General features: G+C 72.4%; 103 protein-coding genes (2 of these 103 running past the window's edge). 50 read left to right on the top strand and 53 right to left on the bottom strand.

Going from position 1 to position 113926, the window contains the following annotated elements:
• Together AA23TX_RS13710 and AA23TX_RS13705 are read right to left on the bottom strand one after the other, a co-directional pair.
• Window positions 1–1337, bottom strand: the 5' portion of a protein-coding gene (locus AA23TX_RS13710) for a bifunctional sugar phosphate isomerase/epimerase/4-hydroxyphenylpyruvate dioxygenase family protein (protein ID WP_155542907.1). Its footprint begins 478 nt before the window's first position; the window shows 1337 of its 1815 coding nt (coding positions 1–1337); the start codon lies at window positions 1335–1337; the stop codon falls past the left edge of the window.
• On the bottom strand, window positions 1324–2256 hold the full coding sequence (locus AA23TX_RS13705; protein ID WP_230862622.1) for a shikimate dehydrogenase: 933 nt from the start codon (window positions 2254–2256) through the stop codon (window positions 1324–1326). Before AA23TX_RS13705 ends, AA23TX_RS13710 begins: the two co-directional genes overlap by 14 nt.
• Window positions 2257–2391: 135 nt before the next feature.
• Here AA23TX_RS13705 and AA23TX_RS13700 point away from each other — a divergent pair, with 135 nt between their 5' ends.
• Window positions 2392–3048, top strand: coding sequence for a TetR/AcrR family transcriptional regulator (locus AA23TX_RS13700; protein ID WP_155542906.1), 657 nt, complete (start codon window positions 2392–2394; stop codon window positions 3046–3048).
• Here AA23TX_RS13700 and AA23TX_RS13695 read toward each other — a convergent pair.
• The 4 genes from AA23TX_RS13695 to AA23TX_RS13680 all read right to left on the bottom strand — a co-directional run bounded on the left by AA23TX_RS13695 (window position 3026) and on the right by AA23TX_RS13680 (window position 7936).
• On the bottom strand, window positions 3026–3787 hold the full coding sequence (locus AA23TX_RS13695) for an N-acyl homoserine lactonase family protein (RefSeq protein WP_155542905.1): 762 nt from the start codon (window positions 3785–3787) through the stop codon (window positions 3026–3028). The genes AA23TX_RS13700 and AA23TX_RS13695 overlap by 23 nt on opposite strands.
• Window positions 3784–5127 (bottom strand): MFS transporter, encoded by a 1344-nt coding sequence (locus AA23TX_RS13690; RefSeq protein WP_155542904.1) that lies wholly within the window; start codon window positions 5125–5127, stop codon window positions 3784–3786. The genes AA23TX_RS13695 and AA23TX_RS13690 overlap by 4 nt, the downstream gene beginning before the upstream one ends.
• A 232-nt stretch (window positions 5128–5359) precedes the next feature.
• Window positions 5360–6580, bottom strand: coding sequence for a PucR family transcriptional regulator (locus AA23TX_RS13685; RefSeq protein WP_155542903.1), 1221 nt, complete (start codon window positions 6578–6580; stop codon window positions 5360–5362).
• 45 nt (window positions 6581–6625) lie between these two features.
• The gene (locus AA23TX_RS13680; RefSeq protein ID WP_155542902.1) at window positions 6626–7936 is read right to left on the bottom strand and encodes an NAD(P)/FAD-dependent oxidoreductase; all 1311 of its coding nucleotides are present in this window, start codon (window positions 7934–7936) and stop codon (window positions 6626–6628) included.
• 172 nt (window positions 7937–8108) lie between these two features.
• Between AA23TX_RS13680 and trpM the strand changes: the two genes are divergently transcribed.
• The 3 genes from trpM (at window position 8109) to trpA (ending at window position 10395) form a co-directional block, all read left to right on the top strand.
• A complete protein-coding gene (gene trpM, locus AA23TX_RS49575) occupies window positions 8109–8273 on the top strand; it encodes a tryptophan biosynthesis modulator TrpM (RefSeq protein WP_196425311.1) in 165 nt (54 codons plus the stop codon).
• 101 nt (window positions 8274–8374) lie between these two features.
• Entirely contained in the window at window positions 8375–9604 is a 1230-nt protein-coding gene (gene trpB, locus AA23TX_RS13675) for a tryptophan synthase subunit beta (RefSeq protein WP_155542901.1), read from the top strand.
• Window positions 9605–9606: 2 nt separating this feature from the next.
• Window positions 9607–10395, top strand: coding sequence for a tryptophan synthase subunit alpha (gene trpA, locus AA23TX_RS13670; RefSeq protein WP_439328767.1), 789 nt, complete (start codon window positions 9607–9609; stop codon window positions 10393–10395).
• 111 nt (window positions 10396–10506) lie between these two features.
• Here the strand turns inward: trpA and AA23TX_RS13665 are convergent, their stop codons facing one another.
• Genes AA23TX_RS13665 through AA23TX_RS13655 form a run of 3 tightly spaced genes read right to left on the bottom strand, consistent with a single transcriptional unit; the run spans window position 10507 to window position 12448 of the window.
• Window positions 10507–11202, bottom strand: coding sequence for a hypothetical protein (locus AA23TX_RS13665; protein WP_155542899.1), 696 nt, complete (start codon window positions 11200–11202; stop codon window positions 10507–10509).
• Window positions 11199–12080, bottom strand: a complete 882-nt coding sequence (locus tag AA23TX_RS13660; RefSeq protein WP_155542898.1) for an ATP-binding cassette domain-containing protein — start codon at window positions 12078–12080, stop codon at window positions 11199–11201. Before AA23TX_RS13660 ends, AA23TX_RS13665 begins: the two co-directional genes overlap by 4 nt.
• Window positions 12077–12448, bottom strand: a complete 372-nt coding sequence (locus tag AA23TX_RS13655) for a GntR family transcriptional regulator (protein ID WP_196425310.1) — start codon at window positions 12446–12448, stop codon at window positions 12077–12079. The genes AA23TX_RS13660 and AA23TX_RS13655 overlap by 4 nt, the downstream gene beginning before the upstream one ends.
• A 173-nt stretch (window positions 12449–12621) precedes the next feature.
• Between AA23TX_RS13655 and AA23TX_RS13650 the strand changes: the two genes are divergently transcribed.
• From AA23TX_RS13650 to AA23TX_RS13570, 17 genes are all read left to right on the top strand, one after another.
• Window positions 12622–13512: an SAM-dependent methyltransferase gene (locus AA23TX_RS13650; RefSeq protein ID WP_155542896.1), complete on the top strand. Its 891-nt coding sequence runs from the start codon at window positions 12622–12624 to the stop codon at window positions 13510–13512.
• A 371-nt stretch (window positions 13513–13883) separates the two neighbouring features.
• Complete coding sequence (locus AA23TX_RS13645; protein WP_155542895.1) at window positions 13884–15422, top strand: DHA2 family efflux MFS transporter permease subunit; 1539 nt, start codon at window positions 13884–13886, stop codon at window positions 15420–15422.
• A gap of 9 nt (window positions 15423–15431) precedes the next feature.
• Complete coding sequence (locus AA23TX_RS13640) at window positions 15432–16547, top strand: methyltransferase (RefSeq protein WP_155542894.1); 1116 nt, start codon at window positions 15432–15434, stop codon at window positions 16545–16547.
• Between the two features lie 390 nt (window positions 16548–16937).
• Window positions 16938–17726, top strand: a complete 789-nt coding sequence (locus AA23TX_RS13635; protein ID WP_155542893.1) for an AfsR/SARP family transcriptional regulator — start codon at window positions 16938–16940, stop codon at window positions 17724–17726.
• Window positions 17723–18355 (top strand): VC0807 family protein, encoded by a 633-nt coding sequence (locus tag AA23TX_RS13630; protein WP_155542892.1) that lies wholly within the window; start codon window positions 17723–17725, stop codon window positions 18353–18355. The genes AA23TX_RS13635 and AA23TX_RS13630 overlap by 4 nt, the downstream gene beginning before the upstream one ends.
• Window positions 18356–18401: 46 nt before the next feature.
• On the top strand, window positions 18402–19997 hold the full coding sequence (locus tag AA23TX_RS13625; protein WP_196425309.1) for an FAD-dependent oxidoreductase: 1596 nt from the start codon (window positions 18402–18404) through the stop codon (window positions 19995–19997).
• 11 nt (window positions 19998–20008) lie between these two features.
• Window positions 20009–20332, top strand: coding sequence for an antibiotic biosynthesis monooxygenase family protein (locus AA23TX_RS13620; protein WP_155542890.1), 324 nt, complete (start codon window positions 20009–20011; stop codon window positions 20330–20332).
• A 159-nt stretch (window positions 20333–20491) separates the two neighbouring features.
• The gene (locus AA23TX_RS13615) at window positions 20492–20818 is read left to right on the top strand and encodes a TcmI family type II polyketide cyclase (protein WP_155542889.1); all 327 of its coding nucleotides are present in this window, start codon (window positions 20492–20494) and stop codon (window positions 20816–20818) included.
• Window positions 20815–21231 (top strand): cupin domain-containing protein, encoded by a 417-nt coding sequence (locus AA23TX_RS13610; protein ID WP_230862479.1) that lies wholly within the window; start codon window positions 20815–20817, stop codon window positions 21229–21231. Before AA23TX_RS13615 ends, AA23TX_RS13610 begins: the two co-directional genes overlap by 4 nt.
• Window positions 21232–21245: 14 nt before the next feature.
• Entirely contained in the window at window positions 21246–22484 is a 1239-nt protein-coding gene (locus AA23TX_RS13605; RefSeq protein ID WP_155542887.1) for a beta-ketoacyl-[acyl-carrier-protein] synthase family protein, read from the top strand.
• A complete protein-coding gene (locus tag AA23TX_RS13600; RefSeq protein WP_155542886.1) occupies window positions 22481–23683 on the top strand; it encodes a ketosynthase chain-length factor in 1203 nt (400 codons plus the stop codon). Before AA23TX_RS13605 ends, AA23TX_RS13600 begins: the two co-directional genes overlap by 4 nt.
• A gap of 29 nt (window positions 23684–23712) precedes the next feature.
• The gene (locus AA23TX_RS13595) at window positions 23713–23958 is read left to right on the top strand and encodes an acyl carrier protein (RefSeq protein ID WP_155542885.1); all 246 of its coding nucleotides are present in this window, start codon (window positions 23713–23715) and stop codon (window positions 23956–23958) included.
• Window position 23959: 1 nt separating this feature from the next.
• Window positions 23960–24406, top strand: coding sequence for an SRPBCC family protein (locus tag AA23TX_RS13590; protein ID WP_155542884.1), 447 nt, complete (start codon window positions 23960–23962; stop codon window positions 24404–24406).
• Between the two features lie 22 nt (window positions 24407–24428).
• Window positions 24429–25481 carry a methyltransferase gene (locus AA23TX_RS13585; protein WP_155542883.1) on the top strand — a complete coding sequence of 351 codons (1053 nt, stop codon included), beginning with the start codon at window positions 24429–24431 and terminating at the stop codon, window positions 25479–25481.
• Entirely contained in the window at window positions 25478–26494 is a 1017-nt protein-coding gene (locus tag AA23TX_RS13580) for a methyltransferase (protein ID WP_196425308.1), read from the top strand. Before AA23TX_RS13585 ends, AA23TX_RS13580 begins: the two co-directional genes overlap by 4 nt.
• Before the next feature lie 10 nt (window positions 26495–26504).
• Window positions 26505–27314 carry a class I SAM-dependent methyltransferase gene (locus tag AA23TX_RS13575; RefSeq protein ID WP_155542881.1) on the top strand — a complete coding sequence of 270 codons (810 nt, stop codon included), beginning with the start codon at window positions 26505–26507 and terminating at the stop codon, window positions 27312–27314.
• 335 nt (window positions 27315–27649) lie between these two features.
• The gene (locus AA23TX_RS13570; protein ID WP_155542880.1) at window positions 27650–28003 is read left to right on the top strand and encodes a hypothetical protein; all 354 of its coding nucleotides are present in this window, start codon (window positions 27650–27652) and stop codon (window positions 28001–28003) included.
• A 60-nt stretch (window positions 28004–28063) separates the two neighbouring features.
• Here the strand turns inward: AA23TX_RS13570 and AA23TX_RS13565 are convergent, their stop codons facing one another.
• Window positions 28064–29938 (bottom strand): Calx-beta domain-containing protein, encoded by a 1875-nt coding sequence (locus AA23TX_RS13565; RefSeq protein ID WP_155542879.1) that lies wholly within the window; start codon window positions 29936–29938, stop codon window positions 28064–28066.
• A gap of 366 nt (window positions 29939–30304) precedes the next feature.
• Between AA23TX_RS13565 and AA23TX_RS13560 the strand changes: the two genes are divergently transcribed.
• Window positions 30305–31105 (top strand): LLM class flavin-dependent oxidoreductase, encoded by an 801-nt coding sequence (locus tag AA23TX_RS13560; RefSeq protein ID WP_155542878.1) that lies wholly within the window; start codon window positions 30305–30307, stop codon window positions 31103–31105.
• A 32-nt stretch (window positions 31106–31137) separates the two neighbouring features.
• On the opposite strand, the gene AA23TX_RS13555 is transcribed toward AA23TX_RS13560, so the two are convergent.
• The gene (locus tag AA23TX_RS13555; protein ID WP_155542877.1) at window positions 31138–32364 is read right to left on the bottom strand and encodes an MFS transporter; all 1227 of its coding nucleotides are present in this window, start codon (window positions 32362–32364) and stop codon (window positions 31138–31140) included.
• Between the two features lie 59 nt (window positions 32365–32423).
• Here AA23TX_RS13555 and AA23TX_RS13550 point away from each other — a divergent pair, with 59 nt between their 5' ends.
• The 4 genes from AA23TX_RS13550 (at window position 32424) to AA23TX_RS13535 (ending at window position 37545) form a co-directional block, all read left to right on the top strand.
• Window positions 32424–33521 carry an ROK family transcriptional regulator gene (locus AA23TX_RS13550; protein WP_155542876.1) on the top strand — a complete coding sequence of 366 codons (1098 nt, stop codon included), beginning with the start codon at window positions 32424–32426 and terminating at the stop codon, window positions 33519–33521.
• Window positions 33522–33596: 75 nt separating this feature from the next.
• Window positions 33597–34436, top strand: a complete 840-nt coding sequence (locus AA23TX_RS13545) for an ABC transporter ATP-binding protein (protein WP_155542875.1) — start codon at window positions 33597–33599, stop codon at window positions 34434–34436.
• A gap of 35 nt (window positions 34437–34471) precedes the next feature.
• Entirely contained in the window at window positions 34472–35449 is a 978-nt protein-coding gene (locus AA23TX_RS13540) for an ABC transporter substrate-binding protein (RefSeq protein ID WP_155542874.1), read from the top strand.
• A gap of 2 nt (window positions 35450–35451) precedes the next feature.
• Window positions 35452–37545 carry an iron ABC transporter permease gene (locus AA23TX_RS13535; protein ID WP_338422495.1) on the top strand — a complete coding sequence of 698 codons (2094 nt, stop codon included), beginning with the start codon at window positions 35452–35454 and terminating at the stop codon, window positions 37543–37545.
• 38 nt (window positions 37546–37583) lie between these two features.
• Here the strand turns inward: AA23TX_RS13535 and AA23TX_RS13530 are convergent, their stop codons facing one another.
• From AA23TX_RS13530 to AA23TX_RS13520, 3 genes are all read right to left on the bottom strand, one after another.
• The gene (locus AA23TX_RS13530) at window positions 37584–38645 is read right to left on the bottom strand and encodes a hypothetical protein (protein ID WP_230862477.1); all 1062 of its coding nucleotides are present in this window, start codon (window positions 38643–38645) and stop codon (window positions 37584–37586) included.
• Between the two features lie 140 nt (window positions 38646–38785).
• On the bottom strand, window positions 38786–41977 hold the full coding sequence (locus tag AA23TX_RS13525) for a family 78 glycoside hydrolase catalytic domain (RefSeq protein ID WP_155542873.1): 3192 nt from the start codon (window positions 41975–41977) through the stop codon (window positions 38786–38788).
• Between the two features lie 169 nt (window positions 41978–42146).
• Window positions 42147–43121, bottom strand: a complete 975-nt coding sequence (locus tag AA23TX_RS13520) for an AraC-like ligand-binding domain-containing protein (protein WP_155542872.1) — start codon at window positions 43119–43121, stop codon at window positions 42147–42149.
• A gap of 150 nt (window positions 43122–43271) precedes the next feature.
• On the opposite strand from AA23TX_RS13520, the gene AA23TX_RS13515 reads away from it, so the two are divergent.
• The 3 genes from AA23TX_RS13515 to AA23TX_RS13505 are packed head-to-tail and all read left to right on the top strand — an operon-like array spanning window position 43272 to window position 46066.
• Window positions 43272–44225: a VOC family protein gene (locus tag AA23TX_RS13515; protein WP_155542871.1), complete on the top strand. Its 954-nt coding sequence runs from the start codon at window positions 43272–43274 to the stop codon at window positions 44223–44225.
• A 21-nt stretch (window positions 44226–44246) separates the two neighbouring features.
• Window positions 44247–45425 (top strand): acyl-CoA dehydrogenase family protein, encoded by a 1179-nt coding sequence (locus AA23TX_RS13510; protein WP_230862476.1) that lies wholly within the window; start codon window positions 44247–44249, stop codon window positions 45423–45425.
• Complete coding sequence (locus AA23TX_RS13505; protein ID WP_230862475.1) at window positions 45422–46066, top strand: alpha/beta hydrolase; 645 nt, start codon at window positions 45422–45424, stop codon at window positions 46064–46066. The genes AA23TX_RS13510 and AA23TX_RS13505 overlap by 4 nt, the downstream gene beginning before the upstream one ends.
• 13 nt (window positions 46067–46079) lie before the next feature.
• Here AA23TX_RS13505 and AA23TX_RS13500 read toward each other — a convergent pair whose 3' ends face one another.
• Genes AA23TX_RS13500 through AA23TX_RS13470 form a run of 7 tightly spaced genes read right to left on the bottom strand, consistent with a single transcriptional unit; the run spans window position 46080 to window position 55650 of the window.
• On the bottom strand, window positions 46080–47846 hold the full coding sequence (locus AA23TX_RS13500) for an acyclic terpene utilization AtuA family protein (RefSeq protein ID WP_155542870.1): 1767 nt from the start codon (window positions 47844–47846) through the stop codon (window positions 46080–46082).
• A complete protein-coding gene (locus AA23TX_RS13495; protein WP_155542869.1) occupies window positions 47843–48634 on the bottom strand; it encodes a TIGR03084 family metal-binding protein in 792 nt (263 codons plus the stop codon). Before AA23TX_RS13495 ends, AA23TX_RS13500 begins: the two co-directional genes overlap by 4 nt.
• 1 nt (window position 48635) lies before the next feature.
• A complete protein-coding gene (locus AA23TX_RS13490) occupies window positions 48636–49379 on the bottom strand; it encodes an enoyl-CoA hydratase/isomerase family protein (RefSeq protein ID WP_155542868.1) in 744 nt (247 codons plus the stop codon).
• A complete protein-coding gene (locus AA23TX_RS13485) occupies window positions 49376–51334 on the bottom strand; it encodes an acetyl/propionyl/methylcrotonyl-CoA carboxylase subunit alpha (protein WP_155542867.1) in 1959 nt (652 codons plus the stop codon). The genes AA23TX_RS13490 and AA23TX_RS13485 overlap by 4 nt, the downstream gene beginning before the upstream one ends.
• 4 nt (window positions 51335–51338) lie before the next feature.
• Complete coding sequence (locus AA23TX_RS13480; RefSeq protein WP_155542866.1) at window positions 51339–52937, bottom strand: acyl-CoA carboxylase subunit beta; 1599 nt, start codon at window positions 52935–52937, stop codon at window positions 51339–51341.
• Complete coding sequence (locus tag AA23TX_RS13475; RefSeq protein ID WP_155542865.1) at window positions 52934–54490, bottom strand: AMP-binding protein; 1557 nt, start codon at window positions 54488–54490, stop codon at window positions 52934–52936. The genes AA23TX_RS13480 and AA23TX_RS13475 overlap by 4 nt, the downstream gene beginning before the upstream one ends.
• 8 nt (window positions 54491–54498) lie before the next feature.
• Window positions 54499–55650, bottom strand: a complete 1152-nt coding sequence (locus AA23TX_RS13470) for an acyl-CoA dehydrogenase family protein (protein ID WP_155542864.1) — start codon at window positions 55648–55650, stop codon at window positions 54499–54501.
• 69 nt (window positions 55651–55719) lie between these two features.
• Between AA23TX_RS13470 and AA23TX_RS13465 the strand changes: the two genes are divergently transcribed.
• Window positions 55720–56340, top strand: a complete 621-nt coding sequence (locus AA23TX_RS13465) for a TetR/AcrR family transcriptional regulator (protein ID WP_155542863.1) — start codon at window positions 55720–55722, stop codon at window positions 56338–56340.
• Between the two features lie 69 nt (window positions 56341–56409).
• Window positions 56410–58074: an AMP-binding protein gene (locus AA23TX_RS13460; protein WP_155542862.1), complete on the top strand. Its 1665-nt coding sequence runs from the start codon at window positions 56410–56412 to the stop codon at window positions 58072–58074.
• Between the two features lie 8 nt (window positions 58075–58082).
• On the opposite strand, the gene AA23TX_RS13455 is transcribed toward AA23TX_RS13460, so the two are convergent.
• From AA23TX_RS13455 to AA23TX_RS13435, 5 genes are read right to left on the bottom strand one after another with little or no spacing between them, the layout of a single operon-like run.
• Window positions 58083–59855: a gamma-glutamyltransferase family protein gene (locus AA23TX_RS13455; protein WP_155542861.1), complete on the bottom strand. Its 1773-nt coding sequence runs from the start codon at window positions 59853–59855 to the stop codon at window positions 58083–58085.
• Window position 59856: 1 nt separating this feature from the next.
• Complete coding sequence (locus AA23TX_RS13450; protein ID WP_155542860.1) at window positions 59857–60726, bottom strand: PhzF family phenazine biosynthesis protein; 870 nt, start codon at window positions 60724–60726, stop codon at window positions 59857–59859.
• A gap of 10 nt (window positions 60727–60736) precedes the next feature.
• The gene (locus AA23TX_RS13445) at window positions 60737–61600 is read right to left on the bottom strand and encodes an LLM class flavin-dependent oxidoreductase (RefSeq protein WP_155542859.1); all 864 of its coding nucleotides are present in this window, start codon (window positions 61598–61600) and stop codon (window positions 60737–60739) included.
• A 3-nt stretch (window positions 61601–61603) separates the two neighbouring features.
• The gene (locus tag AA23TX_RS13440; RefSeq protein WP_155542858.1) at window positions 61604–62518 is read right to left on the bottom strand and encodes a 3-methyl-L-tyrosine peroxygenase-related protein; all 915 of its coding nucleotides are present in this window, start codon (window positions 62516–62518) and stop codon (window positions 61604–61606) included.
• Window positions 62518–63021, bottom strand: coding sequence for a VOC family protein (locus tag AA23TX_RS13435; protein ID WP_230862474.1), 504 nt, complete (start codon window positions 63019–63021; stop codon window positions 62518–62520). The genes AA23TX_RS13440 and AA23TX_RS13435 overlap by 1 nt, the downstream gene beginning before the upstream one ends.
• A 207-nt stretch (window positions 63022–63228) precedes the next feature.
• On the opposite strand from AA23TX_RS13435, the gene AA23TX_RS13430 reads away from it, so the two are divergent.
• A complete protein-coding gene (locus AA23TX_RS13430) occupies window positions 63229–63891 on the top strand; it encodes an O-methyltransferase (RefSeq protein ID WP_155542857.1) in 663 nt (220 codons plus the stop codon).
• A gap of 64 nt (window positions 63892–63955) precedes the next feature.
• Here the strand turns inward: AA23TX_RS13430 and AA23TX_RS13425 are convergent, their stop codons facing one another.
• From AA23TX_RS13425 to AA23TX_RS13385, 9 genes are all read right to left on the bottom strand, one after another.
• Window positions 63956–65488 carry a 4-hydroxyphenylacetate 3-hydroxylase family protein gene (locus tag AA23TX_RS13425; protein ID WP_155542856.1) on the bottom strand — a complete coding sequence of 511 codons (1533 nt, stop codon included), beginning with the start codon at window positions 65486–65488 and terminating at the stop codon, window positions 63956–63958.
• Window positions 65470–66021 carry a flavin reductase family protein gene (locus AA23TX_RS13420; RefSeq protein ID WP_155542855.1) on the bottom strand — a complete coding sequence of 184 codons (552 nt, stop codon included), beginning with the start codon at window positions 66019–66021 and terminating at the stop codon, window positions 65470–65472. The genes AA23TX_RS13425 and AA23TX_RS13420 overlap by 19 nt, the downstream gene beginning before the upstream one ends.
• Window positions 66018–67877 (bottom strand): chorismate-binding protein, encoded by a 1860-nt coding sequence (locus AA23TX_RS13415; protein WP_155542854.1) that lies wholly within the window; start codon window positions 67875–67877, stop codon window positions 66018–66020. Before AA23TX_RS13415 ends, AA23TX_RS13420 begins: the two co-directional genes overlap by 4 nt.
• Entirely contained in the window at window positions 67874–68518 is a 645-nt protein-coding gene (locus AA23TX_RS13410; protein ID WP_155542853.1) for an isochorismatase family protein, read from the bottom strand. Before AA23TX_RS13410 ends, AA23TX_RS13415 begins: the two co-directional genes overlap by 4 nt.
• A gap of 10 nt (window positions 68519–68528) precedes the next feature.
• Window positions 68529–69296, bottom strand: a complete 768-nt coding sequence (locus tag AA23TX_RS13405; RefSeq protein ID WP_155542852.1) for a 2,3-dihydro-2,3-dihydroxybenzoate dehydrogenase — start codon at window positions 69294–69296, stop codon at window positions 68529–68531.
• Window positions 69293–70543: a 3-deoxy-7-phosphoheptulonate synthase gene (locus tag AA23TX_RS13400; RefSeq protein ID WP_155542851.1), complete on the bottom strand. Its 1251-nt coding sequence runs from the start codon at window positions 70541–70543 to the stop codon at window positions 69293–69295. The genes AA23TX_RS13405 and AA23TX_RS13400 overlap by 4 nt, the downstream gene beginning before the upstream one ends.
• 54 nt (window positions 70544–70597) lie before the next feature.
• Window positions 70598–75013: a non-ribosomal peptide synthetase gene (locus tag AA23TX_RS13395; RefSeq protein ID WP_155542850.1), complete on the bottom strand. Its 4416-nt coding sequence runs from the start codon at window positions 75011–75013 to the stop codon at window positions 70598–70600.
• 57 nt (window positions 75014–75070) lie between these two features.
• Complete coding sequence (locus AA23TX_RS13390) at window positions 75071–76849, bottom strand: non-ribosomal peptide synthetase (RefSeq protein WP_155542849.1); 1779 nt, start codon at window positions 76847–76849, stop codon at window positions 75071–75073.
• A gap of 429 nt (window positions 76850–77278) precedes the next feature.
• A complete protein-coding gene (locus tag AA23TX_RS13385) occupies window positions 77279–77761 on the bottom strand; it encodes a MarR family winged helix-turn-helix transcriptional regulator (RefSeq protein ID WP_155542848.1) in 483 nt (160 codons plus the stop codon).
• A gap of 205 nt (window positions 77762–77966) precedes the next feature.
• Here AA23TX_RS13385 and AA23TX_RS13380 point away from each other — a divergent pair, with 205 nt between their 5' ends.
• The 5 genes from AA23TX_RS13380 (at window position 77967) to AA23TX_RS13360 (ending at window position 85167) form a co-directional block, all read left to right on the top strand.
• Complete coding sequence (locus tag AA23TX_RS13380) at window positions 77967–80255, top strand: ATP-binding cassette domain-containing protein (protein ID WP_155542847.1); 2289 nt, start codon at window positions 77967–77969, stop codon at window positions 80253–80255.
• A gap of 143 nt (window positions 80256–80398) precedes the next feature.
• A complete protein-coding gene (locus AA23TX_RS13375) occupies window positions 80399–81574 on the top strand; it encodes an LLM class flavin-dependent oxidoreductase (RefSeq protein ID WP_196425307.1) in 1176 nt (391 codons plus the stop codon).
• Window positions 81571–83016, top strand: coding sequence for a flavin monoamine oxidase family protein (locus tag AA23TX_RS13370; RefSeq protein WP_230862472.1), 1446 nt, complete (start codon window positions 81571–81573; stop codon window positions 83014–83016). Before AA23TX_RS13375 ends, AA23TX_RS13370 begins: the two co-directional genes overlap by 4 nt.
• Window positions 83017–83196: 180 nt before the next feature.
• Window positions 83197–83466, top strand: coding sequence for a hypothetical protein (locus AA23TX_RS13365; RefSeq protein WP_155542845.1), 270 nt, complete (start codon window positions 83197–83199; stop codon window positions 83464–83466).
• A gap of 123 nt (window positions 83467–83589) precedes the next feature.
• Window positions 83590–85167 carry a long-chain-fatty-acid--CoA ligase gene (locus AA23TX_RS13360; protein ID WP_155542844.1) on the top strand — a complete coding sequence of 526 codons (1578 nt, stop codon included), beginning with the start codon at window positions 83590–83592 and terminating at the stop codon, window positions 85165–85167.
• A 44-nt stretch (window positions 85168–85211) separates the two neighbouring features.
• Here AA23TX_RS13360 and AA23TX_RS13355 read toward each other — a convergent pair whose 3' ends face one another.
• Window positions 85212–85943, bottom strand: coding sequence for a TetR/AcrR family transcriptional regulator (locus tag AA23TX_RS13355; protein ID WP_155542843.1), 732 nt, complete (start codon window positions 85941–85943; stop codon window positions 85212–85214).
• Between the two features lie 84 nt (window positions 85944–86027).
• On the opposite strand from AA23TX_RS13355, the gene AA23TX_RS13350 reads away from it, so the two are divergent.
• Entirely contained in the window at window positions 86028–86903 is an 876-nt protein-coding gene (locus tag AA23TX_RS13350; protein ID WP_155542842.1) for an NmrA family NAD(P)-binding protein, read from the top strand.
• 141 nt (window positions 86904–87044) lie between these two features.
• Here AA23TX_RS13350 and AA23TX_RS13345 read toward each other — a convergent pair whose 3' ends face one another.
• Window positions 87045–88364: a diguanylate cyclase domain-containing protein gene (locus tag AA23TX_RS13345; RefSeq protein WP_155542841.1), complete on the bottom strand. Its 1320-nt coding sequence runs from the start codon at window positions 88362–88364 to the stop codon at window positions 87045–87047.
• 207 nt (window positions 88365–88571) lie between these two features.
• Here AA23TX_RS13345 and AA23TX_RS13340 point away from each other — a divergent pair, with 207 nt between their 5' ends.
• Window positions 88572–89054, top strand: a complete 483-nt coding sequence (locus AA23TX_RS13340) for a helix-turn-helix domain-containing protein (protein WP_155542840.1) — start codon at window positions 88572–88574, stop codon at window positions 89052–89054.
• 65 nt (window positions 89055–89119) lie between these two features.
• On the top strand, window positions 89120–89803 hold the full coding sequence (locus tag AA23TX_RS13335; RefSeq protein ID WP_155542839.1) for an SGNH/GDSL hydrolase family protein: 684 nt from the start codon (window positions 89120–89122) through the stop codon (window positions 89801–89803).
• Window positions 89804–89815: 12 nt separating this feature from the next.
• Here the strand turns inward: AA23TX_RS13335 and AA23TX_RS13330 are convergent, their stop codons facing one another.
• Genes AA23TX_RS13330 through AA23TX_RS13310 form a run of 6 tightly spaced genes read right to left on the bottom strand, consistent with a single transcriptional unit; the run spans window position 89816 to window position 92192 of the window.
• A complete protein-coding gene (locus tag AA23TX_RS13330) occupies window positions 89816–90379 on the bottom strand; it encodes an alkaline shock response membrane anchor protein AmaP (protein ID WP_155542838.1) in 564 nt (187 codons plus the stop codon).
• A complete protein-coding gene (locus AA23TX_RS13325; protein WP_155542837.1) occupies window positions 90376–90903 on the bottom strand; it encodes a DUF6286 domain-containing protein in 528 nt (175 codons plus the stop codon). The genes AA23TX_RS13330 and AA23TX_RS13325 overlap by 4 nt, the downstream gene beginning before the upstream one ends.
• Entirely contained in the window at window positions 90900–91274 is a 375-nt protein-coding gene (locus AA23TX_RS13320) for an Asp23/Gls24 family envelope stress response protein (RefSeq protein WP_439328756.1), read from the bottom strand. The genes AA23TX_RS13325 and AA23TX_RS13320 overlap by 4 nt, the downstream gene beginning before the upstream one ends.
• A 5-nt stretch (window positions 91275–91279) precedes the next feature.
• On the bottom strand, window positions 91280–91456 hold the full coding sequence (locus tag AA23TX_RS49570; RefSeq protein ID WP_196425306.1) for a hypothetical protein: 177 nt from the start codon (window positions 91454–91456) through the stop codon (window positions 91280–91282).
• Window positions 91453–91743, bottom strand: coding sequence for a hypothetical protein (locus tag AA23TX_RS13315; protein WP_155542835.1), 291 nt, complete (start codon window positions 91741–91743; stop codon window positions 91453–91455). Before AA23TX_RS13315 ends, AA23TX_RS49570 begins: the two co-directional genes overlap by 4 nt.
• A complete protein-coding gene (locus tag AA23TX_RS13310; RefSeq protein WP_155542834.1) occupies window positions 91740–92192 on the bottom strand; it encodes an Asp23/Gls24 family envelope stress response protein in 453 nt (150 codons plus the stop codon). The genes AA23TX_RS13315 and AA23TX_RS13310 overlap by 4 nt, the downstream gene beginning before the upstream one ends.
• Before the next feature lie 244 nt (window positions 92193–92436).
• Between AA23TX_RS13310 and AA23TX_RS13305 the strand changes: the two genes are divergently transcribed.
• On the top strand, window positions 92437–93126 hold the full coding sequence (locus AA23TX_RS13305; RefSeq protein ID WP_155542833.1) for a winged helix-turn-helix domain-containing protein: 690 nt from the start codon (window positions 92437–92439) through the stop codon (window positions 93124–93126).
• Window positions 93123–94568 (top strand): sensor histidine kinase, encoded by a 1446-nt coding sequence (locus tag AA23TX_RS13300; protein ID WP_196425305.1) that lies wholly within the window; start codon window positions 93123–93125, stop codon window positions 94566–94568. The genes AA23TX_RS13305 and AA23TX_RS13300 overlap by 4 nt, the downstream gene beginning before the upstream one ends.
• On the opposite strand, the gene AA23TX_RS13295 is transcribed toward AA23TX_RS13300, so the two are convergent.
• Window positions 94534–95613 carry a hypothetical protein gene (locus AA23TX_RS13295; protein WP_155542832.1) on the bottom strand — a complete coding sequence of 360 codons (1080 nt, stop codon included), beginning with the start codon at window positions 95611–95613 and terminating at the stop codon, window positions 94534–94536. The two genes, AA23TX_RS13300 and AA23TX_RS13295, sit on opposite strands and share 35 nt — an antisense overlap.
• Before the next feature lie 303 nt (window positions 95614–95916).
• Between AA23TX_RS13295 and AA23TX_RS13290 the strand changes: the two genes are divergently transcribed.
• Window positions 95917–99048, top strand: a complete 3132-nt coding sequence (locus AA23TX_RS13290) for an AfsR/SARP family transcriptional regulator (RefSeq protein WP_196425304.1) — start codon at window positions 95917–95919, stop codon at window positions 99046–99048.
• Between the two features lie 87 nt (window positions 99049–99135).
• On the opposite strand, the gene AA23TX_RS13285 is transcribed toward AA23TX_RS13290, so the two are convergent.
• The 3 genes from AA23TX_RS13285 to AA23TX_RS13275 form a co-directional block, all read right to left on the bottom strand.
• Window positions 99136–99984: an SCO6745 family protein gene (locus tag AA23TX_RS13285; protein WP_155542830.1), complete on the bottom strand. Its 849-nt coding sequence runs from the start codon at window positions 99982–99984 to the stop codon at window positions 99136–99138.
• Window positions 99985–100127: 143 nt separating this feature from the next.
• Entirely contained in the window at window positions 100128–101780 is a 1653-nt protein-coding gene (locus tag AA23TX_RS13280; RefSeq protein ID WP_155542829.1) for a serine-rich family protein, read from the bottom strand.
• A gap of 55 nt (window positions 101781–101835) precedes the next feature.
• Window positions 101836–102675 carry a hypothetical protein gene (locus AA23TX_RS13275; RefSeq protein ID WP_155542828.1) on the bottom strand — a complete coding sequence of 280 codons (840 nt, stop codon included), beginning with the start codon at window positions 102673–102675 and terminating at the stop codon, window positions 101836–101838.
• A gap of 351 nt (window positions 102676–103026) precedes the next feature.
• Here AA23TX_RS13275 and AA23TX_RS13270 point away from each other — a divergent pair, with 351 nt between their 5' ends.
• The 3 genes from AA23TX_RS13270 (at window position 103027) to AA23TX_RS13260 (ending at window position 105165) form a co-directional block, all read left to right on the top strand.
• The gene (locus AA23TX_RS13270) at window positions 103027–103989 is read left to right on the top strand and encodes a ferritin-like domain-containing protein (protein WP_155542827.1); all 963 of its coding nucleotides are present in this window, start codon (window positions 103027–103029) and stop codon (window positions 103987–103989) included.
• A gap of 74 nt (window positions 103990–104063) precedes the next feature.
• Window positions 104064–104597 carry an SRPBCC family protein gene (locus AA23TX_RS50110; RefSeq protein ID WP_230862471.1) on the top strand — a complete coding sequence of 178 codons (534 nt, stop codon included), beginning with the start codon at window positions 104064–104066 and terminating at the stop codon, window positions 104595–104597.
• A 133-nt stretch (window positions 104598–104730) separates the two neighbouring features.
• The gene (locus AA23TX_RS13260; RefSeq protein WP_155542826.1) at window positions 104731–105165 is read left to right on the top strand and encodes an ATP-binding protein; all 435 of its coding nucleotides are present in this window, start codon (window positions 104731–104733) and stop codon (window positions 105163–105165) included.
• Between the two features lie 254 nt (window positions 105166–105419).
• Here the strand turns inward: AA23TX_RS13260 and AA23TX_RS13255 are convergent, their stop codons facing one another.
• On the bottom strand, window positions 105420–106091 hold the full coding sequence (locus AA23TX_RS13255; RefSeq protein WP_155542825.1) for a fasciclin domain-containing protein: 672 nt from the start codon (window positions 106089–106091) through the stop codon (window positions 105420–105422).
• A 112-nt stretch (window positions 106092–106203) separates the two neighbouring features.
• Window positions 106204–107790 carry a molybdopterin-dependent oxidoreductase gene (locus AA23TX_RS13250; protein ID WP_196425303.1) on the bottom strand — a complete coding sequence of 529 codons (1587 nt, stop codon included), beginning with the start codon at window positions 107788–107790 and terminating at the stop codon, window positions 106204–106206.
• Window positions 107791–107996: 206 nt separating this feature from the next.
• Here AA23TX_RS13250 and sigK point away from each other — a divergent pair, with 206 nt between their 5' ends.
• The gene (gene sigK / locus AA23TX_RS13245; RefSeq protein WP_155542824.1) at window positions 107997–108605 is read left to right on the top strand and encodes an ECF RNA polymerase sigma factor SigK; all 609 of its coding nucleotides are present in this window, start codon (window positions 107997–107999) and stop codon (window positions 108603–108605) included.
• On the top strand, window positions 108602–109297 hold the full coding sequence (locus AA23TX_RS13240) for an anti-sigma factor (RefSeq protein WP_155542823.1): 696 nt from the start codon (window positions 108602–108604) through the stop codon (window positions 109295–109297). Before sigK ends, AA23TX_RS13240 begins: the two co-directional genes overlap by 4 nt.
• Before the next feature lie 309 nt (window positions 109298–109606).
• Here the strand turns inward: AA23TX_RS13240 and AA23TX_RS13235 are convergent, their stop codons facing one another.
• Window positions 109607–110119, bottom strand: coding sequence for a hypothetical protein (locus AA23TX_RS13235; RefSeq protein WP_155542822.1), 513 nt, complete (start codon window positions 110117–110119; stop codon window positions 109607–109609).
• A gap of 25 nt (window positions 110120–110144) precedes the next feature.
• Entirely contained in the window at window positions 110145–111182 is a 1038-nt protein-coding gene (locus AA23TX_RS13230) for an aldo/keto reductase (protein ID WP_155542821.1), read from the bottom strand.
• A 72-nt stretch (window positions 111183–111254) separates the two neighbouring features.
• Between AA23TX_RS13230 and AA23TX_RS13225 the strand changes: the two genes are divergently transcribed.
• On the top strand, window positions 111255–111791 hold the full coding sequence (locus AA23TX_RS13225; RefSeq protein WP_155542820.1) for a TetR/AcrR family transcriptional regulator: 537 nt from the start codon (window positions 111255–111257) through the stop codon (window positions 111789–111791).
• Here the strand turns inward: AA23TX_RS13225 and AA23TX_RS13220 are convergent.
• Window positions 111778–112737: a threonine ammonia-lyase gene (locus tag AA23TX_RS13220; protein WP_155542819.1), complete on the bottom strand. Its 960-nt coding sequence runs from the start codon at window positions 112735–112737 to the stop codon at window positions 111778–111780. The genes AA23TX_RS13225 and AA23TX_RS13220 overlap by 14 nt on opposite strands.
• Entirely contained in the window at window positions 112734–113378 is a 645-nt protein-coding gene (locus AA23TX_RS13215) for a helix-turn-helix transcriptional regulator (RefSeq protein ID WP_155542818.1), read from the bottom strand. The genes AA23TX_RS13220 and AA23TX_RS13215 overlap by 4 nt, the downstream gene beginning before the upstream one ends.
• Window positions 113379–113592: 214 nt before the next feature.
• Here AA23TX_RS13215 and AA23TX_RS13210 point away from each other — a divergent pair, with 214 nt between their 5' ends.
• Window positions 113593–113926, top strand: partial view of a hypothetical protein gene (locus tag AA23TX_RS13210; protein ID WP_155542817.1) — the 5' portion only. 221 nt of this gene lie beyond the right edge of the window; the window shows 334 of its 555 coding nt (coding positions 1–334); it begins with the start codon at window positions 113593–113595; the stop codon falls past the right edge of the window.

The raw sequence follows: 113926 nt of genomic DNA, 5'->3' as shown, positions 1-113926 counted from the left end.
CCGAGGACCGCGCGGTAGAACAACGCCGCCTCGTCGAAGTGGTCGAACGGCTGGGTCAGGGCCAGGTGGTCGATCCCCGTCACCCCGGCCTCTTCGCCCACCGCCGGGGTTTCCGTGAAGTCGCCGAGCCAGCCGTCCGCGGTGCCGGTGCGGCAGAAGAAGACCGAGGTCCCGTCGGGCGCGGCGATCGCCGACAGGTCCGCCTCGTCGACGCGGTGGCTGCGCGGGAGGATCGGCGCGAGCAGCCGCTGGGCGCGCCGGGCCGACGCGACCGGGTCCGCGCTCTCGACGGCGACCGCGCCGACCGACGCGCCCGTCGCCGGCCCGGAGCTGTTGAGCAGGATCCGGGCGGTTCCCTGCTGCCACAACCGGACCGGCTTGGACCGGTGCCGGCCCGTCTCGGCGAAACCGAGTCCCCGCAACGCTTCCGCCACCTCCGGCTCGGCCGAGGCGTCGGCCGCCAGCTCGACGAACGCGTGCCCGGCGAGCGCCGGGGCGGGCGGCAGGTCCGCGCTCCCGAGCGTCTCCTGCAGGCCGAGCAGCGACCGCATCGCGTCGACCGCCGCCGGTCCCGGGTCGGCCTGGCGGAAGACGTCGTTGAACACCTCCAGGGACAACGGCCCGCGGTAGCCGGCCGCGAGCACGTGCCCGGTGAACGCGGTCAGGTCGAACGCGCCCTGGCCGGGGAAGAGCCGGTGGTGCCTGCTCCACTGCAGGACGTCCATCTGCAGCCTCGGTGCGTCGGCCAGCTGCAGGAAGAACAGCTTCTCGCCGGGGATCGTGCGGATCGCGGCCGGGTCGCTGCCCCGCGACAGGATGTGGAAGCTGTCCAGGCACAGCCCGAGCGCGGGGTGCGCGGCGCGGCGCACGATGCGCCACGAGTGCTCGTAGGTGTTGACGAACCGGCCCCACGCCAGCGCTTCGTAGGCGATCCGGATGCCGCGCGCCGCGGCGCGCTCGGCGAGCAGGTGCAGCTGCTCGGCGGCGAGGTCGTCGTCGTCGACCGCGTCCGGCGACACCGTGGAGCAGACCAGCATCGTGTCGACGCCGAGCTGGTCCATGACGTCGAACTTCAGCTCGGCGCGCCGGAGGTTGCGGGCGAGCACGTCCGGCGGCACCGCTTCGAAGTCGCGGAAGGGCTGGTACAGGTCGATCGACAGCCCCAGCTCCGCGCAGTGCTCGCCGATCTCCTTCGCCGACCACGACGACGCGACGAGGTCGTTCTCGAAGATCTCCACCCCGTCGAACCCGGCGCGGGCGGCCGCGGTCAGCTTGTCCTCCAGGGTGCCGGACAGGCAGACGGTGGCGATCGAACGGCGGGCTTCAGTCGAGGACATCGGCGGGCTGCCTTTCCGCGGGAGTGGTTTCGGTGAGCGTGGCGAAGTGACGCGCCATCCGCGCGGCATCGGGTTCGGCGCCGGTGAACAACGCGAAGGCCTCGGCGGCCTGGAACACCGCCATGCGGCCACCGTCGAGCACCCGCGCCCCGACGGCGCGCGCGGCGCGGACCAGCTCGGTTTCGAGCGGCCGGTAGACGACCTCGGCGATCCAGAGATCGGGGCGCAGCAGGCCGGCCGGCACCGGTAGGCCCGGGTGGGCGGCCATGCCGGTAGGGGTGGCGTGGACGAGCCCGTCCGCGGCGCTCAGCGCCGCCTCGAGATCCGCGCCGGCGGACGCGCGACCCGCCCCGAACCGATCGGCGAGAGCCACGGCTAGCTCCGTCGCGCGGCCGGCGTCGAGGTCGAAGACCTGAACCCGGCCCGCCCCCGCCGTGAGCAGGCCGTGTGCCACCGCGGCTCCCGCGCCGCCGGCGCCGAGCAGCACCACGGACCCGAGCGCCACTTCCGGCAGCCCGGTCCGGAGGCCGCGCGCGAAGCCGGACCAGTCGGTGTTGTGCCCGACCGCGCGGCCTCCCTCGAACACCACGGTGTTGACCGCCGCCAGCGCGGCGGCGTCCGGGGACAGCTCGTCCAGGTGCTCCACCACCACCTGCTTGCACGGGTGCGTGATGTTCAGCCCGCGGTACCCGGCCTCGCGAGCCGCCGTCAGCAGTGGACCGACGGCGGTGGCCGGCACGTCGAGTTCGTCGAGGTCGAAGCGGGCGTAGACCAGGTCCACCCCGAGCCGGCGTGCCTCGGTCTCGTGCAGCGGCGGGCTCAGCGACGGCCCGATGCCCGCGCCGATCAGCCCGGTGAGCACCGTGCCCGGGGTCGCCCGCGCGGCGTGCGCGCGGATCGCGTCGACGGCTGAAGACAAGGTCACGAGCGCTCCCCTAATGTACGAACCAGTACGTTATTTGTACCTCATGGTGTCGCCGCCGGGAAGGGCAGCGGCGACGTCCTACAGTGGGGACATCAGCTGGGACGTCAGCCGAAGCGAGGAAGGAAGTCCGTGGCCGCACCATCGTCGGACGCAGTGGCGAACCGCGGACGCATCCGCGACGCGGACCGGACGCGCGCCGAGATCCTCGACACCGCCGCCCGCGAGTTCGCCGAGAAGGGCTTCGACGGCGCCCGCGTGGACGAGATCGCCGCGAAGACCCGCACCACCAAGCGGATGATCTACTACTACTTCACCAACAAGGACCAGCTGTTCGTCGAGGTGCTCGAACGCGCCTACACGGTCATCCGCTCCCTCGAGCAGGACCTCGACGTCGACCACCTCGACCCGGCCGAGGCGATCCGGCAGCTCGCCGGGCTCACCTTCGACCACCACGAGTCCCACCCGGACTTCGTGCGGCTGGTCAGCATCGAGAACATCCACCGCGCCGAGCACATCGCCCGGTCGACCGCGCTGTCCAACCTCGCCAACCCGGCGCTCGACGTGCTCACCCGCATCCTCGCGCGCGGCCGCGAAGCCGGGCAGTTCCGCGAAGACGTCGACGCGCTCGACGTGCACATGGCCATCAGCGCGTTCTGCGTGTTCCGCACCGCGAACCGCTACACGTTCAACGCCATCTTCGACCGCGACATGCTCGACCCGGCCCTGCGCGACCACCACCGGCGCATGGTCGCCGACATGCTCGTCAGCTACCTGACGACGCGCTGATCCGCACGATCCGCTCCCCCGCCGGCGGGTACCGGCCGAGCACCTCCGGGTCGTGTCCCGGAACCACCGGGCCGGCGCCCGCCAGTTCGCGAACCCGGTCGAAAGCGCCGTAGACGCCGGTCATCGAGTGCAGCAGCGGCGCCGGGTGGTCGTTCTCGAGGTTCTCGTGGAAGTGGGCGGCGTCCGAGGCCAGCACCACCGGGCCGGCGGCCGTCCCGACGCGGACGACCTGCATCCCGGCGGTGTGCCCGCCGACCAGGTGGACGCTCAGCCCGGGCACGACCTCGGCGTCGCCGTCGACGAGGTCGAGCGGCCCGGCCAGCACGTGGTCGAGGGCCACTTCGTCGAGCAGCCACCGCTCCCGCTCGATCCGCTTGGCCCACGGGCCGGTCCAGTAGTCCACTTCGGACTGCTGGACCACGAACCTCGCTCCCGGGAAGTCGGCCACCGTGCCGCAGTGGTCGTAGTGCAGGTGCGTCAGCACGACGATGTCCGGGACCGCACCGAGTTCGGCCAGCAGCCGGCCGGGTTCGACGTAGTCCAGCCCGGGGATTTCGCGGGCCCGCGAAGCCCGGATGCCCGCGTCGACGAGCACCGTGTGCTCCGGCGACACCGCCAGCCAGACGTAGTAGGCGGTCGGGTGGGGTTCCGCGGAATCCGGGCCGTGGCCCAGGAAGTGCTCACCGCGGAACCCCGTGCGCCGTCCGTAGCAGAGCGCGTAGACCTCGAACTCGCTCATCGCGGAACGGCGACCTCGTCGCGCGCGGGGTCCTTGAGGCCCAGCCGCGCGGTCGGCACCCGGTAGGTCTCCTTCCCGGTGGCCACGGCGATCACGTTGACGAGGCACAAGGCGGCGGTGAAGACCGCGACGCCCACCCACGCGCCGTGGCCCGTCCCGGTGACGCCGACCGCGATGGTGGGCAGGAACCCGCTGATCGCGAACCCGATCTGGGTCCCGATCGCGGTGCCCGACAAGCGCACCCGGGCCGGGAACATCTCGCCGTAGAACGACGGCCACACGGCGCTCGTGGCGGTGTAGACGATGCCGAACATCGCGATGCCGACGACGAAGATCCAGAGGTAGCTGCCGGCCGCGATGGCGCCCAGGTACGGGAAGATCAGGATCGCGCAGCCCAGTGAGCCGGCCATGAAGATCCGCTTGCGCCCGAAGCGGTCGGAAAACTTGGCCCACAAGGGGATCGAGACCACGGCGGCGACGTTGGCCAGCACGCCGACCCACAGCATCGGGGTCTTGTTCAAGCCCACCGTGTTCACGGCGTAGCTGAGCGCGTAGACGGTGAAGATCGTGCTGACGGACGCGATCAGGGCGGCCACGACCACGCGCAGGACGTCGGCCCAGTGGTCGCGCAGCAGCACGGCCAGCGGCAGCTTCACGACTTCGCCACTCGCGACCTCTTCCTGGAACACCGGGGTCTCGTCCAGCGAACGGCGGATGTAGTAGCCCACCAGCACCACGACGGCGCTGAGCCAGAACGGCACCCGCCAGCCCCAGGACAGCAGCTGGTCCTGCGGCAACGCGGCGACCGGCAGGAACACCGCGGTCGCCAGGATCTGCCCGGCTTGGGTGCCGCTGAGCGTGAAGCTCGTGTAGTAGGCGCGCCGGTGTTCGGGAGCGTGCTCGAGGCTCATGGAGTTCGCGCTGGCCTGCTCCCCGCCGGCCGAGAGGCCCTGCAGCAGCCGCAGCGCAACCAGCAGGACGGGGGCGGCGACGCCCAGCGTCCCGTAGCCCGGCAGGCAGCCGACGAGCACAGTGGACAGTCCCATCAGCAGCAAGGTGGCCAGCAGCACGCGTTTGCGGCCGAACTTGTCCCCCAGGTGCCCCAGCAGCAGCGCCCCGAGCGGCCGCGACACGTAGCCGACACCGAAGGTCGACAGGGCGAGCAGCGTGCCGGTCGCGGGCGAGGAGGCGGGGAAGAAGATCTTGTTGAAGACCAGCGCGGCCGCCGTGCCGTAGATGAAGAAGTCGTAGTACTCGAGGGCGCTGCCGATCCACGCGGCCAGGGCCGCCTTGGCCGGCCTACCCACGGGCGCGGCTGCGCCATCCGGACGATCGGTCACGTCAATCTCCTCCGCGGGTGCGCCGGTGCAGTCCCAGTAACTAACCGGTCAGGTATGTACCGTACGGTTAATTAGAGAGATTGAACGGCGACCGCGAGCTTGTCAAGTGCCGATTTTCCGGCGACCGCGGGCCGAGTTGATCGACTCGTGCGCCGGGCCGCATAGGGCGTTATACGGCTGTCCGGCCCCCGCCGGATGTCGCGTCCGGCGGGGCGGGAAGCGTTCGTCGTCCTCAGCGGCCCGGGTGCTCGCGGTACGCGGCGGCGATCATCCGCAGCTTGAGCCCGAGGTGCAGCATCAGCCGGTCGTCGCCGGAGTCCAGGCTGCAGCCGGTGATCTGCTCGATCCGCTTGAGCCGCTGGTACAGCGTCGTGCGGTGGATGCGCAGCGAGTCGGCGGCGCGCTGGATGTTCCCGCCGTGGTCGAAGAAATCGGTCAGCGACGCGATCAGGACGTCGTGGGTGTCCTCGCGCTCGACCGCCGCGAGCGCCGGCACCGACGACGCGTCGAGGAGGTCTTCGGCCGGGAGCTTCAGCAGGAGCTCGTACGGCCCCAGCTCGCCCCAGCGCGCCACGGCGCCGGTGCCGGGCAGCAGCAACGCCGCCCGCGTGGCCAGCAGCGCCTGCCGGTACGACGTGACGACCTCGCCGAGGCTCGCGACGGTGCCGCCGAGCCCGAACACCGGCCGGCCGTTTTCGTCGCCGAGCCGCCGGAAGCGGGCGGTGATCCGCTCGGCGACCGCCTCGACCAGGCCGCGGGACGGCGGAACCCGCTGGACGAGCAGGATCCACGCGCGCGACCGGTTCGCCGCCATCAGCGCGACGTCGTCGGTGATCGCGCGGATCCCGTCTTCGACCGCCGCCTCGAACGCGACCTCCCGCGGCGCGGCGGTCGCGTCCGACGCCGGGCCGTGCACGGCGAGCACGGTGAAACACGTGCTCTCGTCCCCGAAGAGCTGTTCGGCGCGCAGGTCTTCGATCGCCTGCGCGCGCACCGCGAGGTCGCCGGAGACGAGCTCGCGCAGGATCCCCTCCTGCCGCGCCTTCGAGCGCTCGTGGAGCAGCAGCCGGCGCAGCAGCATCGCGCCGGCGGACGCGGCGGCCTCGCCGGCGGACGTCACCTCGTGGTCGGTGAACGTGCCGTCCTCGTCGATCAGCCACAGGTACCCGAGCAGCATGCCGTTGCACCGCACCGGCGCGCACAGCCGCGGCAGCGCACCCTCGACGTCGACGACGCCGGGTGCGACCCACCGGGCGATGCCCTGGGCGAGGACGCGGTCGACGATCTCCGGCCCCACCGACCGGTTCATGACCGAGCTGACGCGCACGGCGTCCTCGTCACCGAAGTGGCGGCTCGCGGCGAGCAGGCGGATGGCGGGGTCGTCGATCGCGACCGACCGCCGCAGGCGCTCGGCGAGTTCGTCCACGATGGACTGGAGATCGCGATCGGACACGGCACCCCTTCCGGCTGCCTGCCACGCTAGCCCAGCGGGACCCGCTCAGCCCATCACCGTGCCCGAGCTGCCGGTGTTGCGTTTCCTCTTGCGGGAGAACGCGCCCAGGTCGATCTCCAGGCCGGTGTGGACCCCCTTGTAGCGGACCGGCTCGGTGTCGTGGTCGGCGCCGGACTCGACCTGCTCGATCAGCGTCGCCATGAGCCTGCCGACGACGGGGGCGTTCTTGAACTGGTTGCCGCTGGTGCCCATCGCGACGTAGAACCCCGGCAGCCCGGTGCGGTCGTAGATCGGCGTCCAGTCGTCGGCGGCGTCGTACACGCCGACGACCCCGCGGGCGCGGTTCGGCACCCGCAGCCCGGGCAGCCGGCGCGCCGCGCGCGTCACTTGGGCTTCGAACACCGCCATGGTCGGGTTCGGGCCGGCGTCGTCCGGGTCGTCGAGCCACTGCAGCGGGTCGCACTCCGGCTCGGTGCCGCCGACGAGCAGGCCGCCGCCGACCTCGCCGCGGAAGTAGGTCCCCAGGTCCATGTCCGCCACCGCGGGGCCGACCCCGCCTGCCGGGTGGTAGCCCTCGGGGGCGAGCACGTGCGCGACCTCCTGCCGCAGCGGCCGCACGCCGATCGTGAAGTCCGAGCCGGCCCCGGCCAGGGCGTTGAGCCGGCCCGACCACGGTCCCGCGGCGTTGACCACGACCGGCGCGGAGATCTTCGTGCCGTCCGCGAGGACCACCGCGCTCACCCGGCCGCCGCCGGACTCCACACCGGACACCGTGGCGCGGAACCGGAACGCCGCGCCTTCCTCGGCGGCCGCCGCCGCCAGGTTCTGCGCGGCGAGCCGCGGATCGGTGACGTACCCGGCGTCCGGTGTGTAGACGCCGCCGAGCGTCTCCGTGGCGTCGGCCCCGAAAGCGTCGTCGTCGATGCGCTTGGGCGGCCAGAACCGGCCGGTGTCGATCCCGGGGACGCGTTCGGCGAGGGTGGCGCTGTCCCACTCTTCGTAGGGCACGCCGACCTGGTCGAACAGCGGCAGCCAGCCGGCTCGCGGGGCGACCGGCACGTCGAGCACGACCAGGCCGCAGCGTTCGAACCGGGCCGGCGCGCCGACGTCGTGGCCGAGGTGCTCGGCCCACGCCGACCAGCAGAAGTGCGACTCCCACGCGGCGGCCACCCCGGCCAGGGTGGAGAAGTTGTACCGCACCACAGCACTCGACGCGCTCGTCGAGCCCTGCCCGGCGCCGCTCGCGCGGTCCACCACGACCACCCGGCGGCCCGCCTTGGCCAGTTCGAGCGCGATCGCCGACCCGATCACCCCGGCGCCGACCACCACGACGTCCGCGCTGACTTCCGAACTCATCGTCTTCGTCCTCCCGGTGTTCCCCGCGTCCCAGTGTGCGGCGCCCGGAGCCCGCCGTCGCCCGACACCTGTCGCGTTCCGGGCGGGCGGCGGGCAACGGATGTCCATCGGCCCCGGGAGCGTGACCGAAATCCCTTGCCACGACCGCGCGCACGCGGGTTAAGCTGCGGGCGTGCCCCTCACCGTCTGCTTCGCCCGTGGCCGCCGGCCGCGTGGCTGCCAGGCGCCCGCGCGGCGCGTGCGCGGGCGCCGGGTGCGGTACGCGATCGGCTCCGAGGCGGGCCAGGTCGACGGGATGCGATGGCCGCGTGCGCCGCGCGTCGCGAGGGATCGCTGAGGGAAACCCTTCCCCGGTGACCCCGCGTGGTCGTGCGCTCCGGTGATCCCCGACCAGCCACGAACCCACCCGGGACCTCCCGGGTCAGGAGCACATCTGCCATGGAGCACGCCTTCTTCTACCCGGCCGCGCCGGGAACCCTGCCCACGCCCGAGGGGTACTTCGGTGCCTTCGGCGGCCGGTTCGTCCCGCAGGCGCTCGTCGCCGCCGTCGACCAGGTAGCCGCCGAATACGAACGGGCGAAGGCGGATCCCGCCTTCGTCGCCCGCTTCGAGGACCTGCTCGCCCATTACGTAGGACGCCCGAGCGCGCTCACCGAGGTGCCGCGCTTCGCCGCGCACGCCGGGGGCGCGCGGGTGTTCCTCAAGCGCGAGGACCTCAACCACACCGGCTCGCACAAGGTCAACAACGCGCTCGGCCAGGTGCTGCTGGCCGAGCGGATGGGCAAGACCCGCGTCATCGCGGAGACGGGCGCGGGCTCGCACGGCGTGGCGACCGCCACCGCGTGCGCGCTGACCGGCCTCACCTGCACCGTCTACATGGGAGAGACGGACATGCGCCGCCAGGCGGTCAACGTGGCGCGGATGGAACTGATCGGCGCCGAGGTCGTCCCGGTGACGTCGGGGTCCCGCACCCTCAAGGACGCCATCAACGAGACGTTCCGCGACTGGGTCGCCCGCGTCGAGGACACGCACTACCTGTTCGGCACGGTCGCCGGGCCGCACCCGTTCCCGGCCATGATCCGCGACTTCCAGCGCGTCATCGGCGTCGAAGCCCGCCGCCAGCTCCTCGAGCGGACGGGACGGCTCCCCGACGCCGCAATCGCTTGCGTCGGCGGCGGATCCAACGCGATCGGCCTGTTCCACGCTTTTCTCGACGACCCCGGCGTGCGCCTGATCGGCTGCGAAGCCGCGGGCCGCGGCGTGCCGAGCGGACAGCACGCGGCGTCGCTGTCGGCGGGCGAACCGGGTGTCCTGCACGGCTCGCGTTCCTACGTCCTGCAGGACGACGAAGGCCAGATCCTCGAAGCCTGGTCGATCTCGGCCGGGCTCGACTACCCCGGCGTCGGCCCGGAACACGCGCACCTGCACGACTCCGGCCGCGCCGCCTACCGCCCGGTCACCGACGACGAGGCGATGCACGCCTTCCGCCTGCTCGCCTCGACCGAGGGCATCGTCCCGGCCATCGAAAGCGCGCACGCGCTGGCCGGCGCCCTCGAAGTCGGCGCCGAGCTCGGCCCGGACGCCCTCCTCCTGGTGAACCTCTCCGGCCGCGGTGACAAGGACCTCGACACCGCCGCCGTCCACTTCGGACTGGAGGCCACGCGATGAGCCTGCGCTCGCTCACCGACACGCTCGCCAGGACGAAGGCGGCCGGCCGGGCCGCGCTCATCGCGTACCTGCCCGCCGGGTTCCCCACGGTCGACGGCGGGATCGCCGCGCTGCGGGCCACCCTCGACGCGGGCGCGGACATCGTCGAGGTCGGCCTGCCGCACAGCGACCCGGTGCTGGACGGCCCGGTCATCCAGACCGCCGACGACCTCGCGCTGCGCGGCGGGGTCCGGATCGCCGACGTCCTGCGCACGGTGCGCGAAGTCCACGCCGCGACGGGCAAGCCGGTGCTGGTGATGTCGTACTGGAACCCGGTGTCCCGCTACGGCGTCGAGCGGTTCGCCCGCGAGCTGGCCGCGGCCGGCGGGGCGGGCTGCGTGCTGCCGGACCTGCCGGTGGCGGAGTCCGCGGAATGGCGCCGGCACGCCGCGGCGCACGACCTGGCCACGGTGTTCGTGGTCGCGCCGAGCAGCACCGACGCCCAGCTGCGCGAAACCGTCGCGGCCGGGACCGGGTTCGTCTACGCGGCCGCGCTGATGGGCGTCACCGGGGCGCGCGCCTCGGTCGACGAAGCCGCCGGAGTTCTGGCGCGGCGGCTCCGCGCGGTCACCGAGCTGCCGGTCTGCGTCGGGATGGGCATCGCGGACGCGAGCCGGGCCGCCGATGTCGCGACGTTCGCGGACGGGGTGATCGTCGGCTCGGCCCTGGTGAAAACGCTCCTCGAAGGGCGGGACACGAAGGCGCTCGAGCGGCTGACGGCGCAGCTCGCGACCGGAGTGCACGGGGTTTGAGGGGCCCGGGCCGCGCCACGGTGGCGCGGCCCGGTTCCGCCCACCTCGCCGGTTCGACGACCGTGGCGAGCACGTGGCCGTCGAGCGCTCGGCGCGCCACGCGACCGGCCCTCAGGCGGTCGCGCGCCGCAGGACCAGCCACGCCGCGCCGCCCAGTGCCAGCGCGAACGCCACGGGATAGACCGTGTACAGCGCGAACGACGGCTGCCCGCCGAGGAAGTCACCGATCGCGGGCCACCAGCTCCGCCTCGCCACCAGGACCTTGATCCCGGCGAGCAGCGCGACGGCACCGGCGAGCGCGAGGTAGATCCCGGTCTGGTGCCAGCGCTGGAACACCACGCCCGCCAGCACGCCGATCGCGGACACCGCGACGAGCGGTCCACTGTAGATGAACCACAGCGCGAACGGGTCGTGCCGCCCCAGCACGTCCAGGTCGAAGATCCGCGCTTCCCGGCCCCAGCCGCCGGTCGACCGCTCGACGACGGCGAGCGCCACCATCGCGAGCCCGAGGAGCAGGGCCTGGCCGGCGACGACCAGCGCGGTGGCCGCGGCGAACGTCCGGCGGGTCACGCCGAGCCCGAGCGAAAAGGGGAACACCTGCGTCATCGACTGCAGGTGCGCGGGGGCGGCCACGCCCCACAGGGCCGGCAGCAGGTAGATCTCGTGCGCGCCGAGCGCGCCGTCGCCGTTGGAGACGTCGATGCCCCAGCCCAGCAGGGGCAGCACGGCCACCATGGCGAGCGGGAAGGCGAGCAGGGCCGGCCAGTTGACCAGCTGGATCCGCGCGACGTCGAGGACGCGTTTCATCGGGACTCCTTCCCGGCGGCGACCGGCCCGCCGTGGCCTTGGGTGGTGCGGACGACCAGCTGCTGCAGCGAAACCGGCTCGAAGTCCAGCCCGGGCTCGAACCGGTCCACGGCGCCGGTGAGGGTGACGCGCAGGGACCCGCCGATCCGCTCCCGGTGCAGTTCCTCGTGGCCGGCGGCGAAGCGCTCGACGGCGCCGGCGGGCCCGGTCACCGCGACGGCCTCACCGCGCAGCGACTCCGCGTCGGTGTCGATGAGCACCCGGCCGCGGTCGAGCACCACGACGTGTTCGATCAGGTCGCTGACCTCGTCGATCAGGTGCGTGGAGAGCACGATCGTGCGCGGGTGCTCGGCGAAGTCGGCGAGCAGCCGGTCGTAGAACAGCTGCCGCGCGACGGCGTCGAGACCGAGGTAGGGCTCGTCGAACAGGGTCAGCGGGGCCCGTGAAGCCAGCCCGATGATCACCCCGACCGCCGAGAGCCCGCCGCGCGAGAGCTTGCCGATCCGCCCGCCGGCCGGGACGGCGAAGTCCGCCAGCAGCGCCGCGGCGTAGGCGCTGTCCCAGTTCGGGTAGAGCAGTTCCGCGGCCCGCAGCGCGTGCTTCACCCGGAACTTCTCCGGGTAGTGCTGGCTTTCCTTGACGAAGCAGACCCGCGAAAGGACGCCGGCGTTCTCGCGCGGGTGCTGCCCGAAGACCTCCACCGCGCCGCCGGTCTCGAAGTCCTGCCCGGTGAGGATCCGCATCAGCGTGGTCTTGCCGGCGCCGTTGCGGCCCAGCAGGCCGTGGATCGTGTTCCCGGCCAGTTCGAGGCTCACGCCGTCGAGCGCGGCGAGGGGTCCGTAGCGCTTGGTCACCCCGGTCGTGCGCACCACGTTCATCGCTGCGGCTCCCAGACGTCGATCAGCTTCTTGATCTCCTCGGCGCCCATGCCGAGCTTGCCCGCCTCCGCCATCAGCGGGGCGACGAACTGCCGCGTGAAGTCCCGGCGCCGCCGCTCCAGCAGCTGCGCGCGGGCGTCCGTGGCGACGAACATGCCGATGCCTCGTCTCTTGTAGAGGATCCCGTCCGAGACGAGCTGGTTGATGCCCTTGGCCGCGGTCGCCGGGTTGATCCGGTGGAAGGCCGCGAGCTCGTTGGTCGAGGGCACCTGCGTGTCCGCGGCCAGGCTGCCGTCGACGATCGAGCCTTCGATCTGCTCGGCGATCTGCAGGAACAACGGCCGCCCGTCGTCCTTCACGCCGACCACCGCACGGGGCGGTTCGTCGGTTCATTACTCATGTAGCTAACCATGGAGGCTCGGTGGGACCGTTGTCAAGGTCGGGGGAAGGAGACAGGCGGCCGTGATCCAACCAGGATCCAACCGGGCCCCGCGATACTCGCCGTCAAGTGCAGCGTGGACCACGGGGAGTTGGCATTCTCATGACCCAGACCAAGTTCGATGTACCGGTGAGCGTCGGGCTGACGGCCTTCGCGGCCTGCTCGGCGCGGGCCGTCGAAGGCAGCCGGCCGGACCGGTTGATGGAGGACCCCTTCGCCGTCCGCTTCATCCACGGCGCGAAGCTGGACACCGGGCTTCCGCTGAGCGTCGCCGAGGTCGAGCGCGAGTCGATGCTCTCGTCGCGGTTCGCCGGCGTGCGGACCCGGGTGTTCGACGACTTCCTGCGCCAGGCCGTCGCCGACGGGGCCGGCCAGGTCGTGATCCTCGCGGCCGGACTCGACGCGCGGGCGTTCCGGATGCCGTGGACCGCCGGGATCGACGTCTACGAGGTCGACCACCCGGACGTCCTCGACTTCAAGGACGCCGTGCTCGGCGACATCGGGGCGGAGCCGCCGTGCCGGCGGCACGTGGTCCGCGCCGACCTGGCCGGCGACTGGGGTTCGGTCCTGGACGCCGCGGGGTTCGACCCGGGGCGCAAGACGGCGTGGATGGCCGAAGGCCTGCTGCCCTACCTGGGCGCGCGGGAGGAGGGTGACCTGCTGCGGACCCTCGGCACGCGGTCGCTGCCGGGCAGCCGCGTGTGCCTCGAGTACATGCCGCCGGACGTCGTCGCGACCTTCCGCGACCACCCGCGGCTGGAGGTCACGAGCGACACCCTCGGCGTGCCCATCCGGGAGATGTGGAACGCCGAGCCGCGGGAGGACACCGCCGGCCTGCTGGAGGGGCTCGGCTGGCGCGTCGGCTTCCGGTCGCTCGGCGACTGCGCGCAGGCGCTGGGGACGCCGCTCGGGGACGAGTTCGCGACCCCCGGCGACGACTTCACCGACGGCATGGCGCGGTGCGGCTACCTGACCGCCGAGCTGACCCGCTGAGCACGACGGCCGACGGAAGTGCGGGCACGGCAGGGTTCCACGCCGTGCCCCGCACTCCCGTGTCCGTCCACAATGGACACTCACTGTGGCGCAGTTCACATCGCGGGGCGGGTGTTGCTCCCCTTGTCACGGTGCTGCTACTGTTCGTGGCATGACGACACCCGTGCACGCAGCAGTCATACTCTGACGCTGGTTCGCCGACTTCCGGCGCAAGTGATCGGCTGACTTCCCGCCGTCCTTGCTCTCGTCGTACCCCGGAATCCGCGAACCGTTCGTGCCTGTTTCGTCGATCGTGAACCAGTGCTTTCCCCAGACTCGTTCCTGCTCGCCGCGGCGCGTGGTTCCTTCATGCTCCCGTAGGAACGGACTTCATGTCTCACTCTGGACCCACCACGTCCGGCGACGTCGCCGGCAAGCTCGATCGCGGCGTGCTCAAGGTCGCCGCCGTCGTGGTGCTCGGCTCGATCATGGCGATCCTCGACACCACCGTCGTCAACGTCGCCCTGCAAGAGCTCACCGTGCAGTTCAAGACCTCCTTCGCCACCATCCAGTGGGTCTCCACCGGGTACATGCTCGCGCTGGCCGCGGTCATCCCGGTGACCGGCTGGGCGTCGGACCGCTTCGGCACCAAGCGCCTCTACCTCGTCGCGCTGTCGGTGTTCCTGCTCGGCTCGGTGCTCGCCGGGCTGTCGTGGAACATCGAGACCCTGATCGGATTCCGTGTCCTGCAAGGACTCGGTGGCGGGATGCTGATGCCCGCCGGGATGACCCTGCTCACCCGGGCGGCCGGGCCGCAGCGCGTCGGCCAGGTGATGGCGCTGCTCGGCGTGCCGATGCTGCTCGGCCCGATCGGCGGCCCGATCCTCGGCGGCTGGCTCGTCGACACGGTGTCCTGGCGCTGGATCTTCTTCATCAACGTCCCCATCGGACTGATCGCACTCTGGCTCACCACCGTGTTCCTGCCCCGCGACCGGCCGGAGCGGGCGGACCGCTTCGACTTCCCCGGCATGCTGATGCTGTCGCCCGGGCTCGCCCTCCTGCTCTACGGCGTGGCGAACGTGCCGGGCGCCGGCGGCGTGAGCCGGCCGGAGGTGTGGCTGCCCGTCGGGCTGGGCGTCGTCCTGGTCGCCGGGTTCGTCGTGCGGGCCACCCGGATCCCGAACCCCCTGATCGATCTGGGCCTGTTCCGCGACCGGACGTTCTCGGTGGCCGTGCTGACGATGGCGTTCTTCTCGGTGTCGTTCTTCGGCGTGATGCTGCTGTTCCCCAGCTACTTCCTGCTGGTGCGCGGGGAATCCGCGCTCTGGGCCGGGCTCCTGATGGCGCCGCAGGGAATCGGCGCGATGCTCACCATGCCCGTCGCCGGCAAGCTCGCCGACCGGATCGGCGCCGGCAAGGTGATCCTGCCCGGCATCCTCGCCATCGCCGCCGGGCTGCTGCTGTTCGCCGGCATCGGCGCCGAGACCGCGTACTGGCAGCTGCTGGCCGCGTTGTTCGTCGTGGGCCTCGGGGTCGGCGCGGCCATGATGCCGATCATGGTCGCCGCGCTGCAGACGTTGCGGCACCAGGAAGTCGCCCGCGCTTCGACGGCGACGAACATCATCCAGCAGATGTTCGGGGCCATCGGCTCGGCGGTCATGTCGATCATCCTCGCCGGGGTGCTCGCGGCGAAGTTCGGCGTGCCGACGAGCCAGGGACAGCTGGCCGCGGGGGCCGCGCTCGCGCAGCCCGCCACCCACGACGCCGCCGCGGTGGCCGCCGCCGACTCGTTCGGCACGGCGTTCACCTGGGGACTCGTCTTCATGGTGGTGTCCGCGATCCCGGCCGTGCTCCTCCTGCGAAAAGCGCCGGTCCGTGGTGAACTCGCAGCCGACGTGGTGGATGTGCCCACCAGGGAAACCGTGGTCTAGGGGGAAACGATGCTCGTCCACTGGGTCGAGGACGGCGAGGAGCTGACCGCGGAGTGGCGGTCGGAGAACAACGCGCCGCCGCCGGCGGAGATCGTCGTGGCCGACGACGACCTCGCCGCCGACGAGGCCTACCGCCTGGCCGTCGACGGCAAGGCCGTGCTGTGGCGCGGTGACTTCCAGAACGCGCGGCAGCTGCTGCAGGCCGTGGGCAGGCGGATCGACCGGGCCGGCAAGCGGCGCCCGGCGAAGAGCGCCACCGAGGCGTTCCACCTGCACCGCCAACGGCAGGCCCGGCAGGCCCAGCTGCTGGGCAAGCTGCTCGTGCCCGTGGACCCCGGGCACGTCGTCCCCCTGCGCCGGGCGCCCGACGTGCGGGAGGCGTGCACGGAGGCCTACGGCCCCGCGGAGGGCGCGGCGGTCGTGTCGCTGCGCGAGCTGCTCGGCGTGATCGGCGCGCACGAGTGGCGGCGCAAGGGTGTCGAGGTGCCCGGGCTCGGCGCGCGCATCCACCCGCACTACGGGGTGTTCTCGCCGGCCCGCGGCGAGTACGTCGACCTGGTGGCCGCGGCCCCGCTCCCGTCGACCAGGCTCGCGTTCGACATCGGCACCGGCTCCGGGGTGCTCGCCGCGGTACTGCTCGCCCGCGGGGTGGAATCCGTGGTGGCCACGGACCTCGACCAGCGGGCACTGGACTGCGCGCGGGAAAACCTCGACCGGCTCGGGTTCGCCGGGCGGGCGCGGTTCGTGCAGGCGGACCTGTTCCCGCCCGGCGAGGCACCGCTGGTCGTCTGCAACCCGCCGTGGCTGCCGGCCAAGCCGACCTCGCCGATCGAGCACGCCATTTACGACCCGGGCAGCCGGATGCTCCGGGGATACCTGGACCGGCTGGGCAAGCACCTCGAGCCCGACGGCGAAGGCTGGCTGGTGCTTTCGGACCTCGCCGAACACCTCGGTTTGCGTTCGCGGGCCGAGCTCCTCGAAGCCATCGACGCCGCCGGGCTGACGGTGCTCGGGAAGACCGACACCCGGCCGCGCCACCCCCGCGCGTCCGATCCGGACGATCCGCTGCACGCGGCACGCGCCGCCGAGGTCACCTCGCTTTGGCGGCTCGCCGGTCACCGCTGAACGGCACACGGAAATCGACGCGGCCACCCGGCCATCCGGAAGAAAGGAGATGTGACATTCGATAATAATCTGCTGCAACTCGAACCGGATCGGTTCACCCCATCGGGCGATGGCACACGATTCGTTACCGCGTAACGTTGAAACAGACGGCGCGGTGGGGGAATTTCGTTCGCGCGGATTCGCTCGCTAGCGTTGAATCGCGGCGATGGGGGTTTATTCGTGGTGCAAAACAGCTTTACCGGTGGCGCTTGTCGCGCCTATTCAGTGGCGTCGGGGCGAGGCCGGACCATTCTGCCCGGGCCCGCGGCCCGGGAAGCATCTTCGGGTCGCGGGGCGGCGGTCGCGCCGCGCGCACCGCGCTTCGAACTGCTCGGTCCACTCGCCCTGAAGGTGGACGACGTCGACTTCACGCCGACCGCGCCGCGCCTGCGCGCGGTGCTGTCGTTGCTGGTGCTCAACGCCAACCGGGTCGTCCCGACCTCGGTGTTCCTCGACGAGCTCTGGGACGGCGCGGCGCCGCCGAGTGCGCGCGGCACCCTCCAGACCTACGTGTTCCACCTGCGCAAGCTGTTCGAGCAGGCGCTGGGCGAGTCGTCCCGGCACGTGATGCGGGAAGTGCTCGTCACGCGCATGGACGGCTACCTGATGCGCGTCGGGGACGGCCAGTTCGACGTTCGCGAATTCGAGTGCCTCGTCGACCGGGGTGCCTTCGAGCTGGCCGCCGGCGAGGTGGAGCAGGCGTCGGCGACGCTGCGGCGCGCGCTCGACCTGTGGCGCGGGCCGATCAGCGTCGACTGGTCGGTCGGGACGAAGGCCCGCGCGCACGCCGCCCGGCTCGACGAGCTGCGGTACCGCGCCCTGCTGATGTTCCTGGAGGCCAACCTCTGCGCGGGGCGGCACCTCGAGGTCGTCGGCGAGCTCGCGTCCCTGCAGGTCGAGGAGCCTTCCCAGCAGACCGTGCACGCGATGTTCATGATCGCGCTGCACCGCAGCGACCGCACGTCCGGGGCGCTGACGGTGTTCCGCCGGCTCGCCGAGCGGATGCGTGAAGACCTCGGGCTCCGGCCGTCCGGGCGGCTGCAGTCGCTGCACCGGGCGCTGCTCGCCGAAGACCCGCTGCTCGACGACCGGCGCCTGCGGATCGAGCCGCTCCTCGATCAGCTCGCCGCGAAGTGGTGAGCAGCGGCTCGTCGCTGCCGCGGGTCGGCAAGGTGGTGCTGGTCGACGTCGGGATCCCGTACGCGGTCTACCTGGTCCTCAGCCGGCTGGGGGTCTCCCCCGTGCTCGCCCTCGTCGTCGCGGGCGGGGTCTCCCTGGTCCGGGTCGCGATCGGCTACGCCGCGGACCGCACGGTCAGCGCGCTGTCCGTGCTGGTCCTGGTCCGGTTCGGGCTCGGGGTGCTGCTGGGTGTCCTGTCCGGGGACGCGCGCGTCGTCCTGGTCAAGGACTCCCTGGTCACCGCTTCGGTGGGGCTGGCCGCGCTGGTTTCACTGTTCCTGGCCAGACCGCTCACCTATTACATCCGGCGCGATTTCAGCGGCGACAGAATAGCCTGGAAAGATTCCTGGACGCACTCGGCGCAATTCCGCCGGATGAACCGGGTGACCACCGCGGTGTGGACGGCGGGATTGCTCGCCGAGTCGGCGGCCAGAATCGCGGTGGCGTTCTGGACGCCGCTCGACATCGCCACGCTGGTGTGCCCGGCATTGGGCGCGGGTTCGATTCTCGCCCTCATCGCCTGGACCCAGTGGTACGGCCACGCGGCCCGGCCGGCCGTCGACGCCGAGCTCGCCATCGTCCGGTCCTGACCGTCGTTCCGCCGGTCGCGACCTCCCCCGAACAATGGAGTTGATCATGACGTATGTGGAAACCCCCGTGCTGATCGTCGGCGGCGGGCTGACGGGCCTCGCCGCGGCGTTGTTCCTCGGCCAGCAGGGCGTCGGCTGCCACCTGGTGGAGAAGCACGAGACGACCACGGTGCTGACCCGGGCCTCCGGCATCAGCCCGCGCACGATGGAGCTGCTGCGCAACGCGGGCCTCGCGCAGGTCGTCGCCGACCGCGGGCCCAAGCTCGTCCAGGGCGACCGCTGGCGCGAGCTGGGGCAGCCCAGCGACCAGATCCCGTGGGTGGTGCTGCGCTCCACGAGCGTCGCGGACATGGAGAACGCCGTCGTCATCGAGGAGCCGTCGCTCGACTTCGACGAGGTCAGTCCGATGAAGCCGCACTGGTGCGGCCAGGACCGGCTGGAGCCCATCCTGCGCGACGCGGCGACCGCCCGGGGCGCCGACATCCGGTTCGGGACGCTGCTCGAATCGCTGGAGCAGGACGAAGACGGGGTGACCGCGGTCGTCGTCGACCGCGGCACCGGCGAACGCACGACCGTGCGGGCCGAGTACGCGATCGCGGCCGACGGCGTCGGCGGCGGCCTGCGCGAGCAGCTCGGCATCGGCCTCGACGGGCACGGTGTCGTCGGCGCGGCGATGAGCGTGCTGTTCAAGGCCGACCTGAACCCGGCGATCCAGGGGCGGCGGTTCGTCATCTGCTACCTGGCCAACGAACAGGCGCCCGGCGTGCTGCAGCTGTTCGACGAGGAGCGCTGGGTGTACGGGTTCTTCTACGACCCGCGCACGACCGAGCCGGCCGACCTCACCGAGCAGCGGTGCACGGAGCTGCTGCGGACCGCCCTCGGCGTGCCGGACCTCGACGTCGAGGTGGAGATGACGATGCCGTGGGTGATGTCCCACAACGTCGCCGGCTCCTACCGGTCCGGCCGGGTTTTCCTGGCCGGCGACGCGGCGCACGTGCACCCGCCGGCCGGTGCGTTCGGCGCCAACGGCGGCATCCAGGACGCGCACAACCTCGCGTGGAAGATCTCGGCCGTGCGCGACGGCTGGGCCGGTGCCGCGCTGCTGGACACCTACGAACGCGAGCGCCTGCCGGTCGGCTCGGCCGTCGCGCGGCAGGCGTTGCTGCGCCACACCTTCCGGCTCGACAGCGACGTCGACGGCGAGGCGCTGATCGACGCGGCCGTGGTGGGCAACGGCTACCGCTACACCTCCGCCGCGATCGAGGGCGAGGGCTACCCGACCGCGGTGCCGCGCGAGTTCGACCTGACCGGACGCCCCGGCTACCGGGTGCCCCACGTGTGGGTGCGCCCCGGAGTGTCCACAGTGGATCTCGCGGTGACGTCGTACGCGCTGCTGACCGGCCCGGACGGCGCCGCCTGGCTGGAAGCGGCGGCATCCCTGCCGGGCACCGTGCCGCTGAGCGTGCACGTCCTCGACAGCACCTTCACCGAGGCCGCGCGGCTCGCCGCCGACGGCGCGCTCCTCGTCCGGCCGGACGGGTTCGTGGCCTGGCGCGGGGAGAACGCCCCGTCCGCGGGCAAGCTCGGCGACGTGCTGGCGGGCACCCTCGACCGCGGCGAAAAGCCGGCCGGAAAGCACTGAGAGGACAGGACATGGGAAGCATCACCGCACCGTCGAACGTCTACACGCTGATCAACGTCTTCCCGGTCGAGCCCGACCGGCGGACCGAGCTGTACGAGCACCTGGTCGAGGCGACCGAGACGCTGATCAAGCACCTGCCCGGCTTCGTGTCGGCGAACTTCCACCTGAGCCACGACGGCAAGCACGTCGTCAACTACGCCCAGTGGGAGAGCGAGCGGCACTTCCGGGCCATGCACGCGGATCCGCGGCTGAAGGCGCACTTCGACTTCTGCCGGGCACTCTCCACGCCGCGCTCGATCCCCTGCGACGTTTCGTCCGTGCACGAAACGAACTGATCGGCGGCACCACCGGAAGCCGGTGTGCGGACTCGGGTCCGCACACCGGCTTCCGTCCTTTGTAGACACATTTGTGCGGGCAAACCCGGTTACAAGCGGCCTCCAAGGACGAACCGGGAAAGTAGGACCGGAGAGCAACACCCGACGCGAGGAGGAGCAGTGGCCTACCGGGCTCTGATGGTCCTGCGCATGGACCCCGACGACGCGGACCAGGTGGCCGCGGCGTTCGCCGAACACGACCGGACCAGCCTGCCGGGCGAGCTCGGTGTCATCCGCCGGACGCTGTTCCGGTTCCACGACCTCTACTTCCACCTCATCGAGGCGGAGGAGGACATCATGCCCTCGCTCTCGGCCGCCCGCGGCAACCCGCACTTCCGGAAGGTCAACGACGAGGTCGGCAAGTACCTGACGCCGTACTCGGCGGACTGGAGCGAGCTCAAGGACTCCAAGGCGGAAGTCTTCTACAGCTGGGAGAGCGCACGGTGAACACACCCAAGGTGGCCCTCGCCGACGTCGCACCGAACCACCGGCAGGGCGGGAGCACCCGCGCGCTGCTCACCCCGGTCTCGGTCGGGGCCACGTCCGGCTTCCTGGGCACGATCGACCTCGCCCCCGGCGAGTTCGTCGCCGAGCACTACCACCCGTACTCGGACAAGTACCTGTACCTGGTCGGCGGCACCGTCCTCGTGGTGCTCAACGGCGAAGAGGTCGAGCTGCGGGCCGACGAGGCGCTGCTGGTCGTCCGGGGCACGCGCCACCGCATCGTCAACACCGGCGGCGTCCCCGCCCGTGCGGTGTTCCAGATCTCCCCGCTGGCACCGAAACCCCACCTCGGGCACGTCGACACCGAACCGGTCCCGTTCCCGGACGCGGGCCCGCCCCGGGTCGGTGGGCTGTGACGGGGCGGCGGGTCGTGATCACCGGAATCGGGGTCCGGGCGCCGGGCGGGATCGGCACGCCCGCCTTCTGGGACCTGCTGACGTCGGGGCGCACGGCGACGCGGACGATCTCGACGTTCGACCCGGCGCCGTTCCGGTCCAGGATCGCCGCCGAGATCGACTTCGACCCGATCGCCGAAGGGTTCACCGCCGGCCAGGCGGCCACCGCGGACCGGGCGACGCTGCTCGCCCTCGCGTGCGCCCGGGAAGCGCTTGCCGACAGCGGGGCCGGCCCGCTCGACCCCGAGCGGACCGGGGTCAGCGTCGGCACCGCGGTCGGGGCCACGATGAGCCTGGACCGCGAGTACGCGCGGGTCAGCTCCCGCGGCGCGACGTGGCTCGTCGACCACACGCTCGCGGCGCCGAACCTGTTCGACCACTACGTGCCGAGCTCGATGGCCCGCGACGTCGCGTGGGAGATCGGCGCCGAAGGACCGGTGGCCGTGGTGTCGACCGGGTGCACGTCCGGGTTGGACGCCGTGGGCCACGCCGTGGAGCGGATCCGCGACGGCCGGGCCGAGGTGATGCTCGGCGGTGCGACGGAAGCGCCGATCTCCCCGATCACCGTGGCCTGCTTCGACGCCATCAAGGCCACCTCGCCGAACAACGGCGACCCGGCCCACGCTTCGCGGCCGTTCGACCGGGGGCGGGACGGGTTCGTGCTCGGCGAAGGCGCGGCGATGTTCGTCCTGGAGGAGCTGACCGCGGCCCGCCGCCGGGGCGCGCACGTCTACGCGGAGGTCTCCGGGTTCGCGACCCGGTGCAACGCGCACCACATGACCGGGCTGCGGCCGGACGGGCGGGAGCTGGCCGAGGCCGTCACCGTGGCGCTCGCCCAGGCGAAGCGGGCGCCGGACGCCGTCGGCTACGTGAACGCCCACGGCTCGGGCACCAAGCAGAACGACCGGCACGAGACCGCCGCGGTCAAGCGGAGTCTCGGCGACCACGCCTACCGGGTGCCGGTCAGCTCCATCAAGTCCATGATCGGCCACTCGCTCGGCGCGATCGGCGCGATCGAGCTGGCCGCGTGCGCCCTGGCGATCGAGCACGGAGTCGTGCCGCCCACGGCGAACTACGCCGAACCCGACCCGGACTGCGACCTCGACTACGTGCCGAACACCGCCCGGGAGGTGGCGACGGACACCGTCCTCAGCGTGGGCAGCGGGTTCGGCGGGTTCCAGAGCGCCGCCGTGCTCACGAAGGCCGGCTCATGACCGCGGTGGTGACCGGCCTCGACGTCATCGCGGCCAACGGGACCGGGGTGAAGGAGTACTGGGAGGCGACGCTGTCCGGCCGCTCGGGCCTGGGGGTGATCAGCCGGTTCGACCCGGCCGGCTACCCGGTCCGCGTCGGCGGCGAGGTGCTGGCGTTCGCACCGCGGGACCACCTGCCCAGCCGGTTGCTCACGCAGACCGACCGGATGACCCAGCACGCGCTCGCGGTGACCGGCTGGGCGCTGGCCGACGCGGGCGTCGAGCCGGCCGAGCTCGACGAGTACGCCATGGGCGTGGTGACCGCGAGCGGGTCCGGCGGGTTCGAGTTCGGCCAGCACGAGCTGCAGAAGCTGTGGCGCACCGGGCCGGAGCGGGTCAGCGCCTACCAGTCGTTCGCCTGGTTCTACGCGGTCAACACCGGCCAGATCTCGATCCGCCACGGCATGCGGGGCCACAGCTCGGTCGTCGTCACCGAGCAGGCGGGCGGCATCGACGCCGCCGCGCAGGGCGCGCGCCTGGTGGACGCGGGCACGCTGCGGCTCGCGGTCACCGGCGGGTTCGAGGCGTCCTTGTGCCCGTGGGGCCTGGTCGCGCAGATCCCCAGCGGACTGCTCAGCACCGAGGCGGACCCGGCCCGCGCCTACCGGCCCTTCGACGGCGACGCGTCGGGGTGGGTGGCCGGCGAGGGCGGCGCGATCATGGTGGTCGAAGAGGCCGCCGCCGCCCGCGCTCGCGGCGTGGACCGGGTCTACGGCCGGATCGCGGGGCACGCGGCCACGTTCGACCCGAAGCCGGGGTCCGGCCGGCCGCCGGGGCTCGCGCGAGCCATCCGCGGCGCCCTGCGGCAGGCGGAGGTCGAGCCGCGGGACGTCGACGTGGTGTTCGCCGACGCCGCCGGCGTCCCGGAGTGGGACCGGGCCGAGCGGGCCGCGCTGGCCGAGGTCTTCGGGCCCCGCGCCGTGCCGGTGACGGCGCCGAAGACGATGACCGGCCGGCTGTCCGCGGGCGCCGCGCTCGACGTGGCGACCGCGTTCCTGGCCATCCGCGACGACGTGGTGCCGCCGTCGGTCGGCATCCGCGGAGCGTCCGATGTGGACCTCGTGCTGGACCGCCCGCGGGAGATCCCCGTGCGCACCGCCCTCGTCGTCGCCCGCGGGGTCGGCGGCTTCAACTCCGCGCTCGTCCTGCGCGAGCACTGACCACTCATCGCCCTTACTGGAGGTGGCACATGACACTGGCCGAGTTCGTCGACGTGATCCGCGCGTGCGCGGGTGACTCCGACGAGTACGACCTGGACGGCGACATCCTGGACGTCTCGTTCGAAGACCTGGGGTACGACTCGCTCGCGCTGATCGAGGTGTCGGCGCGGCTCAAGCAGGACCACGGCGTCGAGGTGGACGAGTTCCCCGAGCTGGCCAGCCCGCGCGTCGCGCTGGAGCTCATCAACGGCACGCGCGAACGTGAGGTGGCGTGACATGGCGGCCAAGACCGAGAACTCGGTGACCATCGACGCGCCCCTCGAGCGCGTGTGGACGTTCACCAACGACGTCGAGGCGTGGCCGGAGTACTTCGACGAGTACTCCGCGGTCGAGGTGCTCCGCCGGGACGGCGACACGATCGACTTCCGGCTCACGACCCGGCCCGACGACCAGGGCCAGGCGTGGTCGTGGGTGTCGCGCCGGACCGCCGACCCGGCGACCCGCACCGTGCGGGCGCACCGGCTGGAGACCGGGCCGTTCGAGTACATGCGGCTGCGGTGGTTCTACACCGAGTCCGGCGGCCGCACGACCATGCGGTGGGTCCAGGAGTTCGAACTGCGCGACGACGCCCCGTTCGACGACGCGGCGATGGTCGAACGGCTCGACACCGGCTCCCGCAAGAACATGGCCCACATCAAGAAGATCCTCGAATCGGCGTCCTGACCGGTACCCGGAAGGAATTCAAGTGACCACTGTAGACACCGAACCGGGGGCGGGCCTCGTGCCGTCCCTGGACGACGTCCACGCCCGGCAGCTGTTCCTGCTGGCCAGCGCGGGCCGGCTCGCCAAGGTCGTGCACGTGCTGGTGGAGCTGCGGATCGCCGACCTCATCGGGGACGGCGTACGCACGGTCGAGGACCTGGCGGCGGAGACCGGGACGAACACCGACGCGCTGCTGCGGGTGCTGCGGGCGGCGGCGTCCGTCGGCGCCTTCGCCGAAGGACCCGACCGGGCGTTCTCCGGGACCCCGGTCTCCGACGCGCTGCGGGCCGACAACCCGCGCGGCCTGCTGCCGCTGGTGAAGTACAACAACCTGGACCTCACCTGGCAGCCGTACGAGCGGATCATGCACAGCGTCCGGACCGGCGAGCCCGCCTTCGACCAGGTGCACGGGCGGTCGTTCTTCGAGCACCTGGAGAACGAGCCCGAGTCCGGTGCGTTCTTCGAGCGCTTCATGATGCACTTCAGCCGGGTGATCGTCGGGCGCGAGCTGCCCGGCTACCGGCTGGACCGGTTCCCGCGGATCGCGGACCTCGGCGGCGGCGACGGGTGGTTCCTCACGCAGGTCCTGCTGGCCAACCCGGCCGGCACCGGCGTGCTGATGGACCTGCCGCGGGTCACGTCGTCGTCGGCCCCGGTGCTGGCCGAGCACGGTGTCGCCGACCGCGTCACCGTGGTGCCGGGCGACTTCTTCACCGACCCGATCCCGGGCGGGTGCGACGCGTACCTGTTCAAGGGCGTCCTGCACAACTGGTCGGACGCGGACGTGCTCCGGGTGCTGCACCGGGTGCGCGCGACCATCGGGGACAGCGGAGCCCGGCTGCTCGTCTGGGACCAGGTCGTCGCGGCCGGGAACGTCTGGGACCACGCGAAGTTTCTCGACATCGACATGCTCGTGCTGTTCGGCGGGCGGGAGCGGACGCTGGCCGAGTGGCGGACGCTGTTCGCCGCGGCGGGCTTCACCCTCACGACCACGGCGGCGAGCCGGTGGTCCCTGCTCGAATGCGTCCCGGCGTGACCGCGGCGGAGGGGCCGCCGGACAGCGCCGGCGGGATCCTGGACCTGATCATGGCGTTCTACGGTTCACGCGCGGTGATCTCCGCGGTCGAGCTGGACCTGTTCACCACGCTCTCGGGCACGTCGATGACCGGCACCGAGCTGAGCGGGCGGGCCGGGCTGCACCCGCGTGGCGCGGCCGACTTCCTCGACGCGCTGGTGTCGCTGGGACTTCTCGAGCGCACCGGCGACCGGTACGCCAACACCCCCGACGCGGAGCGGCACCTCGTCGCGGGGAAGCCCGGCTACGTCGGCGGCTACGCCCGGATGGCCGGCGGGATGCTCTTCCCGGTGTGGGGCAAGCTGACCGAGGCGCTGCGCACGGGCCGGGCCCAGGTCCCCAGCGACCGCGGCATCTTCGACGGGTACCGCGACGACGATGCCACCCGCGGGTTCCTCGGCGCGATGGACGCCGTGAACGGCGGGGTCGGGGCGGCGCTGGCGGCGGTCTTCGACTGGAGCCGGTACTCGTCGGTGGTGGACCTCGGCGGCGCGCGGGGCAACCTAGCGGCGACCCTCGTGCGCGAGCACCCGCACCTCGACGCGACCTGCTTCGACCTCCCGCCGGTGGAACGGTTCTTCGACGAGCACACCGCCGAACTCGGCCTGGCCGGCCGGATCCGGTTCGCCGCCGGTGACTTCTTCGCCGACCCGCTGCCGGTCGCCGACGTCTTCGTCGCCGGGCACATCCTGCACTACTTCGACCTGTCCGGCCGGCGGACGCTGCTGGCCCGCGTCCACGAGTCGGTCAAGCCGGGGGGCGCGGTGCTGGTGTACGACCGGATGATCGACGCCGGCCGCCGGGGCAGGCCGCTGAGCCTGCTCGGCAGCCTCAACATGCTGCTGACGTCACCGGGCGGCGCGGAGTACACCCCGGACGAAGCGCGGAAATGGCTGACCGAAGCGGGTTTCGGCACGGTCGAGGTCGCGCGCGTGGGTTCGCTGGACACACTGGTCATCGGCTACAAGGACTGAGGACACCGCGGTGGAGCAGATTCGCTTGACCGGCGCGCAGGAGACCCTGCTCGCCACGTTGTACGCCAAGGCATTGGACAACCGTTCGCCCCGGCCGGTGCTGGGCGACGGGAGCGCCGAGCGGCTGATGAGCCGCCTCGACTACGACTTCCGCAAGATGAAGTTCATCGGCCGGGACCGGCGCACGGTGACGTTCCGGGCCAAGAAGCTCGACGAGTGGACGATGCGGTTCGTGGCGCGCAACCCGGACGCGCTGGTGCTGCACCTCGCGTGCGGGCTCGACAGCCGCGCGTTCCGGCTGCCGCTGCCGGCCGGGGTGCAGTGGATCGACGTCGACCAGCCCGACGTCGTCGAGCTGCGGGAGAAGCTGTACGAACCGCGTGACGGCTACCGCGTGATCGCCACCTCGGTCACCGAGCAGGCGTGGTTCGACGCCGTCCCGGCGGACCGGCCGACGCTCGTGATCGCCGAAGGCCTCACCCCGTACCTGCAGCGGGCGGACGGCTTGACGATGCTGCGCCGGCTGACGGGCCACCTGCCGCACGGCGAGCTGACGTTCGACGCGGTCCTGCCGTGGACGCTGCGGATCGCCAAGTACTCCCGCCTGGTCCGGACGACCGGGGCGTCGTTCGGCTGGGCCGTCGGCGATCCTCGCTCACTCGAGGAGCTGGTGCCCGGGCTGAAGTTGCTGGAGGAGTGGTCCCTGCTCGACTCGCCGCACCTGGCCGACGCGCGGGCCCAGGATCGCGTCACCGCGTCGATCATGAAGCTGGCCCGTCCCCTGCGGTACGCGCATCGGTTGCTGCACTACCGGTTCTGACCGAGACGGCGGGCGGCGCGCTGGGCAGGGCCTGTGTCGAAGTCGGTCAGAGCCGTTCGGCAACCGCGGCCCGGCCCTCGAGTCCCCGACGGTCGTGAGTGAGAAACAGGGTTAGAACACTGTTTCACACTCACGACCACGCCCCGGCAGTCCAAGCCGGACATCGACGCGGGCGGCTCGATCGTGAGCGTGGGGTAGCCGAGTCCGCACCCGGCGCAGGTGTGGTTCTCCCCGGGCAGCGGCGGAATGACCTTCGGACGCTCATCGGACACGGCCACCATCGTCGGCGGACGAGGCGTCGTCCGGCAAGGCGCGGCTCGCGTATCATCCCGTCGATGACACGCGTGCTGGTCATCGGTCTCGACCCCGCCAAGCTGGACGGCTGGGACCCCGAACCGGTCCAAGCGGCGATCGCCCGCGGGCGGGCGCGGTTCGACGAGCACGCCCTCGCGGCCGACTACTGCCTGGTGTCGCTCGACGACCACCCGGAACGCGAGGTCGCGGCGGCGCTGGCGGCCGCGGACTACGCCTGCGTGGTCATCGGGGGCGGCATCCGCACGCACGAGCCGCTGCTGGAGCTGTTCGAGCGCGTGGTCAACCTGGTCCGGCAGCACGCCCCGGCCGCGGCCATCGCTTTCAACAGCAGCCCCGACGACTGCGCCGACGCCGCGTTGCGCTGGGTGCGCTGACCCGCGGGCGCCCGGCCCGGGGCGGACGGGGGATCCGCCCGCCCCGGGTGGTTCACCGGGTCAGCGCCGGCAGGGGTTGCCCGCCGGGTGCGCGGTGCTGCCGTGCACGTCGGCCTGGGACTCCGCCAGCACGATCTTCGCCAGCGCGGTGTCCAGCGCCACCGCCTGCTGCTTCACGACGCCGTTCGACACGGTCTGCCCGTTCAGCTTCAGCGAGCCGATGACCAGCGGGATGGTCAACGGTGCCGAGCCGACCGTGACCGAGGCGCCGTTGATCTTCAGCGAGGCGATGGTCGAGCTGCCGGTCAGCACCGGGGCGAGCCCGCCCGTGGCCGGCTGGCAGGTGGCCGCCGCCTGGGACTGGATCACGCCCAGCTCGATCGTCAGCCCGATCGTGCTGATCACCGTCTTGTCGATCTTGGCCGACGCCTGCGCGTGGTCACCGGCCGCCGGGGCCGCGGACTGGTTGTCCGGGCTCAGGTCGGTCGACGAGGTCAGCGCGTGGGTCTGCACCTTGATCAGGCCGGCGTTGAGCGTCGCGTCGAGGACGGTCTTGCTGTCGTCGGCGCAGGGCAGGTTCGCCGGGTTCGCCACGGCGGCGGTGATGCCGAGGACGTTCGCGGCGGTGCCGGTGCAGGAGAAGGCGCCGTCACGGTCGTCGTCGACGATCGTGCCGACCCCGGTCGGGTCGACCAGCCCGGCGCCGACCGGGGCCGAGAGGGTCACCGTGAACGTCTCGTCCGGCTCGTCGACGGTGTCCGGGGCGACCGGGACCGTCACCGGCTTGGCCGTCTCACCCGGCGCGAAGGTGACGTCCCCGCTGGTGGCGGCGTAGTCGGCCGGCGCGGTGGCGGTGCCGTTCGCGGTGGCGTAGTGGACGGTCACCGGGTTCGGGGCGGCCCCGCCGAGCAGCGACACGGTGAAGGTGGCCGGCACCGGCGCGCCGCCGGAGCCTTCGTCGACCGTGACGTCATTGATGCTCAGGCCCAGCACGCGCACGGTGGTCGTCTCGACGAAGCCGCGGGACATCCCGTCGACCAGGTAGTCGACCGAGCAGTGGTAGGTGCCCGGGGCCGCATCGGCCGCGGCGGCGATCGTCTCGGTGAACGTCGCGACGTCCCCGCTGGTCACCTTGGCGCTCGCCGGGGCGTTGGTGAGCGCCAGCTGCGGGTCGCAGCTGGTGACGTGGGGTGCCACTGTCACCTCGATGGACTTGATGCCGTTCAGGATGGCCTGGGACACCTGGTTGGAGGGCACGTTGTTGAGCAGCACGCCGCCGGTGGCCTCGGTGATGGCCGTGGCCTGCCCGTCGTAGTCGAGCGCGCCGACGTTGACGGCGACGACCCGGACGTTCGCCGCCTTCAGCGCGGCGATCGTGTCGGCGAGGGTGTGCCCGCCGCTGGGGTCGTGCGACGGCGCGTCGCCGAACCACGCGACGATGCGGGTCCCGTCCGGGCGGAACGAGACCGCGCCGGTGGCCAGTTGGTAGAGGGCGTTGAGGTCGGCCTCGGGCCCGTCTCCCCCGCCGCCCGCGGCCCACTGGTTGATGCCGGCCTGGACCGCGCCGGTGTCCGTGGTGATGCCCTGGTTGACCTTGAACGGCACCGAGTCGGTGAAGTCCTTGTACTCCGCGACGCCGAACTGGGCCGTCGGCTGCGCGGCGAGCACGTCCGAGGTGATGGCGTTGGCGTTGGCCCGGACGTTCGCGATCGCGCCGCCCATGCTGCCGGTGGTGTCGGCGAGCAGGACGAGGTCGGGGTTCGGCGGGACGGCGGAGGTGGTGACGTGCTTGGTGACGGTGGTGCTCTGCCCGGCGGCGAGCGTGAGGTCGACGGTGGCCGGGTCGACGCCCGGTGGCGCCGCGGCCGCGACCGCGGCCGGGGCCAGCAGCGCGCCGACCGCGGTCAGCGCGACGAAAACTGATCTTCGAGACATGGACTTCCCTTTCGCGGACCGGCGGAGTGCCGGATCGGGTGCGGGTTGCCTGGGAAAGACGAAATGAGCGGGAATTCGTTAGCCGGGTTGCCGAACGTCACCCGGAGCGCCCTGTGTCAAGATCCCGATGGGGCTACCAGGCCGGATTCCGGGCTACGCAGACCAGCGCGGGAATAGGCCGAAGGGTGGGGAACGCCGGACGAGCGTCACGCTCCCGAGCGACGGAAATCGCGCTTTCCGGCACCACGGGTATCGGCCCGAGGGCGGATTTCCCGCGATTTCCGCTCCGCACCGCGCGAATTACCCCCGGATGTCGCAACGCGGGGAGTGCTGGGAGCCGGACGCCTTCCTGGGTAGCGTTCCGGTATGACTCCCCAGCACGCGCTCTGGCTCCCGCTCTTCGACGACCTGGCCGACCCGGCGCTCGTCGCCCGCCTCGCCGCCGACGCCGAAGAAGCCGGCTGGGACGGCTTCTTCGTCTGGGACCACCTCCGGTGGCGCGAGCCGGTGGCCGCCGTGGCCGACCCGTGGATCACCCTGGCCGCGATCGCCACCGCGACCTCGCGGGTGCGCTTCGGGCCGATGGTCAGCGCGATCACCCGGCGCCGCCCCGTCAAGCTCGCCCGGGAGACCGCCACCCTCGACCGGCTCGGCGGCGGCCGGCTCACGCTGGGCGTCGGCCTCGGCAGCGACCGGTTCGGCGAGGAGTTCTCCCGCACCGGCGAGGAGTGCGACGACCGGGTGCGGGCCCGGATGCTCGACGAAGCCCTGGACGTCTTGGCCGCGGCCTGGTCCGGCGACGTCGTCCACCACCGCGGCGAGCACTACACCGTGGACGGCATCCGGTTCCTGCCGGCACCGGCGCGACGGATCCCGGTCTGGGCGGCGGGCTTCCCCGGCAAGCCCCGCCCGATGCGCCGGGCCGCGCGTCTCGACGGCTACTTCCCGGTGAACCTCGACTCGGCCGACCGCTTCGCCGAAGCCGTGGCCCAGGTCGAGGCGCTGCGCACCGGCACCGGGCCGTTCGACTACGTCGCGGAGGTCGGCCCGGGCGCGGACAGCTCGCCGTACGCGCGGGCCGGCGCGACCTGGCTGCTGACCGGCTTCGACCCCGAAGCGCTTTCCGTCGACCACGTGCGCGGCGTGCTGCGCGAGGGTCCCCACTGAGTCGAGGCGGCTGCCGGCCGACCCCGATCACTTCACGGTTTGAGACAGGGGACCAGATCTTCGGTGGGCTTCCCGGGGCGGCGGCGCCGATCCACCGCGAACCCGACCACGGCCAGCGCCAACCCGATCGCGCTCACCACCACCCCGGCCCACGCCGTCGCGCGATAACCCAGACCCACCGAAATCACCACACTCCCCAACGCCGCACCGAGACTGTTCGCCGTGTTGAACGCCGACTGGTTCAGCGCCGCGCCCATCAGCTGGGCTCCCGGGGCCACCGCGATCAGGCGGGCCTGGAGCACCGGGCCCAGGAACAGGATCGTGCCGCCGATCAGGAACGCGCCCGTGAACAGGCCGAACGCCGAGCCCACCATCAGTCCGAAGTAGACGTTCGCGGCGATCACCGCGGCGAAGCCCGCCACCATGGCCCGCTGCAGGTTCCGGTCGGCCTGCCAGCCGCCCAGGAAGTTGCCCGCCGTCATGCCGAGGCCGACCGCCACGAGGGCCCACGGGACCGCGCCCGGCGACAGTCCGGTGACCGACGTCGTGATCGGCGCCAGGTAGCTGTCGACGGCGAAGAACCCGGCGATGCCGATCGACGCCGTCGCCGCGACCAGCCACACCTGCGGCCGGCGCAACGTGCGCAGCTCGTCGGCCGGCGATCCGCCCGCCGCCGGCGCGTCGGGCACCGTGGCCGCCACCGCGATCAGCGCGAGCAGGAAGACCCCGGCGATGATCAGGTACGCCGTCCGCCACCCCGCGGCCTGCCCCAGCCGGGTGATCACCGGGACACCCGCCACGTTGGCCACCGTCAGCCCGCTCAGCACCACGGCGAACCCGCGCCCCTCGCTGCCCGGCCCCATCAGCGTCGCCGCCAGCAGACCCGCGGCCCCGAAGTACGCGCCGTGCGGCAGGCCCGCGGCGAACCGGGCCACCAGCACCCAGCCGAACGTCGCCGCCACCGCGGACGCGACCGTGCCGAGCACGAACAGCACCAGCAGCCCGAGCACCAGGCGTTTGCGCCGCATCCGCGCGGTGACCGTGGCGAGCACCGGCGCGCCGACGACCACGCCCAGCGCGTACGCGGTGATCATCCACCCCGCTCGCGCGACCGAGTCCGGTTCGGCGTTCCCGAGCACGCTCCTCGCGATCTCCGGCAGCAGCCCGGCCGGCACGAACTCGGTCAGCCCGATCGCCACCGAGCCGAGGGCCAGGGCGAGCAGGGCCGCCCAGCGTCGTCGTCGGGTGAGGTCGTCCATTCCGGCGACTTTAGCAACGCTGTTGCGTTAATACCAGGGCCCGGCGGTAGGGTGACGCCGTGCACCTGGCTTTCCTGCGGGACTACCACGAAGCGCTGGTGATCGCGCTGGCCCGGACCGTGCCCACGCTCGAGCGCGGCACCGTCGCCGAGGTCACCGGGCTGACCCCGCAGGCCGTCTCCAAGGTGCTGGCCCGCCTGGTCGACGAAGGCCTGCTCGAGCCGGCCGGGGTGCGGCGCCCGCCGCGCGGCAAGCCGGCCGCGGTCTACCGGCTCGTCCCCGGCAGCCGCTGGGCGATCGGCGCGCACGTCACCCGCCGCGAACTGCGCCTGGTCCTCACCGACCTGGCCGGCACGGTCCGCGCGTCGGCCGCGACGCCGCTGCCCGCCGACTTCACGCCGGACCAGCTGCTGGCCGAGCTGGCCGCCGGCGTCACGACGATGATCGCCGAGCACCGCCTGAGCACTCCGGAGCTCGCCGGGGTCGGCATCGGCATGATCGGGCCGCTCGACCAGTCGACCGGCACCGTCCGCGGCGCCCACCGGCTGCGGCACTGGCGCGACGTGCCGCTGGCCGACCTCGCCGAAAAGCGGCTGGGCCTGCCCGTGGTCCTGGACAAGGACGTCACCGCCGGGGTCACAGCCGAGGCCTGGCGCCGCGGAACCGCCTTCCGCGACGCGGCTCTCGTCGTCGTCGACGCCGGGGTCGGGGCCGGCCTGTGGCTGGGCGGTGCCGCCCACCGCGGCGCGCACACCAACGCCAGCGAGTTCGGCCACGCCGTCGTCCAGCTCGACGGCCCGCTCTGCGCCTGCGGCCGGCACGGCTGCCTGGAAGCCGTGCACGAGCGGGCCCCCGACCCCGCGACGGCCGCCGCCGTGCTCGCGACCGGCGTGGTCAACCTCCTGCAGACGCTCGACCTCGGCCACATCGTCCTCGGCGGCGCGGACCTCCTCGCCCACGGCGACCTCTACCGGGAAGCCGTCGAGCACGCCGTGCGCACCCAGCTGCCGGGCGCCGGCTGGCTGACCGTCGAAGTCTCCCTGACGTCGCTGGGCACGGACGTCGTGGCGGCCGGCGCGGCCATGCAGGTGCTCAACGCCCGCTACGGCCTCCCCGACCCGGCCCGGCCGCGCGAGCCCGCCACCGCGAGCCGCTGACCCACGCCGTCCGCGGCTCGCTGTGCCAGGCACCACAATTCTTGTAGTTAGGTGAGGTGCCCTTATTGTCCTCCCGTGCCCCTCGTCCCCCACCGCGCCGAAACCGGTGTCCACGCGCGTGAGATCGACGTCGCCTACGGCAGCGACGTCGTCGTGCGCGCCGCGTCCGTCTCGTTGCACGCGGGCACGGTGACCGCGCTCATCGGCCCGAACGGCAGCGGGAAGTCGACGCTGCTGCGCGCGCTGGCGCGGCTGCACCCGCCGGTCGCCGGCTCGGTCACCTTCGCCGACGGTGCGGACCTGCGCGCACTGTCCGGAAAGGACATCGCCAAGCGGATCACGTTGCTGTCGCAGCAGCGGACCGCGCCCGGCGGCGTGTGCGTCCGGGAGCTGGTCGAGTTCGGCAGGCACCCGCACCGGTCCCGCTGGGGCGGCCGCGACCCCGAGGGCCCCGCGGCTATCGAGCGCGCGCTGGAGCTGACCGGTCTCTCCGCCCTCGCCGACCGGCCGGTGCAGGCCCTCTCCGGCGGGCAGGCGCAGCGGGTGTGGCTCGCCGCCTGCCTGGCCCAGGACACCGCGCTGCTGCTGCTCGACGAACCCACGACCTTCCTCGACCTGCGGTACCAGGTGGAGATCCTCGACGTCATCCGCGACCTCGCCGACCACCACGGTGTCGGGGTCGGGGTGGTGCTGCACGACCTCGACCAGGCGGCGGCGGTCGCCGACCGGGTGCTGCTGCTGGAAGACGGCCGGGTCACCGGCGAAGGTGCCCCCGCCGACGTGCTGACCCCGGCCCACCTGAGCCGGGCGTACGGCATCCGCGTCGACGTCGTGCTCGACCCGGCCGACGGGCGGATCCACACCCGCGCGGTCGGCCGCTTCAACGCTTCGGGAGCGCGCACCGCGTCGGTCTGACCGGTACGCCGTCATCGGAAACACCAAGGAGACACATGCGGATCACCCGGCTGATCCTCGGCCTGTCCGCGGCCGCCACGTTCTTCGTGGCCGCCTGCGGCACCACCGAAGAGCCCACGAGCGGCGCCGCCACCGCGAGCACCGCCGGCCCGGTCACGGTCGTCGACTCGCGCGGCAAGGAGGTCAAGCTGCCCGGCCCGGCCAAGCGCGTCGCGGCGACCGAATGGAACGCCGTCGAGCACCTGCTGTCGCTCGGCGTCGCCCCGGTCGGCGTGTCCGACATCAAGGGCTACGGCCAGTGGGTCAGCGCCGAGAAGCTCGACGGCACCGCGAAGGACATCGGCACCCGCGGCGAGCCGAGCCTCGACGCGCTCGGCTCGCTGGGGCCGGACCTCGTGATCGTCACCGACAGCGTGACCGAAGGGGCGCTCGAGCAGATCGAGGCGAAGGTGCCGGTGATCGTCATCAAGGGCGGCACCGCCCAGGACCCGATCGCCGGGATGTACGCCAACCTGGACACCATCGCGAAAGCCACCGGCACCGAGGCGAAGGCCGCGCAGCTGAAGTCCGCGTTCGAGGAGAAGCTCACCGCGGGCCGGGCCGAAGTCGGGAAACTGGGCGCCGCGGGCCAGAAAGTCGCGTTCTCCGACGCCTACGTCACCTCGGGCTCGGTCAGCATCCGGCCCTACACCCAGGGCGCGCTGGTGTCCGCGGTGTTCGGCCGGCTCGGCCTCGAAAGCGCCTGGACGATGGCGGGCGACCCGGCCTACGGGCTCGCGCAGGCCGACGTCGAAGGCCTGACGCAGCTGCCCGACGTGCGGTTCTGGTACATCGCCAACAACGCCGAAGGCGACCCGTACCAGCAGGAGCTGGCCGGCAACGCGATCTGGCGGAACCTCCCGTTCGTCAAGAGCGGCAAGGTGCACCGCTTCCCGGACTCCCTCTGGATGTTCGGCGGCCCGAAGTCCATGGAGCAGTTCGTCGACGCGGCCATCGGCGCCTTGAAGGGATAGCGGTGGCCACTTTGACCGAGCCCCGGCCGCCCGTGCTCGCCCGCCGGCGACGCGGGCGGGCGGCGCTGCTCGGGATCGGGCTCGCCGTCTTGATCGTGGCCGGTTCGGCCGTGCACCTGACGCAGGGCACCGCGAACGTGGACGCGCTCGACGTGCTGCGGCTGGTGTTCGGCGGCGCGGGCGGCGACACGACCGCGGTCGTCGTCGAGTCGCGGCTGCCGCGGCTGCTCGCGGCGCTGGTCGTCGGGGCCGCGCTCGGCGTCGCCGGCGCGGCGCTGCAGTCGGTGTCCCGCAACATCCTGGCGTCGCCGGACACCCTGGCCGTCAACGCCGGAGCGCACCTGGCGGTGGTCGCCGTCGCGGCGTTCGGCGTCTCGCTGCCGCTGCTCGGCGCGGCCGGTGTCGCGTTCGCGGGCGGGCTGGCCGCGGCCGTGGTCGTGCTCGCGCTGTCCGGCACCGGCGGCACCGGGATCGTGCGGCTGGTGCTGGCGGGCACCGCGATCGCGCTCGCGCTGGTCTCCGTGACCCAGGTCCTGCTTCTGCTGTACGCCCAGGAAACCCGCGGCCTGTTCGCCTGGGGCGAGGGATCGCTGGAGCAGAACGGGCTCGGCGGCGTCCGCACGCTCGGTCCCCTCGCCGGCCTGGCGCTGGTCGCGCTGCTCGGCCTGGCCCGGCGGCTCGACCTGATCCACCTCGGCGACGACCACGCCCGGACGCTGGGCGTCCACGTCGGACGGGTCCGCGTCGCCGCGATCGGGCTGGCCGTCCTGCTGGCCGCGTCGGCGGTGACCTTGGCCGGGCCGATCGGTTTCGTCGGCCTCGCCGCGCCGGCCCTGGCCCGGCTGCTCACGTCCGCGGTGCCGGGCCTGCACCGGCACGCCGTGCTGCTCCCGTTTTCCGCGGCGCTGGGCGCGGCGCTCCTGCTGGGCGCCGATGTGCTGCTGCGCACGATCATCAGCCCGCAACGGGCCCTGGAAGTGCCGACGGGGGTCGTGACGATCATCCTCGGCGCCGTCTTCCTCGTGGTACTGGCCCGCACGGCGCGGATCACGTCCGCGACCGCCGAGCCGCCCGCGGCCGGCGCGCGCGGCGGGGTGAGCGCGCTCCGGTACGGCGTGGTGCTGGGGCTGCTGATGCTCGGGGCGGTCGGCGTCGCGGTGGGAGCGGTCCTGCTCGGGGACGCGAAGCTGCTGCTGGGCGACGTCGTCAACTGGGCGGCCGGCCAGGCGGGCCCGATCGTCACCGGGGTGCTGGACACCCGCGTGCCTCGCGTGGCGGCCGCGCTGCTGGCGGGCGCGGCGCTGGCGCTGGGCGGCGCGCTCACCCAGGCGGTCGCCCGCAACCCGCTGGCCGAACCGGGGATGATCGGCGTCGTCGGCGGCGCGGGCCTCGGCGCGGTCGTGGTGATCACGGGGGTGTCCGGGGTCGGGTTCTGGGCGCTGACCGGGTCCGCGGGCCTGGGTGCCGCCCTGGCGATGGCGGTGGTCTTCGCCGTGGCGGCAAGGGGCGGCTTCACGAGCGAACGCCTGGTGCTGATCGGTTTCGGCGTGCACGCGGCATCGCAGGCGCTGGTGGCGCTGCTGATCACGCTGTCCGACCCGTGGAACGAGACCAAGGCGCTGACCTGGCTGGGTGGCTCGACCTACGGCCGGACCTTCACGCACCTGCTGCCGATGGCGCTGGTGGTGCTGCTGGTGACGCCCGTGCTGGTCCGGATGAGGCGCGAGCTGGACCTGCTGTCCCTGGACGACGAGACACCACGGGTGCTGGGCGTGCCGGTAGGCCGGACGCGGTTGCTGCTGCTGTCGTGCGCGGTCCTGCTGACCGGCGCGGCGGTGGCGGGGGTCGGGGTGCTGACGTTCGTCGGGCTGGTCGCCCCGCACGCGGCCCGCGCGATCGTGGGCAGCCGGCATTCCCGCCTGCTGCCGACGGCGGCGTTGCTGGGCGGGATCTTGGTCTGCGCGGCGGACGTGGTCGGCCGCACGGTGATCGCCCCCGGCCAGCTCCCGGCCGGCTTGATGACCGCGATCATCGGGGCGCCGTATTTCGTGTGGCTGCTTTACCGGCACCGCACGAAGTCCCACGGGGGACGGTGACCCGCGAGGAACCCCAACCACAGCAACCCGATCCGCGCTCACGCCAACCGGAAGCTGCCCCCACACGGATAACCCGGAACCCCGGCCTTCGAAGGCTTACCCGGCCGTGGATACCCCTGCAGCCACAACTGCCCCGTCGTCGCGACATTCGCGGCCAGTGAGACGTCCGCCACCAGCCGGAAGCGGGTCTGGCGGCCGTCCGGGTGCAGGGCCCAGCCCGTCAGCCGGACCGCGCCGGGGGTGCGGGGTGCGAGAGGCGCGTCGAGGGCGACCCTCAGCTCCACCCACGTCTCCTCGGTGATCGGCCGGCGGATCCGGAGGATGCCGGCGACCATCAGCAACCCCAGCAACAGGGACACCGTGCTGCCGCCGGCGAGGCCGCCCACCGCGGCCGGACCCGCGATGCCGTCGGGGTCGAACCGCACGATCGGGACCATGGCCAGCCCCGCCGCGCCCACCGCCAGGAAGATCACCGCCGAGACCAGCGTGCGCCGGACCTGGAACGCGCGCTGCGCTGCGAGCACCGGGTCGAGCCGCGGCGGGGTCGGGTGGCGCGAGACGGGCTCCGCCGGTTTCGCTCCCGGGTGCGGCGCGTCCTCGATCCGCCCGGCCCGCACCCACATCGCGCCGGGCGGGCGGACGAACACCCGCGGACCGGTGCCGAGCACCCACAGCCGCCGCTCGCCGGCCAGCTGCGTCCTCGCCCCGGCCGGGAGCCGGGTCCGCAGCCACCGCCCGTCCGGCAGCCGGGCCGACACCCGCGTCCCCTTCACCAGCAACCCGTCCGGGGCGACGTCGAACCGGTGGTAAGGCTCCCCGAAATGGCGCCGCAACCGCACATACAGGCTCAGGACGTAGCTCCACTGCGCCAGCGTGAGCCCGAAGACGGCGAAGTAGAAGTACGGCAGCGCACTCCCCCGCCGTTCGGTCAGCACGAGCACCACCCCGAAGGTGACGAGCACCCCGCTCAGCACCATCCGGACGACGGTCGCCTTGGTCAGCAGGCGGACGTAGCCGGCGAACAGCGGCTCCGCCCCCGACGGCACGTTCGGCACGGGTTCGTGGACGCGCACCCTGTCCGCGCCGGTAGCGATGTCCATGGCTCGTCGTCCCCAGTCAGTCCGTGTGCTCGGCCGCGGAAGCGTACCGGCCCCGGCGAAGCGGGAAAGCCCGGGACGCCGATCGGCTGGGGAGCAAAGGGACGAGTGTCGCGGTACGCCCATTTCGCGCCTGTCCGGCTCTACATCGCGGAACGGAAAACATATTCCCCCGATCCGACGCGGAAGGTGGCGTAGCCGTCGCGCATCCCGTCGAACCGGGCACCCGGGGGCGCCTGGACGGCTCGGCCGTCCCGCGCGGGAACGGAGATCTCGGCCGTCGCTCCGGCCGGGACCCCGGCGCGCAGCGTGAAGCGGCCGTGGTCACGGGTCCACGCCGAACTCACCTGCCCCAGCGGGGATTCGACGTGCGCGGACGCGTTCGCGAGGTCGCCGACCGGGTGCGGCCGGATCTTCACCGCCGTGTAGCCGGGCGCCGCCGGCTCGATCCCCGCGACGCGCTGGTAGAGCCAGTCGTCGACCGTGCCGAGGAACGCGTGGTCGTGCGAACGGGAAGTCGCCGGCCATTCCTCCCACATCGTCGTGGCACCCAGACCTTCGAACCAGTAGCCCCAGCCGGGATACGTCGGGGTGGTGGCCACCTGGTAGGCGAGGTCGCCGTAGCCGGCGTCGGTGAGCGCCGGGAGGATGAGTTTCGTCCCCAGTGCGCCGGTGTTCAGGTGGACGCCGCGCGCCTTGATGTCGTCGACCAGGTGCGTGACGACGGCCGGGCGGTCCGCCGCGGGCACGATGTCCAGGCTCAACGGCAGCAGGTTGGACGTCTGGCGGTACCCGGCCGCGCGGTCGTCGTAGTAGGCCCCGGCCGCCTTGTCGAAGAAGGTCGCGTTGAGCGCGTTCGCGACCGTGCCCGCGAACGCGTCGAAGTGCGCGGCGTCGGCGTCACGGCCGAGAGCGCGCGCGATCTCGGCCATCGTCGTGGCGGTCTTGTGGATGTAGGCGGTGCCGGAAAGCCGGGTGCCCTCGGGCGGGTTCGCGGCGCCGGGCGCGAGCCAGTCGCCGTAGCTGAAGCCCGTGTAGATGTTCCCGGTCTCGGCGATGTCCCGCTCGTAGTAGCCGAGCCACGCCTTCATCGCGTCGTAGTTTTCGGCGAGCGCGCGCGTATCGCCGTAGTACCAGTAGAGATCCCAGGTGATCAGGACGAGACTCGCCGACCAGACGGGGTCCGCGACCTTCTTGCCGCCGATCGTCGCGGGGACGGTCTGGCCGATCGTCCCGTCCGGGTTCTGGTCGTCCCGGTGCTCGCGCATCCAGTTCTCGTAGAAGTCCCGCATGTCGAAGTGCGCGATCGCCGCATCGGCCGACAGGTGCGCGTCCGCGGTGTAGGGCCGCTTCTCGTACATCGGGGTGTCGGTCGGGACGGAGTGCAGGTTGTTCAGGATCGTGTTCGCTTCGGCGTCGTCGTAGCGGTTGAGCAGGTCGCTGGAGCTGGTGAAGTCACCGGTGGTGGCGACGGCCGTGTGGACGCGCTCCGCGTCGGCCGACTCGACGGTGACGCCCGCCGGCGCGGTGACCTGGAAGTAGCGGAAGCCCGCGTAACTGTAGGCGGGCCGGTAACTTTCCGAGCCGCGTCCATTGAGGACGTACGAATAGGACTGCAGCTGCATGCCGAAGCCGCCGATGTTGTCCACGGTGCCGTCCGGGCGCAGCTTCTCGCCGTAGGTGATCTTCACCTCGGCGCCGGCCGGTCCGTGCACGGCGACGCGCGCCCAGCCCGCCGTCGGGCCGCCGACGTCGTAGACGCGCACGCCGTCGGCGGGCGTGGTGACGCCGGTGATCGGCAGCTTCTCCGTCGCCTTGATCGGCGGGAACGCTTCGGCGCGGAGCGTGCCCGCGGGTGCGGGCACGGCCACCGCGGGCCGCCAGCCGGCGTCGTCGAACCCGGGACGGTTCCAGCCCGGCTTCTCCTGCCGTGCGTCGTAGGTCTCGCCGAACCAGAGCGATTCCGAGCGGGTGGGCCCGTCGGCGAGCTTCCAGTCGCCGCCGCTGGTCACCTGCCCGGTGCTGCCGTCCTGGTAGGTGATGTCGAGCTCGAACTTCAGCTTGGGTTCGCTGTGCCAGGGCGAAGCCAGCCACTCATCGGGATTCGTCATCGCGTAGTACCCGCGGCCCAGGCTCACCCCCACCGCGTTACCGCCCTTGCGCAGGGCGTCCGTGACGTCGTAGGTGGCGTACAGGGCGGTCTTGTCGTAGACGGTGAACCCCGGGTCGAGCTCGTGGTCGCCGATCCGGCCGCCGTTGAGGTAGAGCCGGTAGTAGCCGAGCCCGGCGATGTACGCGCGCGCCGACCGGATCGGCTTGTCCGCGGTGAATTCCTTGCGCAGCAACGGTTCCGGCGGGGGCTGCGTGGTGACCGAGCTGCCCCACGGGCCGCCGCCGTACGGAGCGGCCACCAGCGCCTGCGGCCAAGCCGTGTCGTCGAAGCTCGGCTGCTGCCAGCCGGCCGCGGCGCTGTCCGAGGATTTCCACGAGCCGTCGGTGACGAGCTCGACCGGCGCGCCCTGACTTTCCACCCGGAGCTTGCCCAGCAGCCCGGCGGGGCCCGGCAAGGCGTTGGCCGCCTCGGCCGCGATCACGTTGCGCCCGGCGTGCAGGGCGGTCGAGATGTCGACGACGGTCGCCGTGCGCCACGAGTCGGCCACGCGCGCGGATGCGGCGACCTGCTGTCCGTTGACGTACACGGTGAAGCTGTCGTCGGCCGTGAGTTCGAGCCGGGCCGCGGTGATCCGATCGGCGGACAGGTCGACCGCGCGCCGGAAGTACCGCGTGCCGGCCGGCGCCGAGTCGGCCGGAGCGCCTTCGGGGTACCAGATCCAGCTCGTGCCGTCGAACGACGGTGGGGCCGCGGACGCCTGCGCGCCGATCCAGTCGCCCCGGAACTGGCCCGGGGCGAGGAAAGCCGTCTCGAACGACGCCGGCTCGCTCCACCGCGAAAGCCGCCGGTCGGCGTCCCGGACCTGGACCCGCCAGAAGTAGCGGGTGCGCGGGTGCAGCGCGGGGCCGCCGTAGGCGACGTCGAAGGACTGCGCCGACGGCACCTCGCCGCTGTCCCAGACGTCGGCCGGGCCGCCGCGCCGGGTCGACACCGCGATCCGGTACGCCGACTGGCGGGCACCGCGCACGTCGCGGCCGGCGTTCAGGACCCAGCCGAGCCGCGGCCGGGCGACGTCCACCCCGAGCGGGTCGACCTGGTGCTCGACCCGCAGGCCGCCGGCCTCGACGCCGGCCGCGGCGGCGGGATAGGCCCCGGCGGGAGTCACCCCCAGGACGAGCAGGGTCAGCAGGGCCGACGAAGCCGTCATCAGGCGCGAGATCATCGCGTTCCTCTCTGCGGTGACAGGTCGGCGGGACCGGAATCGGCCACGAGTGATCGCGAGCCGGAAAATGAATCGTTTCAATTCCTGGGACGGAGGTCATCGTAGGCAGAAGCTCTTCGCGATGACAAGAGGCGCCGCCCGGTGCGCGTGACCGGACCGCGCCGATCGCTCACCCGAGCCCGGCGGTGGTCCGACGGCGGAACTCCGCCGGGGTCAGGCCGCTCTCCCGCTTGAAGACCTGCCCGAAGTGCGAGGCACCGGCGAAGCCCCACCGCGCCCCGATGGCCGACGCCGGGACGTGGGCGAGGGCCGGGTCGGCAAGGTCGAGCCGGCAGCGTTCGAGGCGCCGCTCGCGGATGCGGCCGGCCACCGTGGTGCCGGTCCGCTCGAACAGGACGTGCAGGGACCGCGGCGAGAGGAAGTGCGCGGCCGCGATCGAACCGGGGCCGAGCCCGGCGTCGGCCAGGTGGGCGTCGATGTGGTCGAGGATCCGTTCGAGCAGCTCCTCCCGCGGCGGCCGCACGGGGACGCGGTGGCCGAGCTCGGCGCGCAGCATCGTGCCGACGAGGGTCATCAGGGACCGGACGGTGGCGGGGCCGTGCACGCCCAGCGACTCGAGGTTGCGGTTGACGCTGAGCACCGTGCTCCACACCGTGTCGGTGAGGCCCGGCGCGCAGGCGAACGGCCGCGCGGTGATCTCGGCCAGCGGGTCTTCCCGGCGCGGCGTGATCGCGGTCTTGGGGAACCGGATGCAGGTGGAGCGGTAGCCGTCGCCGACGGTGAGCGTGGCCGGCTTGCCGGAGTCGTAGAGCGCGAACAGGCCGGGCGTCAGCGTCGCGACCCGGCCGTCCTGCGCGATGCGGATCTCGCCGGCGAGCTGCAGGGTGAGCACGTAGAACCCGGCGTCGGCGGGCCGGATCGTGCTGTGGTCGCGGTAGGCGGCGTGCCGCCCGGAGGCCATGTCGACGAAGCTGACCCCGTGCAGGCGCCGGTCCCGGACCCGGCCGGTGAACCGGTCCGGCCGGTCGCAGTCGAACTCGAACCTCAGCACGCTGCGCCGGACGGCGTCCGCCCAGGACGTCAGCGTGATCGGGCGGGGCGCCACGCCGTCGAACTGCTCCGAAAGGGCTGTGAATGACGTCATCGTCGCGCTCCACGGTCGGTCCGCCCACGGTACCTCGCCGCGGGCCGAAGGTGCGCGGGTTCGACACGGCCGTGCGCTCCGGCGCCACACGCGCGCCCGCGCCGTTCCTACAGTTCGCTCCGGCGGACATCTCAGTGTGGAGGAGCCACCATGACCTACGTACAGGGTTCGCACCACGTGACGCTCTCCGTGGCCGACGCCCAGGAGGACGTCGACTTCCACGTCAAGATCCTCGGGATGCGCTTCATCAAGCGCACGGTCCTGTTCGACGGCTCCCTGCCGATCTACCACCTGTACTACTCCAACGCCGCGGGCGACCCGTCGAGCGTCGTCACGACCTTTCCCTGGGCGCAGGCGGGCTTCTACGGCAAACGCGGCACCAACCAGGCGCGCGAGGTCCTGCTGTCCGTGCCGGCGGACTCGCTGGACTTCTGGCACGGCAGGCTGACCGCGCACGACATCGAGGTCACCGACGTCGAACGGTTCGGGCAGCGCCGGCTCGCGTTCCGGCACCCGTCGGGCATCGAGTACCGGTTCGTCGGCGCCGACGGCGACGAGCGCGTGGGCCACGCCGGCCACGGGGTGCCGCCGGAGCACGCCATCCACGGCATCCACGGCGTCGGCGTGCACATGGCCACCCCCGACCGGATGGTGGAGTTCGCCGGCGAGTCGTTCTTCGCCCAGGACACCCTCGCCGAAGAGGGCGACGTCGTCGGGCTGCGGATCGGCGACGCCAAGCACGGCAACCACCTCGAGATCACCGTCAACCGCACCGACGACCAGGGCACCTGGAGCTACGGCGCCGGCACCTACCACCACTTCGCGTGGAACGTCGCCACGCTGGAGAACCAGGACGCGGTGAAGTTCGAGATCGAGGGGCGCGGCTACACCGACATCTCCGAGCTGAAGGACCGCAAGTACTTCAAGAGCGTCTACGTGCGCACCCCGAGCGGCGCGCTGTTCGAGCTGGCCGTGACCCACGCCGACGGCGGGTGGACCTGCGACGAGTCCCCGCACGAGCTGGGCACCCGGTTCCAGCTGCCCGAGCAGTTCGAGCACCGCCGCGACGAGATCCTGGGACGGCTGGAACCGATCGACATCTGATCCCGGCCGAGGACGGTCATCGTGAACCAGCTGCACGTCAGCGACGAGTTCGACGCTCTCATGGCCCGGCTCGACGCGATCGCGCCGCTCATCGAGGAAACCGCCGAAGAGGGCGAAGCGGCCGGCCGCGTGCCCGACGAGACGGCCGCGGCCCTGCGCGAAAGCGGGGCGTTCAAGGTCGGCATCCCCCGGGAGCTCGGCGGCTACGAGTTCTCACCGCGGCAGGTGATCGACACGATCGCCCGGCTGTCCTATGCGGACGCTTCCGTCGGCTGGGCCTTCATGGCCGTGCAGATGGTCACCGGGACGACGGCCGCCTACCTCGGCCCGGACGCCGTCGCGGACCTGTACCCCGACGTCGGCACCGGCGGCCACGCGCTGATCGCCGGCCAGGGCACCAAGCTCGGCACGGCGGTGCGGGCCGACGGCGGGCACCGCGTCAGCGGGCACTGGCACTTCGCGTCCGGGATCTCGATGGCGACGCACATCCACACCGCGGCGCTTTGCGCGGAGACCGGCGAGGTGCTCGTCTTCACGCTGCCCAAGGACCGGGCGACACTGGTCGACAACTGGGACGTCATGGGCCTGCGCGCGACCAGCAGCCACGACTACGTCTGCGACGACCTGTTCGTGCCGTCGAGCCACACGTACGGCATCGCGACCACCGAGACCCGTCACGGCGGCGCGATCTACCGCATGGGACTGGCGAACATGGCGGGCATCTGCCACACCGGGTGGGCGCTCGGCGTCGGCCGCCGGCTGCTCGACGAGCTGAAGGCGTTGGCCGCCAAGAAGACCGGCAGTCCGCACGCGACCGTCGACACGCAGCAGTTCTACGCGGAATACGCCGAGGCGGAGGCGAAGCTGCGCGCGTCGCGGGCGTGGGCGATGGAGGTCTGGGCCGACAGCGAAGCCACTTTGGACCGCGGCGAGCTGCTGGACACCGAGCAGGAGACGCTGACGCGCCTGATGCTCACCACCACGACGTGGTCGGTGCACGCGGTGGGCCAGACGGTCTACAAGTGGGCGGGCACCGCGGCGCTGCGGCACGGCGTCCTGCAACGCTTCTTCCGCGACCTGCACGCCGGCACGCAGCACGTCACCTCCGGCCCGGTCGTGCTCCAGAACTGCGGCAAGCTGCTCAGCGGCCTCGCACCCGGCGCGCACTGGGTGTTCCTCGACCTGCGGGAAGCACCGTGACGGTCGAATGGGGCACGCCGGCCGGCCGCGCCGAGCTGGCGGTGCTCGCCGTGCACGGCCGCGACCAGGACCCCGCGTTCATGCGGGCGACGGCTCGCCGACTGGGTCCGGCGCCGGTGCGGTTCTTCGCGCCGGAGGCCGACGGCAACACGTGGTATCCGCTGTCGTTCCTGGAGCCGATCGAGCGCAACCAGCCCGCGCTGGACCGGTCGTTGCGGGTCGTCGACGCGTGCCTCGACCGGCTCGCCCAGGACGGTTTCGCCCCGGGCCGCGTCGTGCTGTGGGGCTTCTCGCAGGGCGCGTGCCTGCTGGCGCACTCGGTGCTCACCCGGCCTCGTCCGGTGGCCGGGCTGGTGCTGTTCACCGGCGGCTACATCGGCAGCGCACCCTTGCCGCCGCCGGACGGCGGGGTCCTGCACGGAGTTCCGGCTGTGGTGCGGAGCATCGAGGACGACCCGTGGGTGCCGCGGCACCGCGTCGAAGAGACGGCCGAGCTGCTGCGACGGGCCGGGGCGGAGGTGGACCTGCGCATCGATCCGGGCACCGAGCACGTGATCACCGACGAAGCCTGCGCGACGGCGACGAAGTTGCTCACCACGGCGGCGGCGCACGCGTCGGGAGGCCCGGGCCGGCGGTGGTAGCCCGCGCGGGCCGCTACCGACCACCCGCACCGAGCAGCGTCTCCGGCACCTCGACGGTCCGGCTGCGGAGGTATTCACCGAGCCCCTTGGCCTGCGGATCGGGGCGAGCCGACGCGGCCACCCCCGCGCCGAGAAGCCCGACCACCACGAAGTTGAGCGCACGCAGGTCAGGCAGCTCGAAGCGCCGGATCTCCAGGCCGGCCGCTTCCGGCAGCAACGCCCGAAACCGGCTTTCGTCGAGATAGTGCCGAAGCCACCCGTATTCCGCGTCGGTGCGAGTCCAGAAGCCGACGTTCGCGTTGCCCCCCTTGTCGCCGGAACGCGCGCCCGCCACCGTACCCAGGGGCACGTTCCGGACCGGTCCGGTGACCACCACCCCCGGCTCGGCCGCCGGGGCGAGCGTGCGCGGTGGACCGGACGGCGGGTGCGGGATCACCCGCCGGGTGCCGTCGGGCAACGTCACCCGGTGCTGAACCTCCGCCGCCGGGACCAGGGCCGGCCAGTAGACGCCGAACCCGCTCTCCGCGGACGGCGGGGTCGTCGTGTGGAAACCCGGGTAGCCGCCGAGCGCCAGTTCCATCGTCGTGTTCGAGAAGCGGCGGCCCACCTTGGCCCGGTCCGGGTCCTTGACCGTGATCCGCAGGTGGGCGGTGGCTCCGGCGTTCACCGGCGCGTCCGGGTGGTCGAACCGCAGGAGGGTCACGTCGACCTCGGCGAACCGCTCCTTGCCGCCGAGCAGCTCGAACAGCTGCCGCTCGGCCCACTCGGCCTTCTCCTCGATCCGGGTGCCGGTGAGCACCAGCGTCATGGTGTTGCGGTAGCCGCCGTCGTGGTTGAGGGCCACCTTCAGCCGATCTCCGGGCGGACTGCCCAGCGTGCCGCTGATCCGGACCCGGTCGGGGCCGGCCTGCTCGAGTCGCACGGTGTCGAAGTGGGCGACCGCGTCGGGGCCGGCGTAGGCCGGTTCGGCGATCTCGTACAGCAGCTGGGCGGTGACCGTGCCCACCGAGACCAGGCCGCCGGTGCCGTCGTGCTTGGTGATCACGCTCGACCCGTCGGCTTCGACCTCGGCGATCGGGAAGCCGGGGTACCGCCGGTCGGTGACCTCTTCGAAGAAGGCGTAGTTGCCGCCGGTGGCCTGCGGGCCGCACTCGATCACGTGTCCCGCGGCCATCGCGCCCGCGACCGCGTCGAAGTCCGTGGGCGCCCAGCCGTGCCACCAGGCCGCCGGGCCGACCACCAGGGACGCGTCCGTGACGCGGCCGGTGACGACGACGTCGGCCCCGGCGCCCAGTGCTTCGGCGATGCCCCAGCCACCGAGGTAGGCGTTGGCGGTCACCGGTTCGACGCCGGCCTCGGCGAGCTTGCGCCCGGTGTCGAGGTGGGCCAGGTCGTGCCCGGCCGCCCGCAGCTCGCCGAGCCGGTCGACCAGGTCGTCGCCGTCGACGTACGCGATCTTCGGGTGCAGGCCCAGCCGCTCGGCGAGCGCGGTGAGCTCGGCGGCCAGCCCCGGCGGGTTCAGGCCGCCGGCGTTGGCCACGATCCGGACGCCGCGGTCCAGGCAGGTGCCCAGCACCTGCTCGACCTGGGTGAGGAACGTCTTCGCGTAGCCGGCGCCCGGGTCCTTGCGGCGGGCCTTCCAGAGGATCAGCATGGTCAGCTCGGCGAGGTAGTCGCCGGTGAGGACGTCGATCGGGCCGCCGTCGACCATTTCCCGCGCGGCCGCGAGGCGGTCGCCGTAGAAGCCGGAGCAGTTCGCGATCCGGACCGGGCGGCTCATGCGCGCGCCCGCTCGCGGCCGGGCCCGGGGGCGCCGGCGAACGCCTGGGCGATCCCGATCCACTCCCGGGCCACCGGGCCGGACACGACCAGCGCGGTGTCGTCGACGTGCCGGCGCTGGGTGACCGTCAGGCAGAAGTCGAGCGCGGTGCCTTCGACCCGGTCGGCGGCGTCGGCGGGACCCCAGGTCCACAGTGGACCGGACGGCGCGAGCAGCTCGACGCGGATCGGGACGTCCGGTACCGGGCGGCCGTGGAGCCGGAAGCAGAACGCCGTCGTCGACACGCCGAGGTGGGCGATGTGGCGCAGCCGGTCGGTGGGCTCGCGCCGTGCGCCGAGGGTGTCGGCGATGTCCTGGCCGTGGGCCCAGGTCTCCATGATCCGCGCGGTGACCGACGAGGCCACGCTCATGTCGGGGCCGTACCAGGGCAGCCGGGCGCGCGGGTCGCGTCCGCGGAACGCCGTGACGAACGCGGACCGGGCTCGGGTGAACCACGCCCGGACCTCGTCGGCCGTCAGCTCCGCGTGCTGCGCGGCGACCCGGTCGGGGAAGTCCGCGCCGCCGGCCATCAGCGCCTCGGCGGCCTGCCGGAAGCCGCCGGGATCGACGGCCGCCCGGGTCGCGGCCTCGTCGAAGAAGGCGAGGTGCGTGACCTGGTCGCGGACGGTCCAGCCGGCCGCGGGCGTGGGCCGGGCGATGCCCACGTCGTCGAGCGGGGCGACCATCGCGTCGACGTCGGCGGTCTCGGCGAGCAGGTCGTCCAGCAGCAGGTCCAGGGAGACGGCCACGTCAGCGTCCTTCCCACACGGGGGTGCGCTTCTCGCGGAACGCGGCGGGCCCCTCCTGGGCGTCGCGCGAGCGGTACACCGGCGCCCAGATCTCTTCGGCCCGCTCGTAGGCGTCGGCGCGCGAGAGGTAGGCGGTCTGTTTCGCCGCCCGCACCGACAGCGGCGCGTTGGCCGCGATCCGTTCGGCCAGCTCCTGGGCCCGGGAACGCAGCTGCGCCAACGGGACGACGTCGTTCACCAAGCCGGCCTCGCGCGCCCGGTGCGCGTCGAGCGGGTCGCCGGTGAGCAGGATCTCCAGGGCGATCCGCGGCGGCACGAGCCACGACAGCGGAGCCGCCCACGGCGCGCCCCGGCCCAGCTTCACCTCGGTCACCGCGAACCGGGCGTGCTCGGCCGCGACGACGAGGTCGCACTGCTGGGCCAGCAGGAACCCGCCGGCGTACGCGACGCCGTTGACCGCGGCGATCGTGGGCTTGGGGACGTCGATGTTCCGGCCGAACTGCGGCAGGAAGTCCGGCGGCGGGACCTCGAGCGCCGTCTCGGCCATCTCCTTGAGGTCACCGCCGGCGCAGAACGCCTTGTCCCCGGCCCCGGTCAGCACGAGCACGGCGGCCGAGTCGTCGGCGACGAACCGCCGGGTCCCGGCCCACAGGCCGTCCCGGACCTCTTGGGACAGGGCGTTGCGCGCTTCGGGGCGGTCGATCGTCAGCCAGGCGACGCCGTTGCGCACCTCGTAGGAAATCACTCTTCCACCACCGCCAGCACCTGACCGGTGTCGACCTGGTCGCCCAGGCGCACGCGCAGCTCGGCGACCGAGCCGTCGACCGGCGCGACGACCGTGTGCTCCATCTTCATCGCCTCCAGCACCAGGAGCGCCTGCCCGGTCACGACTTCGTCGCCGGCGGCGACGAGGACCCGCACCACGGCACCGGGCATCGCGGCGAGCAACGATCCGGCGGCCGCGGCGGCGTCCGGGTCCGCGAAGCGCGGGATTTCGGCCAGCGCGGCCGAACCCTCGGGACAATCCACATAGGACGTTCCGGCACGGGTGTGCACGCGGTAGGCGCGGTGGACGCCGTCGATCTCCAGCTCGACCAGCTCGGGTGCCGCGGAGACCAGCCGGACCGACTCGCCGAGCGGAGCGCCGTTCACGGTGAGCCGGAGCCCGGACCGGCGGACCGAGTACGCGACGTCCAGGGTTTCGCCACCGGCGAGGTAGCCGGCCCGCTGGGGCGGGCCGCCGACGTTGCGCCAGCCCGACGGCATCTCGGGCAGGACCCGGGCCTCCCGGCGGTGGCCGGCCTGCCGGGCCAGCGCCGCCGCGGCGGCCTGCCGCGCGCCACCGCCTTCGGGAGCACCCAGCGCGACGGGGTCGTGCCGGGTCAGGTAGCCCGTGTCCGTGTGGCCGGCCAGGAACTCGGCCTCCCCCAGGATGCCGACGAGGAGGTCGCGGTTCGTCGTGACGCCGTGGAGTTCGGCGTGCCGCAGCGCACGGGCCAGGCTGCGCGCGGCCTCGTGCCGGGTGCGGCCGTGGGCGATCACCTTCGCCAGCATCGGGTCGTAGTGCGGGCCGACGACCGAACCGTCCTCGACGCCGGAGTCGACGCGGACCCCGCGCGGCGACGGGACGCGGAAGCGGTGCAGCGCCCCGGTCGCGGGCAGGAACCCGGCCGGCACGTCCTCGGCGTAGAGCCGGACCTCGATCGCGTGCCCGCCGATCCGCGCGCCGAGGACCTCCGGCGGCAACGGCTCCCCCTCGGCGACCCGCAGCTGCTGCTCGACCAGGTCCAGGCCGGTGACCAGCTCGGTCACCGGGTGCTCGACCTGCAGGCGCGTGTTGACCTCCAGGAAGAAGAACCGGCCGGCCCGGTCCAGGACGAACTCGACCGTGCCCGCGCCGGTGTAGCCGATGGCCTTCCCGGCGGCGACGGCCGCGGCGCCCAGCTCGGCGCGCAAGGCGTCGTCCACCGCCGGCGACGGGCACTCCTCGACGATCTTCTGGTACCGCCGCTGGATCGAGCACTCCCGCTCGAACAGGTGCACCACCTCGCCGTGGGTGTCGCCGAGGATCTGGACCTCGACGTGGCGCGGGTCGACCACGAACCGTTCGAGGAACACCGTCCCGTCGCCGAACGCCGACGCGGCTTCGCGGCGGGCGCCCTCGACGGCCTCGGCGAGCGCGGTCTCGTCGTGGACCACGCGCATGCCGCGGCCGCCGCCGCCGAACGCGGCCTTGACCAGCACCGGGAACCCGATCCCGGCGGCCACCGCGGCCAGGTCGGTGTCGTCGGTGACGGTCGCTCCCGGCAGCACCGGCACCCCGGCCGCGTCCATCCGGGCCTTGGCTTCGACCTTCGAGCCCATCGAGGCGATGGCCTCCGGGGACGGCCCGACGAACGTGATCCCGGCTTCGGCGCAGTCACGGGCGAACCCGGCGTTCTCCGACAGGAACCCGTACCCGGGGTGGATCGCGTCGGCGCCGGTGGCCCGGGCGGCGGCGATGACGAGGTCGCCGCGCAGGTAGGTGTCGGCGGCCGCGGCGCCGGGCAGCCGGACGGCTTCGTCGGCGAGCCGGGCGAAGGGCGCGCCGGCGTCCGGGTCCGAGTACACCGCCACGGTGGCGATGCCGAGGTCGTGCGCGGTGCGCATGACCCGGGCGGCGATCTCCCCGCGGTTGGCGACGAGCAGTTTCGTGATCATCGGTTCACATCCGGAAGACGCCAAAGCCACGCCGGCCCTCGACGCGGTTGGAGTGGACGGCGGACAGCGACATCCCGAGCACGTCCCGGGTGTCACGGGGATCGACGATGCCGTCGTCGTACAACCGCGCGGTGACGGCGAAGGCGTGCGACTCGCGTTCGATCTGGCTCTCGATCGCCGCCGTGCGCGTCCGGTCGGCCTCTTCGTCGAACTCGCGCCCCTGCGACGCGGCCGAGGCGCGGCCGACGATCGACATCACGCCGGCGAGCTGCGGCGCGCCCATCACCGCGAGCTTCGCGCCCGGCCACGCGAACATCAGCCGCGGGTCGTAGGCCCGGCCGGACATCCCGTAGTTGCCCGCGCCGAACGAGGAAGCCATGTTGACGGTCAGGTGCGGGACCGTGCTGTTGGTGACGGCGTTGATCATCTTGGCGCCGTCCTTGATGATCCCGCCCTGCTCGTACCGCGTGCCGACCATGTAGCCGGTCGTGTTCTGCAGGAACACCAGCGGGACGTCGGTCTGGTTGGCGAGCAGGATGAACTCGCTGGCCTTCTTGGCCTCCTCGCTGAACAGCACGCCGCGGTGGTTGGCGAGCACGCCGACGGGATAGCCGTGGATACTCGCCCAGCCCGTGACGAGCGAGGTGCCGTAGAGCGGCTTGTACTCGTCGAAGTCGGAGCCGTCGACCGTGCGGGCGAGGATCTCCCGCGGGTCGAAGGGCACCTTGGTGTCCGGCGGCACGATGCCCAGGATCTCTTCGGGGTCGAATCGCGGGGGTTCCGGCGTGCGCGTGGGCCCGGGACCGAGCTTGCGCCAGTTGATCCGGGACAGGACGCGCCGGCCCAGCCGGATGGCGTCGCGCTCGTCCACCGCGAAGTAGTCGGAGAGGCCGGAGACGCGGGAGTGCATTTCGGCGCCGCCGAGCGACTCGTCGTCGGCCTCCTCCCCCGTGGCCATCTTGACCAGGGGCGGGCCGCCGAGGAACACCTTGGCCTGGCGGTCGACGAGCACCGCGTAGTCGCACATGCCGGGCACGTACGCGCCGCCCGCGGTCGAGTTGCCGAACACGATGGCCAGGGTCGGGATGCCCAGCGAGGACAGCTCGGTCAGCTCGTGGAAGATCCGCCCGGCGGGCACGAAGAGGTCGGCCTGCGTCGGCAGGTCGGCACCGCCGGACTCGACGAGGTTGACCACCGGCAGCCGGTTGACGCGGGCGATCTCCAGCGCCCGCAACGTCTTCCGCAGCGAGTACGGGTTCATCGCCCCGCCGCGGACGGTCGGGTCGTGCCCGATGACCACGCACTCCACATCGGACACCACGCCGATGCCGGTGAGCACCGAGGCGCCGACCGTGAAGTCGGTGCCCCACGCGGCGAGCGCGGACAGCTCCAGGAACGGGCTGTCCGGGTCCAGCAGCAGTTCGAGGCGTTCGCGGACCGGGAGCTTCCCGCGGTCGCGGTGCCGCCGGACGTACCGCTCCCCGCCGCCGGCGACGGCCAGCTCCAGCTGTTCCTCCAGCTTGGCCAGTGCCTCCAGCTGGGCCTTCCGGTTGGTCGCGTAGCTCTCGGCCGTGACGTCGAGCAGGGATTTCAGGACCGTCATTCCGCTCCCCCGTAGTGCCCGGCGTGCCGCTCCCGGACCACGTTCTTCTGGATCTTCCCGGTGGACGTGCGCGGCAGCTCGTCGGCGACGATCACGGCCTTCGGCACCTTGTAGCCGTCCAGGCGGTCCTTCAAGCGCAGCCGCAGGCCCTCGGCGTCGATCCGCGTCCCGGGTTTGGGCACGACCACCGCCGTGATGGCCTCGGTCCAGCGTTCGTGCGGCAGCCCGACGACCACGACCTCGGCGACGTCCGGCTCGGTGTCGTAGACCGCCCGCTCGACCTCGATCGAGGCGACGTTCTCGCCGCCGGTCTTGATGACGTCCTTGTACCGGTCGGCGAACCACAGCACCCCGTCCGGCCCGAACCGCCCGACGTCGCCGGAGTGGAACCAGCCGTGCCGGAACGCCTCGGCCGTGGCCTCGGGGTTGCGCAGGTACTCCTGCATGGTCGACGGCGCCCGGTAGACGATCTCGCCCTGCTCGCCACGCGGCAGCAGCTTCCCGTCCGGGTCCATGATCCCGACCTGGACGCCGGTGAGCGGGGTGCCGACCGCGCCGACGTGCGAGAGCTGGTGCTCGGGGCGGAAGAGCGTGGTGATCGGGCTCATCTCGGTCTGGCCGAACAGCAGCGCGAAGTCGCAGCGGAAGCCGTCGAGGCACGCCTTGATCTGCGCCTCCGGCATCGGCGCCATCGCGTAGACGGCTCGCCGCAGCGAGGACAGGTCCCGCGCGCCGAACGACGGGTGCTCCAGGGCCGCGCGGTACATCATCGGCAGGCCGAAGACCTGGGTGATCTTCTCGCGTTCGATCGTGGCGAGGAACGCGTCCGGGTCGAAGCCGCGGTGGACGAAGATCGCGGCGCCGACGACGATCGCGGGCGTGCAGAAGGCGTTGAGCTGCGCGGTGTGGAACATCGGCATCATCGCGACGAACCGGTCGTCGGCGCGCCAGCCGGAGTCGAGGGCGGCCGACATCGACTCCAGGTGGATCCCCAGGTGCGTGCCGACGACGCCCTTCGGGGCCGCCGTGGTCCCGGAGGTGTACAGATAGGACAGTGGAGCGCGGTCCTCGACGACGACCTCGGGTGAGGTGGTGTCGTCGGAAAGCACGTCGTCGAGATCCGTCCCGGAGGCTTCGCCGCCGGTGCCGGGCGCGAGGAACACGTCGGTCCCTTCGGGCACCGCAGGTGCGATGACCCCGGCGAGCTGACGCTCCACGACGATGCCGCGGGCCTGCGAATGCCCGAGTACGTAAGCGACTTCGTCGGCGCGCCAGCCGAGGTTGATCGGGACGCAGACGACCCCGAGCTTCGCGCAAGCGTAGTAGACGGCGAGGAACTCGGCGCTGTTGGCCGACGCCAGCGCGAGGACGTCACCGGTCGTGTACCCGCGGTCCCGCAGGCCGTGGGCGAACCGGTTGACCCACGTGTCGAACTCGCCGTAGGTCCAGCGGCGCTCGCCGTCGACCACGGCGAGGGCCTCCGGGTGGGCGAACGCGACGCGGGTGAGCGCGTCGCCGACGTTGACCCGGTGGACGAGGTTGTGGTCCGTCATCAGTCCTCCTAATAGGACCGGGGCAGCCCGAGGCTGTGCTGCGCGACGAAGTTGAGGATCATTTCGCGGTTCACCGGGGCGATCCGCAGCAGCCGGGCCAGCCCCCAGTACGGCAGCAGCCCGAAGTCCGCCGAGACGCCGTTGCCGCCGTGGGTCTGGATGGCGGCGTCGACGGCGGCCAGCGCGGCCTCCGCGGCGGCGTACTTGGCCATGTTCGACGCCTCGCCCGCGGGCAGCCCGCGGTCGTGCAGGGCCGCCGCGCGGTGCGTCATCAGGGCGGCCAGCTCGGTTTCGATCTTGGCCTTGGCCAGCGGATGCGAGACGCCCTGGTGGACACCGATCGGCTGGTCCCACACGGTCCGCTCGCGGGCGTAGCGAGCGGTGACGTCGAGGGCGTAGCGCGCGATGCCGACGCAGAGCGCGGCGCCGGTGATGCGTTCGGGGTTGAGGCCGTGGAAGACCTGCCGGAACCCGGCGCCCTCCTCGCCGACGAGCGCCGTCGCGGGCAGCCGGACGCCGTCGAAGCGCAACGTGAACTGCTTCTCGGGGAGCATGACGTCGACCGGGAGCGGGATGACCGCGAGGCCGGGCGCGTCGACCGGGACCAGGAACAGCGAGAGCTGGGCGGTGCCGTCGGGGTCGCGGCCGGTGCGGGCGACGAGCAGCAGCGCGTCGGCGGTGTCGACGCCGGAGATGTAGTACTTCTCGCCGTCGACCACCCACTCGTCGCCGTCGCGGCGGGCGGTGGTGCTCAGCTTGTGGGTGTTGGAGCCGGCGTCCGGCTCGGTGATCGCGAAGACGACCTTCGCCCGGCCGCTCGCGAGGCCGGGCAGCCACTCCTTGCGCTGCTCCGGCGTGCCGAACTCGGTGAGCACCTCGGCGGAGATGGCTTCGGTGACGAGCAGGAGCAGCATCGGCGCGCCTCGCGCGGCGCTCTCCTCGATCACGATGGTCAGCTCGGCCAGGCCGCGGCCACCGCCGCCGTACTCCTCGGGGATGTTGACGCCGATGAACCCCGCGTCGCCCAGCGCGTGCCACAGCTCGGTGCACTCGCGGCCCGCCCGGGCGTGCTCGACGTAGTAGCGGCCGCCGAACGGCGCGGCGATCGCGCCCACCGCGGCCCGGAGGTCACGGGCCTCGTCGCTGTCGAGCACGTCCACGCCGACGCTCCTTAGTGATTTTGTATTCACTTATAGCGCACCGTAGCTCCCGTCTGCGACGATGACAAGATGACAGCGACATCCCCGGCCACCCGGCGGCGGCGCGACCCCGAGCGCCGGGAGCGGATCCTGACCGCGGCGGCCGAGCTCACCGCCCGGCGCGGGTTCCACGCGATCGGCATGGCCGACATCGGGGCGGAGGCCGGCATCGTCGGGTCCGGCGTCTACCGGCACTTCGAGAACAAGGACGCGATCCTGGTCGCGCTGCTCGACCGCGTGATGGCCCGCCTGCAGGACGGGGCCGCCGCGATCCTCGCCGCCGGCCCGGACGACCGCGCGACGCTGTCCGGACTGGTCAGGGACCACGTCCGGGTGGCCATCGAGGACCGCACCGTGCTCGCGGTCTACCACCGCGAGGTCCACAACCTGCCCGAGGAGGACCGGCGACGGCTGCGCCGGCTCCAGCGGCACTACCTCGAGGACTGGGTGCACGTGCTGTCCCCGCTGCGCCCCGACCTCGCCGACGGCGAGCTGCGGCTGGCCGTGCACGCGGCGATCGGCGCGGTGCAGTCGACGCTCTTCTTCCGCAGCGGGCTCGCCCCCGAGCGGCTCGCGGCGCTGCTCGACGAGATGGCGCACGCCTGCCTCGGTGTCACGCCGACACCGCCCGCGTCAGTGAATGACGAATAACTTTCCTCTTGATTTGGTGACCTGGCTCACGGCATGCTGGGCGCGTCGGCGACGGCGAAGGAGCCCGGCATGACCACCACCAGCGAGCAGATCGACGTCGAGACCCTGCGTGGCCGCCGCGCGGTGCACCGCTGGGAGCGGACGTCGGTGGGCGACGTCTTCGAGCGGCTCACCTGGAGCCGCCCGGACCAGGTCGCGATCAGCGCGGCCGAGGGCGCCTACGGGGAAGAACAGTTCGCCTCCGTGACGTACCGGCAGGCCGACCGGGCCGCCAACCGGCTGGCCCACGCGCTGGCCGCGGCGGGCCTGGTGCCCGGCGACCGCGTGCTGCTGTTCTGCGAGAACACCGTCGAGGCGTTCCTGGCCAAGATCGGGATCGCCAAGGCGGGCATGGTCGCCGTCCCGCTGAACCCGGGCCTCGCTCCCGACGTCCTCGACCACCTCGTGCGGCAGACCGAACCACGGCTGGCGATCGTCGACGCCGAACTGTGGCCACGGCTGGCCGGCGTGCCGGGCGTGCGGGTCGGCGCCACCATCACGGTCGGCGGCGGCCCGGTCGCCGGCACGCCGTCGTTCGGCGGGTTCCTCGACGGGCAGCCGGACACCGAACCCGCCGTCGAGATCCACGGCGACGACATCTACCAGCTGCTGTTCACCTCCGGCACCACCGCGATGCCGAAGGGCGTGATGCTCTCGCACAGCTACGCGCACCTGGCCGGGCTGAACTTCGCGCTGTCGCTCACCCGCGGCCTGCGGCACGAGACGGACCTGCGGGTCGTCACGTTCCTGCCGATGATCTACCACGTCGGTGACGCGCTGTTCACGTACTCGACGTTCTTCGCCGGCGGCACGCTGATCCTCGGCCGCCGCCCGGTGCCCGGCCCGGTCGCGGAGTCACTGGCGCGGTCACGGGCCACCGCGGTCTGGGCGGGATCGCCCCAGTTCGTCGCCGCGCTCGCCGACGAGATCGACGCTCGCGGGGACCTCGACCTGACCGCCCTGACCACACTCGTCTACGGCTGGGGTGCCCTCTCCCCCGCGTTGCTGCGGCGCCTGGAAGCCCGGACCGCGCCGGGGTTCGTCACGGTCGGGATCTTCGGGCAGACGGAAGCCATCGCCTGCCACCGCTTCTGGCCCAGCGCGTGGCCCGAAGTGCACGCGCGCACGGCACCCGCGATGAACTACGTCGGCGTCCCGAGCGGGCTGCTCGCCTCCGACGTCGTCGACGAATCGGGCGAGCCGGTCCGCGGCACCCCCGGCGAGGCCGTCTACCGGTCGCCGGTCATGACGGCGGGCTACTACCGCGACGCGGCCGCGACCCGCGAGGCGTTCCGCGACGGGTGGTTCCACTCCGGCGACTCGGCGGTGGTGGACGAAGACGGCCTGCGGGTGATGGTGGACCGCTACAAGGACATCGTGAAGACCGGCGGCGAGAACGTCTCCAGCATGCGCGTCGAGGCGGTGCTGCACGAGCACCCCGGCGTCCTGCGCGCGGCGGTGATCGGCCTGCCGCACGAGCACTGGGGCGAGGCGGTCACGGCGGTCGTCGTCCCGCGGCCGGGCCACGATCCGGCCGAAGCCGAGCTGCTCGCGCACTGCCGCGAACACTTGGCGGGTTACGAGAGCCCCAAGGCGATCGTCTTCGCCGAATCCCTTCCCGAGACGGTCGGCGGCAAGATCCTCAAGTACCGGCTCCGGGCCCGGCACGCCGGCCTGTACACGTCACTCGGGTAGCCGCGGGCTCAGCGGGCCACGGCGTACGCCTGCTGACCCCGCGGACTGGCCGCGGCGAGAACCAGATCACCCTCGAACCCCGTCGCGCAGACCTTGCCCAACGACTTCTCCGCCGCCAGGACGACGTCATGACCCCGGTCGCGCAGCTGCTCGACCACCTCCGCCGGGCACCCGGTCTCGACCACCAGGCGGTTCGGGCGGGCGGAACGCGGCGCGAACGACGACGGCACCTGGTCCGTGTGGAACGCCCGCTGCTCGATCGCCGCCTGGGGGCGCAACCCGGCGTCGACGTGGCTGAGGAAGAAGTTCAGCGTCCACTGGTCCTGCTGGTCGCCGCCCGGGGTGCCGAAGGCCAGGTGGGGTCGGCCCTCCTTAGTCACCAGCGTCGGGCTCAGGGTCGTCCGCGGGCGCTTGCCCGGCGCGACCGTGTTCGGGTGGCCCTCTTCCAGCAACGCCATCTGGCCGCGGGTGCCGAGCGGGAAGCCGAGACCGGGGATGACCGGCGAGCTCTTCAGCCAGCCGCCGCTCGGGGTGGCGACGACCATGTTGCCGTCGCGGTCCGACGCGCTGATGCAGCACGTGTCGCCCTTGGCCGCGGTCAGCTTCACCACCGCCGGGATGCCGTCGGCCAGCTGGGCGCGCCAGTCCGGGTCGGCCGGGGCGGGCAGCGGCGGCTCCGGGAACCAGCCGTCCAGGCCCGGACGCAGCTCGCCGCACGCCCGCTCCCCGACCAGCTCGCGGCGGGCCGCCGCGTACTCCGGATCGAGCAGCCGGCGCAGCGGGACGTCGGAAAACGCCGGGTCGCCGTAGAACGCTTCCCGGTCGGCGAAGGCGAGCTTCGCGCATTCGACGACCGTGTGCAGGTGCTCGGCGCCGCCGTGGTCCATCGCCGCCAGGTCGAAACCCTCGAGCAGGCCCAGCTGCTGCAGGAACACCGGGCCCTGCGACCACGGGCCCGCCTTGTGCACGGTGTGCCCACGGTAGTCCGCCGTCACCGCCGGCTCGATCGTGGGCCGCCAGGACGCCAGGTCGTGGCCGGTGAGCAGGCCGCCGTTGCGGCGGCCGGTGGAGTCGAGCGGCTCGGCCGTGGCGAGGAACTTGTCGATCGCTTCGGCGACGAACCCCTGGTAGAACACGGCGACAGCGGCGTCGATCCGGTTCTCGCGCCCGCCGGGGGCGGCTTCGGACTCGGCGAGGATCCGCCGGTAGGTCGCGGCCAGCGGCCGGTTGCGCAGCCGGGAGCCCGGCTTCGGCGGTCGCCCATCCGGCAGGTAGACCTCGCCGGACGCCGTCCACTCCTCGCGGAACAGCGGCGCGAGCACCGCGATCATGTCCGCCGCCTTGGGCAGCAGCGGAAAGCCGTCCTCGGCGTAGGCGATGGCCGGGGCGAGCACGGTGCCGAGGTCGAGGCGGCCGCGGTCGCGCAGCAGCCGCAGCCACGCGCCGAACGCGCCGGGCACGACCGCCGGCAGCAGCCCGGAGCCGGGGATCGCGTCGACGCCGCGGTCGCGGAACGCCTGGGGTGTCGCGGCTTCCGGCATCGGGCCCTGGCCGCAGATCACCTCGACGTCGCCGGTCGCGCCGTCGTGCACCAGGATCGGGACGTCGCCGCCCGGGCCGTTGAGGTGCGGTTCGACGACCTGGATGACGAGCGCCGTCGCGACGGCCGCGTCGAAGGCGTTGCCCCCGAGGTCGAACATCGCCGTGCCGGCGGCCGAAGCCAGCCAGTGCGTGGAGGACACGGCCCCGCGGGTGCCGAGCAGTTCGGGTCGGTCGAGCACCTCAGCTTCCCTTCTCGCGGTCCGGGTCGGCCAGCTCGCCGGCGCCCGCCGGCAGCACGGCACCGGAGACCGAGGCAGACACCGGCCGGCCGTCGGCGACCCGGACCGAGCAGTACAAAGTGGACGGACGCCCCTGCTCACGTCCTTGGCGCAGCGTGAAGTCGTGGGATCCGTCGCCGCCGAGCCACCCCGCCTCGACGAGCCAGACGCCGAGCCCGAGCGCGGCCGACGAGCACGCCGGGTCCTCGGGCATCCCGTAGCCGGGCGCGAACAGCCGGCCGTGCGCGGTGCGGGTCGCCGGGTCCCAGCCGAACACGAGCACGTCGGCGAGGTCCGCGGCGGCCATCCGGGCGAAGTCGGGCGCCGCGGCCGCGACGGCGTCCGCGCGCACCGGGAGGAAGTGGAACGCCGGGCCGAACCCGCACGCCGCGGGGCGGGCGCCGTCGGCTGCGGGGGCGGGCAGGCCGACGGCGCCGAGCAGGAGCCCCGGATCGAGCGGCACGCTCTCCAGGGGGTCGTTCGCGGTGATCTTGCCCGCCTCGGCGGTCACGTCGAGGGGCAGCAGCTTCGGGCCGCACTCCTGCACGACCCGCCCGGCGGGCACCAGCCCGAGCCGCGCGAGCGTGACCGCGGTGCCGACGCTGGAATGCCCACCGAAGGGCGATTCGGCCGCAGGGGTGAAGACCCGGACCCGGTAGTCCGCGCCGGTGCCGGTGGGCGGCAGGACGAACGCGGTCTCGGTGTGGTTGATCTCGCGCGCCAGTGCCTGCATGCCCGCGGGGTCGAGGTCACCGGCCCGCGGGACGACGCCGAGCGCGCTGCCGGCGTAGACGTGGTCGGCGAACATGTTGACGATCTCGTACGCGGGCATGCTGCTCCTCTCAGGACAGGTCCAGCTCGTCGAGGACCCGCTCATCCCCTTGGTAGGGCTCGGATTCGCGGGGCCAGTGCACGACCAGGTCGGTGAAGCCCAGGTCGGCGAACGTGCCCGAGGCGTCCCGGAAGGACTGCGCGGAGTCCAGCACGCCCCCGACGGTCGCGCCGGTCACCAGCAGCTTCCCCGCCGACGCCGGATCCCGGCCGACCGCGACGCAGGCGTCTTCGAACGCCCGGAGCTGGTCCTTCAGCTCCGGCACGACCAGGTCCCAGCGGCGGGCGTCGAAGCGGCCCGGCGCGCCGGCGGTGAGCCACGTTTCGCCGTACCGCGCGGCCAGGCCCATCGCCTTCGGGCCGGTGGCCGCCACCGCGAACGGCAGCCGCGGCCGCTGCACGCAGCCCGGTTCCATCCGCGCGTCCTCGCAGCGGTAGTACTCGCCCTCGTACGACGTGAGCGGCTGCCGCAGCAGCAGTTCCGTCAGCTCGAGGAACTCCGCGAACCGCCCGGACCGGCTCCCCGAAGGTGCGACGCCGAAGACGCTCTCGTCGTACCCCCCGGCCCCGGAGCCGACGCCGCAGATCAGCCGGCCGCCGGAAATGTCGTCGAGCGTCATCAGCTCCTTGGCGAACGGCACCGGGTGGCGGAACGTCGGCGTCGCGACGAGCGAGCCGAGCCGCATCTTCGACGTCACCCCGGCGGCGGCGGTCAGCGTCGGCAGGCAGCCGAACCAGGTTTCGTCGCGCAGCCAGCGCCACATCAGGTGGTCGTAGGTCCAGGCGTGGTCGAACCCGAGCTCTTCGGCGCGGCGCCAGCGGTCCCGCGCGGCGGACCAGCGCTGCTCGGGCAGCAGGACGATGCCGTGGCGCACGGCTCAGTCCGCCGGGGAGCCGGCGGCGCACGCGGCGATGTCGGCGAGCAGGCCGACGAACCCGGCCTCGCACGAGCGGACCTCGGGACTGGTCAGCTCCGCCGGCGGGTCCTCCGCGTCGGACACGGAGTCGACGCCGTTCACGGACACGTCCAGCGCCACGGCGTTGAGGCGGCGCAGGAGCTGCGCGACGACGTCCGGCAGCGACGTCGGCGCCCGCAGCGTCATGAAGTAGTTGTCGTAGACGACGCCGAGGACGTCCGGGTGGTGCACGTCGGTGGCGCCGGCCGAGTCCTGCAGGAGGGACCGGCCGCTGGGCACCAGTTTCGCCGCGATCCCGCCGTGGACCCGTTGGTAGAACCCGACTTCGTCGCGCAACGCGCGGACGCCGGGCGAGTCGTCGTCCGGCAGGCCCTTGCCGCGGTAGAGGTCGCGGACCGGGGCGAAGTCCGGTGCCCAGGTGCCGCTGAACCCGCGGTGCTGCAGGAACATGCTGGGCCGGATCACCTCGTGGTAGACGCCGATCGGCGTCGAGCTGGTGTAGAGCAGCATCGCGCTGAAGCCGCGGGTGAACAGGGCCGCCGACGCCAGCGCGGCTTCGCGGTCACGCTCGCCGCGCCCGGCCAGCGCCAGCTCGCGGGCGACGAGCTGCCACAGCACGAACGTCACCTGGTGGCCGGTGATCCAGCGGAACCAGTAGAGGCGGTCGGACGACTCGACGGGTTCGACCGGGCCCGGCGCGCCGCCGCGGGAGATGTGCTCCAGGTGCGTGCACAGGCCCGCGAAGCGGGAGCAGGGGCCGTCGCCACCGGGTTCGGTGCCCGCGTCGGGGATGGTCAGCGGTTCGAGTCCGTAGGGGAAGTCGCCGAAGTCCCACCCCTCGCGCACGGGGACTCCGGTCAGCACGGGAACGGTCATCACGCCGCCTCCGGAATCCACGTGAACTCGTATTCGAGTCCGTTCACGTCGAATGCGTAGAAACTCTGCACGCCGTCGTCGTCGGTGACGATCTCCGTCGCCGGTTCGTCGCGGGTGAAATGGTAGAGACCGGATTCGTACAGTTTCATCCAGTGGCGCTGCCAGGCGCGCATTTCGGCCGGTGAACCGACCTCCATGCAGACGTGCTGGAACTGCGCGTCGCCGGGGTCGGGCGCCTGAGCTCCCTCACCGGCCCGCTCGAAGAGGTGGAACCGGGTGCCACCGGCCCTCAGCTCGACGAGCCTGACGATGCCGGGCAGCCGGCTCGTGGTCAGCTCGGAGAACTCGTCCAGGGACCAGTTTTCCTTGCAGCCGAAGAAGTCCTGGTACCACGAGACGCAGTTGCCGAGGTCGGCGGTCTGGATCCCCAGGTGGTGGAAAGTCGCCGCACGCAGTGGCGCGAGGCGCGGCGACTCGAGGGTCGCCACGGCGTTCTCGGACATGGTCGCCATCCTTTCTTCCGGCACCGGGAGAGCATTCCCAGACGGCGCCTCGAGAGTGGCCTCGATCGATCATCGGGGGCGGCGGGAGAAACAACCGCCCGATCTCTTCCGAGCCTACAGTGGTTGCCGCCGGGAAATCAAGTTGGCGGCAAAAGAATCTCGATTATCCCTATAGCCGCGCGCGATCCTCAAGTACGATCGGGAAACATGAGCGAAGACCAGTGGACGAAAATCGACACCTACACCTCGACCCTGATGGTGGAGCACGACGCCGCCCTGGACCTCGCGGCCAAGGCCAGCGCCGAGGCCGGGCTGCCGGAGATCGCGGTGGCACCCAACCAGGGCAAGTTCCTCCACCTGCTCGCCCGCACCCACGGCGCGCGCCGCATCCTCGAGATCGGCGCGTTCGGCGGCTACAGCGCGATCTGGCTGGCCCGGGCGCTGCCGGCGGGCGGCTCGCTGACCACGCTGGAGGCCGAACCGTCCTTCGCCGAGGTCGCTCGGCGCAACATCGACAACGCGGGTCTGTCCGACGTCGTCGACCTGCGCGTCGGCAAGGCCCTCGACACGCTGCCGGAGCTGGCGGGCGGTGAGCCGTTCGACTTCGTGTTCATCGACGCCGACAAGGCCAACATCCCCGAATACTTCGGCTGGGCCTTGAAGCTGACCCGCCCGGGCAGCGTGATCGTCGTCGACAACGTGGTGCTCGACGGGCTCGTCGTCGAAGCCGACAGCCCCAACCCGGCGGTTCAGGGAGTACGCCGGTTCAACCAGCTGGTGGCCGACGAACCGCGCGTCACCGCGACGACCGTGCAGACCGTCGGCAGCCGCGGCCACGACGGGTTCTGCCTGATGCTCGTCGAGAGCTGAGCGACCCACCACCGGAGGGCCTTCCCGCACCGCGGGGAGGCCCTCCGTCCTATCGGGACACACGTCAGAGCCGATCGGGGTTGATCAGGTCCGGGGCGGTCCAGCCGTCGAGGTCGTACTCGGCCAGGCACTGCTCGGCGAAGCCCTTGTAGCCGTCGACCTGCCCGGACGCCTGCTGCGCGGTGAGCATCTCGATCCGGACGTTCTCGTGGTTGCCCGAGAAGTTCCGCTCGTACAGCTCGTTGCGGCCGGCGAACTCCGTGCCGACGGAGTCCCAGATCAGCTTCATCAGCTTGACCCGCTCCACCGCGTCGTAGCCCGACGAACCCCGGACGTACTTGTCCAGGTAGGGCCGCAGCTCCGGGTTCTGGAAGTCGCTGGCGTGCGAGTTGAGGTAGATCAGCGCGCTGCCCAGGTCCTGGTGGATGATCTCCCGCACCCGGGGGTAGCCGATCGTCATGAACCAGCGGTAGGCCATGCCGTAGTCGAGCTTCGGCAGCAGCGCGCCGCCCTTCCACGGGTCCGGGTTGAGCGCCATCGCGTCGCTCAGGCCCCAGAACATGTTGCGCCACGCCAGAACCTCGCCGATGCGGGTCTGGATGCCGCGGAAGTCCCGGGTGCCGGTGACGTCGACGCCCTTGAGCAGCAGCCCGGCCAGGAAGTCCAGCTTCACCGCCAGCCGCGTCACGCCGTGGAACGTCGAGCGGTTCAGGAACCCCGACGCCGACAGGAAAGTCGCCGCCTTGGCCTGGTCGCCGTAGACGAAGACGTTCTCCCACGGGATCTTCACCTTGTCGAGCACGAAGATCGTGTCGTTCTCGTCGAGGCGGCTCGACAGCGGGTAGTCGAACGGGCTGCCCATCGTGTCGGCCTGCAGCGCGTACGACGGCCGGCAGATCAGCTTCAGCCCCGGCGAGTCCATCGGCAGCGTCGCCACCAGCGCGAACTCGCGCTTCTTCACCGGCAGCCCGTAGTGGGCGATGAAGTTGCCGTGCGTCAGCGCCGACCCGGTCGCGACGACCTTGGCGCCGCTGACGACCAGGCCGTCGTCGCGTTCTTCCTCGACGTGCACGAACACGTCCCCGACGTCGTCGGCCGCCTTGTGCCGGTCGACGGGCGGGTTGATGATCGCGTGGTTCCAGAACAGGACCTTCTCCTGCGCTTCGGCGTACCAGCGCCGGGCGTTGCCTTCGAACTCGCCGTAGTAGCCCGGGTCGACGCCCAGGGTGGTGAGGAAGCTCGCCTTGTAGTCCGGGCTGCGGCCCAGCCAGCCGTAGCTCATCCGGGCCCACTCGGCGATCGCGTCGCGGTCGCCCAGGAGATCCGTCGTGGACTTGGGTGCGCGGAAGAACTTGTGCGTGAACCCGCCGCTGCCGGTGTCGGTCGGCGTGGTCAGCACGTCCCGCTTCTCCGGGTCGTGCAGCGCGTCGTACAGCCGGGCCGTCATCCGGGCGGTGTTGCGGAACGCCGGGTGCTTGGTGACGTCGTCGACGCGCTCACCGTAGGCCCAGATCTCCCGGCCGTCGCGGATGCTTTCCAGGTACTCGTCCCCGGTCAACGGCCGGGTCGTCGTCTCGCTCACTTGCCTGCCTCCCATAGTTGGGGTGTCGGGTCGTCCAGCGACCACGACCAGTGCGGTGCCTCGGGTTCTTCGGCCAGCCGCGGGAAGTCGCCACCGAAGAACAGCAGCGGCCGCCCGCCGGCCAGGTCGAGGCCGGTCACCTCGCCGACGTGCAGCACGTGGTCGCCGCCGTCGTAGGCGCGCCACGGGGTGCACTCGACGTGCCCGACCGTGCGGCCCAGCCGCGGTACCGGCGAGTCGAGGTCGACCCACGGCACCGCGTCGTCCGCGAGGGGTTTGCCCGCGAAGTGCATCGCGAGGTCGCGCTGGTCCTCGGCCAGGATGTTGACGACGAACGGGCCGTCGCCGAGGTGCTGGACCGAGCGGCTGCGCCGGTCCAGCGAGACCAGCACGAGCGGCGGGTCCAGCGACACGGACGTGAACGCGTTGACGGTCGCGCCGCGCACCAGCTCGCCGCGGCGGTAGGTCACGACGGTGACGCCGGTGGTGAAGTGGCCGAGGAAGGCCCTCAGCCTCGCCCGGTCGAACGCCGGGGCGGATGTGGTCATGGGGTTCCTCCTTCGGTGGCGTGGTCGACTACGTCGCGCAGGATGGCCGGGCCGTCCTCGGTGAGGAACGACTCGGCGTGGAACTGGATGGTCGCCAGCCGCGGCCCGCGCAGGCCGATGACCTGGTCGTCCAGCCCGCGCACGACGTCGGCGGGCGCCCGGCCGGGCACTTCGACGCGGTCGTCGGGAGTGCGCGCGGCGAAGCTGTTGTAGAACCCGACGGCCCGGCGCTCGCCGTCGATCGTCACGTGCGCCTGACGTCCCTGGTTGGGCCGCGCGAGCCGCTGGACGGGCAGGCCCAGTTCGGCGCAGAGCACCTGGTGGCCCAGGCAGACCCCGGCGAGCGGACGGCCCGAGCGCAGCAGGTCCGCGGCCAGCGCCCGCAGGCGGCCGACCTTCGCACCATCGACGTCGTTGGGATCGCCGGGCCCCGGGCCGAGCAGCACCAAGTCGTTCTCGGGCAGCTCGCCGGCGTCCCACGGCACGGTCGTCACCGCGCAGTTCACCGACTTCAGCTGGTAGGCCAGCATCGAGGTGAACGCGTCTTCGGCGTCGACGACGGTGATGCGCACCCGCGAGCCACTGCCGGGGCGGGCGCCGTCGAGCCAGAACCGCGACTTGCCCCGGTTGCGGGCCTTCAGCGCGGAGCGCACCTCGTCCGACGACGTCGGCGGCGGGGGCGTCGCGGCCTGGCGGGCTTCGCCGGACAACGACTTCAGGACCGCCGACACCTTCGCCGTCGTCTCGGCGGCTTCCGAGAGCGGCGCGGATTCGCGCACGATCGTCGACCCGGCCGCCAGCCGGACGTCGCCGCCCGGCGAGATGTCCGCGGTGCGGATGAGGATCGCCGAGTCCAGCGAGCGCCGGCCGTCGTCGTCGCTGCCGACGAGCCCGACGACGCCGCTGTAGTAGCCGCGTCCCTTCGGCTCGTACCGGCGGATCACCCGGCAGGCGTTGACCAGTGGGCTGCCGGTGACGGTCGGCGCGAGCAGCGTGTGCCGCAGCACCTCGGTCAGCGGTTTCCCGGTCTCGCCTTCCAGGGAGTACTCGGTGTGCGCCAGCCGCGACATGCGCCGCAGCCGCGGCCCGGACACCCGGATGCCGCGGTCGCAGAGCTCGGCCATCATCTTCAGTTCCTCGTCGACGACCATGCACAGCTCGTCGGCCTCCTTCTCGTCGTGGAGGAACTCGAGCAGGCCTTCGGCGTCGGCGCCGCCTTCCGGGTAGCGGTAGGTGCCGCTGATCGGGTTCATGGTCACCGTGCGGTCGAACAGCCGGACGTGCTGCTCGGGCGTGCTGCCCAGCAGGTAGCGCTCGCCGGTGAAGACCAGGAACGTCCAGTAGGCGCCGGCTTCCGCGCCGAGCAGCCGTTTGAACACCGCCCGCGCGACATCGTCGTCGAAGCCGGGGAAGCGGCCGCGCAGGCTGCGGGAGAGCACGAAGTTCGCGCCCTCCCCCGCGCCGATCTCGTCGTCGAGGATCCGCTCGACCGTGCGGGCGTACTCGTCGTCGCCCAGGTCGAACGCGCGCTGTTCCAGCGGCGGGGCGCCGTCGGGCAGGGCCGCGAGGGTCTCGGCGACGGTGAGCGTCGTCTGGGACTCGATGTCCATCACCTGCAACGGGACCTGGTCGTCCGGGCAGTCGTAGCCCCGCTCGGCGAGCTGCCGGTACGGGAGCAGGACGAGTTTCGTGTGCCGGCCGCGGCCTTCCCAGGCGCCTTCGTCCAGGGTCAGGTCGGCCAGCCGCTCGGCCGTGCGGACCGGCCCGGAGACGACCTCGACCTGGTCGCCGCGGCCGCTGCCGGGCCGGTGCAGGATCGCGTACGGCGACCCCGCGCGGATCGGCAGGCCACTCACGCGACCACCGCGCCTTCCAGCTGCCCGACCAGCGCCGCGGTGGTCGTGGCGACCGCGCAGTTGGCGGCGGCGTAGTCCACCGCCAGCCGGTGCTCGTCCGGGCCGAAGTCCGCGACGGCGTCGGCGACGAAGAACGTCTCGATGTCGTGCGTGAACGCCTCGACGGCGGTGACCAGGCAGCCGACGTGCGCGTAGATCCCGCAGACGATCAGCTGGTCGCGCCCGGCCGCCCGCAGCCGCTCGAGCAGGTCGGTGCGGTGGAACGCGCTGTAGCGCCACTTCGTCAGCACGACGTCCGACGGCGTCGGCGCCAGCTCGTCGATCACCTGCCGGTCGGCCGGGGTGGCCTTCATGCCCGGGCCCCAGATGTCGTGCAGCAGCCCGCGGTCCTCCGGCGTCATCGAGCCGGGCTGGGCGGTGTAGAACACCGGGATCCCCAGCCGGTCGGCGGTTTCCCGCGCGGTGACGACGTTGCGGACGAGCGTCCGCCGCAGTGCGCCGTCCTCCGGGTAGAAGCCGAGGAAGTAGCGCTGCATGTCGTGGATCAGCAGGGCCGCGCGGCCCGGGTGGGCCCGCCAGCCCGCGGTGCTGACCGGGACGGTCGTGGGCAGGTCGTACGGTTCGATCGTGATGCCGCTCATCAGGCCTCCTTCAGACCGCGCCGAGGGCCGCGCCGCCGTCGACGAGCAGGGTCGCGAGGGTCACGTGCCGGGCGTCGTCGGACAGCAGGAACGCCACGCTGCGGGCGACGTCCTCGGGTGAACCGATGCGCCCCAGCGGGATGCCCAGCCGGAACTGGCCGGGATCACCGTCCAAGGTGGACTTCGAGCCGGTCTCGTCCGTCCACATGGACCGGAGCATCGGGGTGTCGGTCGACCCCGGCGCGACGACGTTGCAGCGGATGCCGAGCGGGGCGAGGTCCAGGCCGAGGCTGTGGGTCAGGCTGGTCGCGGCTGCCTTCGACGCGGCGTAGGCGGCCATGTGGCTGCGGGGCACGCCCGCGGCGTTCGACGCCACGGTGACGATCGAGCCGCTCTTCCGGCTCGTCATCCGGCGCGAGACCGCCCGGCAGACGTGGAAGACGCCGGTCGCGTTGACCGCGAAGGTCGCGTTCCAGTCCTCGTCGGACAGGTCGGCCACGCGGCCCATCCGCAGCACCCCGGCGACGTTCGCCAGGCCGTCGATCGGCCCGAACCCGGTCTCGACGCGCTCGACCGCCGCATCGACCTCGGCGCTGGAGGTGACGTCCACGGTGTAGGTGTAGACACTGCGGCCGTCGTCCAGCAGCGGCTTCGCGACCAGGGCCAAGGCGGCTTCGTCGCGGTCGAACAACGCCAGGGTGTGCCCGCGCTCGGCCAGGAGGGTCGCGGTGGCGGCACCGATGCCGCTCGCCGCGCCGGTCACCAGGGTCACGCTCATGACGCCAGCTCCGTCCGGAGTTCGTGGGCCGCCTCGGGCTGCCAGCTCGCGGTCAGCGCGACGGCCTGGGTCAGGTTCAGCCGCGGGTCGCACAGCGTCGTGTAGCCGGGTCCGCGCGACGCCGTGATGCCGGCGCCGTGGCACTCCGAGATCTCGCTGGGCGAGGCCTCCACGTGCAGCCCGGCGCACGCGCCGCCCTCCCCCGTGACGATCCGGACGAACTGGCGCAGCTCGTTCATGATGTCCTCGAGCCAGCGCACCTTGAGCCCGTCGTCGGCGACGACGGTGTTGCCGTGCATGGGATCGCACAGCCACAGCACCGGGTGCCCGGCGTCGCGCACCGCCCGCACCAGCGGCGCGAGCTGCCCGATCCGAGCCGCGCCGAACCGCGGGATCAGCGTGAGCCGCCCCGGGGTGCGGAAGGGGTCGAGCCGCGCGCACAGCCGCAGGACGTCCTCGATCGGGGCCTTCGCGCTCACCTTCGCCGCCACCGGGTTGACCACGGTGGACAGCAGGTGCACGTGGGCGCCGTCCGAGCGCCGGGTCCGCTCGCCGATCCACGGCCAGTGCGTCGAGGCCAGGTAGTTCCGGCCGCCCGGCATCCGGCGCAGGAGCGGGACTTCGTAGTCCAGCAGCAGCGCCTCGTGGCTCGTCCAGATCCGCTCGGCCGGCTCGGCCGCGGAGCCCCGGCCGAGGCGGCCGAGAGAAGCGCGGACGCCGAGCGCGGCTTCGTGCGCGTCGAGGATCCGGCCCGGGTCGGGGCGCCGGGCCTCGGGGGTCGGCTCGGGGCTGTTGACGATCGGGCCGCGGTAGACCGGCAGCTCGCGGCCGTCGACCTCCTCGACGTTCGCCGAGCGCGGCTTGGCGTACTGGCCCGCGATCCGGCCGACTTCCAGGACCGGGCGGCCGGAGCCGACGCGCATCACCTCCGCGAGCGTGTCGAGCATGCCGACCTTGCGGGCCACGGCCCGGACACCGGCATCGGCCGGGTCCTCGGCGCAGTCGCCGGCCTGCAGGACGCAGAACTCGCCTTCGGCCGCGCGGGCCAGCAGGGAGCGCAGCTGGAGCACTTCGGCGGGGCCGACGACGTCTTCGCGCTCGGCCAGGGTGTCGCGGACCTCGGCGAGCGCGTGCGGGTCGGGCCACTCGGGTTGCTGGGCGGCCGGGTAGCCGGTCAGGGTCTCGGCGCTCGGCTCGGGGGTGCGGTGCAGCACCGGCCGGGCGCGTGCGGGCAGCGTCTTCCTCATCGCGCATTCCTTGCTGGAGAGGGAAAATCGGGAAAGAACAGGGGCGATCCGGCCTCAGCCGGTGAATTCGCCCGTTTCACGGAAATAGCCGATCATTTTCGTGAACACGGCCGGGGTGATCTCCGGCCAGCGCAGGCCCAGCCGGGCCAGTTCGCGTCCGGTGCGCTCGTTGGCGTAGGTGTTGTCGCCGATGTCGAGCGCGCCTTCCTGGTAGAGCGGAGCCATCGCGGACAGCGGGTTGGCGCGGTCGGCGAGCGCCGCCCGCCACTCCTCCACCGGGATCTCCCGCAGCGGGTACCCCAGTTCGCGGATGGCCCGGTAGACGACGTCGAAGGTCTTGATGCCGGGGTTGAACAGGTGCCACGTCCGGTTCTCCGCGGGCCGGGCCCGGGACAGCCGGACCAGCGCGCGGCCGACGAAGTCGACCGGCAGCAGGTCGGTGTCGTGCTCCTCGGGCGGCGGGACCACCCCCAGTTCGAGGAAGCTCTTGACCTGGCGCCACAGGAAGTCCTCGGTCTGCAGGGCGCCGGTCTCGCTGTCGCCGGCGATCCGGCCGATGCGGTAGATCGTCACCGGCACCCCGCGGTCGCGGGCCAGCCGCGCGACCTCTTCGGCGACCCACTTGCTCTGGGTGTAGCCGATCGTCAGGTCCTCGGCGTCGTCCGGGACGTCGTCCTCGGTGATCGCCTCGGCGCGGGGTTTCGGCGAGAACACCGCCACCGTCGAGGTGTAGTGCACCGGCTTGACCGGCCCGGCCGCCGCGAACTCGACGATCCGGGCCAGACCGTCCACATTGGCCTGTTTCACCGAAGCGTACGGCGCGACGAAGTTGATGTGCGCCGCCGTGTGGTGGATCGTCCCGACGCGGTGGGCGAGGTCGTCGTAGTCCTTTTCGGACAGACCGAGCCGGTCGGCGGCGAGGTCGCCCGGCACGGCGGTGACACGGTCGCGGTCCAGGACCTTCCCGATCCCGTACCGGTCGGCCGTGGCGGCGATCCGCTCCCACGCGGCGTCGGCGTCCGGGGCGCGGACCAGGCAGTGCACCCGGTCGCCGGTCTCCGCCAGCAGCTCGCGCAGCAGGTGGATGCCGAGGAACCCGGTCGCCCCGGTGAGCAGGACGTCCTCGGCGGTGGCCACCCCTTCGGTCGCGCGGATGTGCTCCGGCAGCTTGACGTCGGCGCGCAGGTCGACGCGGTCGCCGGTGTCGTCCCCGGACCGGAGCGCGTCGATGCGCGCGGCCATCCCCCCGACGGTCGGGTTGTCGAAGAGCACGCGCAGCGGGACGTCGACGGCGAACCGCTTGCGCAGCCGGTACATCAGCTCGGTGGCGAGGATCGAGTGCCCGCCGGCGGCGAAGAAGTCCTCGTCGAGGCCGACGCCGCCGGTGCCCAGCAGGTCCGTCCACGCTTCGGCGACGGCCAGCTCGGTCGGCGTCTCCGGCGGCCGTGCCGTGGTCGCCGTGCCGGGGTCGAACAGGTCCGGCAGCGCCTTGCGGTCGATCTTGCCGCTGGGCGCGGTCGGCAGCGCGGCGAGCCGCACGAAGTGCGACGGCACCAGGTAGTCCGGCAGCGACCCGGACAGCGCCGTCCGCACCGCGGCCGGGTCGATCTCGTGCCCGGTGACGAGGTAGCCGACCAGCCGCCGGTCGCCCGCGCCGAACGCCACCGCGGCGACGGCCGACGCGCTGACGTCCGGCAGCTCGTTCAGCGCCGCCTCGACCTCGGCCGGCTCGACGCGGTAGCCGCGGATCTTGATCTGGGTGTCGGCGCGGCCGAGGTAGCCGAACTCGCCGTCACGGTCGTAGCGGACCAGGTCGCCGGTGCGGTAGAGGCGCCCGAACGGCGTCTCCACGAACCGTTCGCGGGTCTGCTCGGGCAGGCCGTGGTAGCCGGGCGAGAGCAGGTCGCCGCCGAGGTACAGCTCCCCCGGCACGCCGGGCGGCACGAGCCGCCCGCCCTCGTCGAGGGCCAGCATCGACAGGCCCCCGATCGGGCCGCCGATCGACGGTGCCTCCGGCCACCCGGCCGGGTCCCCGGTCAGCTCGTGCGCGGACGCCAGGTGCGTCTCGGACGGGCCGTACATGTTGAGGAAGCGGATTTCCGGGCGCCGGGCGAAGAATTCGCGGATCTGCGGGGTGATGACCAGCTGCTCGCCGACGGAGGCGACCTCCACCAGGTCCGGGAACGGCTGGTCCTCGGCCACGGCGGCCAGCTGCTGCACGGCGACGTACGGCAGGTAGGTCCGGGAAATCCGGTGGTCGCGCAGGAAACCGGTCAGCCGGTGCAGGTCCTTCTGCAGGTCTTCGTCGATCAGCACGAGCGTGCCGCCGGCGCAGAGCGTCCCCAGGATCTCCATCACCGAGACGTCGAACGACAGCGTCATGTACTGCAACGTCCGGCCGGTCGCGCCGATCGGCGAAGTCCGCCGCATGTACTCGACGAGGTTGGTGACCGTCGCTTCGGTGAGCACGACGCCCTTGGGGCGCCCGGTGGACCCGGACGTGTAGATCACGTAGATCTCGTCGTCGCCGCTCTTGAGCCGCCCCAGATCCGACTCGTCGGTGGCTTCCGGCTCCGCCGACTCCAGCACCAGCGCGACGCCGGAGTCGGCCAGCATGTACTCGATCCGCTCGGCCGGGTACGACGGGTCGACCGGCACGTACGCGGCCCCCGCCTTCAGGACCGCCAGCAGCGCGACGACCATCTCCGGCGACCGCGGCACGTGGATGCCGACGCGGTCGCCGCGGCCCACGCCCTTCGCCCGCAGGTCCCGGGCCAGACGGTTGGCCCGCCCGTTGAGTTCGCGGTAGGTCAGGACGCGGTCGCCGTGTTCCAGCGCGGGCGCGTCCGGGGTGACCGCGGCCTGCGACTCGACCAGCTCCGCGACCGGGCGGCGGGTGGTGTCCTCCGGCGGCGGCGCGCACCAGTCCAGGACCTCGCGCTGCTGCTCTTCCGAGAGCAGGCCCAGGTCGCCGACGGTACCGCCGGGGTTTTCGACGAGCGCTTCGAGCAGCCGGACGTACCGGTCGCCGAACGCCTCGACGGTCTCGCGGTCGAACAACGCCGTGTCGTACTCGAAGACCCCGCGCAGCGCGGTGCCGTCCTGCTCGACGATCAGCGACAGGTCGTACTTCGAGCTGCGGCTGACGTAGAGGTCGAGATCGGCGTCCAGGCCGAGCCGGTCCAGGGCCGCCCAGTCGGAGTCCGGCAGCACGAACATGGTCTGGAAGACCGGTGCGTGGCTCGGGCTGCGCGGCGGGTTGACCCGCTCGATGACCTTCTCGAACGGCGCGTCCTTGTGCCGCAGCGCCTCGGTGACCTCGGTGCTCGCCTGCGCGTACAGCTCCCGCAGCGGCAGGTCGGCGCGCACGTCGTGGCGGAAGACGACCATGTTGACGAAGTAGCCGAGCATGTCGGCCGTCTCCGGCAGGTCCCGCAGCGAGACGGGACTGCCGACGAGGAGGTCGTCCTGCCGCGTGTGCCGGTGCAGGAACGCGGCGTAGGCGGCCTCCAGCAGCATGAACAGTGTGACGCCCTCGTCGGCGGCGAGCCGGCGCAGCCGGTCGGTCAACTCAGGCGGGAGGTCGAACCGGACGATTTCGCCTCGGTGCGACTGCTCCTGCGGCCGCGGCCGGTCCGTCGGCAGGTCCAGCAGCGGCAGCGGCCCGGCGAGCCGGGACTCCCAGTGCGCGAGCAGCTCCTCGAGCCGCTCGCCGCGGACGGTTTCCCGTTGCCTGCGCGCGAAGTCGCGGTACTGCGGCCGGGGGCCGCCTTCGTCGTAGGCGTCCCCGGCGAGCGTGGCGTGGTAGCGGGTGAACCACTCGGTGAGGAACACCCCGGCCGACGCCGCGTCGAAGACGATGTGGTGGATGCTGCACACGACGTGCGTCGGCCCGTCGGGCTCGACCGCGCAGACCACCTTGACCAGTGGCCCGGTGGCCAGGTCGAACTCGGTGTCGACGACCTCGGCGACGACGTCGTCCAGTGGTCGTGTGGCGCTCAGCTCGACCGTCGAGAAGTCGCACGCCGGTTCGGCGCCGACGTGCTGGCGGACGTCGCCGTCTTCGGCGGAGAACGTGGTCCGCAGGATTTCGTGGCGGGCCATGAGCGCGCGCAGGCTGTCGTGGAGCACGCCGGTGTCGAGCGGCGTCTTGACGGTGAACACGAACGGCGCGTTGTACGCCGCCGGGCGCGGCGAGTACTGGTCGATGAACCAGATGCCGCGCTGGCCGTAGGACGCGGGCGCCGGGCCGCGGTCCGTGCTCGCGGTCAGCCCGGGCGGGCCGCCCCGCAGTTCGTCGATGTGCCGGGCCAGGTCGGCGGGATCTTGGTGCCGCCGGACGTCCTCGGCCCCCAGGGTGACCCCCAGCAGCGCACTGAGCAGCCCGGCGAACTGCTCGTGGCCGGCCACACCGTCGGCGGTGACGCCGGACCGGGTCCGGCGGATCACCGACTCGAGTGGGTTTTCCATGGTGTCGGTACCTCTCCGATCATCGCGGCCCCCCGTGCGTCGGTTCGGTCTCCCGGGTCAGCGCGCGGCGGCGCCCTCCCGCAGCGACTCGATGTGCCCGGCCAGGTCGCGGACGGTGCCGTGCCGGAACACGTCTTCGGGGCGCACTTCGACCGCGAAGACCGACTGCAGCCCGGAAGCGAACTTCACGAAGTGCAGGGAATTGCCGCCGTGGCCGACGAACGGGTCGGTGGCGGAGTAGTCGTCGGTGCCGATGATGTCGCGCCACATCTGCAGGATGACCGTTTCGAGGGGATTCGTCATGGGCTGCTCCTTTTCTTCCCGGGACCGGGCGCGCGGGTCGTGCAGTGCGGCCCGGTCGATCTTTCCGTTGAGGTTCGCCGGCATCGCGTCGAGCCGGTGGAAGTCCGAAGGGATCATGTACTCCGGCAGGGAATCGGCGAGCTGCGCGATCAGTTCGCCGGCGCCGATCTCCTGCCCGCTCCAGGTCGTGTAGAACGCGACCAGGCTCTTTTCGTTGGCCTCGTTGCCGAACGCCTTGACGACGGCGTGCTCGACGTCGTCGAACGACTTCAGGGCGAGCTCGACGGCGCTGGTCTCGACGCGGAACCCGCGGATCTTGACGAGGCTGTCGGACCGGCCGACGAGCACCACGTCGCCGTCGGGCGTCAACCGGGCCAGGTCGCCGGTGCGGTAGCGCGTGCCGCCGTCCACGAACTTCTCCGCCTGCGCGTCCGGCAGGTTCAGGTAGCCGTTGGCGACGCCGGTGCCGCCGATGACCAGCTCGCCGACGTCCCCGGGCGGGCACGGTTTCCGGTCCTGGTCCAGCACCTCCATGGTGACGCCGGACAGCGGCTTGCCGACCGGCACCCGGTCGAGGTCGCGGACTTCCGGCGTGACCGGGTACAGCGACGAGATCGCGGAGTTCTCGGTGCAGCCGTAGCCGTTGAAGATCGCCGCGGTGGTGTGCTCCGCGGCGGTCGCCAGGTGCGCCGGCGACGGGAAGTCGCCGCTGACCATGATCACGCGCAGGTCGCGCAGGACGTCCAGCTCGTTGTCGACCAAGAGGTTGAACAGTCCACAAGGCAGGCTCAGCACGCTGACGCCGCGCTTGGTGATCACGTCGCGGAGATCGGACAGCGACGGCAGGCCGGGCGGCATCAGGACGAGCTCGGCGCCGTTGAGCAGGCTCAGCCAGAACTCGTTGCCGGACGCGGCGAAGGAGAACGCGGCCAGCTGCACCAGGCAGTCGTCCGGGGTGATCGTCAGCTTCGGGTCGGCGACCGCCAGCCGGGCGAGGCCGCGGTGGGCCAGCCGGACGCCCTTGGGCCGCCCGGTGGACCCGGAGGTGAACAGGACGAACGCGTCGTCCCCGGCGGCCGGGGCGTGGTCGAGGTCGTGCGCGTCCTGGGAAGCGCTTTCCCCGGCCAGGTCGGCGAAATGTGCCTGCCGGACCGGGAGATCCGCGTCCGCCAGCGAGGCCTGTCCCTGGTGGACGATGGTCCGCAAGCCGGTCTCTTCGACGATGTGGCGGATCATCCGGGCCGGGTACGCCGGGTTGAGCGGGACGACGCACCCGCCCGCCTTGAGGACCGCGAGGAGCGTGACCACGAGGTCGGCCGACCGGTCCAGGTAGAGGCCGGCCGGAGCGCCGTCGCGCACCTGCATCAGGCGCAGGGTTCGCGCGAGCCGGTTGGCGCGGGCGTTCAAGTCCGCATAGGACACTTCGGGGCCGTCGCCGCTCAGAGCCGTCCGACGCGGATTACCGGCGGCGGCCCGCTCGAACAGCCGCGGCAGCACGAGCTCGGGCCCGGCCGGGTTTTCCTCGACTGGCATGGATCCCCCTTGTGTCCGATGGCGCCGCGCACGGCGGCAGCACTGATCAATTCAGACGAGATGATTTCTATTCAGCAACCAGTATGCAAAGGGCCCGGAAGACTGTCAACCCGCCCGGAAACCGTCGAATACTCAAATAACGGAGCGTCGACTTCATCGCCTGAAAACGATTACCTGAGAAAATGGCAAATAGACGTGAATTCGCGCGCGAACGGTACCGGCCATTGTCGGCGGCGCAACCCGGGCACGGGGATCAGGGGCGGATTGACGACCATCGGCGGTGCGGACTGCTCCGATCGGCCCAGGGGCCGCGGGAACGGGCCCGCGTGCACACCGGGTGACGTCGCGGCGGCCGCGTTTGGCCGGCCGGGCACGGGGGCATCCGCAACACGGAGTACGCGTCCGGGGGCCAGGCGTGACCGGCGCGGCTCAGACGTCGCGGAGCGGGAAAGGCTGGGGTGTGGAGTGCAGGGAGTCGGCGACCTTCCGGCAGAGTTCCGCGAACAGGCTCGCCTCCCCGGCGGTCAACGCGGCACCGGCGACCTTCGCGGTCTCGCGGCGGCCCTGAGCTGCGCGCATGAGGAACTCTTCGCCTTCTTCGGTCAGCGAAGTCGTCTGTTCGCGCCGATCCGTGTCGCGCGAGGCCTGCTCGACGAGGAACTGGTCCTTGAGGACGCGCAGCAGCTTGGACGTGCTCTGCCGCGAGATCCCCAGGGACTCCCCGATCGCCGACGGCGTCAGCGGGCCGTGGATCCGCAGCGTCTCCAGCACGTCGTACTGCGACCAGGTGATCTTCTCGGGCGTCGCGCGCGTGCGCCGCGCGACCAGCACGCACTGCAGGTAGGACAGCGCGTTCTCGAGTTCGCCGGGACGGCCCGGCGGGGCGGTCGGGGAACCGTGGAACTTCGTCATTGCCCACCTCAGCTTTCGAGGGAAAGCGCACCGCAGTCGGAAGATCAGAGGATATCACCTCCCGTTCGCCCGCAGGTCACGCCGCGGCACCCCGCTCGCGCGGCCGCGAGGAGCCGGAACTGGTAAAGTGATTGCCTGACGGAAACCAATCGTCCGATCAACCCGGTGCCGCACCCCTGCCGCCCGGGACGAGGAGGCGCAGGTCATGGCGAACCGGCAGACGAAGCGCGCGGGCGGCCACATCGTGCTCGAGGGCGCGTGCGAGAACAACCTGAAGAACGTCTCGCTCGCCATCCCCAAGGGCGAGATCACCGTGTTCACCGGCGTGTCGGGCTCGGGCAAGTCGTCGATCGTGTTCGACACGATCGCGGTCGAGTCGCAGCGCCAGCTCAGCGAGACGTTCAGCTGGTTCATCCGCAACCGGCTGCCCAAGCACGAGCGCCCGCGCGCGGAGCGGATGTCGAACCTGTCGACGGCGATCGTGGTGGACCAGAAGCCGATCGGCGGCAACGCGCGCTCGACCGTCGGCACGATGAGCGAGATCCACGCCATGCTGCGCGTGCTGTTCTCCCGCTACGGGAAGCCGAGCGCGGGGTCGTCGAACCTGTACTCGTTCAACGACCCCCAGGGCATGTGCGAGGAGTGCCAGGGCCTCGGCAAGACCACGAAGCTCGACCTCGACCTGCTGATCGACTACGACAAGACGCTCAACGAGGGCGCGCTGGACTCGCCGCTGTTCGCCATCGGCACCTACATGTGGCAGCTCTACGCCCAGTCCGGGCTGTTCGACCCGGACAAGCCGCTCAAGAAGTTCACCAAGAAGGAATGGGACCTGCTGCTGCACGGTGGCGGGTTCCGGGTGGACCGCTCGGGCAAGCGGCAGAACTACTCGAACGAATACGAAGGCGTCGTCGTCAAGCTCACCCGCCGCTACCTCAAGAACGGCCTGGACACCCTCAAGGAGCGCGACCGCCGCGAGGTCGAGAAGATCGTCGTCGAAGGGCCGTGCGCGGTGTGCAAGGGCGGCCGGCTGAACAAGGCGGCACTGGCGACGAAGATCAACGGCGAGAACATCGCCGACCACTGCGCCATGGAGGTCAGCGAGCTGATCGCCGAGCTGAAGGCCCTGGACCTCCCGGCGGCGAAGTCGGTGCTGGCCGGCGCGCTCGCCGCGCTGGAGCGCGTCGAGTCGATCGGGCTGGGCTACCTCAGCCTCGACCGCGAGACCTCGACGTTGTCCGGCGGTGAGGGCCAGCGCCTCAAGACGGTCAAGCACCTCGGCAGCAGCCTCACCGACCTGACCTACGTCTTCGACGAGCCGAGCGTCGGGCTGCACCCGCGGGACGTGCACCGGCTCAACGAGCTGCTGTGCGCGCTGCGGGACAAGGGCAACACGGTGCTGGTCGTCGAGCACGACCGGGACGTCATCGCCATCGCCGACCACGTCGTCGACATGGGCCCCGGCGCGGGCACGCACGGCGGCGAGGTCGTCTTCGAGGGCACGGTCAAGCAGCTGCACCGCGCGTCGACGCTCACCGGCAAGTGCCTGACGCACATCCCCGGGCTCAAGGAGGAGTTCCGCGAGCCGACCGGGCAGCTGCCCATCGAGAAGGCGGCCCTGCACAACCTGCACGACGTGACGGTCGACATCCCCACCGGCGTGCTCACCGCGGTGACCGGGGTGGCGGGCTCGGGCAAGAGCACGCTCGTCTCGGGGGCGCTCCGGCAGCAGCACCCGGACGCGGTGATGATCGACCAGTCGGCCATCGGAGTTTCGACGCGGTCGACGCCGGCCACCTACCTCGACGTGATGGACGTGATCCGGAAGCTGTTCGCCGAGGCCAACGACGCGCAGCCGGGCCTGTTCAGCTTCAACTCCGAAGGCGGCTGCCCGGAGTGCAAGGGCCGCGGCGTCATCGAGACGGACCTGGCGTACATGGACCCCGTGACGACCGTCTGCGAAGCCTGCGACGGCCGCCGCTACCGGCCCGAGGTGCTGGACAAGACGTTGCGGGGCAAGAACATCGTCGACGTCCTCGCGCTGACCGTCGAAGAGGCCCTCGGCTATTTCACGGAAGAGCCGATCACGAAGAAGCTGGAGCTGCTGACCGAGGTCGGGCTGTCGTACCTGACGCTGGGGCAGCCGTTGTCGACGCTGTCCGGCGGCGAGCGGCAGCGGGTCAAGCTCGCGCACCGGCTGCGCGAGACGGGCAACGTCTACCTGTTCGACGAACCGACCACCGGCCTGCACATGGCCGACATCGGGCACCTGCTGGACCTGCTGGACCGCCTCGTGGACGGCGGCAACACCGTCGTGGTGATCGAGCACGACCTCGACGTCGTGAAGCACGCGGACTGGGTGATCGACCTGGGCCCGGAGGCCGGGCGCCACGGTGGGCGTGTGCTGTTCGAGGGGACGCCGGAGAAGCTGCTGAAGGACCGGAAGTCGTTCACGGCCGAATATCTGCGGGCCGACCTCGAGCACGCGGAGTGATTTCCCGTCGTATTCGTTAACAGTCCACTATGGACTCGATAACTCGCGCATTTTTGTTGATCCACAACGAAAATCGTTGACACTTCACCCTATCGTGTGATTACTATGGTTTCCGAAAAGCAACCATCGGATAGGAGATGCGCATGTCCCGCGGCACGACCAAGGACCGCCTCCCCGACGGGCAGCTGCGATTCGGCTTCATGTGGCTCAGCTCGCCGACCCCCACCGCGACGTCGAAAGCGGTCGCCGACCGCAACCCGGACTCGCTCGACCCGGCCACGCAGATGGACCTGGCGCGCCGGGTCGAGGACATCGGCATGGACTACGTCTTCTTCGCCGACGGCTACATCACCCACGGCGAGAACAGCGCCCGCATCGGGCACGCCCAGCCGCACATTTCGGCGCCGATCTACGCGCCGGTCGTGATGGCCGCGACGCAGCACATCGGCGTCGTCACCACCATGCACACCCGCTACCTCTCCCCCGGCGTCATCGCCCGCCTCGGCGCCAACCTGGACGCCCTGAGCGGCGGCCGCTGGGGCTGGAACATCGTGCCGGGCTGGAAGACACCGGAAGCCGAACTGCTCGGCGCGCCCACCGACACCGACCACGACCTGCGCTACAAGATCACCACCGAGGCCGTGGAAGCGGTCAAGACGCTGTGGGCTTCGCGTGGGGAGCACGTCGAGTTCCACGGCGAATACCACGACCTGCGCGGCAGCCTGATCGGCCCGCACATCGAGCAGCAGCCGTGGCCGTGCCTGTTCAACGCCGGCGTCTCGGCCGCGGGCCAGCAGCTCATCGCGGAGACCTGCGACTTCGCGTTCACGCCGTTGCCCGACGACTACTCGAAGGTCCGCAAGACCGTCGACTCGCTGGCCGAGCGCACCGAAGCGGCCGGCCGGAACCCCCTCGACGTCAACATGGCCGGCGCGGTCGGCGTGCTGCTCGGCAAGACCGACACCGAAGCCCAGGAGAAGTTCTCGTGGGTGCGCGACTCGCTCGACATGGGCGCCGCCCGGGACATCGCGACCGAGCTGATGGGCGGCAGCGAGACCTACCAGGAGAACTACGAGGGCGAGTTCGACGACATCGCCCGGACGCTCGGCCTGGCGTGCGGCAGCAAGGTGCTGGTCGGGTCGCCGGAGACGGTCGCCGGGCAGCTGCTGGACCTGCACCGCGAGACCGGCGTGCGCGGGTTCATGTTCCTGCCGGTGATGTACGACGCCGAGCAGATCGAGCTGATGGGCGAGGTCTTCCCCTACCTGGAGAAGGCGAACGTCTGGACCCCGCCCGCGGAGCGCGGCTGGAGCTGGTGACCGTGCCCGCCCTCACCCCGGCCGACCTGCGCCGGCACCTCGGCGACGACCTGCGCGGGCTGCGGCCGCCCCGGACCGCCCTCGTCGTCGGGGCGGGCCTGGCCGGCCTGGCCGCGGCCCACGAGCTGCACCGCGCGGGCTGCGAGGTCACCGTGCTCGAGGCCGCCGACCGGCCCGGCGGCCGGGCCCGCACGCTGCGCCGTCCGTTCGCCGACGGCCTGCACGTCGAGGCCGGGGCGATGACCGTGACTCCCGAATGCCACTACGTCACCCACTACCGGGAGCGGCTGGGCGTCGGGCTGGACCGGTCGGACCTGCTCGACCAGGACTTCTCCTACTTCGTCGACGGCAAGTTCGTCCGGCCGGACGCGGATTCGCTCGGGACGGCCGGGCTCCCGCTGGCCGAGCACGAGCGCGGCCTCGGCGTGCCCGAGCTGATCGCCCGGTACGTGACGGCGGCCGCCGACGAGCTCGGGGCCGACCTGACCGCGCCGCACTGGGCGCCCTCGGCGGCACTCGAGGAGCTCGACCGGTCGTCGGTGGACGAGGTGCTGCGCGCCCGAGGAGCCTCGCAGACGGCGATCGACCTCATGGAACCGATGTTCCTGGAGATGCGCGGCGGCGACCTGCTGTCGGCGTCCGCGTTGTCGTGGCTGCGTCATGAAAGCGGTTACCGTTCGCTGCTGACCTCGACCGACGGGTGGGGCAAGATCGACGGCGGCACCGACGAGCTGCCCCGCGCGTTCGCCCACGAGCTGCGCGACCGCATCCGCTACCGCGCGCCGGTCGTGCGGCTCGACCAGGACGACGACTCGGCCACGGTGACCTACCTCGACCACGGCCGGCTGGCCCGGGCGAGCGCGGACCGCGTCGTGGTCACCGTGCCGTTCAGCGCGATCCGCCACATCGACGTCAGCCACGCCCGGCTGACCGAGGCCAAGATCGAGGCGATGCGCAAGCTGCGGTACGCCTCGATCGTCCGGGTCTACCTCCAGGTGCGCGAGCAGTTCTGGAAGGGGCACAACGTGTCGGTGTCGACGGACCTGCCGATCCGCTGGGTCCGCGACGCGACAGCGAACCAGCCCGGCCCCCGCCGGATCCTGGAGGTCCTGATGACCGGCTGGCGCGCCCGCGCCCTCGCCGCGATGACCGAAGAGGAACGCGTGCGCTTCGTGCTGGACCACGTCGAAACGATGTTCCCGGGCGCACACGACCGCTTCGAGCTGGGGCTTTCGGTGGCGTGGGACCACGAACCGTGGATCGAGGGGTCGTACGTCCTGCCCGAGCGCGGCCACAGCAGGCTGATGCCGGCCATCCGCGCGCCGGAGAACCGCATCCACTTCGCGGGCGAGCACACCAGCTTCGAACCCAACGGCGGCTCGATGAACTACGCCCTCGAATCGGGCGTCCGCGCGTGCGTCGAGCTGGCCACCGCGAGCTGACGGGGGCCTTTTCCCGATCGAATCCATAAAGACACCCTGGGTGTCTCCGTCACCACGGATCACTCGTTCGTGTGTATCTGGCGCGAATTGAGGGTCAATTCGATCGCATTCAGTAACTCGACCACTCTTTCGGTCGATTCTTCGGGCATTGCCGGATCCCGAAGGAGAGGTCGACGCCTGGTGAGCGCTCATGGCCCGGTCTTCCTGACCGCCCACGACCCCGTTTCCCGCCGATGGCAAGTCCGGACGATGCTGCCGAACCGATGGCTGCTGCTGGCCGCGGCCACGCTCGCCGCGGTGCCCGCGGACGAAGGGCCGGCCTGGACGACCGCTGTCGCGATCCTCGCGGTGGCGGTGACCGTCTCGGCCGTGCTCGCGCTGCGCCGGGCCGCCGCGAAGGTCGACACCCTGCTCGCCGAAGAGCTCGGGCCCCGCAGGCCTCCCGGCTGAGCGCGCGCGTCCGTTGTGGACCCGTCCACCCGGAAGCGGGCCGCGCGGTGGACCCGGCACCGGTCACCGTGGTAGAAATAGAACGTGTTCCACTTCTGACCGCCGGTGCCGGGAGGTGCGCGGATGAGCGTCCCCACGGTGACCGAGCTGCTGCTGGCCCGCGCCGGGGACGAGCGCCCCGGCCTGCGGTTCGAGGACGAGACGCAGTCGTGGGCCACGCACGTCCGCGCGTCGGCTCGCCACGCGGCCGACCTCCGGGAGACGCTCGACTGGGACAAGCCGCCGCACGTCGGCATCCTGGCCGACAACGTACCGGCGTTCTCCACCCTCCTGGGCGCCTGCGCCTTCGCCGGGGCGGTGCTGGTCGGGCTCAACCCCACCCGGCGCGGCGAAGCCCTCGCGCGCGACATCCGGCTCGCCGACTGCCAGTTCGTGCTCGCCGAGCGCAAATACCAGCCCCTGCTGGACGGCCTGGACCTCGGCGGGATCGGCGTGCGCGACCTGGAGCCGCACCCCTCGGCGACCACGCCGCTCGATCCCGTCCCCGCGTCGCCGGACGACCTGCTCATGCTGATCTTCACCTCCGGCACCAGCGGCGACCCGAAGGCCGTGCGCTGCACCCACGGCAAGATCGCGTTTCCCGGCGCGATGCTCGCGCAGCGGTTCGGGTTGTCCACATCGGACACTGTCTACGTCACGATGCCGATGTTCCACTCCAACGCCGTCATGGCCGGCTGGGCGGTCGGGCTCGCGGCCGGCGCGACCATCGCCCTGCGCCGCCGGTTCTCCGCGTCCGGCTTCCTGCCCGACGTGCGGAAGTTCGGCGCGAACTACGCCAGCTACGTGGGCAAGCCCCTGTCCTACGTGGTCGCGACTCCCCCACGCCCGGACGATGCGGACAACCCGCTGCGCCTCGTCTACGGGAACGAAGGAGCGAGCGCCGACCTGGCCGCGTTCGAGAAGCGCTTCGGCTGCAAGGTCGTCGACGCGTTCGGCTCCACCGAGGGCGGCGTGGGTTTCGCGCGCACCGACGACACCCCGCCCGGCTCCCTCGGCCGGCCGGCCGAGGACGTGGCCATCCTGCACCCGCACACCGGCCGTCCTTGCCCGCCGGCCGAGTTCGACCCCGACGGCCGGCTGGCCAACGCCGAAGAAGCCGTCGGCGAGCTGGTCAACACCGCGGGCGCCGGCTGGTTCGCCGGGTACTACCGCGACCCCGGAGCCGACGCGGACCGGCTGCGCGGCGGCCAGTTCCACACCGGTGACCTCGCCTACGCCGACGCCGAGGGGTTCTGCTACTTCGCCGGACGGCTCGGCGACTGGCTCCGCGTCGACGGGGAGAACCTGGGCACCGCGCCGATCGAGCGCATCCTGCTGCGGCACCCGGCGATCACCGACGCCGCCGTCTACGCCGTGCCCGACCCGGTGACCGGCGACCGGGTGATGGCCGCCATCGTCACCGGCGGCACTCCCCTGGACCCCGCGGAGTTCGGCCGCTTCCTGGCGGACCAGCCCGATCTCGGGCCCAAGCAGGTGCCGGAGTACGTCCGCACGGTCCGGGAGCTGCCGCGGACGTCGACGTTCAAGGTCGTCAAGCGCCGGCTCGCCGCCGAGGGCCTGAACTGCCCCGACGTGATCTGGGCGCGCACGGGGCGGGACATCGCGTACGCCATTACGTCCACTGTGGACAATCTCGCCTGAAGGAAGGGCGGTACGACTTCATGATGGGGTGACCGCCCGGGCCGTCAGCCGCGGCGGCGGCTTTGAAGCTCGCCGGCGACGCGGGTCAGCCATTCGCCCAGGAGGGTCCGCTCCCCCGGGCTGAGCGCGGGCAACTCCGGCATCGCCGCCCGGAACGTGGTGACCACGGCGACCGGATCGGACGCGGGCGGGGCCGGCACGGAAGCCAGGATCCTGCCGAGGACCGCGTCCAGCAGCTCGTCGGCGAGGTCGGCGTCGCGGCGCTCTTCCGGTTCGTCCAGCAGGGTGAGCACGGCGCCGGTGCCGGCCGCGCGGATCAGGTCGACCGCGCGCGCTTCCGACACCTCGAGCAGGCCCGCGGCCGCCACCCGGCCGACCCGGGCGCGGAGCACCTCGGCACCCGCCGCGATGGCCGGTGAGCTCCGCAGCCGGCCGGGCTCGGCCAGCAGCAGGAACACCTCGGGGTTCGCGAGGCCGAACCCGATGTGCGTCCGCCAGGCGGCTCGCAGGTCCTCGACCGGGTCGCCGTCCTCGCCGGCCGCCCGCACCGCCTTGACCGCGGCGTATTCGGCCATCACGTGCTCGGCGACGGCCTGCAGGAGACCGTCCTTGTCGCCGAAGAGCCGGAAGATCGTCGGCGGCTGGACCCCCGCGGCCTGGGCGACGGCGCGCGTCGTCATCGCCCGCGCACCCCCTTCGCGGAGCAGCTCCGCGGCGGCGGCGATGATCCCCGACCGGACGTCGGGACGGGCTTCCACCAGGGGTTCGACCGGCATGAACCGATGGTATCACTTTCGCGCTACCACCGATCCGAATCAGTGGTAGCCTCAAATACGAACCAACGATTCACGGAGGCTTTCATGATCATCGTCACCGGCGCGACCGGCCGTCTCGGCTCCCGCGTCGTCGAGAACCTGCTCCGGCGCGTTCCCGCCGAGACCGTCGGTGTGAGCGTGCGCGACGTCGGCGCGGCCGCGGCACTGGCCGGCCGCGGAGTCCGCGTCCGGGCGGGCGACTTCACCGACCCGGCCACCCTCGACGACGCGTTCGAGGGCGCCGAGCAGGTGCTCGTCGTCTCGGCCGCGATCCGCGGCCCGCAGGCCGCCGAAGCGAGCAAGGCCGCCATCGACGCGGCCGTGCGGGCGGGCGCGTCACGCGTGCTGTACACGAGCCACCAGATGGCGTCGGCCGGCTCCGCGTTCGACCCCGGACGGCAGCACGCGGACGCCGAAGCCCACCTGGCCGCGCAAGACGTCGCGTACACGGCTCTCCGCCACGGTTTCTACGCGAGCACGTTCGAGTACTACCTCCCCGCGGCGCTGGAGTCCGGCGAGTTCCGGCTCCCCGCGGACGGCCCGGTCTCCTGGACGGCCCACGCCGACCTGGCCGAGGCGGACGCCATCGCCCTGACCCGGCCCGGCGCGCTCGACGGGCCGACCCCGCCGCTGACCGCGCCGGAGCTGCTCGACTTCGCGGACGTGGCCCGCATCGTCGGCGAGCTCACCGGCCGCCCGATCAAGCGAGTGGTCGTCGACGACGAGGAGTGGTCGGCGGCCGCGACCGCCGGCGGGATGCCCGCCGCCGCGGCCGAGTTCACCCTGGGCATGTTCCGCGCCGCCCGGGCCGGCGAAATGGCGGTGACGGACCCGGCCTTGGAGACCCTCCTCGACCGGCCCGCGACTTCGGTGCGGTCGGTGCTCGAAGAGATCGTCGCCCGGCAGCCCGCCCGGCACTGACGAGCACCGCCGTCTCGGGCGTTTCACCACCGTGCCGGGAAAAGGACCGACCGGACGACGGCGCCGTCGTCCGGTCAGCCATCCGTTACCGCCGTCCGCGCGTGCCCGGTTCCGGGGGTTCCCCGGCACACCGGGCACCGGTCAACCCAGCGGGAAGGTCCGGCCCACCCAGGTCTCGGCTTCCTCGCCGGTCGCGTACGTCGGCAGGTACGGCCCGGACGCGACGACCACCCCGATGTCGAACAACAACCGCGCGTGCGCCTCGGAAAGGACTCCTCGGGCGCCCACCTTGATGCCGAGTTCCCCGGCTCGCTCGACCAGCTGGCGGATGGTGCGCACGGCCCGCTCCGGCGGGTCGTCGACCTCCAGCGCGTCGATGATCGCCCCCGTGAGCATCACCGCCGGCGCCGGTACGTCGAGGGCGGGCAGCAGCTCCAGCTCGGGCAGCCCCGTCACGTCGACGACGAACACCACACCCGCCCGGGCCAGCTCGCCGAGGGAACCGAGCAGGTCGCCGCGGTCGTCGAGCAGCGACGGGCCGTCCGTGCAGAGCATGAGGTGCCGGTGGCGGAGGCCGTTGCGGTCGAGCTCCCGGCCGACGAAGCGCACGAGGTCCCCGTCGATCGCCATCCGGCGGGGCAGGGTCAGGCAGACCGTGGGCGCGTCGTCGCCGAACCGGGCCCGCCACTCGCCGGCCGTGCGCAGCGTCTCGGTCAGCAGGTGCCGGCCGAGCGCCACGGTCATGCCGGTGGTTTCGGCCAGCGGGTGGAACAGCTCGGGCCGCAGCTCGCCGAGTTCCGGGTGGCGCCAGCGCAGCACGGCGTTGAGGGACGTGATGATCGCGGCGTCCGGGAGCACGACGTGCGGCCGGTAGACGACCGCCAGCTCCCCGGACTCCAGCGCGCCCGCGATGCCGCAGGCGAGGCGGTAGCGCTCGGCGTCCTCGTGCCCCGCCACCGGGTCGAACAGCACCCACCGGGTCCGGCCCAGCTCCTTCGCCCGGCGCAGTGCGACCTGCGCGGACCGGATCGCCTCCGCGGGCCGCGCTTGGTGGGTGCCGGCGAGGAAGATCCCGACGCTCGCACTGATCCCGACCCCCACTCCGTCCACATAGGACGGACGGCCCAGTGCGGCGATCACCGAGTCCGCCAGCTCCCCCGCCGACGCCGCGCCGTGTTCTCCCGGGACCGCGACGGCGAAGACGTCGCCGGGCAGCCGCGCGAGGACCGGACGGCCGTCGCGGAAGATCTCTCGCAGTGTTCGCGCCACCCCCGCGAGCAGCTCGTCGGCCGCGTCGAACCCGAGGCCGTCGCGCACGACGGCGAACCCGTCGAGGCCCACCAGCAGCACCGCGACCTGGCTTCCGGCGTCGGCCGACAACAGCGGCGCCAGCTCGCTTTCGAGCGCCGTGCGTCCGGGCAGCCCGGTCACCGCGTCGAGCGAGGCGGAGCTGTCGGACACCCGTCAGACACCTCCTAGTCCGGTGCTAGTCCCGTGCGCTCCCCGGCGGCGTCCGCACACCGGTTCCGGGCCGGGGCCAATCTACGGGGTCGGCCCGCGGGCGTGCCACTCCTCCACCGGCCGTCGCTCGGCGTGGATCCAGGATAGGGGCAAGGCTAATGTGTCCGTGCGCCCCGCCGCGGCGGCCGCGCGAGGAGAGGAGCGAAGGTGCAGCTGGATGCCGGTGCCTACCAGCGCATGCTCGGCGAGGAGCTGCGCCGGCTGCGCGAGGAGCGCGGCCTGACGCGCCGCGACCTCAACCACCGGCTGCACAGCGACCTTTCGCTGCAGACGCTCGCCACCTACGAGCTGGGTACCCGGCAGTGCTCGGTCGTCCGCCTCGTGGAACTGTGCCTGGCACTGGACGAGACGCCCGAAGCGCTGCTGGCCCGCGTCGGCCGGCGCTACTTCGGGACGTTCGGCACGACGGAGGCCCAGGGCGTCCGGGTCGACCTGCGGCGCGTCGTCCGGGCCCCGCACCAGGACCTGGCGCCGTTCCGCCGCTGGGCCGAGGGCAAGCTCGCCGAGTGCGACGACACGACCGGTGTCCCGCACGAGGTGCACCTGGACGCCCCGGCCCTGCGGCAGCTGGCGGAGCTGTGCGGGACGACGACCGCGAACCTCCTCGCCCGGATCCGCGCACTCGGCTGACTTCCGTCCCATCCACGGCCCGGCCGGCGGCGAATACCCGTGGACGCCGATCGGAAGGAGCGTGCGTGCCGAGTCGCACTTGGTCGGGCCGCCTGCTCGACGTGGCCTCCGCAGTCGTCCCCGGGATCGGCCGGGTGCGCGCGCAGAAGGAACCGTTCGCCCGGGCCTGGACGGAGGCCAACCGCGCCGCGCTCGGCTCGGGCCGGCCGCGGTGGGTCGCCCTCGGCGACTCGATGACGCAGGGCATCGGCGCCGAAGACGTCGGCGGCGGCTGGGTCCCGCGCCTGAACGCCCGCCTCGGCGAGCGGTTCGCGGTGGTCAACCTGTCGGCCTCCGGCGCCCGGATCGCCGACGTCCTCGACGACCAGCTGCCCCGGATGCTCGCGCTGCCTTCGCCACCGGCACTGGTGACGGTCCTGGTGGGCGCCAACGACATGCTGACCCCCGCCCGCCGCCGCGGTGCCCCGGACCGGTTCGCCGAGCTGCTCGACCGGCTCCCCGCCGGGCGTTCGGTGGTCGCCACGTTGCCGCAGGGCAACCCGGAAGCACGGGCGGTCAACGAACTCGTCGACACGGCGGCCGCCCGAGGCGACGTCCGCATCGCGGACCTGCGCGGCGGAGCGCTGGGGCCACTGCGCGGCAGCCTCGCCGCCGACTGGTTCCACCCCAACGACGTCGGCTACACCCGGATCGCGGGACTCTTCGAACCCCCGGTGCGCGCCGTCGCGGGTCGTGGGGAACCGGACTGAGCCACCCACCGGTCAGCCGACGCGGGATCCGCTCGTGGTGGTGAACCGGAGTTCGATGCGGGTGGCCAGGCTGTCGAGGTCGAGCGCCTGGCACAGCCGCGGGACTCCCTCGGCGTGGATGCGGCCGCGGATCCCCGTGGGGTCGCCGTCCTGCTCGACCGACACGACGACCTCGAGGACCGGGGCCTGCCGGGTGCCGGCGAGGGTCGCGGTGGCGTGGTGCACGCCGGGGTAGCCACGCAGCTCCTCGACGAACGGGACGACGGCGGCCCCGGCCGCCAGCTCGGTGGTGCCGTCGTCCGGGCTGTCGTCGAAGCGCCAGACGTGGCCGCGCGGCTTGCGGACCAGCTGGGCGGCCAGCCAGCGCAGACCGGCGAGGGCGAGGACGATCCCGGCGGCCGCGGCCGCGTACAGCACCCACGCCGGCGGCAGTGCGGTGCCGGGGACCAGGGGCCGGTCGGCGCCGAGCGCGGGCAGCCAGTGGAAGCGGATCGCGGCCGGCAGCGCGCCGGCCGCCATGAGCAGCAGGCCGAGGACGGCGATCAGGGTGCGGTTGAGCCGGGCGGGACGGTTCACGAGGTGCTCCTGGAGGTGCGGAGGCGGACCTTGACGGCCGGACGGCGAGCCGGGTCGACGCGGTCGATCCGGGCGGCGACCGCGGCGCGGACGGAGTCGGCGAGGCCGTCGGGCCGGGTCCGGTGTGTGGTGACGCGCACGCGGACGCCGCGGCGCCCGAGCTTGAGGCCGACCTTGTCGACGCCGTCCACCCGGGCCGCCGCCGCTCGCAGCGTGGCGCGGAAGCTCCGGCGCGACGCCCCGGAATCCGGTTCGCCGCGCAGCGGCAGCACCACCAGCGTGCCCGGGATCAGCGCGGCGGCCAGCAGCAGCAGGCCGACGACGGCCAGGACCCCGCCCGCGGCGACGACGGGGAAGTCGGCCCAGCGCAAGGTGTTCAGCCGGCGGGCGACGGCACCGTAGTCCAGCCAGGCGCGCTCGCCGAGGATCGTCTGCACGGCCACGATCGCGGCCAGCGCGCCGGCCGCGGTCAGCACCAGCGCGGCCAGCGTGGCCGGAACGCTCCGGCGCGGACGTCGTTTCACAGCACCCTCCTCGGTTCGCGGGCCGGCGCGTGCAGCGCGGTGACGGTGATGTCCACCCGCTGCACGGCGAGGCCGGTCAGTTCGGTCACGCGGTCGCGCAGGTGCGCGCGGGCCCGTTCGGTGGTGCGGGTGACCGAAGCCGGGTAGGTGATCGACAGGCGGGCGGCCAGCCGGACGGTGTCGCCGTCGACCTCGGCCGCCACCTTCACCGACCGGTCGGCGTCCTCGCCGCCCACCGCGATCCCCAGCACCCGGCCGGCCGCGCCGCCGACGTCGGTGAGCTCGCCCGCGGCGTGGGCGGCGATCCGTTCGACGACCCGCGCGGCCACGACCAGCTCGCCCCGGTCCTCGACCGGGATCGACGCGGTCACGCCGGTCACCCCCGGTCCCGGCCGAGCAGCTGCGACACGTCGAGCTTGCCGTCGAGGACCCGGCCGGCCAGCAGCCCGAGGGCGCCGAGCACGAAGACGGCCAGGAACGCGCCGAAGCCGCCGAACGCCACGGCGAGCCCGAGCGCGAGACCGGTCAGCAGTCCTGTCTGAGTGGCAGTCATGGAAACCTCCTTCGAGAAGTGGGTGGTTCGGCGACGTCGCCGACGAAGATCCGCACGGGCCGGTCGAGCGGGCCGGCCGCCGCGCGAACGGCGGCGGCCGCCGCCGCGACACTGGCCGGGTACCGGAGGACGACCCCGATCGTGACGGCGTCGTCGGCGATCCTGACCCCGGCGACGCGCCGGCCGGGCAGCAGCGTGGCGATCTCCCCGATCCGGCCGGCGTGCGGGCCCGCCACCTCGGGCAGGCCCGCCACCGCCTCGGCGATCGTGGCCGCGTCCGGCGTCACTGCACCCGGCCGGTGTCCGTGCCCGCGGTGTCGTCCTCGTCGGGCAGGTGCAGGTCGCCGACGCCGATGTTGACCTCGACGACCTCCAGGCCGGTCATCTGCTCCACGCCGGTGATCACGTTGCGCCGCACCGCGCGGGACACATCGGCGATCGAGACGCCGTACTCCACGACGATCTGCAGGTCCACGGCGGCCTGCTTCTCGCCGACCTCCACCGACACGCCCTGCCCGGCCGAGGCCGTGGCACCCGGGATGCGCTCGCGGATCGCCGAAAACGCGCGAGCGGCCCCACCGCCGAGCGCGTGCACCCCCGGCACCTCACGAGTGGCCAGCCCGGCGATCTTCTGCACCACGGTGTCGGCGATCGTCGTCGAGCCCTGGCTCGTGACCAAAGCGCCACCCTCCTTCGCCGCGGCGGCGACGGGAGCCTTCGTTGTCGTTTCGGCCATGGTGTTCCTCCGATGTCGTGACGAACGGTTACGCCACAGAGGACCCACGCTCACCGGGATCGTCACGGTCCCGTTCGTGTGAAGGGCCTCACCCGCTGGTGACCGTGACGAACGACCCGCGCCGGTGTCGTGCCCGCCGGGCCGTGTGACGAGACCGCACGGGTTCGCGACGGTTCGGCACGACTCACGACGAGCGCGACAGCCCACCCCTACGATCGGCACGCATGTCGATCACGGGAGGACCATGTCGCGCATCCTGCTCGTCGAAGACGACGCTGTCCTGGCCGAAGCGCTCACCCTCGCCTTGAAGGCGCTCGGGCACGACGTCGTCGTGGCGCCGACCGGGGAGCGGGCCCTGGAGGCGTTGTTCACCGACCGGCTCGACCTCGAGGTCGTGCTGCTCGACGTGATGCTCCCCGGCATGGACGGCTTCGAGGTCTGCCGCCGGATCCGCGCCCGCAGCCGCCTGCCGCTGGTGCTGCTGACCGCGCGCGGCGATCCGATCGACATCGTCGCCGGGCTGGAATGCGGCGCCGACGACTACGTGGTGAAACCGGCCGAACCGCGGGTGCTCGACGCGCGGATCAAGGCGATCGGACGGCGGGCGGTCACCGCGCACGGACCGTCGGCCGGCCTGCTGCGCGTCGGACGGCTGGAGATCGACGCGGGCGCGATGAGCGTGACCCGCGACGGCGTCGAGCTGGCGCTCACCGCCACCGAGATCCGGCTCCTCGTCGAGTTCGCCGAACACCCCAACCAGGTGCTGAGCAGGCAGACGCTCCTGAAACGGGTCTGGGACTACGGCTACGTCGGCGACTCGCGGATCGTGGACGCGGCGGTCGCGCGGCTGCGGGCCAAGATCGAGGACGACGCGGCGAATCCCGTTGTGCTGAAGACGGTGCGCGGGCTCGGCTACCGGCTGGTGGGCCCGTGAGGCGGCCGTCGTTCGGGCTGCGGACGAAAGTGACGGCGGCGGTCGTGCTGGTCACGGTGACGGCGACCGCGGTGATGGCCTTCACGGCGTCGAAGGTCCAGGAAGACGACGCCGTCGACAGCTTCGCCTACACCGCGAAGACGTCGTTCGGTGCCCTGTTCGAGCAGTCGTGGCGAGGACTCGAAGCGATGCTGGCGGGGCGGACCACCTTGACCGGCTTCAGCCGGGAAATGAGCGGCCGGACCGCGGAGTGGGCGCTGTTCACGAAGCGTCCCGACGGCTCGGCCGACCTGACGGAATACGCCTCGACCGATCTTTGGTACCGGCCGCATCCCGTGCCGGTCCGCGTCGGTGACCGGGAACGGATCGTGGCCCCGGTCGCCGACCGGGTCCTGGTCCGCACGGACAAGACGATGGACCTGCTCACGGCGATCACCGAGGACCCGGCGACCGGCAGGCGGCTGCTGGTGGTCAGCGGGAACTTCGCGGATTACTGGCTCGTCCAGTTCTTCGACCTCACCCCGCTCGACCTCGACCTGGCCGCGCAGCGGACGAAGCTGGTGTACATCGCGCTCGGGGTGACGGTGCTGGGGATCGCTGCCGCGGTGTTCGCCGCCTGGAACATCCAGCGGCCGGTGCGCCGGGTCGCGTCCGCCGCCCGCGAGCTGGGGGACGGCGCCTTCGACGTGCGGGTCCCGGTGCAGGGCCGGGACGAGCTCGCCGACCTCGCGGCGTCGTTCAACGTCATGGCCCGGCGGGTCAGCGAGTCGATCGAAGACCTGCGCACCAAGGACCGGCAGCAGCGGCGCTTCGTCGCCGATGTCGCCCACGACCTGCGCACCCCGCTCGCCTCGATGGTCGCCACGGTCGACACGCTCGACAGCGCCGTCCCCGAGACGCGGACCCGCGCGGCCGAACTGCTCGGCACGCAGGCGCGGCGGCTGGCGCGGCTGGTCGAGGACCTGCTGGAGATCTCCCGCTTCGACGCGGGTTCGGCGGACTTCCGCCCCGAGCTCGTCGACCTGCCCGCCCTGGTCGAGGACGCGATCGAGGTGAGCGTGCCGGACGCCGCCGTCGAGGTCACGAGCGCCGGCGACACGACCGTCTTCGCCGACCCGCGCCGCGTCCACACCGTCGTCGGCAACCTGCTGGTCAACGCCACCCGGCACGGCCGGACCCCGATCACCGTGTCGCTGACGGGAACCGCCGACGCCGTGACGATCCGGGTGGCCGACTCCGGCCCGGGAATCCCCGATGAGCTGCTGCCGATCCTGTTCGACCGGTTCGTCCGGGGCGACCAGGCGCGGCGGGCGACGGAAGGCAGCGGGCTGGGACTGTCGATCGCCCGGGAGAACACGCTGATCAACGGCGGGGAGATCACCGTGCACAACGACCACGGCGCGGTCTTCACCGTGCGTCTTCCACGGGAGTCACCAGCGTGAGCCCGCGCGGCGCGCAGCCGTCGAAGTACGGCATCGGGACGTGCGTGAGGACCAGCAGGAGCGCGGACAGCACGCCCACCCGGGACAGGCTCAGTTCGCGGCCGCCCAGGCAGAGCCACAGCACGAGCGCGAAGTTGGTCACCAGCAGGAAACCCCAGCGGGCGTCGTCCCAGCCGCCGAACGCGAGCAGCGCCGGCGCGGCGATCGCGGCGGCGGGCAGCGCGGCCGCGAGCGTCGGCCGGTGCAGGACCAGGAAGCCGCCGACCAGCAGGATCGCGATCGGGACCAGGTAGAGCAGCACGTTCGTGACGGAGTACAGCTGCCAGCTCTGGGCCTGCGTGCGGTCGAACAGGCTCAGCGCGTCGGCGCGGTAGGGGAAATCGGCGGTGGACAAGGTCTTCCGGAGCTGGTCGACGGCGCCGGGGGCGGCCGGCGGCAGGGCGAGGATCACCAGGCCGGCCACCGCAGGGGGCGCCAGCAGCACGCAAGCGCGCCGTGACGGGACCTTGCGCAGCAAGGCGAACCCGAACACCGGCAGCACGGTGAGCAGCGCGATTTCGTGCACCGCCACCGAAAGCGTCATGAGCGCGCTCGCGACCACCGGCCGGTTCCGGTGCGACGCCCACAACGCCGCGAACAGCAGCACGTACAGCACCTGGTCGAAGTAGCCGACCTCGTGGAACAGGTAGCCGCCGGTCGGCAGCAGCAGCCAGGCGACGACCACCAGCCGCCGGCTTTCGGTGCGGCCGCGGAAGAACGCGATGGCGACGGCCGTCAGCAGCGCGGCGAGGACGAGGAAGCTCGCGACCGCGCGGACCCGGTAGCCGGGCCCGAACGGGGACAGCAGCGTGCCGACGAGGAACCGCCGGTGGAACCCGCCGGTCAGGGAGACCGACTGCAGCGTCGCCGCCCACTCCCCCGGGAGCCGGAACCCGGTGTACGCGGCGACGCCGGCGGCGAGCGCGAACAGCGCCGTGACGCGCCGCCGTGGGGACTTCGCCGGGACGGTGACCGGGGCGGGGCCGCGGTCGAGCGAGGTGGTCATGGCGCCAAGCTAGGAACGGATCATGCGCCCGCCGCGACCGTCGCGCACCGGTTCCGCACGACTTCGCGACAGCGTCGCGGAAGCCGGACCCACCCCATGGAGTCCATTGTGGACTAACGAACCCCGGCCCGGTTTGCGATGCGCTCCAACGCGATCCGGGCTTGCCGCTACGATCACCGGGCCGCCGGACGCCGCCCGGCGCGGGTTCACGTGGCCGGCTTGCTCCGTTCGGACCAGCGACGTATCCCCGGACCGGGCCGGTGCTTCCTCATCACGGCGGAACGTGGCTGCGCGGAGGGCCGGATGGCGGATCGGCGGGCGCCGGGGATCGAGGTCCGGGTGCTGGGACCGTTCGAAGTCGAGGGCGGGGGCACCCCGCTCGACCCCGGCGGCCCGCGGCTGCGGGCGATGCTGGCGCTGCTCGCGGCCTACGCCGGCCGGCCGGTGAGCGTGCCGATGTTCGTGTCCCAGCTCTGGGGGCCCGAGCCGCCGCCGGACGCCGGGCGGACGGTCCGCACCTACGTCTCCCGGCTGCGCCGGGCGCTGCCGGCGCTGGCCGGGCTGATCAGCACCCGCACGCCGGGGTACGTCCTGCTCGAACCGGAAACCGTGGACGCGGTGCGGTTCCGGCGGCTGGCCCGCGACGGGCACGCGGCGCTGGCGGACGGCGCGGCCGAGGTCGCCCGCGAACGGCTGGCAGCGGCGCTGGGGCTGTGGCGCGGGACGCCCTACGCCGAGTTCGACGGGGTCGCCGCCCTGGAGATGGAGCGGACCCGGCTGACGCGGGAACGCCTCGACGCCGTGCAGGACCGGATCGACGCCGACCTGGCCGCCGGGCTCGGCGGGGAGCTCATCGCCGAGCTGACCGACCTGACCGCGGCGCACTCCGGGCACGAGCGGCTGTGGGGGCAGCTGATGACGGCCCTGTACCGCGCGGGCCGGCAGGCGGACGCGCTGGACGCCTTCCGGCGGGCGCGGCACGAGCTGGCCGAGCACGCCGGGGTGGACCCCTCCCCCGAGCTGACCGGCATCCAGCGCCGCGTCCTCGCCCACGACCCCCGGCTGCTGGCCGCACCCCGGCCGGCGCCGGCGCCGGCACGCCCGGCGCAGCTACCGCCCGCGGTGCCGGGGTTCACCGGCCGTCAGGGCGAGCTCGCCGCGCTCGACACCGCCACGGCGGATCCGGACACGGTCGCCGTTCTCGCGGTCTGCGGCACGGCGGGCGTGGGCAAGACGGCGCTGGCGGTCCGCTGGGCGCACCGCGTCGCCGCCCGGTTCCCGGACGGGCAGCTCTACGTCGACCTGCAGGGCTTCGACCCCGGCGGCGTGCTGGCGGCCGAGGAGGTCCTGCTCGGGTTCCTGACCGCGTTCGGCATCACCGACCGCCAGCCGGGCACGCTCGCGGGCCAGGTCGCGCTGTACCGCAGCCTGACCGCCGGGAAGCGCGTGCTGGTGGTGCTCGACAACGCTCGCGACGCCGCGCACGTCCGTCCGCTGCTGCCGGCCGGCGCGGGCAACGCGGTGGTCGTCACCAGCCGCGACGACCTGGTCGGCCTGGTGGCCCGCGACGGTGCGCGCCGGGTCGGGCTGGACGTGCTGGACCGCGACGAGGCGGTCGAGCTGCTCCGGCAGCTCATCGACGACCGGATCGCCGGGCCGGCGGAGCTCGAGGACCTGGCCGCGCACTGCGCCCGCCTCCCCCTCGCGCTGCGGGTCGCGGCCGAGCTCGTCGTCCGGCGCGGCCGGGTGGGTCTCGAGGACCTCGCCGACGAGCGGCGCCGCCTGGACCTGCTGGAGGCCGGGGCCGACGCCGCGACCGCCGTGCGAGCCGTGTTCTCCTGGTCGGAACGGCACCTGCCGCCCGCGGCGAACCGCCTGTTCTGGCTGCTGGGCCTGCATCCCGGCCAGGACGCCGACGGCGACGCGGTCGCCGCGCTCGCGGGTGTCGACGCCGAAGGCGGCCGGGAGCTGCTCGGCGTGCTGGAAAGCGCCCACCTCGTCGGGGCTTCCGGCCCGGACCGCTGGAAGATGCACGACCTGCTGCGGGCCTTCGCCCGGGAACGCGCGCACGAACGGCTCGCCGGACCCGAGCGGCAGAGCGCGCTGGGGAACCTCTACGAGTTCTACCTTTCGCACGCGCTGACCGCGATGGACGCCGTGTTCCCGGAAACGGTGCGGTGGCGCGGCGACGACACCGGGCCGGCCCGGCCGTCGTCGACGTCGGCCGCCGCCGCGAAGGCGTGGCTGGACACCGAACGCCTGACCCTCGTCGCGATCACGCGCACCGCGGACGGCGAACTCGCCGGCTACGCCGTCAAGCTGGCGCGGGCGATCGACCAGTACCTGAGCGTCGGCTACCACAACGCGGACGCGTTTTCCGTCCACCGGCGGGCACTCTCGGCGGCCGAGCGGCTCGGTGATCCGGCCGGGCAGGCGCGCGGGCTGCTGGAGCTCGGGCGCTCGCACGCCCGCTCGGGCGCCTACGGGGAGGCCGACGACCACTACCGGCGCGCGCTGGCGGTGTTCCGGCGGCTCGGCGACCGCGCCGGGGAGGCGCGGACCCTGATCGCGCTGGGCCACAACGAAGGCCGGGCCCGCCGTCACCAGGAGGCGCTGGCCGGCTACGGCCGGGCGCTCACCCTCAGCCGGGAGATCGGCGACCGCGGGCAGGAAGCCGTGGCGCTGGCCAGCATCGGCCAGGTGCAGCACAGCCTGGGCCGGCACGAGGAAGCGGTGTCGTGCTTCCGGCAGGCCGCCGTGATCTACGAGGAGACCGGCCAGCGCGTCGGTCAGGGCCGGATCCTCAACGACCTCGGCAACGTCCTGCAGAGCCACGGGCGGCTGCCGGAAGCCTACGACCACCACCGGCGCGCCCTGCTGATCCTGCACGACATCGGCGACCGCGCGGCCGAGTCGGTCGCGCACACCGACCTCGGCCGGATCCTCTCCCGGTGGGACCGGCACACCGAAGCCCTCGAGCACCACCACCGGGCGCTCGCGGTGTTCCGGGAGATCGGCGACCCGGTCGGCGAGACGGAGGTGCTGGTCAACCTCGGCAGCGCCTACGAGCGCATGAGCCGGTACGCCGAAGCGGGCGACGCGCACCAGCAGGCCCAGGCCCTGGCCGCGAAGCTCGGCGACCGCCGGCTCGAATGCACCGCGCTCGACGGGCAGGGCCGGGTGGCCTCCGCGACCGGCCGGAGCACCGAGGCCCTCGGGTACCACGACCAGGCCCTGAAGCACGCGCGGGCGATCGAAGACCGCGAGCAGGAAGCCCGATCGCTGGACGGGATGGCCGCGGCCCACGCCCGAGCCGGCGCGGGGCCCGAGGCGCACCGGCTGTGGTCGGCGGCGCTCCGGATCTACGACGACCTGCGCATGCCGGAAGCCGCCGAGGTCCGCCAACGCCTCCACGGGACACCCGCGGCCGATTAGCGAGCGAAGCCGGCGTCGAGGTCCGGCTTGGACTGCTGGGGCTAGATCGTCCTTTGTGGACAGTGTAGAGCCGGTGCCCTTGTCCCGCTATTGCCGCGCGAGCGCCCAGGGCATGAGTTCCTCGGCCAGCGCCCGGCTGAACGGGCGGACCAGCGTCTGCAGCTCCGCGCAGGCGGCCTCGCCGACGTGGGCGTACGGCCGCACGCTGTTCTCGTCGGTCGCCTGCTCGATGTCCGCTCGGCGGGCCGCGCCGGCGGGTGTGAAGGTCGGGTCGGCGTCGTCGGTGAGCCAGTCTCGCTCGCGCAGGCCCGCGACGGCCCGGGTCCAGTCGTCCTCGGACCAGGCCCGGGAGGTGCGCAGGGTCTCGGCGGGGACGGCACCGGAAGCGGCGTGGGTGACGAGGGCTTCGATGCCGCTCAGGCCGGCCGTCAGGAGGGCGGCCACGTGGGCGTCGCCGCGGTACTCCCGCAGCAGGGTCTGGGCGTGCCACAGGACCAGGTGGGGCTCGGTGGGCCACGGCAGCGCCGCGTGGGCGGCGAAGAGCGGGCGGCCGGTGACGTCGCCGGCGACCGTCTCGGCGGCTTCCCGCAGGAGCGCGGCGGCCCGGCGCATTTCGGGCGAGGTGACGGCGTCGCCCAGGATGCCGCGCAGCGCCTGGTCGGCGCCGGCGTAGCGCGCGGCGAGGACGGCGGCCGGGTCGGTGGCGGACCAGGCGGCGGTGATCGACTCCCGGACGAGGGCCGGGCTGAAGTTGTAGAAGGTCGCGACCACGACCGGCGCCGGGACCGCGCCGAGCGCCGCCGACCGCGACGCGAAGTAACCGGCGCGGCCGGTGAGCCCCAGCTCCCCGTACGCCGCGGCGGCTTCCGGGGCGAAGTAGATCATTCCGTGGTAGGGCTCGAGGAATCGCCAGGTCAGCCGCGCCGCTTCGATCACCGGGTCAACATACCATCCGGTCGGTACGGCGTGGGGTCTCTCGGCTTCTTCTTCAGGAAGAGGCCCGGGCGGCCGGATCGCCACCGTGAAACGGAGCGGGGCACCGGAATCCGGTGCCCCGCTCCTCGTTCTCCCGTGAACCGTCAGACGGTGTGCGGGGTGTGCGCGACGGTGTTCCAGCCCGAGGCGTGGACACCGGCGTCGCCGCCGTTGCCCGCCCAGCCCGAGTTCCCGCCATTGGTGTTGCTGGTGTTCCAGGCGTCACCAGTCGTGCCGGTGGCGCCGGTGTCACCCGAGTTGCCCGAGGTCACCGTGGTGGCCGACTTCGTGCCGTTCTCGTGCTTCCAGCCACCGTGGTGGCACGGGCCGGAGTGGCGGCCCTGCTGCTCGTGCCCGCGGGTCGACGTGACGGCGGTGTTGCCGCCGGTCGAGCCCGAGTCGCCCGAGTTGCCGGATGTGCCACTCACCGCGTTGTTGTGGCTGGTCGCGTTCCCGGCATCGCCGGAATCGCCACCGTTACCGCCCTTCGCGATGCCGGTCACGACACCCAGAACACCTTGCTCGTGCCGCTTCCAGCCATGCCCACCGTTCTTCGTGACGGAGTTCTGACCGGTGCTGACGACAGCGGCGTCGCCACCGTTGCCCGCCCAGCCCGAGTTCCCGCCGGTGGTGGTGCTCCAGTTGCCCGCGTCACCGGTCGAACCGGTGGCGCCGGTGTCACCCGAGTTGCCCGACGTCACCGTGGTGGCCGACTTCGAACCGTTCTCGTGGTTCCAGCGGTTGCCCTGGCCACCCAGGGTCCACACGACGGCGCTGTTGCCGCCGGTGGAACCGGAGTCGCCCGAGTTGCCGGAGTTCCCGGTCACCGCGTTGTTGTGGCTGGTCGCGTTCCCGGCGTCGCCGGAATCGCCACCGTTACCGCCCTTGGCGGTGCCGGTCACGACACCCAGGACGCCGGTACGGCCGCCCTGCTTGTGCCCACCGTTGTTCGTGACGGAGTTCTGACCGGTGCTGACGACAGCGGCGTCGCCACCGTTGCCCGCCCAGCCCGAGTTCCCGCCGGTGGTGGTGCTCCAGTTGCCCGCGTCACCGGTCGAACCGGTGGCGCCGGTGTTCCCGGAGTGGCCCGAGGACACCGTGGTGGAGCACTGCGCCAGCAGGCAGAGGCCGTAGGCGCTGTTGCCGCCGGTCGAGCCGGAGTTCCCGGAGTTGCCCGAGTTCCCCGACACCGCCGAGTTGCCGCTGGTGGCGTTCCCGGCATCGCCGGAACTGCCGCCGTTGCCGCCCTTGGCGGTGCCGGTCACCGAGCCGAGCACTCCGCTCACGCCGCGGGCGCCCCGCGAGTCCGCGGTGTTCTTGCCCGACGCCGCCGTCGTCCCGGAGCCGCCGTTGCCGGCGTTCCCGGAGTTGCCGCCGGTGGTGGTGCTGGTGTTCGAGGCGTTCCCGGTCGAGCCGGTCGCGCCCGTGTTCCCGGAGTTGCCCGAGGACACCGAGGTGCTGCACTTGGCCAGCACACAGACGCCGTAGGCGCTGTTGCCGCCGGTCGAGCCGGAGTTGCCCGAGTTGCCGGAGTTCCCGCTGACCGCGTTGTTGCTGCTGCTCGCGTTCCCGCCGGTACCCGAGTCGCCACCGTTACCGCCGGAAGCGGTGCCGGAAACGACCGAGTGCAGCGTGGTGCCGAGCCCGCCCAGCGGGCCCGAGTTCCCGGTGTCCGCACTGGCCACCGCTGATCCCAGCAGGACGAACCCGCCGGAGATGAACGCGGCGGTCAGGCCGCGTCGCACGTACTTGTGCATGACTTCCCTTTCCTGCTCTCTGTCCATTGTGGATTTTGAGGGTGGAAAGGGTGCGTCAGCTCGGGTGGTCGTTTCCGAAGCAGACCAGCCAGTACAGCGACGGCGGACCGCCGGGTGGGGCACGCCAGGAGCGGCCGGTGCCGATTTCGCGGGTCCCCGAGGCCGGCACGGCGAACTCGCCACCGTGCTGACCGCCCGGGCTCGCCGACATCGAACCGCTCAAGCCGGTCGGACCTTCCGGCACACCGCCCCCGCCGGATCCGGACATCGGATCGGCGCTCGTCACGTCCGAAGCCGATTTTCCGGCACCGGGCCGGGAATCGACCTGGTGGTCGTGACGAGGCTGTACCCGGCCTTGCGCCGGCATGGCCGGAACACCCGGACCGGCCACCACCGGCGACGGGCCGGAGTCCCCGCGCGGCGTGAGCCGGGCGGGGTGCCCGGTCACCGGCGTGACCCCGTGATCGGCCCCGATCGCCCGGACCACCGGTGCGAGCACCGGGGACACCGCGCGCAGAACCGGCTCGGTGACCGGCCGCAGAGCCGACAGCACCGGCTCCGCCGACCGCAGCACCGGCCGGGTGACCGGTGCGATCACCGGCTCGAGCACACGCGTCACCGGCGTCACCACCGGAGCCACCTGCGACGTCACCGCGTGCACCGGGCCCGTGACCGGCGCGAGCGCCGAGCCGGCGGGCTCGAGCACGTGGTGGGCCGCATGCCCGGCTCGGCCGAGCAGACCGGGCCGGGCCGGTGGCGCGCCTTCCGACGCGTCCGCGGCACCCGACACGGCCAAGGCCAGCAGGGTGAACCCGAACAACGCGCCGGCCACGACGAGCACCCGCAGCAAGAGCGAGTGCCCGGCCGACGCGTCATTCGTCAGGGAAGTATCCATCCATCTCACCCCCCTTCGAGTGTGGACTTCACCGTCGGTCGTGTTTCGGCGCGATTGCCGTCACCGGATTGGGTGTAAATCGAAGTTTTTTCTTTCACTCAAATAAGGTTTGCTACCGCTGGGTAGCGGGTAACTTTCGGGGTTTTCGTGCCGCGAAAGGCACGAAACGCCCAGGCCGAACACTCTCCGTGGCGCATTCCGGGGTGGCGCGGGAAAACCCGCTCGGGGGATCAACCCATCCACGGGGCGCACAGCCCCGAACGCGCACTGTCCACGCAGGATCCGTCCCGCCCCCGCGAACCGGCGGTGGGCAACGCCCGCCGTCCGTGCGGGCGGGTCAGGAGATCACCCGTGTTTGGCAAGCGCTATGCCGCGTCGATGATCAACCGCAGTGCCGAGAACGACCAGGACCGCCGCCACTTCCTCAAGGCGGCCGGGATGACCGGCCTCGGGGTCGTCGGAGCGGGTGCCCTCGGCGGGCTCGCCGCCGACCCCGCGGCCGCCGCGACGGCCCGGCCGGCCGCCGCCGAAGCCGCGGCCGGCGGGGTCAGCGACGGCGCCGTCCTCAACTTCGCCCTCAACCTCGAATACCTCGAAGCCGAGTTCTACCTGCACGCCGTCACCGGCCGGGGCCTCGCCGACGCCATGACCACCGGCACCGGCACCCGCGGCGGCGTCACCGGCGGCCGCGCCGTCCGGTTCCAGACCAAGGCGGCGCGCCAGTACGCGCAGGAAATCGCCTCGGACGAGAAGGCCCACGTCCAGTTCCTGCGCACGACCCTCGGCTCGGCCGCGGTCAGCCGGCCCGCGATCGACCTGCAGGCCAGCTTCACCGCCGCCGCCCAGGCGGCCGGACTCGTGAAGCCGGGCCGCAGCTTCGACGCCTTCTCCTGCGAGGAGAACTTCCTGCTCGCCGCGTTCCTGTTCGAGGACGTCGGCGTCACCGCCTACAAGGGCGCGGCGCCGCTGATCAGCAACAAGACCTACCTGGAGGCGGCGGCGGGCATCCTCGCGGTCGAGGCCTACCACGCGGCCAACATCCGCAGCGCGCTCTACCAGCGCGGCCAGGCCGCGGCGACGATCAAGCTGTCCAACGCGCGCGACAGCCTCGACGGACCGACCGACGACGACCAGGGCGTCGTCGACGGCCACGGCCAGGCCAACATCGTGCCGACCGACGCCAACGGCATCGCCTACAGCCGCTCCCCCGGCCAGGTCCTCAACATCGTGTACCTGACCACCAAGGCGGCCAAGTCCGGCGGGTTCTTCCCCAAGGGCGTCAACGGCGAGGTGAACACCAGCGCCGCGAACTGACCCGGTGCGGGTGCCGGACCGCTGTCGGGGCGGTCCGGCACCCGGCCGTGCTACGAATGTGGTGGAGGTCGGTGATGTTCGGTTTCGGAGTCGCGCCTTTGCCGGCGGAGCGCACCGGCGCCGCGGCGGGTGACGACCTCGTGCCCCGCCCCGACGTCGTCATGGACCGCGGCTTCACGCTGCCCGCGCCGCCCGAGCGGGTCTGGCCGTGGTTCGCCCAGCTCGGCAAGAACCGCGCCGGGTGGTACCTGCCCGCCTGGATCGAAGCGGTCGTGCCCCGGCGCCGCCGGGCGTTGCGCCGGCTCGACCCGGCGCTGCAGCGGCTCCGCCCCGGTGACGTCATCGACGACTGGGGCGGCCGCGACGCGACCTTCGAGATCGTCACCCACGACCCGCCGCACACCCTCGTGCACCGCTCCACCCGCGGCCGGCTCGAGATCAGCTGGGCCATCCACCTCGTCGCCGCGGGCGGCGGCACCCGGGTCCACCTCCGGTTCCGCCTGAGCGGCGCCCGCCACCCCCGCCTCGTCGAGTACGGCGGCGGGCTCGTCGACCTGCTGACCGTGGCCGGTCTCGCGGCCGGGCTCCGCGAACGCGTCACGCGGTGACCGGCCCGCGTTCAGTCCACTGTGGATTCGTCGCCGCCGGGTAGCCGCTCCGCCGCGAAGTGACACCAATCCGGTCGCGGCGCTGACCCGAACCACGAACTGGACGGGTGTCGAGGGAAGGACGGGGCCGGCGATGGACTTGGACGAGGAGCTGGCCCGGTTGACCCGCCGGGTCGCCGGGGCGGCCGAAGCCGTGGTCGGCCTGCGCGATCGTCCGGACCTGCGGGTGGTCCGCTCGCTCGTCGCCGAGTCGCTGACCTTCGGGGCCTCTTCCGATGACCGGTTCGGTGGAGTCCTGCTCGTGATCGACGAACTGGTCGGCAACGCCTACCAGCACGCGTCCGCGGTGCGCGACCTGCACGTCGCCCGTACCGCCGAGAACCTGCTGGTCGAAGTCGGGGACGGGGATCGGGACGTCACGGCCGTGCGCGCCTGCCGCGCGGGATCCGGCCGGTTCGGGCTCCGGCTGGTCGGCCAGCTGTCCCTCGAGTGGGGCGTACGCGCCGACCGCGACGGGAAAGTGGTCTGGGCGCTCGTGCCGATCCGGGAGTTCCCCGCCGGTCCTTGAGCGCGGCCACGCTCGTCGCGAAGGGCCGGCCGCCGCCACGGCCCTGGAGTGATCCGGCACTGGCGACGGCCGGCGGGACGCCGCCGCTTCGGCGTCCCCGGCGGCGGATTTCGTGCGCTCCGCCGCCGGACCAGGGACGCTGTCCGAGCCGGGGTTCGGCGCGGACAGCGAAGGACGGCCGCCCCGGGCTCCAGGAGGTCGCGGAGCCGGGGCAGCCGTCCGGTGCCGGCCGCCCGTCGGCGGCCAAGCCGGTGTTACTTGTTGGTGCCCGGGGTGAGCACCTTGTCGATCACGAAGACCGTGGCGTTCTTCGTCGGGATGTTGCCGCACAGGATCTTCGCGCCGTTGACGGTCATGTTCTCGCCCGAGCCCTCGATCTTCAGCGGCCCACCCGCGGCGTTGAGCGAGTCCAGCGTGCCGGCCGACTCGAGACCCTTGGCGTCGTACCGCTTGCCGACCACGTGGTACTGCAGGATCGGCGACAGCTCCGCCGGCTTGCCCGCCAGCTCGGCGAACTTCGCGTCACCCAGCGCCGCGAACGCCGGGTCGGCCGGCGCGAACACCGTGATCGCCGGCGCGCTGTTGAGCGTGTCGACCAGGTTGGTCGCCTTCACGGCCGCGACCAGCTTGGTCAGCAGCGGGTTCGTCGACGCCGCCGACGCGACGGGCTGCGGGCCCATCGAGTCCAGCGAACCCGGCGCGGAGCCCTGCGGCAGCTGCGAACAGGCCGGGCCGAACACGTCGGCGTTGGTGGTCACGCCGGTGGACGCGGCCGAGTCGGCCGAAGACGACGGGGCGGCCATCGACGAAGTCGGGGCGGGGGCGCTGGAGCTGCCCGAAGAAGCGGTGTCGCTGCCGCTGCACGCGGTGAGGGTCAGCGCGGCGGCCGCGGTCAGGCCGATTCCGGCAATACGAAGGTTACGCACGAGATTCACTCCAATTGATTACGCGGCTGAGGCGACCTTTTTCGGTTTCCGCCTCTGTTACCGGTTATTCGGGACTCCGGGCGAGCCGGATTGGTGGTTCGGGAAGAAATTTTCAGGCGGCCGTGAACGTGACGTTGTGCCAGCCGGTCGCACCGTCGGGCACGGTGCCCGCGCGCATGTCGGTCTGGGTGTAGCCGGACTTGTCGGTGGCGCGGCAGAACACCTGGTGCACCCCGGACGGGATGTCGAGCTCGGTCCACCACATCCGCCAGGTGTTCAGGTTGACCTCCTGCGACAGCGTCGTCTCCTGCCACGGACCCTGGTCGACGCGGACCTCGACCTTCTCGATCCCGGTGTGCTGCGCCCACGCCACGCCCGCCACCCGCACCTTTCCCGTGCGGACATTGGCGAAACCGCGGTGGGAGTCGATCCGCGACTCCGTCTTGATCGGCGCCTCCTGGCTCCAGCCGCGCTTGAGCCAGTACGCCTGGCGCGCGGCCCACGTCGTGACCTCGATGTCCACGACCCACTTCGTCGCCGACACGTAACCGAAGAGCCCCGGCGTGACCAGCCGGGCCGGGAACCCGTGTTCCAGCGGCAGCGGCTCGCCGTTCATCCCGATCGCGAGCATCGCGCCGCGGGCGCGGTCCTGCGCCGCGGCGACCGGCGTGCCCGAGGTCCAGCCGTCGACGCTGGTGCAGAACAGCTGCTCGGCACCGGGTTTCACGCCGGCTTCGGCGAGCAGGTCGGCCAGGTCGACACCGATGAAGTTCGACGTCGACACGTAGTCCCCGCCGACCTCGTTGGACACGCACGTCATGGTGACCGTGCGCTCGACGAGCGGCCGGGTGCGGATGTCGTTGTAGCTGAACCGGATTTCCCGGTCGACCATGCCGTGCAGGCGCAGGCTCCAGTCCTCGGTGCGCACCTGCGGGACCGACAACGCGGTGTCCACGCGGTAGAACTTGTCGTTGGGCGTGAGGAAGGGCGGGGTGCCCAGCTTCGAGAAGTCCGCGTCGGCCGGGATCGTCGGCGCGGTGCGCGCCGGGACCAGCTTGCCGACCGCTTCCCGGGACGCGGTGGCGTCGCGCGACGAGCTGATCAGCCGGCCGCCCAGGCCCGCCGCGCCGGCGCCGACGACCACGCCGGCGCCCCCGAGCAGGAACGCCCGCCGCGACGTGCCGGTCTTTTCGCCGGAGTCCGGCTCCCGCCACACGCGCGGCGCGATGCGGTGCAGCAGCAGGAAAACGGCGATGCCCACGACCAGGCTGGCGATCGGGGCCAGCAACGCCACGAACGTCAGGTCCGGACGCTGGTACACGGCGAAGGCGCCGACCAGGCCGAACAGGGCGATCAGCACGGTCCCGGGCACCGGCGACCGTCGCGAAAGGACACCCGCCAGCGCGGCGACCCCCACCATCACCACGGCCATGCTGCCCAGGAGCACCAGCTTGTCGTAGGTGCCGAAGGTGCGGACGGCGAAGTCCTTCAGCTCGATCGGCGTGAGGTCGATGGCGCCGTTGCCCACCGCCAGGTAGGGCGAGGCGTTGATGTTGATGAAGCCCGCCACGAGGTGCCCGGCGGCCAGCGCGGCGGCGAGGGCGAGGACACCGGTGAACGCGGCCGCGAAGAACCGGAGCCGTGTCCGCCGGGGCGGAGCGGGACTGTCGGGTGGGAGCGTCACTGAGGGAGCGGCCATGTCCCGTATTCGGCCCTGGTCTCGTGAGGTATGGGTCCTGTGACCACACCGACACCGGAGACCGCCCGAACAGGTGACGGCCGACACCGCCGGACATCCGGACCAATACGCGGGGGCCCGACCGACGAATCACCGGTGATAGCTCGCCCGCGGCGTACTCCGTCCGCCATGGGCCCGGGCTCGGCTCCGGCCGGGAAGGATTCGCCATGGCCGCCGCGCGCGCCGCACTGACCGCTCTCCGACCACCACCCGACAGCACCCCCGGCCCGGCGCCGACGTCCGAGGAGCTCCTCGGACGCGTCGCACTCGGCGACGAGCAGGCGTTTTCCCTTCTGTACGACCGTCTCGCCGGCCCGATCTTCGGAACCGTGCTGCAGGTGCTGCGGTCCCGGCCCCACGCGGAAGAGGTCACGCAGGAGGTCCTGCTCGAGATCTGGCGCAAGGCCGCGCAGTTCGACCCGGCCCGCGCCAAGGTCACGACCTGGGCGCTGACCATCGCGCACCGCCGGGCCGTCGACCGGGTCCGCTCCGAGCAGTCCGCGCGCGACCGCGAGGACCGCGTCGACCTGCTCGACGTCCGGCAGCCCTACGACGACGTCGTCGAGACCGCACTGTCCACAGAGGACCATTCGGAGGTCCGCGCGGCGATGTCCGCCCTGACCGAGCTGCAGCGGGAATCCCTCCTGCTCGCCTATTACCACGGACTCACCTGCCGGGAGGTCGCCGAAAAGCTCGGCGTCGCGACCGGCACCGTCAAGACCCGCATGCGCGACGGCATGATCCGCCTGCGGGACGCGTTGGGAGCGACCCGATGACCACCGCCGACGTCCACACCCTGACCGGCGCGTACACCCTCGACGCGGTCACCGACCTCGAACGGGCCGCGTTCACCCGGCACCTGGCCGAGTGCTCGGTCTGCGAGGGCGAGGTCGCCGAGTTCCGCGCGACCGCCGCGAAGCTCGGACTGGCGATGACGACCGCCCCCGCCGCCCGGCTGCGCAGCCGGGTCCTCACCGAGATCACGGCGACGCGGCAGCTCCCGCCGTCGATCACCACCGGGCCGCGGCCGCGCCGGTGGCGCAAGCGCGTGACCGTCGCGATGGCGGCCGTCGCCGCGGCGGCCGCGCTCCTCGCCGGCGGCATCGGCATCGGCGCGCTCCAGTCCCCCTCGACGCCGAGCGTGCAGGTCGCCTTGCCCGCACCCGACGTGGTCACGCTGGGCGCGCCGGGCGATCCGGGCGGTTCGGCGAAGGTGACCTTCTCCCGGCAACGCGGCGAAGCGGTCATCGCAACGGACGCGCTGCCGGCGCTCGACGGTGGCCACGCGTACCAGGTGTGGCTGATCGGCCGGCGCGGCGCGCAGTCCGCCGGGCTGCTGCACTCCGGGTCCGGCACGGTGACCGCGGCGCTGCCATCGGACGTCGACCGCATCGGCATCACCACCGAACCCGCCACGGGGTCCCCGCAACCGACGACACCGGCGGTGGTCCGGCTGCCGATCAGCTGATCCGGTAGGCAAGACACAGGCCGGCGCGCCGAGGGGGAGGGGGCGCACCGGCCTGCAGCGAAGACACTAACCCGGCGGCTACGACTTCGCGCGCTCATCGACGGTTTGGAAGCCGGATTTCGCAGTGGACGGCGGTGAGGGCTTTACTGACGGCCGCGCGGGCTGACGAAGTCGACAAGGCGACCCGGGCAAGACCCGTAGTGCCCACGGTCCACGTCGTCGGCTACTGCCGGCGCCAGCTCGCAGAACATCGAGTCCGCCCAGAAGAACCACGGCCTCGAGAACGACGCCGGGTCCGAAACGCGGAGATCATTCGTCCTCGACGGGGCCGCGGTACCAAAGGCTGATCGTGTAGCCCTCGAGGCCCGCGTGCCGGCCGAGCTGTTCCAGGGCGTCCGGTTCGGTGCTCTCGAGGGCTTCGCGGAGGACCCGGCGGGCTTCGTCGCGACCGCGGTGGGTGACGGCGACGTCGTACTCCCCCGGTCCGGTTGCCAGCTCGAAGTCGGCGACCTCACCCGTCGGCGAGCCGAGGACGAGCCGGCCGGTGGGGCACTCGAGGGAGAGCCGAGGCTTGCCGGCCGAGCGCCCGGGCTCGTCGTCCCGGACCAGGACGCGCACGGTGACCGGGAACAGATCCTGGACACAGCCGATGAACAGCTCGTAGCCGGTACTGGCCGCGATGGCCGTCTCCAGTCGATCGATGGCTTCGGCGCTGCCGACGCCGGCGTCGTTGTCCTGGTCGTGCAGGGTGATGAGGCGATAGCTCGCCACAGTCGTCATGGCGAACTCGGCGATCGGGTGCACGCCCTCGGCTTCGGCCATCGTCATCCCTTCCGGAAAGCCCGGCTCACGCCACGGGAACCAGCGGAGCGTCCAGCAGGCTCCGGTCCCCGTCGGCGCCGTGGGCCAGCGCCGCCGCCACGTCCTCGTGTGGTGCGCCCAGCCTGATCTCGCCGGCCTCGTCCAAGAACCGGCTCTGCTTCTCGCTCAGCTCCACCGTCAAAGCGTCGAGGTAGCCCTCCAGGTGGGCCGGCGTGCGCGGGCCGACGATCGGGATCATCGACGTCCCCGCCTGCTCGGCGCGATGACGCAACCACGCCAAGGCCACCTGGACCGGACCCGTGCCGATCTCCTCGGCCACCGCGAGAACCGCGTCGACCACGGCCGCCCCCTCGGTTGCCGCTGTCCCTCGGGCGCTGAGACGTCCCTGCTCGCCGTGCCGGTACTTGCCCGTCAGCAGACCGCCCGCCAACGGCGAATACAGCACGACGCCCAACCCGTGGGCCCGCGCCATCGGGATGAGCTCCCGCTCCGCGGACCGTTCGGCCAGGCTGTACTCGATCTGGATGCCGGCCAGTGGCGCGCGCCCGGTCAGCTCCGATCGGACGGCGGCGCCCGCCACGCGCCAGGCCGGGAAGTTCGACAGTCCGCCGTAGCGGATCTTGCCCGATCGGGTCAGGTCCTCGAAGCCGGCCAGGATCTCCGATGCCGGGGTCACGCCGTCGGGGAAGTGCGGCATGAAGACGTCCACGTAGTCGGTCTTCAACCGCCGCAGGCTCTCCTCCAGCGATCGGATCATCGTCTTGCGGCTGTTGCCCGTCGTGCCCGGCCGGACCTGGGCCTGCCGGGTCCCGCTGTACTTCGTGATCACCACGAAGTCGTCGCGCTCACGACCGAGGAGATCGCCGAGGACGGTCTCCGCCTCACCGCCCTGGTAGATGTTCGAGACGTCGAACGTGGTGCCGCCGGCCGCGACGAAGGCCTCGAAGATCGCCTTGGCGCCCGGCAGGCCCGTGGCGGTGGGCGCCGACCCGAAGTTGGCCGTGCCCAGGACGTACTCCGAGACCCGCAGGCCGGTCTGTCGTCCGAAGGTCTGGTAGCGCACGAGAGTCTCCTAGGACACGAGCGATGGGGTAGGGTTCGGACGCTACCAGAAAAAACGAATGGTCGTTCTTTTATGCCGAGAGTCACCCAAGCCCACCTCGACGCGCGGCGCCGGCAGATCCTCGACGCCGCCCGCGCCCGCTTCGCCACCCACGGCTTCGCGCGGACGTCCATGACCGACATCGTCGAAGCCTCCGGCCTCTCCGTCGGCGCGATCTACCGGTACTTCAAGGGCAAGGACGAGATCGTCGCCGCCATCTGCGACCAGGCGGGCCAGGCGCTGCCCGCCGAGCTGACCGCCGAGTCCGTCCACGCCTTCCTCCAGCACGTCCGCACCCTGGCGCGCGAGGAGGACCACGCGCGGCTGGTCGCCCAGATCTACGCCGAGGCCGCCGTCTCCCCGCCGCTCGCCGCCCTCGTCGACCGGCAGCTCGACGACCTGCGCGGCGCGGTCGCCGCGCTCCTCCCCGGCCGCGAGCCGGCCGAGGCGGCCCGCATCGCCGAAGCGTTCGTGGCCCTCTGCCACGGCTACACCCAGCAGCTCGCCGTGCGCGGCGACCTCGACCCGGCTCCCTTCACCGCGGCGCTGCTGGCCATCACCGGGTCGTGAGCTCCGCGAAGCGTTCCGGGCTGACGTTCCCGCCGCTGATGATCACCCCGACCCGTCCGGACGCGGTCACCTGACCGCTGAGCAGGGCGGCCAGGCCGGTCGCGCCGCTGGGCTCGAGGACGAGCTTGAGGCGTTCGAAGGCGAATCGCATCGCTTCGCGCACAGCGTCGTCGGAGACCAGCGCGATGTCGTCGACCAGGTTCCGGTTGATCGAAAAGGTCAGCTCGCCCGGGATCGAGGCGGCCTGGCCGTCGGCGATGGTCCGCGGGACGGGGATCGAGACGCGTTCGCCCGCCTCGAGCGAGCGCTTGGTGTCGTCGCCCTCCTCGGGTTCGACGCCGACGACGCGGATGCCGGGCCGAAGCGCCTTCGCAGCGGTCGAGCTGCCGGCGATGAGGCCACCGCCGCCGACCGGGACGACCAGGGTGCCGACCGGGCCCGCGTCTTCGAGCAGTTCCAGCGCCGCGGTGCCCTGGCCGGCGATGACGTGCGGGTGCTCGTACGGCGGGATCAGCGCCAGTCCCCGGTCGGCCGCCAGCGCCTCGCCGAGCGCGACCCGGTCGCCGGTGTACCGGTCGTAGGTGACGATCTCGGCGCCGTACCCCCTGGTGGCGTCCACTTTGGACTGAGGGGTGTCCTCGGGGACCAGGATGACCGCGCTGCTCCCGAGTTCGCGGGCGGCGAGCGCGACGGCTTGGGCGTGGTTGCCGGACGAGTACGCGGCGATCCCCTTGGCCAGCTGCTCCGGCGAGAGCCGCGAAGCGGCGTTGTACGCGCCGCGGAACTTGAAAGCCCCGATGCGCTGGAGGTTCTCGCACTTCAGCAGGACTTCGGCGCCGACGAGGTCGTCGAGGGTGCGCGAGCGCACGACCGGGGTCCGGTGGGCGACGCCGGCCAGGCGGGCGGCGGCGTCGCGGATGTCGTCGAAGGTCACGGGCGGGGTCATGAGGCTCCTGGGGCGCGGATTTCGGCGAGGTAGGTGTAGGCGGAGGCGCGGGAGATGCCGATCCGGGCGGCGACCTGGGGCACCGCGCGCCGGACGGCGAAGACGCCGCGCTCGTGCAGGCTGCGGAACAGGTCGAGGCGTTCCTCACGGCTCAGCGCGGCCCACGGCTTGTTCAGGCGCAGCTGGTGTTCGTCGACGATCGCGTCCACGACCGCGCCGACGTCGTCGCCGAACGTCGTGGTCGGTGTCTCGGTGGCCGTCCCGGTCTCGGCCAGCTCGCCGACGAGGGTCCGCAGCTGCCCGAGGGCCGTCACGTCGAGGTTGACGCACAGCGCGCCGAACACCGCGCCGCCGCTGTCGCGCAGCAGCATGGTCGAGGACTTCACGAGCTTCCCGGACGCCGTGCGGGTGACGTAGTTCAGCTGGTCCTCGGCGTCGTCGCCGCGTGCCAGCAGGCCCATGCCGATTTCGCTCATCGACCCGCCGACGCTGCGTTCGGTGACCGATCCGGCGATCGCCACCACCGACGTCTCCGGGCGGCGGAAGTCGTGGACGACGACTTCGCAGAACGAGCCCAAGGTCGCCGCGATGCCGTCGGCCACCGGAGCCAGCGCGGCGAGGATCGCGTCCCGCTCAGACATCGCGCACCCGGGCGAGCGCTTCGACAGGGTGCTCGTTGCTCACCGGACTGACTGTACAAGGCTTGGACGAACAGTCCAGATGACGCCCGTCACCCGGGACGAGGCGCGGCGTCCGCCAGAAGATGTTCGGCCGCCGCTGTAACTCCCGGCGCACGCGCGACGACTGACGCCCCGTGCTGTTCGTGCTGTGTGAGCGTGTGGATCGGATGAACGGATGACCGGGATGCCCCGTCCGGAGAACGTCGGCCGCGAGAGCCGCGAGAGCCGCGAGAGCCGCGAGAGCCGCGAGAGCCGCGAGAGCGAGGTGCCGCCCGCCCGGATCACGATCGATTTCGCGGACCTCGCGCGGGAAGTGGTCGCCGAGGTCGCCCCTCGGCAGTTGCCCTACCTCGCGCTGGTGACCGCCGAGTGGACGGCCGGGAAGGATCCCCGCCGGTCCGCGAAAGGCTGGTCCGGCGGCGAGGTCCGGTTCGGGGGAACGGACTTCTCGGTGCTCGGCACCATCATCTTCCCGCTGCTGACGAACACGGCCGGGCAGGTGCTGGGCG

Source organism: Amycolatopsis camponoti (assembly GCF_902497555.1).
Lineage (GTDB): Bacteria > Actinomycetota > Actinomycetes > Mycobacteriales > Pseudonocardiaceae > Amycolatopsis > Amycolatopsis camponoti.
This window is presented reverse-complemented; position numbering and strand designations above follow the sequence as displayed.

What these genes read in the sequence shown, in the direction of transcription:
- AA23TX_RS13695 (WP_155542905.1), bottom strand. Translation starts at nt 3,787, where the DNA reads ATGAGCGAGTTCGAGGTCTACGCGCTCTGCTACGGACGGCGCACGGGG.
- AA23TX_RS13680 (WP_155542902.1), bottom strand. Translation starts at nt 7,936, where the DNA reads ATGAGTTCGGAAGTCAGCGCGGACGTCGTGGTGGTCGGCGCCGGGGTG.
- trpB (WP_155542901.1), top strand. Translation starts at nt 8,375, where the DNA reads ATGGAGCACGCCTTCTTCTACCCGGCCGCGCCGGGAACCCTGCCCACG.
- AA23TX_RS13665 (WP_155542899.1), bottom strand. Translation starts at nt 11,202, where the DNA reads ATGAAACGCGTCCTCGACGTCGCGCGGATCCAGCTGGTCAACTGGCCG.
- AA23TX_RS13660 (WP_155542898.1), bottom strand. Translation starts at nt 12,080, where the DNA reads ATGAACGTGGTGCGCACGACCGGGGTGACCAAGCGCTACGGACCCCTC.
- AA23TX_RS13650 (WP_155542896.1), top strand. Translation starts at nt 12,622, where the DNA reads ATGACCCAGACCAAGTTCGATGTACCGGTGAGCGTCGGGCTGACGGCC.
- AA23TX_RS13645 (WP_155542895.1), top strand. Translation starts at nt 13,884, where the DNA reads ATGTCTCACTCTGGACCCACCACGTCCGGCGACGTCGCCGGCAAGCTC.
- AA23TX_RS13640 (WP_155542894.1), top strand. Translation starts at nt 15,432, where the DNA reads ATGCTCGTCCACTGGGTCGAGGACGGCGAGGAGCTGACCGCGGAGTGG.
- AA23TX_RS13625 (WP_196425309.1), top strand. Translation starts at nt 18,402, where the DNA reads ATGACGTATGTGGAAACCCCCGTGCTGATCGTCGGCGGCGGGCTGACG.
- AA23TX_RS13620 (WP_155542890.1), top strand. Translation starts at nt 20,009, where the DNA reads ATGGGAAGCATCACCGCACCGTCGAACGTCTACACGCTGATCAACGTC.
- AA23TX_RS13600 (WP_155542886.1), top strand. Translation starts at nt 22,481, where the DNA reads ATGACCGCGGTGGTGACCGGCCTCGACGTCATCGCGGCCAACGGGACC.
- AA23TX_RS13595 (WP_155542885.1), top strand. Translation starts at nt 23,713, where the DNA reads ATGACACTGGCCGAGTTCGTCGACGTGATCCGCGCGTGCGCGGGTGAC.
- AA23TX_RS13590 (WP_155542884.1), top strand. Translation starts at nt 23,960, where the DNA reads ATGGCGGCCAAGACCGAGAACTCGGTGACCATCGACGCGCCCCTCGAG.
- AA23TX_RS13570 (WP_155542880.1), top strand. Translation starts at nt 27,650, where the DNA reads ATGACACGCGTGCTGGTCATCGGTCTCGACCCCGCCAAGCTGGACGGC.
- AA23TX_RS13565 (WP_155542879.1), bottom strand. Translation starts at nt 29,938, where the DNA reads ATGTCTCGAAGATCAGTTTTCGTCGCGCTGACCGCGGTCGGCGCGCTG.
- AA23TX_RS13560 (WP_155542878.1), top strand. Translation starts at nt 30,305, where the DNA reads ATGACTCCCCAGCACGCGCTCTGGCTCCCGCTCTTCGACGACCTGGCC.
- AA23TX_RS13555 (WP_155542877.1), bottom strand. Translation starts at nt 32,364, where the DNA reads ATGGACGACCTCACCCGACGACGACGCTGGGCGGCCCTGCTCGCCCTG.
- AA23TX_RS13540 (WP_155542874.1), top strand. Translation starts at nt 34,472, where the DNA reads ATGCGGATCACCCGGCTGATCCTCGGCCTGTCCGCGGCCGCCACGTTC.
- AA23TX_RS13530 (WP_230862477.1), bottom strand. Translation starts at nt 38,645, where the DNA reads ATGGACATCGCTACCGGCGCGGACAGGGTGCGCGTCCACGAACCCGTG.
- AA23TX_RS13525 (WP_155542873.1), bottom strand. Translation starts at nt 41,977, where the DNA reads ATGATCTCGCGCCTGATGACGGCTTCGTCGGCCCTGCTGACCCTGCTC.
- AA23TX_RS13520 (WP_155542872.1), bottom strand. Translation starts at nt 43,121, where the DNA reads ATGACGTCATTCACAGCCCTTTCGGAGCAGTTCGACGGCGTGGCGCCC.
- AA23TX_RS13515 (WP_155542871.1), top strand. Translation starts at nt 43,272, where the DNA reads ATGACCTACGTACAGGGTTCGCACCACGTGACGCTCTCCGTGGCCGAC.
- AA23TX_RS13500 (WP_155542870.1), bottom strand. Translation starts at nt 47,846, where the DNA reads ATGAGCCGCCCGGTCCGGATCGCGAACTGCTCCGGCTTCTACGGCGAC.
- AA23TX_RS13485 (WP_155542867.1), bottom strand. Translation starts at nt 51,334, where the DNA reads ATGATCACGAAACTGCTCGTCGCCAACCGCGGGGAGATCGCCGCCCGG.
- AA23TX_RS13480 (WP_155542866.1), bottom strand. Translation starts at nt 52,937, where the DNA reads ATGACGGTCCTGAAATCCCTGCTCGACGTCACGGCCGAGAGCTACGCG.
- AA23TX_RS13475 (WP_155542865.1), bottom strand. Translation starts at nt 54,490, where the DNA reads ATGACGGACCACAACCTCGTCCACCGGGTCAACGTCGGCGACGCGCTC.
- AA23TX_RS13465 (WP_155542863.1), top strand. Translation starts at nt 55,720, where the DNA reads ATGACAGCGACATCCCCGGCCACCCGGCGGCGGCGCGACCCCGAGCGC.
- AA23TX_RS13460 (WP_155542862.1), top strand. Translation starts at nt 56,410, where the DNA reads ATGACCACCACCAGCGAGCAGATCGACGTCGAGACCCTGCGTGGCCGC.
- AA23TX_RS13450 (WP_155542860.1), bottom strand. Translation starts at nt 60,726, where the DNA reads ATGCCCGCGTACGAGATCGTCAACATGTTCGCCGACCACGTCTACGCC.
- AA23TX_RS13440 (WP_155542858.1), bottom strand. Translation starts at nt 62,518, where the DNA reads ATGACCGTTCCCGTGCTGACCGGAGTCCCCGTGCGCGAGGGGTGGGAC.
- AA23TX_RS13435 (WP_230862474.1), bottom strand. Translation starts at nt 63,021, where the DNA reads ATGTCCGAGAACGCCGTGGCGACCCTCGAGTCGCCGCGCCTCGCGCCA.
- AA23TX_RS13430 (WP_155542857.1), top strand. Translation starts at nt 63,229, where the DNA reads ATGAGCGAAGACCAGTGGACGAAAATCGACACCTACACCTCGACCCTG.
- AA23TX_RS13425 (WP_155542856.1), bottom strand. Translation starts at nt 65,488, where the DNA reads ATGGGAGGCAGGCAAGTGAGCGAGACGACGACCCGGCCGTTGACCGGG.
- AA23TX_RS13420 (WP_155542855.1), bottom strand. Translation starts at nt 66,021, where the DNA reads ATGACCACATCCGCCCCGGCGTTCGACCGGGCGAGGCTGAGGGCCTTC.
- AA23TX_RS13410 (WP_155542853.1), bottom strand. Translation starts at nt 68,518, where the DNA reads ATGAGCGGCATCACGATCGAACCGTACGACCTGCCCACGACCGTCCCG.
- AA23TX_RS13405 (WP_155542852.1), bottom strand. Translation starts at nt 69,296, where the DNA reads ATGAGCGTGACCCTGGTGACCGGCGCGGCGAGCGGCATCGGTGCCGCC.
- AA23TX_RS13400 (WP_155542851.1), bottom strand. Translation starts at nt 70,543, where the DNA reads ATGAGGAAGACGCTGCCCGCACGCGCCCGGCCGGTGCTGCACCGCACC.
- AA23TX_RS13395 (WP_155542850.1), bottom strand. Translation starts at nt 75,013, where the DNA reads ATGGAAAACCCACTCGAGTCGGTGATCCGCCGGACCCGGTCCGGCGTC.
- AA23TX_RS13390 (WP_155542849.1), bottom strand. Translation starts at nt 76,849, where the DNA reads ATGCCAGTCGAGGAAAACCCGGCCGGGCCCGAGCTCGTGCTGCCGCGG.
- AA23TX_RS13385 (WP_155542848.1), bottom strand. Translation starts at nt 77,761, where the DNA reads ATGACGAAGTTCCACGGTTCCCCGACCGCCCCGCCGGGCCGTCCCGGC.
- AA23TX_RS13380 (WP_155542847.1), top strand. Translation starts at nt 77,967, where the DNA reads ATGGCGAACCGGCAGACGAAGCGCGCGGGCGGCCACATCGTGCTCGAG.
- AA23TX_RS13375 (WP_196425307.1), top strand. Translation starts at nt 80,399, where the DNA reads ATGTCCCGCGGCACGACCAAGGACCGCCTCCCCGACGGGCAGCTGCGA.
- AA23TX_RS13360 (WP_155542844.1), top strand. Translation starts at nt 83,590, where the DNA reads ATGAGCGTCCCCACGGTGACCGAGCTGCTGCTGGCCCGCGCCGGGGAC.
- AA23TX_RS13355 (WP_155542843.1), bottom strand. Translation starts at nt 85,943, where the DNA reads ATGCCGGTCGAACCCCTGGTGGAAGCCCGTCCCGACGTCCGGTCGGGG.
- AA23TX_RS13350 (WP_155542842.1), top strand. Translation starts at nt 86,028, where the DNA reads ATGATCATCGTCACCGGCGCGACCGGCCGTCTCGGCTCCCGCGTCGTC.
- AA23TX_RS49570 (WP_196425306.1), bottom strand. Translation starts at nt 91,456, where the DNA reads ATGACTGCCACTCAGACAGGACTGCTGACCGGTCTCGCGCTCGGGCTC.
- AA23TX_RS13310 (WP_155542834.1), bottom strand. Translation starts at nt 92,192, where the DNA reads ATGGCCGAAACGACAACGAAGGCTCCCGTCGCCGCCGCGGCGAAGGAG.
- AA23TX_RS13305 (WP_155542833.1), top strand. Translation starts at nt 92,437, where the DNA reads ATGTCGCGCATCCTGCTCGTCGAAGACGACGCTGTCCTGGCCGAAGCG.
- AA23TX_RS13295 (WP_155542832.1), bottom strand. Translation starts at nt 95,613, where the DNA reads ATGACCACCTCGCTCGACCGCGGCCCCGCCCCGGTCACCGTCCCGGCG.
- AA23TX_RS13290 (WP_196425304.1), top strand. Translation starts at nt 95,917, where the DNA reads ATGGCGGATCGGCGGGCGCCGGGGATCGAGGTCCGGGTGCTGGGACCG.
- AA23TX_RS13280 (WP_155542829.1), bottom strand. Translation starts at nt 101,780, where the DNA reads ATGCACAAGTACGTGCGACGCGGCCTGACCGCCGCGTTCATCTCCGGC.
- AA23TX_RS13275 (WP_155542828.1), bottom strand. Translation starts at nt 102,675, where the DNA reads ATGGATACTTCCCTGACGAATGACGCGTCGGCCGGGCACTCGCTCTTG.
- AA23TX_RS50110 (WP_230862471.1), top strand. Translation starts at nt 104,064, where the DNA reads ATGTTCGGTTTCGGAGTCGCGCCTTTGCCGGCGGAGCGCACCGGCGCC.
- AA23TX_RS13260 (WP_155542826.1), top strand. Translation starts at nt 104,731, where the DNA reads ATGGACTTGGACGAGGAGCTGGCCCGGTTGACCCGCCGGGTCGCCGGG.
- AA23TX_RS13250 (WP_196425303.1), bottom strand. Translation starts at nt 107,790, where the DNA reads ATGGCCGCTCCCTCAGTGACGCTCCCACCCGACAGTCCCGCTCCGCCC.
- sigK (WP_155542824.1), top strand. Translation starts at nt 107,997, where the DNA reads ATGGCCGCCGCGCGCGCCGCACTGACCGCTCTCCGACCACCACCCGAC.
- AA23TX_RS13240 (WP_155542823.1), top strand. Translation starts at nt 108,602, where the DNA reads ATGACCACCGCCGACGTCCACACCCTGACCGGCGCGTACACCCTCGAC.
- AA23TX_RS13235 (WP_155542822.1), bottom strand. Translation starts at nt 110,119, where the DNA reads ATGGCCGAAGCCGAGGGCGTGCACCCGATCGCCGAGTTCGCCATGACG.
- AA23TX_RS13225 (WP_155542820.1), top strand. Translation starts at nt 111,255, where the DNA reads ATGCCGAGAGTCACCCAAGCCCACCTCGACGCGCGGCGCCGGCAGATC.
- AA23TX_RS13220 (WP_155542819.1), bottom strand. Translation starts at nt 112,737, where the DNA reads ATGACCCCGCCCGTGACCTTCGACGACATCCGCGACGCCGCCGCCCGC.
- AA23TX_RS13215 (WP_155542818.1), bottom strand. Translation starts at nt 113,378, where the DNA reads ATGTCTGAGCGGGACGCGATCCTCGCCGCGCTGGCTCCGGTGGCCGAC.